Annotated in this window: 79 protein-coding genes and 3 pseudogenes; 40 read left to right on the top strand and 42 right to left on the bottom strand. The window is 62.3% G+C overall.

Annotation, left to right across the window (positions count from 1 at the left end):
• The coding region (locus NKJ08_RS14375) for a TIM barrel protein (protein WP_352782009.1) at window positions 1-498 on the top strand (498 nt) is incomplete at its 5' end.
• Between the two features lie 139 nt (window positions 499-637).
• Window positions 638-1462 carry a 3-methyl-2-oxobutanoate hydroxymethyltransferase gene (locus NKJ08_RS14370; protein WP_352779974.1) on the top strand — a complete coding sequence of 275 codons (825 nt, stop codon included), beginning with the start codon at window positions 638-640 and terminating at the stop codon, window positions 1460-1462.
• 556 nt (window positions 1463-2018) lie between these two features.
• On the opposite strand, the gene NKJ08_RS14365 is transcribed toward NKJ08_RS14370, so the two are convergent.
• The 6 genes from NKJ08_RS14365 to NKJ08_RS14340 all read right to left on the bottom strand — a co-directional run bounded on the left by NKJ08_RS14365 (window position 2019) and on the right by NKJ08_RS14340 (window position 8999).
• Window positions 2019-3752, bottom strand: coding sequence for a dihydroxyacetone kinase family protein (locus NKJ08_RS14365; protein WP_352782007.1), 1734 nt, complete (start codon window positions 3750-3752; stop codon window positions 2019-2021).
• The gene (locus NKJ08_RS14360) at window positions 3749-4708 is read right to left on the bottom strand and encodes a sugar phosphate isomerase/epimerase family protein (RefSeq protein ID WP_352530659.1); all 960 of its coding nucleotides are present in this window, start codon (window positions 4706-4708) and stop codon (window positions 3749-3751) included. The genes NKJ08_RS14365 and NKJ08_RS14360 overlap by 4 nt, the downstream gene beginning before the upstream one ends.
• A 52-nt stretch (window positions 4709-4760) precedes the next feature.
• Window positions 4761-6299: a tripartite tricarboxylate transporter permease gene (locus NKJ08_RS14355; RefSeq protein ID WP_352530647.1), complete on the bottom strand. Its 1539-nt coding sequence runs from the start codon at window positions 6297-6299 to the stop codon at window positions 4761-4763.
• 36 nt (window positions 6300-6335) lie between these two features.
• Window positions 6336-6836 (bottom strand): tripartite tricarboxylate transporter TctB family protein, encoded by a 501-nt coding sequence (locus tag NKJ08_RS14350; protein WP_352530645.1) that lies wholly within the window; start codon window positions 6834-6836, stop codon window positions 6336-6338.
• Between the two features lie 62 nt (window positions 6837-6898).
• Complete coding sequence (locus tag NKJ08_RS14345) at window positions 6899-7891, bottom strand: Bug family tripartite tricarboxylate transporter substrate binding protein (protein WP_352530643.1); 993 nt, start codon at window positions 7889-7891, stop codon at window positions 6899-6901.
• A 70-nt stretch (window positions 7892-7961) separates the two neighbouring features.
• Window positions 7962-8999, bottom strand: coding sequence for a 4-hydroxythreonine-4-phosphate dehydrogenase PdxA (locus NKJ08_RS14340; RefSeq protein WP_352530657.1), 1038 nt, complete (start codon window positions 8997-8999; stop codon window positions 7962-7964).
• A 175-nt stretch (window positions 9000-9174) separates the two neighbouring features.
• Between NKJ08_RS14340 and NKJ08_RS14335 the strand changes: the two genes are divergently transcribed.
• Window positions 9175-9858, top strand: a complete 684-nt coding sequence (locus NKJ08_RS14335) for a GntR family transcriptional regulator (protein ID WP_352530655.1) — start codon at window positions 9175-9177, stop codon at window positions 9856-9858.
• 157 nt (window positions 9859-10015) lie between these two features.
• Here the strand turns inward: NKJ08_RS14335 and NKJ08_RS14330 are convergent, their stop codons facing one another.
• The 3 genes from NKJ08_RS14330 to NKJ08_RS14320 form a co-directional block, all read right to left on the bottom strand.
• The gene (locus NKJ08_RS14330; protein WP_352530641.1) at window positions 10016-10168 is read right to left on the bottom strand and encodes a hypothetical protein; all 153 of its coding nucleotides are present in this window, start codon (window positions 10166-10168) and stop codon (window positions 10016-10018) included.
• Window positions 10169-10354: 186 nt separating this feature from the next.
• On the bottom strand, window positions 10355-11020 hold the full coding sequence (gene otnC / locus NKJ08_RS14325; protein ID WP_352530639.1) for a 3-oxo-tetronate 4-phosphate decarboxylase: 666 nt from the start codon (window positions 11018-11020) through the stop codon (window positions 10355-10357).
• Window positions 11017-11994 carry a LacI family DNA-binding transcriptional regulator gene (locus tag NKJ08_RS14320; RefSeq protein WP_352530637.1) on the bottom strand — a complete coding sequence of 326 codons (978 nt, stop codon included), beginning with the start codon at window positions 11992-11994 and terminating at the stop codon, window positions 11017-11019. The genes otnC and NKJ08_RS14320 overlap by 4 nt, the downstream gene beginning before the upstream one ends.
• A 255-nt stretch (window positions 11995-12249) precedes the next feature.
• Here NKJ08_RS14320 and NKJ08_RS14315 point away from each other — a divergent pair, with 255 nt between their 5' ends.
• From NKJ08_RS14315 to otnK, 4 genes are read left to right on the top strand one after another with little or no spacing between them, the layout of a single operon-like run.
• Window positions 12250-13563, top strand: a complete 1314-nt coding sequence (locus NKJ08_RS14315) for an MFS transporter (protein ID WP_352530635.1) — start codon at window positions 12250-12252, stop codon at window positions 13561-13563.
• A 29-nt stretch (window positions 13564-13592) separates the two neighbouring features.
• Entirely contained in the window at window positions 13593-14540 is a 948-nt protein-coding gene (ltnD, locus tag NKJ08_RS14310; protein WP_352530653.1) for an L-threonate dehydrogenase, read from the top strand.
• Between the two features lie 16 nt (window positions 14541-14556).
• Window positions 14557-15369 (top strand): 2-oxo-tetronate isomerase, encoded by an 813-nt coding sequence (gene otnI / locus NKJ08_RS14305; protein ID WP_352530633.1) that lies wholly within the window; start codon window positions 14557-14559, stop codon window positions 15367-15369.
• A complete protein-coding gene (otnK, locus tag NKJ08_RS14300; RefSeq protein WP_352782003.1) occupies window positions 15366-16643 on the top strand; it encodes a 3-oxo-tetronate kinase in 1278 nt (425 codons plus the stop codon). The genes otnI and otnK overlap by 4 nt, the downstream gene beginning before the upstream one ends.
• Window positions 16644-17135: 492 nt before the next feature.
• Here otnK and NKJ08_RS14295 read toward each other — a convergent pair whose 3' ends face one another.
• The gene (locus NKJ08_RS14295; RefSeq protein WP_352530629.1) at window positions 17136-17873 is read right to left on the bottom strand and encodes an FCD domain-containing protein; all 738 of its coding nucleotides are present in this window, start codon (window positions 17871-17873) and stop codon (window positions 17136-17138) included.
• Window positions 17874-18076: 203 nt separating this feature from the next.
• Here NKJ08_RS14295 and NKJ08_RS14290 point away from each other — a divergent pair, with 203 nt between their 5' ends.
• From NKJ08_RS14290 to NKJ08_RS14240, 11 genes are all read left to right on the top strand, one after another.
• Complete coding sequence (locus NKJ08_RS14290) at window positions 18077-19015, top strand: ketopantoate reductase family protein (RefSeq protein ID WP_352530627.1); 939 nt, start codon at window positions 18077-18079, stop codon at window positions 19013-19015.
• Window positions 19016-19019: 4 nt separating this feature from the next.
• Window positions 19020-20552, top strand: a complete 1533-nt coding sequence (locus tag NKJ08_RS14285) for a sugar ABC transporter ATP-binding protein (protein ID WP_352530625.1) — start codon at window positions 19020-19022, stop codon at window positions 20550-20552.
• 5 nt (window positions 20553-20557) lie between these two features.
• The gene (locus NKJ08_RS14280) at window positions 20558-21568 is read left to right on the top strand and encodes an ABC transporter permease (protein WP_352779985.1); all 1011 of its coding nucleotides are present in this window, start codon (window positions 20558-20560) and stop codon (window positions 21566-21568) included.
• An 85-nt stretch (window positions 21569-21653) separates the two neighbouring features.
• Window positions 21654-22673, top strand: a complete 1020-nt coding sequence (locus tag NKJ08_RS14275) for a substrate-binding domain-containing protein (RefSeq protein WP_352530621.1) — start codon at window positions 21654-21656, stop codon at window positions 22671-22673.
• Window positions 22674-22781: 108 nt separating this feature from the next.
• Entirely contained in the window at window positions 22782-23996 is a 1215-nt protein-coding gene (locus NKJ08_RS14270) for a cytochrome P450 (protein ID WP_352530619.1), read from the top strand.
• A 2-nt stretch (window positions 23997-23998) separates the two neighbouring features.
• Window positions 23999-24814 carry an MBL fold metallo-hydrolase gene (locus tag NKJ08_RS14265; RefSeq protein ID WP_352530617.1) on the top strand — a complete coding sequence of 272 codons (816 nt, stop codon included), beginning with the start codon at window positions 23999-24001 and terminating at the stop codon, window positions 24812-24814.
• Between the two features lie 4 nt (window positions 24815-24818).
• The gene (locus tag NKJ08_RS14260; RefSeq protein WP_352782001.1) at window positions 24819-25835 is read left to right on the top strand and encodes a zinc-binding alcohol dehydrogenase family protein; all 1017 of its coding nucleotides are present in this window, start codon (window positions 24819-24821) and stop codon (window positions 25833-25835) included.
• Window positions 25836-26690, top strand: coding sequence for a fumarylacetoacetate hydrolase family protein (locus tag NKJ08_RS14255; protein ID WP_352530613.1), 855 nt, complete (start codon window positions 25836-25838; stop codon window positions 26688-26690). It abuts the gene before it with no gap.
• Window positions 26691-26692: 2 nt separating this feature from the next.
• Entirely contained in the window at window positions 26693-27772 is a 1080-nt protein-coding gene (locus NKJ08_RS14250; protein WP_352782000.1) for a Gfo/Idh/MocA family protein, read from the top strand.
• On the top strand, window positions 27769-28143 hold the full coding sequence (locus NKJ08_RS14245) for a putative quinol monooxygenase (protein WP_352530609.1): 375 nt from the start codon (window positions 27769-27771) through the stop codon (window positions 28141-28143). The genes NKJ08_RS14250 and NKJ08_RS14245 overlap by 4 nt, the downstream gene beginning before the upstream one ends.
• Window positions 28140-30002, top strand: a complete 1863-nt coding sequence (locus NKJ08_RS14240) for a D-apionate lactonase family protein (protein ID WP_352781999.1) — start codon at window positions 28140-28142, stop codon at window positions 30000-30002. Before NKJ08_RS14245 ends, NKJ08_RS14240 begins: the two co-directional genes overlap by 4 nt.
• Before the next feature lie 720 nt (window positions 30003-30722).
• Here the strand turns inward: NKJ08_RS14240 and NKJ08_RS14235 are convergent.
• Complete coding sequence (locus tag NKJ08_RS14235) at window positions 30723-31931, bottom strand: tyrosine-type recombinase/integrase (protein ID WP_352781998.1); 1209 nt, start codon at window positions 31929-31931, stop codon at window positions 30723-30725.
• Window positions 31932-32780: 849 nt separating this feature from the next.
• Between NKJ08_RS14235 and NKJ08_RS14230 the strand changes: the two genes are divergently transcribed.
• Entirely contained in the window at window positions 32781-33044 is a 264-nt protein-coding gene (locus NKJ08_RS14230) for a hypothetical protein (protein ID WP_352781997.1), read from the top strand.
• Window positions 33045-34204: 1160 nt separating this feature from the next.
• The gene (locus NKJ08_RS14225) at window positions 34205-35107 is read left to right on the top strand and encodes an ArdC family protein (protein ID WP_352530601.1); all 903 of its coding nucleotides are present in this window, start codon (window positions 34205-34207) and stop codon (window positions 35105-35107) included.
• A 16-nt stretch (window positions 35108-35123) separates the two neighbouring features.
• Here the strand turns inward: NKJ08_RS14225 and NKJ08_RS14220 are convergent, their stop codons facing one another.
• Window positions 35124-35963, bottom strand: a complete 840-nt coding sequence (locus NKJ08_RS14220) for a sulfite exporter TauE/SafE family protein (protein WP_502906337.1) — start codon at window positions 35961-35963, stop codon at window positions 35124-35126.
• A 153-nt stretch (window positions 35964-36116) separates the two neighbouring features.
• Here NKJ08_RS14220 and NKJ08_RS14215 point away from each other — a divergent pair.
• The 5 genes and pseudogenes from NKJ08_RS14215 to NKJ08_RS14195 form a co-directional block, all read left to right on the top strand.
• A pseudogene (locus NKJ08_RS14215) lies at window positions 36117-36337 on the top strand (zincin-like metallopeptidase domain-containing protein); the annotation flags it as partial.
• 365 nt (window positions 36338-36702) lie between these two features.
• Window positions 36703-37023 carry a hypothetical protein gene (locus NKJ08_RS14210; protein WP_352532559.1) on the top strand — a complete coding sequence of 107 codons (321 nt, stop codon included), beginning with the start codon at window positions 36703-36705 and terminating at the stop codon, window positions 37021-37023.
• Window positions 37023-38069: a DUF7146 domain-containing protein gene (locus tag NKJ08_RS14205; protein ID WP_352532557.1), complete on the top strand. Its 1047-nt coding sequence runs from the start codon at window positions 37023-37025 to the stop codon at window positions 38067-38069. The genes NKJ08_RS14210 and NKJ08_RS14205 overlap by 1 nt, the downstream gene beginning before the upstream one ends.
• A 309-nt stretch (window positions 38070-38378) precedes the next feature.
• Window positions 38379-39314 (top strand): DUF2493 domain-containing protein, encoded by a 936-nt coding sequence (locus NKJ08_RS14200; protein ID WP_352532555.1) that lies wholly within the window; start codon window positions 38379-38381, stop codon window positions 39312-39314.
• A gap of 928 nt (window positions 39315-40242) precedes the next feature.
• Window positions 40243-40563 (top strand): DUF736 domain-containing protein, encoded by a 321-nt coding sequence (locus tag NKJ08_RS14195; protein WP_352781995.1) that lies wholly within the window; start codon window positions 40243-40245, stop codon window positions 40561-40563.
• Between the two features lie 194 nt (window positions 40564-40757).
• On the opposite strand, the gene NKJ08_RS14190 is transcribed toward NKJ08_RS14195, so the two are convergent.
• Window positions 40758-40973 carry a helix-turn-helix domain-containing protein gene (locus NKJ08_RS14190; RefSeq protein WP_023674290.1) on the bottom strand — a complete coding sequence of 72 codons (216 nt, stop codon included), beginning with the start codon at window positions 40971-40973 and terminating at the stop codon, window positions 40758-40760.
• 126 nt (window positions 40974-41099) lie between these two features.
• Here NKJ08_RS14190 and NKJ08_RS14185 point away from each other — a divergent pair, with 126 nt between their 5' ends.
• Entirely contained in the window at window positions 41100-41378 is a 279-nt protein-coding gene (locus NKJ08_RS14185; RefSeq protein ID WP_352527063.1) for a DNA -binding domain-containing protein, read from the top strand.
• A 297-nt stretch (window positions 41379-41675) separates the two neighbouring features.
• Here the strand turns inward: NKJ08_RS14185 and NKJ08_RS14180 are convergent, their stop codons facing one another.
• From NKJ08_RS14180 to NKJ08_RS14170, 3 genes are all read right to left on the bottom strand, one after another.
• Window positions 41676-41966, bottom strand: coding sequence for a helix-turn-helix transcriptional regulator (locus NKJ08_RS14180; protein WP_352781994.1), 291 nt, complete (start codon window positions 41964-41966; stop codon window positions 41676-41678).
• 114 nt (window positions 41967-42080) lie between these two features.
• Window positions 42081-42629: a DUF2285 domain-containing protein gene (locus NKJ08_RS14175; protein WP_352527062.1), complete on the bottom strand. Its 549-nt coding sequence runs from the start codon at window positions 42627-42629 to the stop codon at window positions 42081-42083.
• Between the two features lie 34 nt (window positions 42630-42663).
• Entirely contained in the window at window positions 42664-42807 is a 144-nt protein-coding gene (locus NKJ08_RS14170; protein ID WP_352782013.1) for a hypothetical protein, read from the bottom strand.
• 155 nt (window positions 42808-42962) lie between these two features.
• Between NKJ08_RS14170 and NKJ08_RS39025 the strand changes: the two genes are divergently transcribed.
• Genes NKJ08_RS39025 through NKJ08_RS14155 form a run of 3 tightly spaced genes read left to right on the top strand, consistent with a single transcriptional unit; the run spans window position 42963 to window position 45567 of the window.
• The gene (locus tag NKJ08_RS39025) at window positions 42963-43580 is read left to right on the top strand and encodes a lytic transglycosylase domain-containing protein (RefSeq protein WP_502906336.1); all 618 of its coding nucleotides are present in this window, start codon (window positions 42963-42965) and stop codon (window positions 43578-43580) included.
• Window positions 43577-43828 (top strand): hypothetical protein, encoded by a 252-nt coding sequence (locus NKJ08_RS14160; protein ID WP_352527056.1) that lies wholly within the window; start codon window positions 43577-43579, stop codon window positions 43826-43828. Before NKJ08_RS39025 ends, NKJ08_RS14160 begins: the two co-directional genes overlap by 4 nt.
• Window positions 43825-45567, top strand: coding sequence for a relaxase/mobilization nuclease domain-containing protein (locus tag NKJ08_RS14155; RefSeq protein ID WP_352781993.1), 1743 nt, complete (start codon window positions 43825-43827; stop codon window positions 45565-45567). The genes NKJ08_RS14160 and NKJ08_RS14155 overlap by 4 nt, the downstream gene beginning before the upstream one ends.
• Window positions 45568-45693: 126 nt before the next feature.
• Here the strand turns inward: NKJ08_RS14155 and NKJ08_RS14150 are convergent, their stop codons facing one another.
• The 10 genes from NKJ08_RS14150 to NKJ08_RS14105 form a co-directional block, all read right to left on the bottom strand.
• Window positions 45694-46743 (bottom strand): L-idonate 5-dehydrogenase, encoded by a 1050-nt coding sequence (locus NKJ08_RS14150; RefSeq protein ID WP_352527054.1) that lies wholly within the window; start codon window positions 46741-46743, stop codon window positions 45694-45696.
• On the bottom strand, window positions 46740-48146 hold the full coding sequence (locus tag NKJ08_RS14145) for a TRAP transporter large permease (protein WP_352527053.1): 1407 nt from the start codon (window positions 48144-48146) through the stop codon (window positions 46740-46742). The genes NKJ08_RS14150 and NKJ08_RS14145 overlap by 4 nt, the downstream gene beginning before the upstream one ends.
• Before the next feature lie 3 nt (window positions 48147-48149).
• The gene (locus NKJ08_RS14140) at window positions 48150-48722 is read right to left on the bottom strand and encodes a TRAP transporter small permease (RefSeq protein ID WP_352527052.1); all 573 of its coding nucleotides are present in this window, start codon (window positions 48720-48722) and stop codon (window positions 48150-48152) included.
• A gap of 145 nt (window positions 48723-48867) precedes the next feature.
• The gene (locus NKJ08_RS14135; protein WP_502906335.1) at window positions 48868-49842 is read right to left on the bottom strand and encodes a sialic acid TRAP transporter substrate-binding protein SiaP; all 975 of its coding nucleotides are present in this window, start codon (window positions 49840-49842) and stop codon (window positions 48868-48870) included.
• Between the two features lie 51 nt (window positions 49843-49893).
• Complete coding sequence (locus NKJ08_RS14130) at window positions 49894-50613, bottom strand: FadR/GntR family transcriptional regulator (protein WP_352527051.1); 720 nt, start codon at window positions 50611-50613, stop codon at window positions 49894-49896.
• A gap of 132 nt (window positions 50614-50745) precedes the next feature.
• Window positions 50746-51651, bottom strand: a complete 906-nt coding sequence (locus NKJ08_RS14125; protein ID WP_352527050.1) for a DMT family transporter — start codon at window positions 51649-51651, stop codon at window positions 50746-50748.
• A 392-nt stretch (window positions 51652-52043) separates the two neighbouring features.
• A complete protein-coding gene (locus NKJ08_RS14120) occupies window positions 52044-54644 on the bottom strand; it encodes a TRAP transporter permease (protein WP_352781992.1) in 2601 nt (866 codons plus the stop codon).
• Between the two features lie 57 nt (window positions 54645-54701).
• Window positions 54702-55655, bottom strand: coding sequence for a TAXI family TRAP transporter solute-binding subunit (locus NKJ08_RS14115; RefSeq protein WP_352527075.1), 954 nt, complete (start codon window positions 55653-55655; stop codon window positions 54702-54704).
• Window positions 55656-55747: 92 nt separating this feature from the next.
• Window positions 55748-57079, bottom strand: a complete 1332-nt coding sequence (locus tag NKJ08_RS14110; RefSeq protein ID WP_352527048.1) for an aspartate aminotransferase family protein — start codon at window positions 57077-57079, stop codon at window positions 55748-55750.
• Window positions 57076-57981 (bottom strand): MurR/RpiR family transcriptional regulator, encoded by a 906-nt coding sequence (locus NKJ08_RS14105; protein WP_352781991.1) that lies wholly within the window; start codon window positions 57979-57981, stop codon window positions 57076-57078. Before NKJ08_RS14105 ends, NKJ08_RS14110 begins: the two co-directional genes overlap by 4 nt.
• A gap of 97 nt (window positions 57982-58078) precedes the next feature.
• Between NKJ08_RS14105 and NKJ08_RS14100 the strand changes: the two genes are divergently transcribed.
• Together NKJ08_RS14100 and NKJ08_RS14095 are read left to right on the top strand one after the other, a co-directional pair.
• A complete protein-coding gene (locus tag NKJ08_RS14100; protein WP_352527047.1) occupies window positions 58079-58927 on the top strand; it encodes a beta-keto acid cleavage family enzyme in 849 nt (282 codons plus the stop codon).
• A 146-nt stretch (window positions 58928-59073) separates the two neighbouring features.
• Window positions 59074-59466, top strand: coding sequence for a GFA family protein (locus NKJ08_RS14095; RefSeq protein ID WP_352781990.1), 393 nt, complete (start codon window positions 59074-59076; stop codon window positions 59464-59466).
• Between the two features lie 31 nt (window positions 59467-59497).
• Here NKJ08_RS14095 and NKJ08_RS14090 read toward each other — a convergent pair whose 3' ends face one another.
• Window positions 59498-61006, bottom strand: a complete 1509-nt coding sequence (locus tag NKJ08_RS14090; RefSeq protein WP_352527074.1) for a winged helix-turn-helix domain-containing tetratricopeptide repeat protein — start codon at window positions 61004-61006, stop codon at window positions 59498-59500.
• Window positions 61007-61143: 137 nt separating this feature from the next.
• On the opposite strand from NKJ08_RS14090, the gene NKJ08_RS14085 reads away from it, so the two are divergent.
• Window positions 61144-61386 carry a DUF1127 domain-containing protein gene (locus tag NKJ08_RS14085; protein ID WP_352527045.1) on the top strand — a complete coding sequence of 81 codons (243 nt, stop codon included), beginning with the start codon at window positions 61144-61146 and terminating at the stop codon, window positions 61384-61386.
• Between the two features lie 78 nt (window positions 61387-61464).
• Here NKJ08_RS14085 and NKJ08_RS14080 read toward each other — a convergent pair whose 3' ends face one another.
• Window positions 61465-61830, bottom strand: coding sequence for a DoxX family protein (locus NKJ08_RS14080; protein WP_352527044.1), 366 nt, complete (start codon window positions 61828-61830; stop codon window positions 61465-61467).
• Complete coding sequence (locus NKJ08_RS14075; RefSeq protein WP_502896137.1) at window positions 61827-62192, bottom strand: VOC family protein; 366 nt, start codon at window positions 62190-62192, stop codon at window positions 61827-61829. The genes NKJ08_RS14080 and NKJ08_RS14075 overlap by 4 nt, the downstream gene beginning before the upstream one ends.
• 290 nt (window positions 62193-62482) lie before the next feature.
• Between NKJ08_RS14075 and NKJ08_RS14070 the strand changes: the two genes are divergently transcribed.
• Complete coding sequence (locus tag NKJ08_RS14070; protein ID WP_352527042.1) at window positions 62483-63253, top strand: AraC family transcriptional regulator; 771 nt, start codon at window positions 62483-62485, stop codon at window positions 63251-63253.
• A 162-nt stretch (window positions 63254-63415) separates the two neighbouring features.
• A pseudogene (locus NKJ08_RS14065) lies at window positions 63416-63846 on the top strand (VOC family protein).
• 137 nt (window positions 63847-63983) lie between these two features.
• Here NKJ08_RS14065 and NKJ08_RS14060 read toward each other — a convergent pair.
• Genes NKJ08_RS14060 through ehuB form a run of 5 tightly spaced genes read right to left on the bottom strand, consistent with a single transcriptional unit; the run spans window position 63984 to window position 67799 of the window.
• Complete coding sequence (locus NKJ08_RS14060; RefSeq protein WP_352781989.1) at window positions 63984-64718, bottom strand: GntR family transcriptional regulator; 735 nt, start codon at window positions 64716-64718, stop codon at window positions 63984-63986.
• Window positions 64715-65494: an ectoine/hydroxyectoine ABC transporter ATP-binding protein EhuA gene (gene ehuA, locus NKJ08_RS14055; RefSeq protein ID WP_023717024.1), complete on the bottom strand. Its 780-nt coding sequence runs from the start codon at window positions 65492-65494 to the stop codon at window positions 64715-64717. Before ehuA ends, NKJ08_RS14060 begins: the two co-directional genes overlap by 4 nt.
• Complete coding sequence (gene ehuD / locus NKJ08_RS14050; protein ID WP_352527039.1) at window positions 65491-66150, bottom strand: ectoine/hydroxyectoine ABC transporter permease subunit EhuD; 660 nt, start codon at window positions 66148-66150, stop codon at window positions 65491-65493. The genes ehuA and ehuD overlap by 4 nt, the downstream gene beginning before the upstream one ends.
• Window positions 66147-66875 (bottom strand): ectoine/hydroxyectoine ABC transporter permease subunit EhuC, encoded by a 729-nt coding sequence (gene ehuC / locus NKJ08_RS14045; RefSeq protein WP_352527038.1) that lies wholly within the window; start codon window positions 66873-66875, stop codon window positions 66147-66149. The genes ehuD and ehuC overlap by 4 nt, the downstream gene beginning before the upstream one ends.
• A 54-nt stretch (window positions 66876-66929) precedes the next feature.
• A complete protein-coding gene (ehuB, locus tag NKJ08_RS14040) occupies window positions 66930-67799 on the bottom strand; it encodes an ectoine/hydroxyectoine ABC transporter substrate-binding protein EhuB (RefSeq protein ID WP_352527037.1) in 870 nt (289 codons plus the stop codon).
• Window positions 67800-68031: 232 nt separating this feature from the next.
• Between ehuB and NKJ08_RS14035 the strand changes: the two genes are divergently transcribed.
• From NKJ08_RS14035 to NKJ08_RS14010, 6 genes are all read left to right on the top strand, one after another.
• Entirely contained in the window at window positions 68032-69228 is a 1197-nt protein-coding gene (locus NKJ08_RS14035; RefSeq protein WP_502896138.1) for a M24 family metallopeptidase, read from the top strand.
• 74 nt (window positions 69229-69302) lie between these two features.
• Window positions 69303-70451: a M24 family metallopeptidase gene (locus NKJ08_RS14030; RefSeq protein ID WP_352527035.1), complete on the top strand. Its 1149-nt coding sequence runs from the start codon at window positions 69303-69305 to the stop codon at window positions 70449-70451.
• A gap of 10 nt (window positions 70452-70461) precedes the next feature.
• Window positions 70462-71718 carry a sarcosine oxidase subunit beta family protein gene (locus tag NKJ08_RS14025; RefSeq protein ID WP_352527034.1) on the top strand — a complete coding sequence of 419 codons (1257 nt, stop codon included), beginning with the start codon at window positions 70462-70464 and terminating at the stop codon, window positions 71716-71718.
• A gap of 13 nt (window positions 71719-71731) precedes the next feature.
• Window positions 71732-72028 carry a sarcosine oxidase subunit delta gene (locus tag NKJ08_RS14020; RefSeq protein ID WP_502896134.1) on the top strand — a complete coding sequence of 99 codons (297 nt, stop codon included), beginning with the start codon at window positions 71732-71734 and terminating at the stop codon, window positions 72026-72028.
• A complete protein-coding gene (locus NKJ08_RS14015) occupies window positions 72025-74982 on the top strand; it encodes a sarcosine oxidase subunit alpha family protein (protein ID WP_352527033.1) in 2958 nt (985 codons plus the stop codon). The genes NKJ08_RS14020 and NKJ08_RS14015 overlap by 4 nt, the downstream gene beginning before the upstream one ends.
• Window positions 74975-75478 (top strand): sarcosine oxidase subunit gamma family protein, encoded by a 504-nt coding sequence (locus NKJ08_RS14010; RefSeq protein WP_352527032.1) that lies wholly within the window; start codon window positions 74975-74977, stop codon window positions 75476-75478. The genes NKJ08_RS14015 and NKJ08_RS14010 overlap by 8 nt, the downstream gene beginning before the upstream one ends.
• A gap of 64 nt (window positions 75479-75542) precedes the next feature.
• Here NKJ08_RS14010 and NKJ08_RS14005 read toward each other — a convergent pair whose 3' ends face one another.
• The 8 genes and pseudogenes from NKJ08_RS14005 to NKJ08_RS13970 form a co-directional block, all read right to left on the bottom strand.
• Complete coding sequence (locus NKJ08_RS14005) at window positions 75543-76007, bottom strand: cupin domain-containing protein (RefSeq protein WP_352527031.1); 465 nt, start codon at window positions 76005-76007, stop codon at window positions 75543-75545.
• Between the two features lie 221 nt (window positions 76008-76228).
• Window positions 76229-77104: an aldose 1-epimerase gene (locus NKJ08_RS14000; protein ID WP_352777911.1), complete on the bottom strand. Its 876-nt coding sequence runs from the start codon at window positions 77102-77104 to the stop codon at window positions 76229-76231.
• Window positions 77105-77109: 5 nt separating this feature from the next.
• Complete coding sequence (locus NKJ08_RS13995; RefSeq protein WP_352781988.1) at window positions 77110-77910, bottom strand: FadR/GntR family transcriptional regulator; 801 nt, start codon at window positions 77908-77910, stop codon at window positions 77110-77112.
• 2 nt (window positions 77911-77912) lie between these two features.
• Entirely contained in the window at window positions 77913-78914 is a 1002-nt protein-coding gene (locus NKJ08_RS13990; RefSeq protein ID WP_352781987.1) for an ABC transporter permease, read from the bottom strand.
• Window positions 78911-80431 (bottom strand): sugar ABC transporter ATP-binding protein, encoded by a 1521-nt coding sequence (locus NKJ08_RS13985; RefSeq protein ID WP_352781986.1) that lies wholly within the window; start codon window positions 80429-80431, stop codon window positions 78911-78913. Before NKJ08_RS13985 ends, NKJ08_RS13990 begins: the two co-directional genes overlap by 4 nt.
• Window positions 80432-80538: 107 nt before the next feature.
• Window positions 80539-81522: a substrate-binding domain-containing protein gene (locus NKJ08_RS13980; RefSeq protein ID WP_352781985.1), complete on the bottom strand. Its 984-nt coding sequence runs from the start codon at window positions 81520-81522 to the stop codon at window positions 80539-80541.
• A 32-nt stretch (window positions 81523-81554) separates the two neighbouring features.
• Window positions 81555-82331 carry an SDR family oxidoreductase gene (locus tag NKJ08_RS13975; protein ID WP_352527024.1) on the bottom strand — a complete coding sequence of 259 codons (777 nt, stop codon included), beginning with the start codon at window positions 82329-82331 and terminating at the stop codon, window positions 81555-81557.
• Between the two features lie 5 nt (window positions 82332-82336).
• Window positions 82337-82981, bottom strand: a pseudogene (locus NKJ08_RS13970) (enolase C-terminal domain-like protein); the annotation flags it as partial.
• Window positions 82982-83159: the final 178 nt, after the last annotated feature.

Genomic DNA, 83159 nt, shown 5'->3' with positions numbered 1-83159 from the left:
CTGCACGGCACCGGTCTCGGCGAAGGCGGTATTCCTATTGTGAAGTCCGAAGTCGAGACCGGCCCCATGTGGCTGAAGGCGCGGGACACCTTGAATTGTATCTGCGACATGGCCGAGGCCGAAGATGTCGTCTTCACGCTTGAAAACCTGAACCTGCTTGACCACCCGGGCTGCCCCTTCGGCTCGACGGCAGCGGTGCTGGCATTGGTGTCATCGATCAATAGACCCCAACTGCGGATCAACCTCGACCTTTATCACACTCAGATCGGCGAAGGCGATATCGTGCGCTGGTGCGAGAAGTGCCTGCCCTTCATCGGCGAGGTGCAGGTGGCCGATAATCCGGGTCGTTGCGAGCCGGGAACAGGCGAGATGAACTGGCCCAACATCGCGAGAGCTCTGTTCGACATGGGGTATCGCGGGCCGGTGGGTCTGGAAGCCTTTGCCCAAAACGATCCTGAGGCAGCGCTGGTCGCTTTCCGGCGGGCTTTTACGCTGTGAGCCATGCGGGGATGCTCATCGGCGCGACGCGGGGCGGGCGTCATGATCAAGGGCGGCAAGCTGTCCGACCATGCTTTCCGATCCGAGCGCCGCTCGCAGATTCCTTTCAAGTTCACCTGACCTGCAGTGGAGGCTGATTATGGGCATGTATCACAACCGTCCTCATGTCGAGGATATCCGAAAGATGAAGAGGAATGGACAGAAGATCTCCATGCTCTTCGTCAGCACGCCCGACGAGGCAGCCGCCGCTGCCGCGGCAGGCATTCACATGCTCTCCATCGAGGGCCGATACTTTGACCAGGAAATGCGACAGGCAGCCGGCGACTGTTTCGTTCAGGTCGGTCTGCCTTACGGCGGCTGGGGCAGCTTTGCTGGCCGTCCGCTCGCTACGGCAGAAGACTATCTGCGTGCGGCTTTCCACTTTGCTGGCATTGGTGGCGACGCCTTCTACTGCTCCGCGTCCTACGACATCCAGAAGGCGCTCTGCGACAACCACCTCCCTGTCGTCGGGCATATCGGCCTGATCCCTTCGTACATCACCTGGACGGGTTGGCGCGCAGTCGGAAAGAGCGCGGAAGAAGCGATCCGCCTCTGGCGGCACACCCAGAAACTCGAGGAGATCGGTGTCTTCGGGGCGGAACTGGAAGTCGTGCCCGACCGGGTGGCGAAATTCCTGACCGAAAACTCGTCGCTGGTCATGCTTGGCATGGGCGCCGGCAAGTATGCGGATGCGCAATACCTCTTCACAGAGGATGTCTGCGGCTATGCCAAGAACCATAAGCCGCGGCACGGAAAGGTTTACCGAAACCTCGGCCCTGAGCTGCAGAAGATCCAGGACGAGCGCGTGGCGGCTTTCAGGGAATACAAAGCCGACGTCGATTCCGGCCGGTACCCCGGTTACGAGCACACAGTTCCGATTGGGGACGCTGACTTCGACAGCTTCATGCGAGCAGCCAAAGGGTGACACCCATGCGTGCGGGGCTATCCGATTGCTCAGGAGCGAGTGTTAGGCAAGTCGAAGTCCGCAACACGAAGGCGCCAACGCTCGCTGAACTCAAAATGCTGATTGCCAAGAGGGAGCTCATCCTTCCGGCGAAGTTGGAAACTGTCGCTCGCGTGATGTTTGCAGAGCCGGACTACGTTGCCTTCGAAAATTCTGCCTCGATCGCTCGCCGGTGCAACGTGTCAACGACAACCTTATCTCGCCTCGCTCCGCGCCTTGGCTTCAGGTCTTTTAAAGAAATGCAGAACTGCTTCCGAAATCACATCCTTGATCGAAAGGCCCAGCGCAAGCCGAGCTGATAACTCGGCTACATCGATCACTGAGAAGTCAGATCCGCGCCTTGAGCAAGCCCGCGGCCCAAAGTTCAGCTTTCTAGCCCGGCGTCCCCACAAGCTGAATTTTCCGCTTACGGCCCACAAACGCGACGGGTCAAGCGGCCTTCGGAAGGACGGCACGATAGCGGCCGTAACCCGCCTTCACGAGCAGTCTCTCGCCTCGGTGACCGCGCCCGGTGTCGTCAAATCTGCACTCCCCCTGGTCCGAAAGCGCCCTGCAGAAACGCCGCAGCGGTTCGTGCGCACATGGCCAGTGACACCGCACCTGCATCGGGGTGGCCGATGCTCCGTTCCGCCAGCGGGCGTGCGCGACCGAGCTTCGGGGCGAGCGACGATGTCGCATCAGCCGCCAGCGTCGCCGCGTTGGCAGCATGGCCCCAGGCATCCGCCAACGACTTTCCGGATGCGACACTGCTTTCCAGCGTCTCCACGAACGGCACGAGGGCGTCGACCAAAGTCTTGTCACCGATGTTCGCACCTCCTAACCGCGTCACGCCGTCTAGCGCGAGCCGCGCTCCTAGGACGACTGCCTCCGTCGTCACAGCTTCATCGTCGCTGAAGCTGCTACTCCACGACCGGAGCAGCAAGCCCCAGATCGCCCCGGACGTTCCCCCTGCCCTGTCGGCCCAGCCATCGCCGGCCGCGGCTAGTACACTCGAGGCCCCGGCACCGGCTGCCCCCCCCACCGAAGCGGCGGCCGCCGCCGCGGCCGACCCGCGGCTAATTCCTTGCCCATGATCCCCGTCGCCGGCTACGGCGTCGATACGGCCGAGTTGCTCCTCGGCGGTGTTCAGCATCGCGGAGACCCGCTGCATCATTTTGGCAATACAGGCGCCGCTCACCTTGGACGCTTCGGAGGCCGGCCCGTAAATCGGTTGTCCTTCCGCACCATTTGGGACATCCGTGGCAGGCCTAACGGCGATCACCGCGCCTTTGCGCAGGACGGGCGCATCGCTCGGCGCGCGCCAATAGATCTCCAATTCGTCATCGAGCCACAACAAAGTCAGCGAACACCCCTGCATGTCCAAGCTGGTGACGAATTCACCGGCTTCGGGTTCGACCGCCTCGAGCCCTTCTGCCTTGAGTTCCGAAGCAATTGCCTGCCACAGCACGAAGAGTTCCTCGTACTTCGTCGAGCCGAGTCCGTTGAGCAGGGCGGCCACCCTTTTCGCTCCGGCCGGACGCTCGGAGACGAGCGTGCCGACGAGAAGTTTTGCGAGATCGGAGGCTGACGTTATGTCTTCCTCGCGAATTCCGGGTTCACCGTGAATACCCAGACCCAACGCCATCTTTCCGCCAGGAACGGTAAACAGCGGAGTAGCGGCGCCCGGTAGCGTGCATCCTTTGTAGGCCACACCGAAAGACACCGTGCGGTCGTTGGCGTGGCGGGCGATGCGCTCGACCTCGTCGATCGCCAGGCCCGATTCCGCTGCCGCACCCGCTATCTTGAACACGATGACAGTGCCGGCAATGCCGCGCCGCCTGGCAGAGGCATTCGCGGGCGCACTGGCGATGTCGTCCGTCACCGGCAGGATCCGGACATCGATGCCCTCTGCTCGCAAACGCTCCGCCGCTACGCCGAAATTCAGCACGTCGCCGGCGTAATTGCCGAAGCCGAGCAGAATTCCACCGCCTCGGTCTGCAAGCCGGCATACGCGCGCTACGGCGGCGGTCGACGGCGAGGCGAAGACATCGCCGGCAACCGCAGCATCTGCCAGGCCTGGGCCAACGTAACCCGCGAACGCGGGATAGTGCCCCGAGCCGCCTCCGACAACGAGGGAGACCTTGCCTTTCGGCACTTCGGTCGAACGCACCACACCGCCCTTGACCAAGCGAACATGCTGACCGTGGATCGCACAAAAGCCTGCCAGAGCTGCCGAAGCGAAATCTTCTGGAGCGTCGTAAATGGTGGTCATCGCGCAGTCTCCCCATTGCTTGGTACTGTCTTAGGGAGAATGCGCCTCAGATAGTCGCGGTTGGCGGCGCTGACAGACAAACCGTCGCCGCCATAGTGCTCGCAAAGGAAGGGGCTGGCAAAACCGTGGTCAAGCGCAAGGCCTATGGCGACGCGATAGTTGACGATACCCGTCTCAAGTGGGGCCGGATGCGTGATGATCGCGCCGGAAATAGGATCTTCAACGCGGGTATAATTCTTCACGTGCCAGTATTTGGCATATGGCGCGACTTTGTCGATCATCTCCAGCCAGTGCTCGACCGGCCTGTGCAGGCGAATGAGGTTGCCGACATCTGCGTTGATGCCCACATTCGACAGACCTACATCGGTGACGAAGCGAACGGAGCTTTCGGCCGTTCCGAGATAGGTGTCCTCATACATTTCGAGCGACAATTCGATGCCGAGCTCCTCCGCGTGGCGGCCGAGTTCGCGGATGCGCGCCACGGCTTTCCTCCATACCTGCGGATCGTCGGGATTCCTGACGCCATCCACCGTCCAGAACCACAGCGCCGCCTTCTGGGCATCGGTCAACGGCCCGAATAGACCGAACGACACGCAGCCGGCGCCGATCCGTGCCGCAGTCTCGATCACGCGATGGCCATAGGCGAGATGCGCATCGCCACGTTCCGGGTCGATGACGCTTCGCCGCGAGGTCGAGATCGCGGGAATCGCGAGATTGAGCGAACCTGCCAGTTTCACGAAATCATCCAGCCGTGCGGCCGAGAGATCGGCTAGCCTTAGCCAGCTGTCGGTCGGGTCGAGTTCAGTGAAGCCGGTATCCACCACATCGGCAAGCGTGGCTCCCCACTCTTCGACACTCTGATCCTGGACGGAACGGCCGTCGCGCAAGACACTCGGATACTGGATCATGGCTGCGGCTATCGGCCAATTGTGTCTGTTCCACTTTCTCAGCGGCATACTCACGGGAACCTCCATTCATGGCGGAAAAGGCGGGGACTGTCGGAGGAGTTCAGAGCGGATTTTCGTTCGGGCCCTGTCGCAAGTCCGGCCTCGTCATTCGTCTGCGTGAGATTCCCAGTATCCACATCAGCAAGGGGGATAAGAGAAGAAGGCAGCCGATCGCCATCAGCGTGGATACGAGACCATTCGACCAGAAGATGCTTAGCTTTCCAGAAGATAACAGCATCGACTGGCGAAACGCGTCTTCTGCCTTATCCCCCAGCACCATAGCCAGAACCAGCGGAGCGAGCGGATAATCGAGTTTCTTGAAGATGTAGCCGAGCAGGCCAAACAAAACGACCATCCAGACGTCAGTGAGAGAATTGCTTACCTGGTAAGCGCCGCTGAAGATGACCGCCACGATCACCGGACCGATGATGGTAAACGGCACGCGCAGGATCGAGGCGTAAAGAGGCACGGTAGCGATCACCAATATGACCGCGACGATATTGCCGAGATACATACTTGCAATCAGACCCCAGACGAAGTCCGGACGTTCGACGAACAGCATCGGACCAGGGGTGAGACCCCAGATCATCAGGCCGCCCATCATGACCGCCGCCGTGGCAGAGCCTGGCACACCCAGGGCCAGCATCGGCAGTAGCGCCGACGTTCCCGCCGAATGGTCCGCGGTCTCCGGCGCGACGATGCCGCGCGGGTCGCCCTTGCCGAAGTTCGACTTGTCACGTGCCGAACGGCTGGCCAGGCCATAGCTCATGAAGGAGGCGGCGGTCGGACCTGCCGGCGTGATGCCCATCAGGATGCCGATGAAAATCGAGCGCAGAACCGTGAACCAATACCGCGGCAGTTCGAGCAGCGTACGGCCGACCTCTGAAATCCGGACACGAGCCTTGATGCCTTCGAAGCGCAGCCCCTCCTCAGTGGTCAAGAGGAGTTCGCCGATGCCGAACAGCCCCATCACCGCGATCAGGAAGCTGATACCCTTGATCAGCTCGGGAATGTCGAAGGTCAGGCGAAGGTTGCCTGATATCGTGTCCATGCCCACCGAAGCGAGCGCAAAACCCAGCATCATCGATACCAGCGTCTTGGACGGCGCGCTGGAGCCCATCGAGATGAAACTGGCGAAGGCGAGAAAATAGACCGCGAAATATTCGGGCGACGAGAACCGCAGAGCAAAATTCGCAACCCATCCCGAAAGCAACGTGATCATCACGACGCCTGCGAGCGCGCCGATGCCGGCGGAGACAAATGCAAGTGTCAGCGCGCGGCTGGCCTGGCCGGCCTTCGCCATCGGGTAACCGTCAAAAGTCGTGGCCACCGACGAGGGTTCGCCCGGTATGTTGAACAGGATTGAGGTCGTCGACCCCCCGAATAGAGCGCCCCAGTACATGCAGGACAGCAGGATGATTCCCGAGATCGGGTCCATCGAGAACGTCAACGGCAGCAGGAGCGATACGCCATTCGGAGCACCAAGCCCTGGCAGCACTCCCACCAGGATGCCCAGCGTGACGCCGACCATCATCAGCAGCACGTGCTGAAAGGTCAGGATATGGCCGAAGCCTTCAAAGAGCAGGCCGATGTTGCCCATTGCTGTTCCTCCCCAGGATGCTTGCTGGACCGCGGATCAATAGATACCGAACCACGCCTCGACTGGCCCTTTGAGTAGAGGAACCTTGAAGCCCACCTCGAAGACGACGAAGAAAACCGCGGCCACCGCCAGCCCCGACGGCAGAGCAATCCACCATTTGTATTTGCCCTGGAAATGCATCGCGAACGTTATGTACAGAGCAGTTCCGACATAGAGACCAAGAAAACTGGAGACTGCTGCGTAAGCGACGAGCGGCAGCAGAAAGGACGAAACCGATTTGATGCGTCGCGCATCCAGAAAGATCACCCCAAGCTTTCGATGCCGTGTCACCGCCAGCAAGATGTTCATGACACTGCCGAAGACAATCAGAAGGCCGACATAGAAGGGGAAATAGCCGGCATCTGGCCCCATTTCGGTCCAGCCGGTACCTGCCTCGGTTGAGCCGTAACACACTGCCACGCCTAACGCGGCTGTCACTGCTGCAACCACGATCTCCATTGCAAAGCGGGAGATGCCTCTCGTACCGTCGCTGCTCATGACCGATCTCCCGGTAAGGGGCGAGCGCCCGAAAGGGCGCCCGCGCGTGACTTCGAAAGATATCAGTTGGCGAGCCAACCCTCACGCTTCAGGATTTCGCTCACCGAAGCTTCATCCGACTTTATGAAATCGGCGAACTGCGCGCCGCTCATGTAGTCGGCAGACTGCGAGGTGTCGGCGAGATACTTCGCCCATTCGGGCGTCTCGGAGACTTTCTTCAGGACATTCGCGTAGAAGTCGACGACATCCTGATCTACGCCGGCGGGCAGCCACACGGTGCGAGGCATGTTGTAGTCCGCGATCGGAATGCCGGAGTCCTTGCATGTCGGAATATCGGCCCAGCTCGCGTCACCTGCGACCTTGGCATCGTTCTTCAGCCTTTGTGACTTGAAGACGCAGACGGGTTTCACCATGCCCGCCTGCCACTGGCCGAGATTTTCGCTCGGATTGTTGACATTGGCCGCAACATGCCCGCCCGCGAGTTGGACCGCAGCTTCGCCGCCACTCTTGTACGGAACGTAGCCGAGATTGGCACCAGTCGCCTCGTTGATCATGATAGTCAGGATCTGATCGGTATCCTTGGACTGGCTGCCGGCGACCTTGAATTCGCCCCCTGCTTCCTTCGCCTTTGCGACGAAATCGGCCGCCGTCTTGTAGTCCGCCTTGCCGTTGACCCAGAGAATAAACTCATCGGCGGCAAGTGCAGCCACCGGCGTCAGGTCGGCCGAAGCGTACGGCACTTTTGCACGGATCGGCAGCAGATAGGCATTGTTGGTGCCGAAGGCGAGCTTGAAATTATCGCCCTTGGCCGTCGCCGTATAGACAAAGCCCTCGGCGCCGCCGGCACTGCCTTTGTTGGTGACAATCACCGGCGCTTTCATCAAATTGTACTTGCCAATGATCGACTGGATCGTTCTGGCGAAAATGTCGGTGCCGCCGCCAGCTCCGGCCGTGACGACGAACTCGACTGGCCTGTCTGGATCGAATGCCAGCGCCGGAGTGGCCGCCCCCAGGACCGCCGCCAAGATTGTTGTAATGGATACTGAAGTTCTCATGGATACTCCTCCCTTTGAAAAAACCCGACGCGGAGACCTCCTGAAACGCCGGCATGCGTGCAGTCTAAGATTAGGCTGCCGCGGACAGGCCAGCGCTTCGCCGCGCCATGCGGGCGGCGAGCAGGACTGCCTCGCGGCTGGCGCCAACGTCGGCGATACCCTTGCCAGCGATGTCGTAGGCCGTGCCGTGCGCGGGCGTGCACAGCGGAAAAGGCAGCCCACCCATCATGGTGACGCCCTTGTCGAAGCCCATCAGCTTCATCGCGATCTGGCCCTGGTCGTGATACATGGTCAGCACAGCCTGGAAGCCTCCTTTCAGCGCCCGCAGGAAGACGGTATCGGCCGGGAATGGACCTTCTACATTCAACCCCAGCGCCTTCGCCTTTGCCACGGCCGGTTCTATGATTTCGATCTCTTCCATGCCGAAGCTGCCGCCGTCGCCAGCGTGCGGGTTGAGCCCGGCGACCGCGATGCGCGGATTGTCATAGCCAGCATCCCTGAGGCATCCGTATGTCAGTTGCAGTTCGGCCAGGATGAGATCGACCGATAGACTGGACGAAACTTCGGCAAGCGGGATGTGGGAGGTAACGCGCGCGTTCCAGACCTTGTCCAGGACGTTGAACTCGCGGACCTTGCCGGTGAAGCCGATCACATCGGCAACGAAGCGGATCTCGTCATCGTAGCCTGGATAGGCAAATCGCATCGCCTTCTTGTTGAAGGGCGTGAAGCAGACGCCATTTACCCTTCCGGCATTTGCCAGTTCCAGGGCCGTGCGGAAGTTACGGGTCGCGAATGTTCCTCCGACCAGCGTCGCCTCGCCCCGCTCCACGTCGCTCGGATCAAGATGACGTAGATCGACAAAGGTGTGTCGGCCGGAATCCGTCCCTTCCAGTCCCTCTAGCGGCACTGTTTTGATATCGACTGTCACGCCGGCAACGCGAGCGCCTTCGTCCAGAACGCGGCGGTCGCCGATCACGACGAGTTTCGCCGCTTCAAGGATTTCAGGCAGAGCAACGAGCCGCGCCGTGAGTTCAGCACTTACTCCGGCTGGGTCGCCCATCGCGAGTGCCAGCACCGGACGCGAGTCAGCCTCAACCGCAGCAACCATCATTTCCTCTCCGTTTCACCCTGCATACATGGCGCAGCAGTCTGCATCAAGTCTTTTGTATGCTGTATGCAGCCTTTTTAATTTCTTGACGCCATCTTCGGGAGACTCCATGCTGCGGCGACAAAAGAATCGACGCGTGGACTGCTTTGAGTCTTCCGATTGGGGTGCAGATTTGATGGACGAGGCCATTCCCGTCGAACGCCAGCGGAGCGCCGCAGGTCCGATTCAACGCACCGTGCTTCACGAAACCATCGTCAACCATCTGCGCGACATGATCATCGAGGGCGACCTCGCTCCCGGCACCCGTCTTCATGAGGGCCAACTGGGTGAACAACTGGGCGTCTCGCGCACGCCGCTGCGGGAAGCGATCAAATACTTGGCCAGTGAGGGCCTGGTCGAATTGGTGCCAAGCAGAGGGGCAGTCGTGAAGCGTTTCGGCGCCAAGGAAGTTCAGGACATGCTGACCGTCTTGCAGGCAATGGAGGAGCTAGCCGGAAGGTTGGCTTGCGATGTCGGTTCGGACGGGGGAATCGCCGCAATTCGGGCAACCCATGACGAAATGATCCGATGCTACGAAGCCAAGGATCGAATGCAATATTACAAACTGAACCAGCAGATCCATTCCATGATCGTTGCGTTGTCGGGCAATACGACGCTGATCGATATCCATGGTACGTTGCAGACGCGATTGAAGCGCATCCGCTTCGTTGGCCATGAGGGTCCGGAGAATTGGGCTGCCGCCGTAGGCGAGCATAATGAAATGATCGTTGCACTGGAGCTGCGCGACAAGGAACGGCTTTCGGAGGTTCTAGGACGTCACCTGCGAAAGGCGTGGGAGCGCGTCCGGCCGCTTCTGTGAAGTGGTGTCGCTGGATCGGCTATACGCCCACCTGAAACACGCGATCTGCCTGCGCAACGGCACTCTGCGGTAGGACATTGTGCGTTCACATATGACCGCATGGTCGACGCTACGCTTGCCGGTGCATCGTGCGTACGCCTAGCCGTGTTGGTCTGCTTCAGAGCGGTGCAAGCGGTCCGAAAATCATCGGACCCGTCGATATGGGTGATGTATTGCGGCTGCCGGGTTTCTGGCCCGCAGCGGTCAGCCGCACCGCGTCCTCGATTCCGGCGTCGATCCTTGCGCGAAGACCCTTGTCGAGCGCTTCCACGTGTCCTTTCTTTCGAACCACGCGGGCAAGATAATGGTGCGCGATTGGCAATGGAAATCGATTTCAATCGCATGCCCTCCAACCGCTCCTGCCGGCGAGTAATGAGGATGCCGGCAATTTTTCGGCCGCGACCTCGCAGGAACCATATCGTCGGCATCTGACAAGACGGCCGCTGTCTGCAGCGGCTTAATGGCCATGCTCGTCATGCTTCGGCAAAGTCAGCCCAAAAACCCGCACCAGATCGCTGACCTGGTCGGGCGAAAGGTAGCGGGGGTTGAGGCCGCGCAACAGCAGATAGAGTTTTGCAGTCTCCTCCAGCTCTTCGGTGGCGAATACGGCCGCCTCGAGCGTTTCGCCCGCGACCACGGGACCGTGGTTTGCCAGCAGCACCGAGGAGTAGCGTCCGGCAAGGCCCTTGATCGCATCCGCGACGGCCGGGTCCCCGGGGCGGAAGTAGGGAACCAGCGCCGTCTGGCCGGCCCGCATCAGGTAGTATGGCGTCATTGGCGGCAGCGCGGCCCGTGGATCCACTTCGGGCAGCATGGTGAGAGCGACGGCGTGTGTCGAGTGCAAGTGCACGATGGCGCGGGCGCTTGGCCTCGTCTCGTAGAGAGCGGTGTGCAGAGGGATTTCCTTCGTCGGGGCATCGCCCGAGACAAGTTTTCCCTGTGCGTCGAGGCGGGCAATGCGGGCGGGATCGAGAAATCCCAACGAAGCATTGGTGGGTGTGACCAGCCAGCCTCCGTCATCCAGCCGCAGGCTGATATTGCCTGACGATCCCGGCGTCAGACCGCGCTCGAACAGCGAACGCCCGAAGCGGCAGATCTCTTCCCTCAACCTCGTGTCGGTCATGTCGTGGCTCCCTCGACTAGCTCGAACCCGAGATCGACCACCGTCGGTGGTCCGTCAGAGCAGACGAGCCGCGCCCCCATCTCCCCTACGGCGACGCGGGGTGTGAGAATAGTCGACAGCGGCTGCGGGGCGCTGCGCGCCACGTCGAGACCATTATAGCCGAAGATCGCCAGCCGGTCTGGGATGGTGATGCCGCGGGTGAGGCAGTGGAAATAGCCGCCGATCGCCATGTCGTCGTTGGAGAAGTAGACAGCGTCCAAATTCGTGCTGCGCTCCAGCAGGCGCGCCAACCCGTCGCGCCCAGCTTGGATCGAAGACGAGGCAGGAATGATTTCTTCTCCGGCGAGATCGAGGCCGGTCTCGCCAAGTGCCGAGCGAAATCCTGCGAAGCGTTTGGCGGCGCGCAGGTCGCGATTAAGGTCATGGCCGACATAGCCGATCTGCCGGTAGCCGCGCGAAACCAGATGGCGCGCGGTAGTGCGTCCCGCCTCGCGGTTGGAAAAGCCGACGACGATGTCGATACCCTGGCCGTCGGTATCGAGCAGTTCGGCCACGCGGATACCAGAGTTGCGCAGCATTGCGCTCGCGCGCTCGGTGTGTTCGAGCCCCGCCACCATGACGCCGGCGGGGCGCCAGCTCAGCAGCGACTCGATGAGGCTCTCTTCGCGTCCTAACTCGTAATCGGTTACCGCGATGACTGGTTGAAAGCCGGCGCCGACGAGGACTGTGTTCGCCCCTCGCAGCATGTCCGGAAAGACGATGTTGCTGAGCGAGGGGATGACAATCCCGACAAGCCTGGAACCCGTGGAAGCCAGCGTTCCGGCAATGCGGTTCGGCACATAGCCGAGGGTTGTCGCGGCAATGAGAACGCTCTCGCGCGTCTTTGCCGAGAAGGATCCATGCCCGCGCAGCACGCGCGAGGCAGTACTCTCGCCAACACCGGCTGCGCGCGCGACGTCGGTGAGGGTAATCATCGGCACCGCTCCCATCCCTCGGCTATTGGGTCGACCATTTCCAAGCACCTAATCCACGCCGCCTCTGAGCTATCTGGCCGCCCTCAGTTTTGGCACGTCGCAGCAGCCAACTCAACCAAATTTTGGCAGCGCTGCCATTTTTAGGTTGGCAGCGCTGCCAATCCATGTTATCTGGCAATGCAAGCGCTGCCAAAAGTGAGGTTAAGTGGCGCGAAAACTAGTGAAGAACGCGCCCTCAATCAGGGAGGAAATGAAATGACGGTGCTCACCCCAACGCTGTCGGCTGAAACAACGGCAGGAATCGAGACCCGAAGAATCGCCTACAGCAAGGTCTTCTGGCGCATCGTGCCGTTTCTGATGTTGTGCTACGTGGTCGCCTATCTAGACCGCGTCAATGTCGGCTTCGCCAAGCTCGACATGTCCGCCGAACTCGGCTTCAGCGAAACGGTCTACGGCCTCGGTGCCGGCATCTTCTTCATCGGCTATTTCCTGTTTGAGGTGCCGAGCAACATCATCCTGCACAAGGTCGGTGCGCGCATGTGGATCGCGCGTATCATGATCACCTGGGGTTTGATCTCGGCAGGCTTCATGTTCGTCGAATCGGCTCCCATGTTCTATCTCCTGCGCTTCCTGTTGGGCGTCGCAGAGGCAGGCTTCTATCCAGGGATAATCCTTTTCCTGACCTACTGGTATCCTTCGCACCGGCGCGCCAAGATCATCGCTGTCTTCATGTCCGCAATTCCGATATCCGGCATCTTCGGCAACCCGCTTTCCGGCTGGATCATGGATTCGTTCCACGGCGATAGCGGTCTTGCCGGCTGGCAGTGGATGTTCCTCATCGAGGCGGTTCCCGCCGTCCTGCTTGGCATCGCCGTCTTCTTCTTCCTCGACAATGGCATCCGTGACGCCAAGTGGCTTAGCGAAGCGGAAAAGCGGGTGCTCGAAGAGGAGATCGAGCGCGAGGAACGCCACAAGGAGAAAGCGCATTCAGTCGGCGGGGTATTCCGCGACGGCCGCATCTGGCTGATGTGCCTCATCTATTTCTGCTTCGTGATGGGCCAATACGGGCTGACGTTCTGGATGCCGACCCTGGTCAAGGCGACCGGCGTCACCGGCAATCTCAACATCGGGCTGATCAGCGCCATCCCATTCATCTGTGCCGTCGTCACCATGAACCTGTTCGGTCGCAGCGCCGACTGGCACCGCGAGCGCCGCTGGCACCTGGTCGTGCCGGCGCTGCTTGGAGCCGTCGGCTTCATCGTCGCCGCGACATCCTCGAATCCGACGATCGCCATCGCGTTCCTATCGCTGGCAGCGGCTGGAGCGATCACCTGCGCGCCGCTCTTCTGGTCTTTGCCGACAGCCTTTCTGGGGGGAACCGGCGCCGCAGCGGGCATCGCGCTGATCAATTCAGTAGGCAATCTGGCCGGCTTCGCCAGCCCTTACCTTGTGGGCTACCTCAAGGACCTGACCGGGACGACGCACGTCGCCATGTACGCGCTCGCCGCCATCCTCGTGGCCGGCGCGATCCTGGTGCTGACGACGCCGGCCAAGCTGGTCAACAAGTGACCCGATCGAAGCAAAATGGAGTTTCCATGATGACTGTTCAGGCTGCGCAAAAGGAAAGCCCCATTATGATCAGCGCGACCCGGGTCGCAGTGATCGGCCTCGGCTCGATGGGATTCGGGATGGCCCAGTCGCTCAAGCGGGCCGGATTCGAGGTGACCGGCTTCGACATCGACGATGCGGCGGTTCAGCGCTTCGTCGCCGAAGGCGGGCTGGGTGCCTCGACCCCCGCTCAGGCGGCTCAGGATGCGGATGTCGTGGTGTCTGTCGTGGTCAACGCCGCGCAGACTGAAGCCATCCTCTTCGGCGCGGGCGGCGTTGCCGAGACACTGGCCGAGGGGACGGTCTTCGTCTCCTCGGCCACGATGGATCCCGATGTCGCCCGCAAATTGGCCGGGCGCCTGGGGGCGATAGGCGGACTCTATCTCGACGCGCCGATCAGCGGCGGCTCGGTTCGCGCGGCGGACGGTGCGCTGACCATTCTCGCCTCGGGCTCAGCTCCCGCCTTCGCCAAGGCGCGGCCCGTGCTCGATGCCATGGCTGCCAAGGTCTACGAACTGGGCGAAGAGCCGGGCGTCGGCGCGGCTTTCAAGATGATCAACCAGCTGCTCGCTGGCGTGCACATCGCCGCAGCGAGCGAAGCCATCGTGTTTGCCGCCCGCCAGGGGCTAGACCTCGGCAAGGTCTACGAGGTGATTACGGCCTCGGCCGGCAACTCCTGGATGTTCGAGAACCGGGTGCCGCACGTGCTCGACGGGGACTACACGCCGCGAAGCGCGGTCGACATCTTCGTCAAGGATCTCGGCATCATCCAGGACATGGCCCGCAGCGCCAAATTCCCGGTACCGGTTGCAGCCGCCGCGCTGCAGATGTTCCTGATGACGTCGGCTGGCGGAATGGGACGCGACGACGATGCCTCGGTCGCCCGGGTCTACGCACGCGTCACCAACATCGATCTGCCCGGCGCAACGCAACCCTGACCAGGAACGGATGACCATGCCTCGCTTCGCCGCCAATCTGACTATGATGTTCAACGAATGGCCGTTCCTCGACCGATTCGACGCGGCCGCAGCCGCCGGATTCACGGCGGTAGAGTTCCTGTTCCCTTACGAGCACACGCCGGAAGCGATCGGCGAGCGCCTCGCGCGGAACGGTCTGACCCAGGCCTTGTTCAATCTCCCGCCGGGCGATTGGGCTGCAGGCGAACGCGGCCTTGCTGCGTTGCCCGAGCGCTTCGATGAGCTAAAGGCGGGTGTCGAGGCTGCGCTCTCTTACGCCGAAGCCACCGCTGCACAGCGGCTCCATCTCATGTCCGGGCTCGGCTCGCGCGAGGACAAGGGCGCCGTCGATGCCTATCGAAAAGCTGTGACCTGGACCGCCGAAAAACTGGCGGATAGGGGCATGGACCTGGTGATCGAACCGATCAATGGCCGCGACATGCCGGGCTATTTTCTGAACGACTTCGCCTTTGCTGAATCGCTGATCCACGATCTTGCGCTGCCCAATCTCAAGCTTCAGTTCGACATCTACCACCGTCAGATCCTGCATGGGGATGTCACGATGGCCCTACGGAGCCTGTTGCCGATTATCGGCCACATCCAGATCGCAAGCGTGCCCTCCAGGCACGAACCCACCAGTGAAGAACTTGACGATCGATTCATCTTCGCGGAGCTGGACCGGCTGGGCTATGGCGGTTTTGTCGGCTGCGAATATCTTCCCAAGGCCAAGACGCTTGACGGCCTCGGCTGGTTCGCCTCCTTTGCCGGGGAGCACACCCGGCTCTCAAAAGCCGTCGGAGCCCATCCATGACCCTCGCGCTTGGCTGCATCGCAGACGACTATACCGGCGCATCAGACTTGGCGAACACCTTGGCGAAACAAGGCTTGCGTACGGTTCAGACCATCGGGATTCCATCAGCTGACCTGCCGCTACCCGAAGTCGACGCTATCGTCATCTCGCTGAAAATCCGTTCGGTCGCCGCATCCGATGCGGTTGAACGTGCCCCCGCCGCCCACGATTGGTTCCGCGCCCGCGGCGCGGCGCACGTGATGTATAAGATCTGCTCGACCTTCGACTCTACCGATGCGGGCAATATCGGCCCTGTTCTGGATGCCTTGCGCGCTGATGCCCTCGAAACATCGGTCCTGGTGACGCCGGCCTTTCCTGAAACCGATCGCACCGTCTACAAGGGCAATCTATTTGTCGGTGCGGTTCCGCTGAATGAGAGCTCGCTCCGGGATCATCCTCTCAATCCCATGCGCGATGCCAATCTGGTACGCGTGCTGGCTCGACAGTCTACCGGGGCAGTCGGGCTTGTCGAACTCGCTACCGTGGCTCAGGGAGCGGATGCAATCCGCACCAGACTAGAACAGCTTTCTGCTTGCGGGACCGGAGCAGCTATCGCCGACGCCGTCTTCGAGACCGACCTCGAAGCAATCGGCGCTGCCGCGCTGACCCAACGCCTGTCAGTCGGAGCGTCCGGGTTGGGATTGGGCCTCGCCCGCGCACTGATCGCCGCTGGCACCGCACGGCGCCAACAAAGGGTAACTCTTCGTGAACACCCGATCGGAGGTCCGGCAGCGTGCCTTGCCGGCAGCTGCTCACGGGCGACGCTGGCGCAGATTGCAAGAGCGGAACAGTCGATGCCGGTCTTAAGACTCGATCCGGAAAAATTGGTAAGCGGATCGGCAGAAGCACAACGCGCGCTCGATTGGGCGGCCGGGCGATTGGCCGAAGGCCCGGTCCTTATCGCCAGCAGCGCGCCGACCGAAGTGGTTTCCGCGCTTCAGGTGCGTTACGGACGTGACCCCGCCGGTCATGCGATCGAGCAATCCCTTGCGACCATCGCCGAAGGTCTGATTGCACTCGGTGTCCGCAGACTGGTCGTCGCGGGGGGTGAGACATCCGGCGCGGTCGTAGATCGGCTAGCCATTCCTGCATTCGAGACAGGCCCCGAGATCGCCCCGGGCGTACCCGTGCTGCGAACGCTTGGAAGTCCGCATGGCGAAATGGCGCTGGCCCTCAAATCAGGCAATTTCGGTGGCGAAGGTTTCTTTGCGGACGCCTTGGCCATCATAGCGTGAGCGCCAATCGCGCAATTGGCTGTCCCGCTTGTCGGACCTCCCGCTAGCCTGGAGTGAATGCCGATGGGGTGGGTGATCAGCCCGCTGACGTCCAGCGGGCCCTGCAACAGGGCGATCATCCTCACGATCGGCGGGGCACCTCCGGACGAAGCACACGGTCCGTCTAAATGTGCTACAGAGTTCAGCGGCGAGCAAGTTGGCAGCGACAGCCTCGGCCTGGGCGGATGTGCCGGCCGCCATGCATCAAAGAGGCGCAGTCGCCGGTCGTCCAGATGCGGTCCACAGACGTCCTGCTCATGGGCCGCAGGTGCAGCTGGGCTTCACAGCATCGTTGGGCGGCAAACCGAGCGTGTTTTCAGCGCGACAACTCCGGCATCGATGCTTACGTCCGCCAGTCGGCGTGCCGACATTGATCAGTCCGTGCGCCCACCTTGGCGAGTGTGTTGGGGATATCACCGGAACCGGTGAAATTGTCGACGATGACGACGATCCTCATTCCTTGTGATCGCCCGTCTCATGATCGCTTGCCCGCTGGCGCCAGAACATCGTCGTCAGCTGATCGAGATGCGCTCGCATCGCCTGTTCGGCGCGGTCGGGGTCGCGTGCCGCGATGCCCTCATAGATGGCGTGGTGCGCTTCATACGCCGTCTGTTCCTGACCGTCGGCAGCCAACGTGACAATGCGCTGTTCCTTCAGCCATTCCGAAATCTGGTCGTGCAGGGCGACGAAGACGAGGTTGCGGGCAATACGGGCAAGCTCGAAGTGAAAGGCGATGTCGGTGCTGGTGAACCGGTCACGGTCGCCGATCGCCAGCCGGTTGGCTTCCAGCGCCTCACGCAACGAGTCCAGATCTTCAGCTGTCGCCGTGCGGGCTGCTTCGCGGGCGAGGCCGACTTCGAAGAACATGCGTGCGCCCTGAAAGGAGCGCTGCCCTTCTTCGGTCGACAGCATCTGCCTGACCGCCGGTGCCATTCCGGTGAAGATATGGCTGGCGGTCGGCATCAGGACCTTGGCGCGGGCGCCATTGGTGAGTTCGACGAGGCCGGCCTTCTGCAGCGAGATCAGTGCTTCGCGAATGGCCGGGCGGCCAACGCCGAAGCGCGATTGCAGGTCCCGCTCGGGCGGCAGCTGGTCTCCGGGTTTGAGCTTGCCGGAGAGGATCTGTCCCTCGAGATGTGTCGCCACATGCTCGAAGAGCTTCTTTCGTTCTATGATTAGCGGGTCGACCATAGACCTTTCATACCATCATGCTTGACAACCATGCAACAGCTTGCAATGCTGAAAACACAAGATTGAAAAAAGCGGGAAGACAAGGCCGGGCTCCATGAGCATCGGCTAGCGCCGGTTTGCAGTGGTCCTCAAGGCAAGCTCCGCCCTCTGCAAATCAACTTGCTTTGAGACGGCGATTGCGATCGCCAAGGGGAGGAAGATGCATGAAAATCGCCATTCTGGGCGGCGGCGGAGCTATGGGCGGGATATTCGGTGGATATCTGGCCCGCGCCGGCAATGACGTCACGCTGATCGACGTCTCCAAGGCGGCCGTGACGGCGATCAACGACAACGGGCTGACCATCGAGGAAAAGGATGGTTCGCAGCCGGTGATAAAGGTGTCTGCAAGCGAGAATCCCGCAAGCGTCGGGCCGGTCGATCTCATCATCAATTTCGTCAAGTGCTATCACACCGAAGCTGCCGTTCGGGCTGCAGCACCCATGATCGCTGGGGATACCGCCGTGCTCAGCCTGCAGAATGGCTGGGGCAATGCACCGCGCATCGCGTCGATCGTCGGCGAAGACCGCGTGCTGGTCGGCCTGACCTACCATGGCGGCACGCTGCTGGCGCCGGGCCGTGTCAAGCATCCCGGCTCCGGCATGACCTATATCGGCGAACTGACCGGCAAACCGACCGACCGGCTCGGCAGGGTGATCGAGACTTTCCGCGCGGCGCAGATCGAGACGACCCAGTCTGACCGGATCCTCGACGAGGTCTGGAAGAAGCTGGCGCTGAACGCCTGCACACTACCGGTCGCCGGGCTACTGCATTTCATGTCGCATGAACTCGTCGCCTTCGACGGCACCAAGAGCTTGATGTCATCAATCCTTCGAGAGGTCGTGGCCGTTGCAAACGCACAGGGCATCGCACTCGACTATGACGAACGCTGGGCTGCGATCACCGGCCTGCTGGAGAAGGCGATCGGCGGCAAGGCGTCGATGCTGCAGGATGTCGAGGCAAAGCGGCAGACCGAGATCGAGGTCATCAACGGAGCCATTGTCGATGCAGGCAAGCGCACCGGTGTAGCCACACCCGTCAACGAAACCATGGTCTGGATGATCCAGGCCAAGCAGGCCCATTACCTCCAGGTCAAGGCTCAATAGGGCCATGGCGCCAAGGCTCGAAATCAAAGGTCTTTCCAAGTTCTTCCCCGGTGTGCGGGCGCTTGATGACGTTTCGATGAGCGTCGAGGGTGGTGAGATCCGTGCACTGCTCGGCGAAAACGGCGCCGGCAAGTCGACTCTCGGCAAGATTGTCGCCGGTGTCTATTCGCGCAACCAGGGCAGCATCCTTGTCGATGGCGCCGAAATCGCGGAGCTCGACGAGAAAGCCGCTGGCGACCTCGGCATCGGTATCGTGCACCAGGAAGGCTCGCTCGTTCCGCAGCTCTCTGTTGCCGAGAACATCTTCGCCGGCCGTCAGCCGACGCAGTGGCTAGGTCAGGTCGATGTTCGCGCCATGCGCTATCGTGCAAGGATGCTTATCGCGCAGCTTGGCGTCACCATCGATCCGGCACTGAAGGTGTCGACCCTTTCACCGGCGCAGGCCCAGATCGTCGAGATCGCCAAGGCGCTGTCGCGGGACCTCAGGATTTTGATCCTCGACGAGCCGACAGCAGCACTCACCCTTACCGAAACAGAAAAACTGTTCGATGTGGTGCGTCGACTGGCAGGCAATGGCGTTTCGATAATCTACGTTTCGCACCGTCTCGCCGAGATTTTCACGCTTTGCCATTCGGTGACGGTGCTCAAGGACGGCAGACATGCTGGAACACGCCGGGTTGCCGAAACCACGACCGACGAGCTGATCCGCCTGATGGTCGGACGTGACGTGCATTTTTCGCGCGCGGCGGCAGGCCGAACGATCGGCGACATCGTGCTCGAAGCCGAAAGCGTCGATGCACCGCCTCTGGTGCGGTCGGCATCGATCACCGTACGGGCCGGCGAGATCGTCTGTCTCGCCGGGCTCATCGGTTCGGGTCGCAGCGAATTCTGCGAGGCGATCTTCGGCGCACGCCGCAGGCGGGGCGGCTCGATCCGGATCGGCGGCAAGGCGATCGATCCGAAAGGCCCCTGGGACGGCAAGCACGCCGGCATCGGCATGGTCCCGGAAGACCGCAAGGCGGCTGGCCTGTTCCTTGGCATGGACATCGTCAACAACGTCGCCGCGACAGTTCTCTCCAAGGTCTCCACAGGCGCGAATTTTTCTAACCGCAAGGCCGAGGCGTTGGCCAAGAATTTCGTCGACGAGCTGCGCATCGCGACACCGAGCGTCCACCAGATCGTCGGCAATCTCTCGGGCGGCAACCAGCAGAAAGTGCTGCTGGCCAAATGGCTGGCGATGGAGCCGCGCCTGCTGATCGTCGACGAGCCGACACGCGGCGTCGATGTCGGAGCCCGCTCCGAAATCTACCGTTTGCTGCGGGCGCTCGCCGACAAGGGCGTCGCCCTGCTCGTCGTGTCCTCGGACCTGCCCGAGGTGCTGGCGCTTGCCGACCGCATCGCCGTGATGGCGGAAGGCAGGACCGTCGGCGAACTGCCGGGCGACGGGGCAAGTGAGGAACAGGTGCTGCGCCTGGCCACCAAATACACCGCTTCGGTGGCCGAGGTCCGCAAACAACCAGGAATGGCAGAGGCGTGATGGCGATGCAGGTCACACAACCAATGGCCGAGAATGCCGAGCAGCGGCGCGAAATCCTTTTTGTGCGCGTCGTGCGGCGCCTGGCCGATTCTCGGGAGTTGACACTTTTCGTGCTCGTCATCGCGCTCGCGCTGGCGATGAGCATCGTCTACCCGAACAATTTCCCCACCGCCTCCAACATGCGCGCAGTGCTGCTCAACCTCGCCCCCGTCGGCATTCTCGTCTGCGGCATGATGCTGTTGATGATCGGCGGCACCTTCGATCTGTCCGTCGGCTCGACACTCGCCTTCTCCGGTGTCTGGGCCGCCGTCGTCGCCGGGTGGTGGGGCTGGCCGGCGGAGGTTGCGGTTCTCGTCGGCATTCTGGTTGGCGCACTATGCGGCCTGATCAATGGCCTGATCGTCACCCGCATCGGCATCAATGCGCTCATCGCGACCCTCGGCACGCTCACCATCTACCGCAGCCTGACCTATGTCACCGCCGGCACTGGCGTCACGCCAATCACTGATGCGTTCGCCCAATACGGCCGCGCCGCCGATCCGCTGCTCAGGATCCAGTCGCCTTTCTGGGCGATGCTGGTGCTGGTGCTCATTGGTGGCTGGCTGGTGGCCCGGACGCGTTTCTTCCGACAGTTCTATTTCATCGGCGGCAATCCTCGAGCCGCCCAGCTTTCGGGCATTCGCGTCGACCGGCTCATACTGATCGGCTTCATCATCATGGGCGCGCTGGCCGGCCTTGCCGGCGTCCTCGGCGCGGCGCGTCTTAACAGCGCCGTCGTCAACGCCGGCGTCGGCATCGAGCTCAAGGTCATCACCGCCACTGTGCTCGGAGGAGCGAGCCTGAAAGGCGGCGAAGGCACGATCCTCGGCGGCATTCTCGGCGTGCTTTTCATCGCGCTGATCGAGAACGCCATGATCATCAATGCGATCGGTGTGTTCTGGCAAGGGCTGGTGGTGGGTCTGGTCCTGCTGTTTGCCGTCTCGCTCGATCGTTTCAAGACCAGCGGCCGCGCCTGATCTCAGGCGAGGACGGGAGGAGGATTCGGACAACCGGATGACATGCAGGAACTGAGAATACAAAAAACATCAGGAGGAAACGGGCATGAAATCGATAGTGAGAACGATACTTTCCGGCGCAGCGCTCGCGGCCACGGCATTGCTCTATATTTGTCCGGCAAGCGCGCAGGAGTCATCCTTCGGGCCGGCCGACGCCAAGGAGACGTATTACTGGATTTCCAACAAGGCCAACCTGCCGCTCTTCGTGCAATATGACTATGTCGGCATGAAGCGGATCGCCGAAGAACTCGGCGTGAAGGTGATCGTCGCCGGGCCGACCGATTTCGACGTGCCGGGCTTCATCTCCGCTGTCGATCAGGTCTGCGCGCAGAAGCCGAACGGTGTCTCCGTCGTCGGCGGCTGGGATCCGTCACTGACCGAATCCGTCAAGAAGTGCATGGAGCAAGGCGTGCCGACCGTTGTCGACGACGGCGATCTGCCTAACTCCGGCCGCCTCGCCTATATCGGCACGAACTGGACACAGGTCGGCGTGGCGCAGGCCAAGAAACTCATGGAAATGCTGCCGAACGGCGGCAAGGTTGCCTCGATGTCGATCATCAACGCCGGCAACATGCGTGAAGCGGTGGCCGGCTTCAAAGCCTATGTCGAAGCCAATGGCGGCGGCAAATACACCATCGTCGCCAATGAGGACGACGGTGGCGATGCGCAGAAGGCGGCGCAGGTGACGGCGGCGATCCTTGCCGCCCATCCAGACATTGCCGGGCTGGCCGGTTTCGATTCCGAATCAGGTGCCGGCATCGTAACGGCACTGCGTGAAGCTGGCAAAAATCCGGGCGACATCAAGGTGACCGCCATGGAGCAGACGCCAGACTTCTTCAAGTCGGCGAAGGAAGGCTGGGTCGACGGCATCGTCGTGCAGAACCGGGAGCTGTTCATCTACTACGCTGTGAAGCTCCTGCATGACTACAACCACAACACCTTGAAGTCGGCCGGTCTTTCGTCAGCCGAAGGTGGCCGTCCGATTCCAGACACGCTGGATACTGGCGTGCTGCTGGTGACCAAGGACAACGTCGACAAGGTGCTGACCGCGCTGAAGGTGAAGTAGGCTGGACTCGGATATCGAAGAGCCTTGGTTCAAGGCTCGCACGGCGTCCGGCGGCATATCAGCTCCCGCCGCCGGACGACCTCCTGAATCTCATCGTGACAGAAAGCCATGTCGGATACCGCAACCCAGAACGAGCCGCAGATTCCAGAGGACGTGGACATCCACGATCCGGCGTTCGTGCGCGATCCGTTCGCCGCATATGATCGGTTGCGTCGTGAGTGTCCGATCGCCCGCTCCAACAAGCATGGCGGCTTCTGGCTGATGACCCGCTATGACAACGTGCGCGCCGGCGCCATCAACTGGCGCGACTATACATCGAGCGTCGCGGGCGTTACCGCGATCCCGGTCATCACGCCGCGTACCGAGCCGATGCTGCCGATCGAGATCGATCCGCCACGCCATTCCCGCTACCGGGCCCTGGTCAATTCGGTGTTCACGCCGGAACGGGTCGCAGAGATCACGCCGCGCATCGGAAACCTCGCTGCCTCGATCCTTGGACGCATGGCAGACAAGGGCAGCGCCGATGCCGTGGCCGAATTCTGTGTGCCGGTCGCGATCGCCTCGCTTGCCGCCTTCACCGACGTCCCGCTGGCTGATTCCGAACGCTGGCTCGGCTGGATCACCAAAATGTTCGACGTCAGCGATCCCATTGCCGGCGCGGCTGCGAGCCGCGAACTCGTTGCCTATATCGACGGGCTGATAGCGGCGCGCCGGACAGCACCGACCGGCGACTTCATCAGCATGCTGATGGCCGCCGAGATCGATGGCGAAAGTCTCGACGACGGCCAGATACGATCCTTCATGACCGTGGTTTTCGGCGCCGGTTTCGAGACCACCGCCGACGGCCTCTCGGTCATGCTGCATTGGCTCGCCGAAAATCCGGGCAGCTTGGCGCGGCTGGTGGCAGAGCCAAGCCTGATCCCGACGGCGGTCGAGGAATTCCTGCGCTTTTTCGCGCCGATCCAGATTTTCGGCCGCAACGCCGCGCGCGACCTGTCCGTGCACGAGCGCCGAATAAAGGCCGGCGACATCGTCGCCTTGGGCTTCGGCTCCGCCAACCGCGATCCGGCGGCGTTCGAGGCGCCGGACGAACTGCGCCTGGATCGAAAGCCGAACAGGCATCTCACCTTTGGCGCAGGGCCGCATCTATGCGCTGGCGCCGGCGTCGCCCGCATGGAATTCGCAGTAACACTTGAGGCGTTGATCGAGGCCGGAATTGGCCTTGCGCTCGACCCGGCGGTCGCGCCGCGCTGGAAGACCAGGGGCGATCGGCGCGGTTTTGCAAGGCTGCCCCTGCTCATCGAAAAGAAGAAGGCGGATTGACCATGACCCATCCAACCACCCGCATGCGCTTCCATGGTGTCGCCGCTTACGAAATCCTGACACGCGACGGATTGCGCATCCTGTGCGATCCGTTCCTGGATCAGAATCCGGGCGCGGCGACAAAGTCGACCGAGTTCGATCATGTCGATCTGGTCATCGTCAGCCATGCGGCCTTCGACCACCTCGGCGACACCGACAAGATCGCCGCCAAATATGGCTGTCCAATCGTCTGCGGCGGCGAGGTCAAGGCCTGGCTGATGGACCGCGGCATTCCGGCCAACCAGATCCGGGCCACCACCTGGGGCATCCGGGTCAAGGTCGCAGGCATCGAGATCCAGCCGCTCGAATGCCATCACTGGTCACAAATCAGGCTGAAGGACAATTCCTTCATTTCCGGCGTGCCGATGGCCTTCATCGTCTACGCCGACGACAATCTGCGCTTCTACCACTACGGCGATACGGCCATCTTCTCGGACATCAAGCTGCAGGCCGAGCTCTACAAGCCGAATGTCGGCTGCATAGGCATCGCCAACCCGCAGGAGATCCTGCATCTCAATCCGATGCCGGGCGAAATGCTGACCGGCGAGATGAGCCCGTATGAAGGAGTGCTTGCCACGCAATGGCTGGGCCTCGAGACGGTGCTCCCTTGCCACTACATCAAGCTCGATGACGACAAGGACGTTGCCGAATACATGAAGCACCATCGCGCGGCCAAGGCTCGCGGTGAAGCGATTGCCGATCCCTATCTGCTGCGTGCCGGCGATTGGATCGAATTCGACCGCAACGGCAAGGTCGTGCGGCCGGCCAAGGCGGCCTGACGCGATGCTTGCAGCGATCTTTGACGGCCCCTTTTCGATCCGCATGGCCGAGGTGCCGAAGCCGGAGCCGCAAGCGGGAGAGGTGCAGGTTCGCGTCAGGGCTGCCGGGCTTTGCGCCGGCGATCTCTACATCTACACCGGCAAGAATCCCTACGTGACCTATCCAAGGATCGGCTGCCACGAGATTGCCGGCGTCGTCGAAGCCTATGGCGTCGGCACCACCGGTCCTGCAATCGGCACACGCGTCGTCGTCGACCCGTTCATCGGTTGCGGACACTGCTATCCCTGCCGGATCGGCAAGCGAAACTGCTGTGCCAATCTCACCATTGTCGGCGTCCATCGCGAAGGCGGCTTCGCCGATTTCGTGACGGCGCCAGTTCAGAATCTCAATGTCGTGCCGGAGACGCTCACCGACTTCGAGGCGGCGTTCGCCGAGCCGGTGGCCATCGGCGTGCAGGGCTGCCGCCGCGGCATGGTAACCTCGCAAGATACGGTGCTCGTGCTTGGCGCCGGACCGATCGGGCTGGCGATCGTCGAAGTGGCCCGCGCCGCCGGTGCAAAGGTCTACGCCACAGATCTCTCGGCCGAGCGCCTATCGACCGCGGCCGACCTCGGCGCCATACCGGTCGCCGGCGGAGCCGGCCTTCTGGAACGCGTGCACGAAATCACCAACGGCGAAGGCATGCCGGTGGTGATGGAAGCGACGGGAGCCGCACCAGCGATGGAAGAGACCATCGATCTCGTAGCCGCCGGCGGACGCATCGTCATTCTCGGCCTAGTCAAGAAGGGCCAGGGTATCACCTTCCCCGGCCTCGACTTCACCCGCAAGGAAGTGACGATCCTCGGCTCGCGTGCCTCGGTCGACTGCTTTCCCGAGGCACTAGCCCTGCTCGCCTCCGGCAAGATCCATTACCCGAAGATCGCAAGTTCTTTCGCACTCGGCGAAGCACCGGATGTCTTCCAGAAACTCGCAGAAAATCCAATGGCCCTGCACAAGGCCGTATTCCTTCCGGAGGACTAGATGAAGCTCGTTACTTTCTCCCATCGCAAAGGAGGCCATGCCCATCATGCCGGCGTGCTCGACGGCGATCACGTCGCGTGCCTGACAGAGGCTGGCATCGTCGGCAGCGTGATGGAGATCGTGCTAGGCGGCAAAAAGATGCTGGATCAAATCCGTGGTGGCGTCGCCAAGGCGCCGCGCTATGCGTTGACCGATGTCACGCTCGAAGCCCCTATCCGACCAGGCAAGGTGCTGTGCTCCGGCATCAACTACAAGGGCCACGCCGAGGAAAACCCCAACGCGAAAATGCCGACCGAGCCGTTCTTCTTCACCAAGCTGCCGACCTCGGTTGTCGGACCCGACGTTCCGGTCGAAAAGCCGGTCAGGACCGAGCAGATGGATTACGAGGTGGAGTTCTCGGCCGTCATCGGCAGGAAGCTGCACAAGGCGAAGGAAGCCGACGTGATGCCGGCGATCTTCGGCTACACGCTGCTCAACGACATTTCGGCACGCGACGTTCAGTTCAAAGACAACCAGATCACCATCGGCAAGAACTTTGCCGGCTTCTCGCCGATCGGTCCGTGCATCGTGACATCAGACGCGATGCCGCATCCCGACAATGTTGCGCTGAAGACGCGGCTGAACGGCAAGACGCTGCAGGACGGCAGCACGTCGGACTGGCTGTTCTCGTTGCCGCTGCTGGTTTCCTTCCTGTCGCAATATATTCCGCTCGAACCCGGCGACATCGTCTCGACGGGAACGCCGGCAGGCGTCGGCATCTTCCAGAAGCCGCCGATCTTCATGAAGGCCGGCGACGTCGTCGAGATCGAAGCCGAGGGTATCGGCATCCTCAGAACACCGATCGTTGCGGGATAAAAATGGCGAAGGGGGCGATCCGCATCGGCGTCATCGGCTGCGGCTTCTACGCGCAGAACCATCTGCATGCGTGGAAGGATCTTGCGAGAGAAGGCGCGGTGCTTGCCGCTGTCTGCGACGTCGATGCCGGCAAGGCCGAAGCGGCCGGCCGTGCTTTCGGCGTTCCGTTCCATACGGACGCCGCGACGATGCTCGTAAGCGAGCGCCTTGACGCCGTCGATATCGTCACTCGCTACGACACGCACCGCGCGCTCTGCGAACTGGCGATTTCGCGCGGCAGCGCCACCATCGTGCAGAAGCCGTTCGCTCCGGCCTGGGAAGACTGCGTTGCCATCGTGGAGGCAGCCGACAAGGCGGGCGTTTGGCTCGCGGTTCACGAGAACTTTCGCTTCCAGACGCCGATGCGGCATGTCCGCCGCGTCATCGACAGCGGTGCTATCGGCACCCCGAGCTGGGCGCGTGTGACATTTCGAACCGGTTTCGACGTCTATCGCAGGCAGCCCTACTTCTATGACGAGGAACGCCTGGCAATCGCCGACGTCGGCGTCCACGTGCTCGACCTCGCACGTTTCTTTCTGGGCGAGGTCGAGCGTATCTCCTGTGAAACCCAGCGCCGCAACCCGAAGGTGCGAGCCGAAGACACGGCCACGATGCTTCTGCGTCATCGCAGCGGCACCGTCAGCGTCGTCGAATGCACATACGAGGCGCGACGCGACCCCGACCCGTTCCCGGAAACGCTGGTAGAGATCGAGGGCGACAAAGGCTCGATCATCGTTCGCCCGGGCTCGCTTATGCGGGTGACCAGAAACGGATCGACGACCGAAGAGGACATCGGCTCGCCGCTGCGGTCATGGACCAGCGCTCCCTGGCATGTCGCCCAGGAAGGCGCGTTTGTTGCCTGCCGGCATTTTCTCGACTGTCTGCAGCGCGGCGTGCCTGCCGAAACATCGGGTCAGGACAACCTCAGGACTTACGCCCTCGTTGACGCCGCATACCGCGCGGCGGCGGAACACCGGGCAATCGTACCGGCACAGTGGAAGGAAAGTCTCAGCGTCGCCTCAAAGGGTCGGAGGGCGCAATGACGACGGGTGGGGGAAAAGCGCCAAGACGAGCGAAGGAAAGGGTCAGCGCCGCCGCTTTCGCGATCACCGTGGCATTCGAACTCGTAGAGGGTGCCTTTCCCGAATTCCATCGGCTGGTCAGTGAAAATGCGGCGCTTTCCGTCGAACTCGAGCCGGATTGCTTCCGCTTCGACGTGCTGACACGCGAGCACGCGGCAGAGACCACATGTGTCTTCCTATATGAGATTTACAAGGATCGCGCCGCTTTCGATCTGCATCTCGCCTCGGAGCATTTCCGTCAATTCGACCAACGCTCGCGTGACCTCGTGATCAGCAAGACGGTCATTGCCTACGCGGTCCAGGAAAACGCCAAGACTCCGGAACGGACATGAGCGCCGGTGTCAGCAACTTCGATCTGTTCGGCACGGACGAGCCGGTTGCCGAGCGCCGGGTTCTCGCTGCAGGACCGCTGACCGCCATCCTCGAACACGGCAACCTTCGCACGGTCTGCTTCGCCAGCATCGAGGTCGTCCGCGCCATCAACTATCTGGCACGGGATGCGTCTTGGGGGACATACAAGGCCGAGCTTTCGAACATCCGGGTATCGGAAGGCGAGGCTGCGTTCGAGGTCAGCTATGACGGGCTGTGCACCGGTCCGCAGGGCAGCTTTTCCTACCGAATGAAAATTGCGGGCAAAGCTTCGGGTGGGCTGGTGATGGAGGCGGAGGGCGTCGCCCTCACCGATTTTCCGACCAATCGCACCGGTTTCGTCGTTCTGCATCCGTCGGAGGCCGCGGGCGGAAGGCTGACGATCAGACATAGCGACGGCCTAATCGAGGAGACGATATTTCCGGAGATGATCAGCCCGGATCAGCCGGCCTTCGACATCAGCGCACTGACGCACGAACCCACGCCCGGCCTCACCTGCACGGTCGCCATGGAAGGCGATGCCTTCGAGATGGAGGATCAGCGCAACTGGACCGACGCCTCGTTCAAGACCTATGTCCGTCCGCTGTCGAAACCCCGCCCTTATGTCATCGGCAAGGGGTCGAAGGATATCCAGCGTGTTACGGTCTCCATCGAGGCCAAGACATCGGCGACGCGACCCCGAGCCGTCGATAAGGCGACGCTGACGCTAGGTGCACCTGCTGGACGGATGCCGTCCATGGCATTGTTCCTCGATCCTGACGACCTGCCCGCGGCTGTGGCCGGTGCCTCGTTGCTTGGCCCTGTGCCGGAGATCATTGTCCGCTTCGATGGTTGGCGCGGGCATGACGAGCGCACGCTGGGCAAAGCGGCGACCTTCGCAGCCTCGATCGGTGCCCGGCTGGCGATCGAGGTGATCTTTGATGCAGTTGATCCGACAGCCGAGGCAAGGACTGTCGTCGATGCAATCAGATCGTCGGGTGTCGATCCGAGCGCAATCCTGGTTTCGCCCCGGCGCGAATTCAGGACGCGGGTGTCGAACCTGGTGCCTATAGGCGAACGGCCCGTCAGCGATCTGGTGAACGCGCTCAAAACAACCGGTATCACCGCTGCTATTGGCGCCGGGACGCCATCCTTCTTCACGGAATTCAATCACAACCCACCGACCGGCAATGCCGATTTCGTCTTCTTCGGCAATGCAGCCATCGTTCATGCGGCCGACGATCTATCGGTGATGGAAACGTTGGGCGTCTATCCATCCGTCATCGCAACGGCGCGACGACTAACTTCACAAAAACCGATCTGGCTTGGACCGTGCACGATCGGCATGCGGCACAATCCCTACGGACAGAGTGTGGTAGCAAATCCTGCCCGTGTGCGAATCCCTGCTGCTGACGAGGACCCCCGGCATAATGCGTTATTCGGGGCGGCTTTCGCGGTCGGTGTCGCTGCGCAGGCTGCAGCAGCGGGCGTCCATCGTCTTATCGTCGCGTCCCCAACGGGGTCGTTCGGCTTGCTCAACGGCGCCGGGGGGCGCCTCCCGGTCCAGGCAGTCCACGCCGAACTGGCTACAGCGTCGGGCGCCGAACGCTACGAAGTTGCGGTCGATCGCTCCGGCATCGCGGTTGTTGCATATCGCATCGGCGAGAGCACCCGCCTCCTGATCGCAAATCTCACTGCCGAGGATATCAAGCTTTCGATCCCACCAGCTATTCGCCCGGTCGGCATCATTGAGTCGTCGGGGAAGGTGTCAACATTGCAAAGCAGGCCGTTGATTCTGGATCGGTATCGAACGGTAATGCTCACTGCTTCCCCATCGGCTTAGCACCCGACAATGCCTGACGACAGCTTTGGGCCTGACGACAGCTTTGGCCCTCGCTTCAACCCCCGTCGCGGAACGCCCTGATTGGGTGGGGAACTTGCCATAAGCCGCGGTTGTCGGAACAAGCTCGAGTGCAAAATCGCCCTTGCCGGCCAGTTCCTCGACGTAGGCCGCAAAGTCATTGACAAGCGCTGCAAGCTCGTTGAGCTCGATATTTGCCCACGGCAGTATGCTTCCTGCATCCAGGAGATGGCCCGAGGCATTCGCGATCGATAAGTCCTGGATGCGGCTCAAGATCACGGGGCGGTGGACTCCGCGGCGCGATACCGCCCGTAACCGACCTTCACAAGCAGACCCTCCTCGCGCATCCGGGATAGGTAACACCAGGGGGATTCCTGCATTCGTCAGATCACGGGTCCGCACTTCACCACCCTTGCGAGCGACAGCGACAGCTTGGTCTCGAAGCGACGTAGGGGACCGCCAGCGAGGCGAGGTGCTTCCGCGCGGTCTCGGTCGCGTTTTCGCATCTTGGGTTCTTGCGGCGCTTCTTGGCGAAGGGCTATGGAGAATTCGTAATTCGCGGCTTCGCCGATCCCGGGGAGCCGGAGTGGATCCTTTGGGCGGTGGTGCGCGTGGCAGGATTTGAACCTGCAGGCCCATCGTCCCGAACGATGTGGATTTGCCGGCAGACCGCAAGTTCCTGGGCTCCTTCGTCACGCTCGCTCACGACTGGTCGCGTTTCCTTTCGCCCTCTCTGTGGGAAACCTGTGGGATGAGCACACCGCGTTCGTGTTTTGTAGTTTGAGTTATCCTGAGGACGGTTTTCGGCGACTTGGCGAAAACGGGCTTCTTCGTGATCTTCTCGGCGGCGTCTGCCAAGAAATTAGGATGATGATGACCATAAGTTTCGATCAGGACATCCACTGTGATGCCAAGAAAGCCCGCCGCCTGCCACATATCGGTGCCGGCCTGCATCATCCAAGTCGCGGCGGTGTGGCGGAACACGTGCGGAGTGACGCCGGGCCCCAGGCCGGCGATTTCGCGCGCCGTCTTGAAGCTCTTGTCTATCGATTGCACCGGCTTTCCATTCCACTCCACGACAAAATCCTGCGATATCTTGCGACCGATGTTCGCACTTTTGCCGCGTGATTTGGTCTCGATGTGGAGATCAGTGCGCGCCCAGCGCCGGAGGTGCGCCAGCAGCCGCTCCGGCAGGGGCACGGGGGGTTGGCGCTTCTTGGTTTTCCTTGCGCCAGCGGCACCGCGATAGAAGATACCGCGGTCGAGGTCCACATAACCGCGCCCTTTGGTTGGACGCATGGCGGCACCGCAGATTGCGGCCGAGCGCGTTCCTGTATAAAGCGCGACGAGGATGAAGCGCGCGAGATGTCGCCCGGTGCGCCGACCACTCTCTTGGCCCTTCCAAGTCTGCTTCATACGCCAAGCGGCCCAGATGAGGGCGGCCGCCTCACTGCGGGTCAACCAGCGCTCGCGTGCAGCGGCCTTGTCAGGCAGGGTGATCGTCGGTGCGGCGGTTGTATAACCCTCCTTGCGGTAATAGTTGATGGCCGCACGAAGATCCTCGAGTTGGCGGCGCGCCGCGGCTTCGGTGGGGCGCGACGAGACGTACTCGCGGCAGAGTTTGCCGTTGATGGCGGCGAGTGTCTTTTCCCCGAAGAAATCGAGGATCTTGTCCAGCCGAGCCGCCGTCTCTTCTGGTGTGGCGTGCTTCGGTGCAACCTCTTTAAGGTAGAGGTTGACCACATCGGCAATCAAGACATCTTCGGCTCCGCGCGCTTGGTGGTATTTGCTTGCAATGTAGGCGGCGAGCGCCTTTTCCGCTTCAGTTCCTGGACGGCCTTTTTCGCTGCCGCCAGCGCTGATGAAGGTTGTTCCATCGCGGATAAACCATCCAGCTTTGTTTCGGAGCATTCCATCGGTTTTCCAGCTTTCGTCACGCCATACAAGGCGTGGCCCTTTCGACGTCCGCGGCATAGTTCCCTCATTCTAGCGATTGCCATCAAGGTGACGTATTCCTTTCCGGCGATTAGCTCCGTTTCAAGTCGACCGGCGTCACGTTCCTTGCGCAAGCCCGCTGCGCTCATCGAGCCGTCGGGAAAGGCAATTCGCGCAGCGATCTCGACGCGCAGAGGCGTGGTCTCGTCGAATTGGTCGGGGACTTTCAATAAGGAGTCCTCAGCAGTTCTCAGATCCGATCCGTTCGCGGGTCTCGTTGAGCGTGCTTTTCTGTCTCGCCGTTCTGGATGCACTGCTACCGGAGAACTCTTCTCCAAAAAATCGGCTGCGAAAACCGCCGACCGGAGGTGCTGCGCCGAAAATGCGCCTTCGACCTGTTAATCGGAATGATCGCACCAACAAGTCTTTGGCTGGCCTCCGCTTCCAATCCGGCCACTCCTGACGGGCATCGGCCATCGGTTCGGCCTACGTCTTCCATACTGCCGGCCGGGCCGCTCTTGCGCCGCAACGCCCGCGCGCCCGGCTTTCGGCTAATGCTGCAGGGTGCCTGCTATCTCGTCTGCGCTTACCTCACTGGCATGCGCGATAGCGAGGTGCAGGCGATGCAGTCGGGCTGTGTGTCGCCGGTGCGCAGCGCCGACGGCCTGGTCGAGCGGTACCGGCTGCGCAGCACCGTCTACAAGCGCCGTGGGGCACGGGGCATCCAGGCCGACTGGATCACGATCGAGCCGGTCGCCCGCGCCGTCGCTGTGATGGAGGTGCTCGGCGCGCAATCGCAAGGAGAAGGGGCTGTCATCCCTTTGGGTGGCGCTCAAGGACTGGCCTTGGAGCAACGATCATCTCGACTTGGGTGCGACGCCAACGCTCAACCTCTTCCGCGACGGCCTCGACGCGCGCTCGCAAGGCGGACCGGCGATCGCGCGCATCGACGACGAACCCTGGAAGTTCACGACACGGCAGCTCCGCCGCACGATCGCCTGGTACATCGCCAACCGGCCGTTCGGCACCGTCGCCGGCAAGATCCGGTACAAGCACTCCTCCGTCGCCATGTTCGAGGGCTATGCCTAATCGGCGCAGGCCGACTTCCGCCGTGCTGTCGAGCGCGAGCGCGCGCTCGGCCAGCTCGACGACATTGTCACCTACTACGAGGCCTATCTGCGCCGTGACGGTCCGGCTGGACCGGGTGCTGCGCGGCTGCGGCGCGAGTTCGCCCGCGCGCAGGACGAGCTTGGCGATCTTCCTGGCCGGATCATGAACCGCAAGCGGCTGCGCACCATGTTGGCCCATCTCGGCCGGACCTTGCACGTCGGATTCCTCAACGACTGCCTGTTCGAAGCCGCAACCGCGCTCTGCCTCAGCGGCTCGCCGGACTCTGAGCGATCGATGCCGGCCTTGTCGCGATGCAGCTCGGACCGTGAACGCCTGCTTGACCGCCCGCCACCGCGAACCTTGGCAGGCCTCGATCGTGGAGGGCGAAGCGCTGTCTCACCGCTCCAGCGCACAGCGATCCTGCGGGACAACGAGCCCAAGCGCCGGCTGATTGCACCTCTATGGATGGTGAAGCATGATCGCGCCCCGGGCCGAAGAGCGAAGCCGCGCTGAGGGCGGCCCTGGCGCGACTATTCGAGGGCCGCCCCGAGCGCACCGACGGCGCGCTGACCATCGCCAATCTGGCGCGCGAGGCCGGCGTCAGCCGGGCGACGGCGAACCGTGCGTCGCACTTCTCGCCGAGTTCCGGGCGGCCGAAGCGCGTCACCGACGATCCTCTCCCAAGGCCCTCAAGGAGCGCGTCCGCGCTCTCGAAGCCGAGCTCCGCGCCGTGCGCGGCGCCGAGATGGCCGAACTGCGGGCGCGCGTCCCCACGCTTGCGCTAGCATATCCAGGTGCTGACGTTGCAGGTCGCCGAGCGCGATGGCGTGATCGACGGTCTGCGGGAGGAACTGGCCCGATCTATGGAAGCCAGAGGCGTCCCGCTGCGGCGCCCGCCTCATGACGGCGCCGGCTGAGAGCCGCGCATCATCATAATCGGTCCGATCCGAACTCGCCGATCGTCATGGTCGGCGCCTCCTGCGCTCGCCAGTCGAGGCAGGGGCTCGGTTGTGGCGAACGCTGCCGGCCCATCAACCCTGTTCCGCACCAGCACCGAGAACAGGGTGTGACGGCCCGGCTTCCCGCGTCCGCCCCTGTCGCCTCGCCCTCGACGGAGAGGGCGAGCACAGGAGGCACCGATGACCACAGATCGCAACAACCAGGCCTGGACCACTGACGATATCTATGAGCGCGTCACCAACCAGATCATTGCCGCCATCGAGGCCGGCGCCGGCGACTACCGGATACCCTGGCACCATGACGGATCAGCCATCACCACCCCCGTCAACGTCGCCTCACGCAAGACGTATCGCGGGGTCAACGTCATCACCCTTTGGGCTGCGGCACATGCGGCTGGCTACCGCGCCGGCATCTGGGGCACCTATCGCCAATGGCAGGAGATTGGCGCTCAGGTTCGCAAGGGCGAGCGCGGCCACCTTGTCGTGTTCTGGAAGATCGCCGATCGCCACGGCGCGGCGGACGCCCAGCACGGCGACGAGGAGCGCGACGATCCCGCCCGGTGCATGTTCGCTCGCGGCTACACAGTCTTCAACTGCACGCAGGTCGACGGCTATACGCCACCCACAGTGCCGGTGCTGCCCGAGGCCGAGCGGATCGAGCGCGCCGAGCGCTTCTGCGCGGCGCTGAGCATCGACATCCGCCACGGCGGCTCGCGGGCCTGTTACATCCCCTCCAGGGATCACGTGCAGATGCCCGAGTTCGCCTGTTTCCGGGACGCCGTTGCCTATTACGCCGTGCTGCTCCACGAATGCGGGCACGCTTCTGGCGCCAGGCACCGCCTCGACCGCGATCTCACCGGGCGGTTCGGCTCGGCCGCCTATGCCATGGAGGAATGCACGGTCGAGCTTCTCAGCGCCATGATCTGCGCCGATCTCGACCTCAGCGTCGAGCCGCGGCCCGATCACGCCCGCTATATCGCCTCCTGGCTTGAGGTGCTCCGCTCCGACAAGCGCGCCATCTTCACTGCCGCCAGCAAGGCGCAAGAGATCGCCGACTGGATGCACGCCCAGCAGCCGGCTTAAGCTGACTGCCTATGCCTCAACGATGCCGCCACACCTTCACCGCGCTGACGACCAAGATTAGCGCCAGCAACGGCAGCAGAAGCGGGCTCGGCAAAATGCCTAGCAGTCGCGCGCCGATGAAGCTGCCGACGATCGATCCCGCCGCCATGACGAAGACGAACAGCTTGTTGCGTCCGAGCACGGCAAAGCTCCGGTCACGGCTGTAGCGTGTGAAGCCCATCAGCATCGTCGGCAGGCTGACCGCAAGCGAGAGACTCCCGGCCAGCTTGATATCGCAGCCCAACAGGAGGACGAGCGTCGGGATCAGCAGTTCGCCGCCGGCTACTCCGAGGAGCGACGCGACCACCCCGATCACGGCGCCGGCAGCGACACCGGCGATGAGCTGGGCCGGCCCTTCAAGCAGCGGGTGGCCACCATCATGCGCATCATGCCCGACCAGGAGCACCACCGCGATCAGCAGCAGCAGAACCGCGATGATCCGGTAGAGTGTTCCGGATCTCAGCCGCGTCGCCCACCCGGCCCCGAACCAGGCTCCGGCCAGGCTTCCTGCGAGCAGGTTGACGATGACCGTCCAATGCGCCACGACGGCCTCCCAAGGCACGGCCGCGGCCCGGAACGGCAGCGCCGAGGCCACCACCACCAGACTCATCGCCTTGTTGAGGATCACCGCTTCCAGTGCAACGAACCGGAACGCGCCGATCAACAAAGGAAGCCGGAACTCCGCCCCGCCGAGCCCGATCAGGCCGCCGAGCGCCCCGATGCCGGCGCCTCCACCAAAGGCACCGGGGATGCTCCGCTGCGCGGGGGCAGATTCCCTGCCGTCGTTATCTGCCGGGTTGGCGGCGGCTTCGTCCATCTGCATCTTGGCTTCCAATCTCGATATAGCCACACGACTATAGCCATGAGTGTCGAAACTGTCTCACGCCAACGCACGACCGAACTAACGCGTGGAATCAGCGAGTTCGTGGCTGTGGCAAATCAATAGACAGCTTGACTGTTCAGATAATGGGCAGAGATGAGCGCCGCTTTCTGCTGCGCCTCGCTGGGCATCAAACCGACCGTACGTCATGCCGACTATATCGGCTCCTGGCTGGGAGTGCTTCGCGCAGACAACCGTGCGATCGTGCACGCCGCAACGCCGCCTCTCAGGCGAGCAGGGCTGCGGAGTATCTCCTTCGCTTCTTGCCTGGCAACGTCACTGCTGACGACGATCAGCGGCAGGCAGCGTGATGACCGCCCGCTTCCAGATCGGTATCTCGTCGCAACTGCGCTCGGTTGGCCATCGAACTCTGCTGCGTGGTCTCGGTGCCGGACGCCGCTGCGCCGAAGTCGTGTTGCAGAGCGGAGCTATGCTTCCATTGGGGCGACCGGCCGCTCTCGCCGCTCTTCGCCGTGCTGTCGCCCTTCATTACTGCCGCTGCACGTCTGCATGTTGCAGCCGTCTTTTGTGAACAGGAGCGCCATGACCGAGCTGCTGTTCCGCGACAACATCCGTTGGCTGCCAAGCATAAGAGGACGAGGAGTGGCGGGATCTCCATGACGGGTTTGGAGGTCGAGAGAGAGGCTCTCGGCTGCCCGTCTCGGAGTACATCCCGATGGCTACTGCCGTTCAGAAGATCACCCTTTCGTCCTCGCGAGACATCCCCTTCAAGAAGGTGGTGCTCTCCCAGTCCAAGGTCCGGCGCGTCAAGGCCGGCATCTGGATCGGGGATCTACCGGACCTCGTAGCTGAAGTGGCAACCCGCTCGCGCCTCATCGTGCGCAAGACCAGCAGTGGAGGCATCGACCGCCTTGTCGCCGAGAGTCGCGCCGGGTCGGCCAATCTCGCTGAGCCACAGGCACCTGGATCCGCAATTCTGGCCAAGCTGCTGGAGCGTTATCCCGTGCAGCGCATCGACATGCGGGAGTATGCCTGATGGCCCGGCACGATGCGTCCGAACTGGCGCAACGCCTCGGCCGGCAGGCTGAGGCAGTTTGTCGCCACTATCTTTCGAACGGGCATCGCGAGGGCCGCTACTGGCTTGTCGGCGATGTCCAAAACACGCCAGGCCGCTCGATGTTCGTGCGGCTCATCGGGTCGCAGAGCGGAAAAGGAGCAGCCGGCAAGTGGACCGATGCGGCGACAGGCGAGCATGGCGATCTTCTCGACGTGATCCGCGAAAGCTGCGGCTTGATCGACTTCAGGGACGTTGCCAATGAGGCAATGGCGTTCCTCGGCTTACCGCATCTCGAACCAAAGCAGACTTCCCCCCGGTTGAAATCGGTAGCCACGCCATCCGGATCATCGGAAGCAGCGCGTCGGTTGTTTGCGATGTCGCGGCCGATTGCGGGCACGGTCGTAGAGACGTATCTGCGCAATCGCAGGATTACTGCTTTGCACGGGACCGAAAGCCTGCGTTTCCACCCGCGCTGCTATTATCGGCCCGACGAACACTCGCCGACCGAGACCTGGCCGGCGATGATCGCTTCCGTCACCGATCTCGACGGTCGTTTGACTGGCGCGCATCGCACCTGGATTGATCCTTCCGGCAGGGGCAAGGCACCGGTCGATACGCCGAGGCGCGCGATGGGCGACCTTCTCGGGCACGCGGTTCGCTTTGGTCTGCCCGGCGAAGTCATGGCGGCCGGCGAAGGCATCGAGACGCTCTTGTCGCTTCGGTGCATTCTGCCCGATATGGCCGTGGCCGCAGCACTCTCGGCCGCCCATCTTGCTGCCATCCTGTTCCCCCTCACGCTGAGACGGCTCTACATCGTGCGCGACGCCGATCCAGCCGGTGACGGCGCGCGTGACACCTTGATCGAAAGAGCGAATGCTGCCGGGATCGAGGCGATCGTGCTCTCGCCGGCACTTGGGGACTTCAACGAAGATCTCTGTACGCTCGGCGTGGATGATCTTCGGGCGCGCGCCCGTGTCCAGCTCGCCCCCCAGGACATCGGCCGTTTCATGACAGTTGCGGCATAGCCCGGACCGGACAAGCGTGCCGCTGTCGCCGGCATCGTTCGGATGCCCCTAAGGTCGGAGACAACCGCGCCCCGGCCTTCGAGAGGGCGATCGGCCTGCAAACGGCCCGGAGCCGCAACGTCTTCGGCCGACTATTTTCCGGCGCGCGCCCAAGCGAGCGCTTTCGATCGCGAGGCAAAATAGCCGGCCTTCGTCCTCCTCCGCTGACGCTCCGGCCCTCCGCTTCACTGCGGGTGCAGATCCGTCCCGTTCGCCGGCTTTCGTCGCCATGAAGGCCGCGAGGGTCGCGGTCCAAAACAGGAGCATCCAATGAGCGAGCACGACGACTACGAAACACAGCACGCCTCATCACCCATCGACCACGCCCTCACCGAGCTTCAGCTCTACGGCTACCGCCCCTTCGCGGATGAGCCTGATCCTCGACCGCTTCCGGAGGGCCACCGCGTCGCCGGCGCGATCGCCGACATCTTCGACGCCATCATCGCGACACTGGAAGACACTCGCCTTGAGCCCGATCTCGACGATCTCCTGTGGTCGACCGTCAACGTCTTCCACCGTGCCACCAACCGGATCGAGCGCGAACTCGATTACAACGAGCAGGCGCAGCGCCGTAGCCAGCGTGAGCAGGATGGCAGCGAGGTGAAATCAGTCGAGCTGGAACGCTTGACGGCCGAGGGACAGACGCTAGTGGAACGCCAGAACGCCTTCGAACTGATGCGCGATCAGGCCGCGGAGCATTACGAGCGCCACACCGGATCGAGCTGGCGGCCGCGCAGCGGATCGATGGTCAATCACAAGGCGATGACCTCGGCGATGATCGACAGTCGCGATTTTCTGGCTGCGAAGAAACGTGCCGCGCACGAGGTGCTGTTGCCGCTTGGCCCGAAGATCGCCTTCACCGGCGGCCTCGACTTCAACGACCACCAGCTGATCTGGGCCAAGCTCGACCAGGTCCACGCCAAGCACTCCGACATGGTGCTGATGCATGGCAAGTCGCCGAAGGGCGCCGAGAAGATCGCATCCCGCTGGGCCGACCATCGCAAGGTGGCGCAGATCGGCTTCGCGCCCGACTGGACAAAACACGGCAAGGCCGCCCCGTTCAAGCGCAACGACGCAATGCTGGACGTGCTTCCGATCGGCGTCATCGTCTTTCCCGGCACCGGCATCCAGAACAATCTTGCCGATAAGGCCAGGAAGCTCGGCATCCCGGTCCTCGACTTCCGCACCAACGAAGGCAGCGCGTAAGCGCTTCAATGTCTCCGTTGCACGATAGGGCCGCGTCGGACAGCGAGAGCCTGTTTTTTTGTACTTCGCCGGAATGCTCGGCCCCGGTTTGTCAGATTTTCCGCCCCCGGCATCATTCCTGCTTTCGCAATACTTACGTCCGCATCCCGGTGCTAGGGAGGGTGCGCAACGCTGTCGCGCTTGCCTTCGGCGTATCAGCTGCGCTCGCAGGCTACCCGCCACGCAAGCCATACACGAGACGCCTGTTTGAGGGCCGGTGGCTTGGTTCGGTCACAGCCGCCATTGCAACTGCGGACAAGACGATAGCGGCCCCGGTTCAACCGGACAGTGCCTGGCTCGGGCGAACTCACCGAACGACCGAGGCGGGCTGGAGGCTGTTTCTGACCAGCCATCGCATCGTTACTGGTGAGGCTGACACGCCTTGAGCGCGACGCATAGTTCGGATCCACTGCGACGTGCCGTCTCGTTCGAAAGTTGGCGAGTATCCGGTGGGGCACGTCAGCCTTGAGTTGAGCCCATCGCGTGCGTGTCTTAAGCGCGGTGCTGGCAACAGCTTGCAACTTATCGAAGCTTGTACAGAAGGAGCGTCGACGCCGGTGGTCGTCATAACCGGAATTTCGCCGGTGCGACGGTATCGCCAGGTTCTCAATGGATGTCTCTGTCTGGCCGACCGCTCCAAACGGCCTCTTCAATGGGCTGATCTGGCCGAAGTCGGCTGCGCCTCGATCGACTAAGCCGCAATGGCACCGATCGACTTTCTTCCCCTGCCGGCTGCGCCGTCATTCCTCGCCAAACAACAAAGTCGCTTGGCTGCCATCCTCCGCTGGCGCTGCGGTCGCAAGCGATGCGGCGTCGATTGCCTCCGGCCCGCCGATCGCCATCGAGGCCGCATAGTGCGGGCTCGCAACAGAGTTCAAGGAGAACTGTTATGGCGATCATCGGAACCTTCAAGAAGACCGGCAACAACGAGTTCACCGGCGAAATCGTCACCCTCTCGCTCCAGACCAAGAACGTCCGCATCGTACCCGAGACCAACCGCTCTGGCGACAACGCCCCCAGCCACCGTGTCTTCGTCGGGCAGGTCGAGATCGGCGCCGCATGGTCCAATGAGGGCCGCGACTATCTCGGCCTGAAGTTGGACGATCCGAGCTTCACCGCTCCGATCTACGCCAACCTCTTCAACGATGAGGAAGGCGAAGGCTACAGCCTCATCTGGTCCCGGCCCAACGGCCGCCGCAACGCCGAGTAAGGCCCCGACCAAGGCTCCGCCCGGACGAACAGGGCGGGGCCGATCTCCTTTCACGCGACAAGTTGAGCGCAGTCGCTGCGCAACGAGCTCCGTCGAACTTGGGGGCGACTACCGGTCGTGTTCGCGACTGGAGACTTCATTCCTGCATGTTGCCTCGCCGATCATCGAAAATTCGCGGTGTTTCCGACGTCAACTCACGGTGCCGATTTTCTGATCAACTCGCATGGGTCCACATTCAGCGCAGTTGCGATTCTCCCAAGAACACTGATGCTGGCCGAGACCCGAGCGCGCTCGATCGATCCGACGTAACGCATGCTCAGTCCAGAGCGGGCGGCCAGTTCCTCCTGCGTCACGTTCTGGTCATGGCGCAGACGACGCATGTTGGCCGCCATGATCTCCTTGAGATTCATGACGGATTAGGGACCAGAAAGGGAACTATCGTTCTAGGAATGATCGTTCCTATTCGCTATGATTGGTGCTCGATCTAAAGGACGGCTCCTTCGAGATCGCGATCGAAATATGAACGGTCAAATATCATGCTTAAACCGCTGCTCGATCCTGATGTCGCCGACATTGCGCCGGATGCCCCGGTCCTGACCGGCTATGACGAGGAGCGTCTGCTCACCTACATTCGCCTGCTTGACGCGGCGGCGGAAGATGCCGATTGGCGAGAGGTGGCCAGGATCGTCTTGCATATAGACCCCGAGCAGGAGCCGGAGCGGGCGTTCCGGTCCTGGGAGACCCATCTTGCCCGCGCGCGATGGATGACGACCAGCGGCTACCGATCTCTTCTCGCTGGCGGCGCTCCGCACTGACGCCGCCGGCGTCGCTCCACTTTGCTGAATCGGCATGATGGTTTGCCGACTCTCCAACTATCCAACTTCCTCATCCCCCTGAATGTTGACGCCGATGCGTCGGGCCTCGCGAGAGCGAGCATGACGCAGGTGGCAACCGTTGTCATGCCTCTGTGGACGGCATCTCGCAGACCGCCGAACCGATGCGCCGCCAGCTTGCCACGGTGTTCGCTTCCGTTAAGCGCAAGGCCTAGCCGGCCGGCAGCGCAAGCTGCTGCTGAACGGTCGCGCCATACTGCATTTTCGTTACGCCACAGATCAGGAGCTGCGGTCGCGCCTGCCGACATAAGCCGGCGCGCGGGCTGCATGCGGTTTTGCCCGCGGAACATAGGTCGCGTTCGCATCGCTGGTGGAGGTGCGTGCGCCGAGCTCTATCCAGGCGTGCAGGTCGTTGATGTCGTAGAGAACGCGCCCGCCGACCTTTCGGTATTTTGGGCCAGTGCCATAGGTCCGGTGCTTTTCGAGTGTGCGGGTGCAGAGCCCGACGATGGGTGCTGCCTCCTTTGTGCGCAAATATTTTTGGGGCGCGTCCGCGGGACCCTTCGACATCGCTCGATCTCCATTCGGTTCTGCTGTCGTCCTGGCCTGCCGGGACGCGCGAAGTGGAACATGATCGAAATGAGGAAAGGCGAGGGAGGGCAAAGATTGGGGGGCGCGTTTTTGCTACCCCGACGAAAGACTTCGGCGGCCGGACTTTTCGCTACGGCTGTGGGGGTAGAAGAGAAGATCGCGATAGCCGCCGGCGACTAAAAAAGCTGCACGACGTAAGGTAGCTCGGACCTTGTGGCGGAGATGATGATCACGCCAATCTCGCGGCACAATCGGCTCTTGCGAAAACAGCACCTCCGCGAGCTGACGATAGGTTGCACCCGTGCGGTGACCGTCATGTGCGCGTAAATTGAGGATATGCCTGGTCTTGGTCTGTTGCGGTAGCGCGCCGTAGGATGAACTGGCTGCCCGGCCGTTCAGTGCGCGCCAGAACCGGCGCGCTGCATCGAGCCGCGTCTCGAATGCAGCGTCGAGCGGTAGAAGGATAGCGTTGAATTCACCGGCGCGGTCATCAGCGACGAGATGGCTTTTCCCAATTGAGGTAGACCAAATAATGTGAAGGCCTTCGTCCTGCGGCCAAACGCTGGCTCCGCCAAGGCTGGAGGGTCGAACTGTCTGATGGAAATGGCTGATAGGGGCAGATACCCGCGTGGCCCGGAGCACGCGCGGCGAGGCCTGTTCTGTCCAGATGATGTTCTCAGCTTCCGGACGTCCGGCACCGGCAGTTTTGAAATCGCGCGCCCCAACGGGTGGCGAAGTCGGGCTGGTCGACAGGTTCTCCGGAACCAGAGAGCCGCGATGCGAGCTGGCGACACTCGGCGATGAATTCGTCATTCCGGATCAGATACTCGGCAGCGAACTCCTCAGCTTGGCGCTGGTGCAGCGGCTTCCTCTCATGGTGAACGGCCGGCGCACTCCGAGAGCACGATCCTGTCGGCTGGCCCGTGGTCGGGGCATATCCGGGAAGCGGCTAAACGGTTCGCCATTCCAGAGCGTTTGCTTCGCGGCGTCATACAGATCGAGAGCTTCGGCGATGTTCGTGCGCTTTCAAGCAAGGGCGCGATGGGGCTGATGCAGATAATGCCGGCGACGTGGGAAGAACTGCGCATCAAATACCGTCTCGGTGACGATCCCTATAAACCGCGTGACAACATTCTTGCAGGTGCAGCATATCTTCGCGAAATGCTCGACAGCTTCGGGCGCAGCGGCTTTCTTGCCGCTTACAATGCCGGTCCTGGTCGGTACAAGGAACATCTCTCAGCCGGCCGTCCGCTGCCACGCGAGACGGTCGACTACGTCAGGAAACTCGCGCCGCTGCTCAATGGTGCAGTTCCCAGTCCGCGGCGCGCACGGCAAGGAAGGGGCAGAGCCAGCTCACTCGGTGCCACGATTTTTGCGCATCCCCATGACATTGGGAACGCCGCTGCATCGGGTGGCAATGGTTATGCAGAGACGATCTTCACGGCGATTCATTCGCCCGCAATGCGGTCGCCAATGGGCAATCCTGTTGCGGACCTGACCGCGACCGAGCCACGGCCGGGTGAAACCGATTTCCAATCGAACCACGCTGTTTGCGGCCTATTCACTCAGCCTTCTTTAGCCATATCGCGATGATCGCCACGTTCCTCCTCAATCGCATTCCGGCCTGTTCCGTCGCGGAAATTGCGGCGGAAGGGTTGGCCGCAGATGAGGGCGGAGAGAGTGGCAGGATAAAGGGCCGCGAGGTGCGGCTCGGTTCGGCCGATTGTTTTCCTTATAATTTTCGACTCATTTCGCGATGTGCTGGCACAATCGGCGATGTGCGCTATTCCCATTTTTTCAGTCTTTCAATGGAAACCGCACCTCGTGGCTGCCTAGCATGAAACGTGACGATAGCTTTCGCGTCCGCCCTGGTCGTATCCGCTCCCGCGCTGGCCAGCGCGCAAGACCCTTCATCTTCCAGGCTCTTGCGGCCACACAGCGCGCTGGCGGTCACCTTACACGCGAGGGCCGGATCACCTCCCCACGAGCTTCAACGTTTGGCCGCGGCAGGTCAGCGAGCATCCGCGCCAGTCGCCTCATCTCTGACCGCTCACGCGGCGCCGTTATCAAGGCCCGTGTGGTGAGGCAGTTCAGAGGGTCTGCGCCTCTCGCCACCCATCTCAAATATCTTCGCCGCGAAGGTGTTACACGTGATGGCGAGAAGGCGAGGATGTTCGGTCCCGACACCAAAGAGGCAGATCATGACGCCTTCTCCGACCGCTGCAAGGACGATCGGCATCACTTCCGTTTCATCGTTTCGCCGGACGATGCAATGGAGCTCGGCGACCTCAAGAACTTCGCTCGTGACCTGATGGTCGACATGGAGTGCGACCTCGGCACGAGGCTCGACTGGATTGCCGTCGATCACTGGAACACCGAACATCCGCACGTTCACATCCTCGTTCGCGGCGTAGCCGACGCCGGCGAGAGTCTTGTCATCTCGCGCGACTACATCCGCCAGGGCATGCGCGATCGGGCGAGCGACATTCTCACCCAGACGCTTGGGCTCCGCACCGACCTCGACATCCGCCAGGCCATCGAGCGGCAGGTCGACGCTGAGCGCTGGACGCAGCTCGATCGCCAGCTTGTTCGCGACACCGACCGTCATGGCATCATTGATCTCGCGCCACACCCTGATCGCCAGCCCGACGAGTTCCTGGGGCTCAAAGTCGGCCGGCTCCGGCAACTGGAAAGGCTAGGCCTCGCGAACGAGATCCGTCCCGGCCAGTGGATGGTGGTGGAAGAGGCCGAGGCAACTTTGCGCGCCCTCGGTGAACGCGGCGACATCATCAAGCGCATGCACCGCAGTCTCACCGTGCATGGGCTAAAAAGAGGGACAGCCGACTATGTGCTGGCCGCCGAAAAGATTGATGCGCCCGTGATCGGCCGACTGCTCGAACGCGGCCTCGACGACGAACTGTGGGGCTCGGCCTATGCCATCGTCGACGGCATCGATGGGCGCACACACCACCTTCGCTTCCATGACCCTAATGCGGCCGGAGACTCCGACCCGGGCTCGGTCGTGGAGTTGTGCCGCGATGCGAGTGCAAATGGCGGTGGCCGGGTCAGGCTCGCCGTCCGCTCCGACCTCTCAATCGAACAGCAGGTCCATGCTTCCGGCGCGACTTGGCTCGATCGCCAACTCGTTGCACGCGAGCCTGCCGAATTCGGTGAGGGCGGCTTTGGAAGGGACGTAAGACAGGCGCTGCAAGATCGGGTCGACCACCTTGTCAGGCGCGATCTGGCCAGGCGCGAGGGACAGCGCGTCATTCTTGCGCGCAATCTGATCGATACACTACACGATCATGAGGTGGAATCGCTCGGTGCCCGCCTCGCCGCCGAGACGGGCCTGTCATTCACGAAGGCTGCCAACGGCGATCAAGTGGCTGGGATTTACCGGCGGCGTTTCTCGCTGGCTTCAGGCCGGCTCGCGATGATCGATAATGGACTCGAATTCAAGCTCGTGCCCTGGTCGCCGTCGCTCGAAAAGCGATTGGGTAATCAAGTTACCGGGGTCGTGGGCTCGGATACGGGGGGCGTGGATTGGAGCCTGGGAAAGAAGCGCGGCATCGGGTTATGAAGGTTGCAGGCGTATGCTCTATCCTGATGCTAGGAAGCCAGCACGGTCCGTCGCACATTCTGTTTGTACCTGCACAGTGAAGCGCCAATTGCCTCGTCAAAAAAAAGGGACTTTGCGAATCCTCGATCAGCCCGCGGTCAGCACGACCTTGACACTCTGTGAGCGGTCGGCGGCAAGATGGAAGGCGTCGGGGGCGCAAGAAAGCGTGCGCTCCGCGGTCACCAGCTTTAGGACGTCCACCTCACCCGAAACGATGAGATCGACCGCCCGGCCGAACTCCTTGCCGAAGCGGAAGGTGCCCTTGAGGTCGATCTCCTTGGCCATTACCGCATTGGCAGGCAGCGGGATCTGGCCACCGGGAAGATTGCCGACCTGGACCACCGTGCCGCCGCGCCGGACACTGGCGATCGCCGCGGCAAGGCCTGCGGCAGTGCCTGAAATCTCGAACGCCACATCAAGCGAACCGCCGGCGGCGAGCGCCTGGAGCTCGGCGTCGCCGCTAGAAAGGTCGATCGTCCTGTCGGCGCCCAACCTGCGGGCGAAGGCGAGCGGAGCGGCGGCGATATCGGCGACGGTAAGCTCAGCGCAGCCGGCAAGCCTGGCCGCGAGCATGGTCAAGAGACCGATGGGGCCGGCACCGAACAGGATGACGTTGCGGCCACTGATGTTGCCCGCCCGCGCGACGGCGTGCAGGCTGACCGCCAGCGGTTCGGCAAGTGCGGCCGCCTGGTAGGCCACATCAAATGGAACCTTGAAACATTGCGCGGGCGTGGCGTCGAACAGACTGGCGAAGCCGCCCTGCATATGCGGCGTCTTCGATGCCGAGCCCATGAAATGGATGTTTTCGCAGAGATTGGCGCGGCCTTCCAGGCATCGCGCGCAATGCCCGCACCAGCGCGACGGATTGACCGCAACGTGATCGCCGACGCCCAGGCCGGGCGCGGCGCCGTTGATCTCGACGATTTCGCCGGAGATCTCGTGGCCGAGGACAAGCGGCGAGGTGACGACGAAGTCGCCGGTTCGGGCATGGCGGAAATAATGCAGGTCTGAGCCGCAAATGCCCCCCGCGCCGAAACGCACCCGCACCATCCCTGGCGCCAGCGGTCCCAGCGGATGCGCCACCATACGCAGGTCCTGCGGGCCGAACAGCGTTGCGGCAATCACCTGGCCGCTCACCGGATCAGGCCCATCTCGGTCGGCAGCCAGAGCGTGATGGCGGGTATGAAGGTGATCAGAAGCAGCGCCACTATAAGCGGCACCAGCCATGGCAGGATCGCCATGGTGGTACGCTCGACCGAGAGCTTGGCGACGCGCGACAGCACGAACAGCACCATGCCGAGCGGCGGGTGCAAAAGCCCGATCATCAGGTTGAGCGTCATGATCAGCCCGAAATGCACCGGGTTGATGCCGTAGACGGCGGCGACCGGCAGCAGGATCGGCACCAGAATGGTGATCGCGGCGATCGTATCGAGGAAGCAGCCGACCACCAGCATCAGGATGTTGACCAGGATCAGGAAGACCCATTTGTTTTCGGTGAGCGCGAAGATGAAGTTTGAAAACAGTTGTGCCGCCTGGCTGACGGTGAGCAGCCAGGCGAAGATCGATGCGGCGGTAACGATGAACAGCACCGAAGCGGTCGTCTCGATCGTGTCGAAGCTGGCCTTGGCGAGCAAGCGCAGCGTCATCGTTCGGTAGCGCACCAGCCCGAGAAAAAGCGACCAGATCACGGCCGCCATCGCCGCTTCGGTCGGCGTGAACCAGCCCATCGTCATGCCGCCGATCAGGATGACCGGTGTCATCAGCGCCATGACCGCGGAGAAGTCGAAATACCAGTCGGTCACGATCAGCACCAGCAGCGCGATACCGACCGCGATGTTGATCGACAGGCCAAGCTGCACGAGCACATAGCAGGCAATCGGAAAGGCAGCCACCACCAGCACCTCGCCCGCCGCTTCAGCCAGCCGCCGAAGCTCGAAGGGTGTGTCGGAGCCCCAGCCGCGCCTGTAGGCGAAGATGGCGACCGTGATCATCATCAGCACGGTCATGACCACGCCAGGCAGGATGCCGGCCATGAACAGCGCGCCGATCGAGACATTTGCCATCATACCGTAGATGACGAAGGGCAGCGAAGGCGGGAAGATCGGCCCAAGCGTCGCGGAAGCGGCGGTGACCCCGACCGCAGCGTCGATCGGGTAGCCGTGGTCCTTCATCGCCTTGATCTCGATGGTGCCGATGCCGGCGGCGTCGGCGAGCGCGGTGCCCGACATGCCGGAAAAGATCACCGATCCGATGATGTTGACCTGCGCCAGGCCGCCCTTCATCCAGCCGACCAGGGCAAGGGCGAAGGAATAGATGCGCCCGGTGACCCCGGCGATGTTCATGAGGTTGCCGGCCAGGATGAAGAAGGGAACGGCGAGCAGCGGAAAACTCTCCACCCCGGCGATCATGCGCTGGGCCGCGATGATGTCGGGCGCGACGCCGTAGATGACGAGGTAAAGGATCGAGGCGGCCGCCATCGAAACGGCGACCGGCACGCCAATGAGCATCAGGACAATGAAACCTCCGACCAGAAGCAGCATCGCTCAGACCCCTGCCGTCTCGAACGCACCAGGACGCTCGAGCACCGAATAGCCGCGCCTGTAATTGCCGATAAAGACCTGGATCGAGCGCAGAAGCATCAGCACGAAGCCGGCCAGTACGGCGTAGAAGAACCAGCGCCGCGGCAGGTTGACGGTGACCATGCGCTCATGCGCCACGATCGTGACGTAGCGCCACATCAGCCAGGATCCGTAGGCGAAGAATGCGATGCGGATAACATCGACGGCGAGCGCCAGCCAGCGGCCGACGCGCTCCGGCAGATAGTGGTAAAGCACGTCGACATGGATATGGCGCGACAGGCGCACGCACATGGCTGCGCCGAGAAAGACAACGACGACGAGCGCGTTGATGGCGATCTCCTCGGTCCAGGCAAGGCTGTTGTTCAGCGCATAACGGGTGAAGAACTGCAGGAAGACACAGACGACCATGCCCCAGAACACGGCAAGCGTGATCCAGTCCTCGATGCCGTGGTCCGACAGGTCGACGTGTACCGGCACCTCCTCGAAAGCCTGGGCGATCTCTTCGACGGTGATCTCGGTGTGGTGTTCCTCGGCCATCGGCGCGGGCTCCCGAAGCTGGTGGGTCGTCAAGGATTGGAAAGGCCGTCCGGCGCAACGTGAAGCCGGACGGATTGGCAGGCTAAAGCGGCGAATCCGATCGCCGCTCTCTCGTTTTGTTTGAGCATCCGAATTTTCCGATGCCCTACTTGATGGCGCGGATCGCTTCCCAATCGGCCTTGTTGTAGCCGAACTCCTCGAAGGTGACCTTCTCCAGCACATTCTTCTCGAAATCGGCACGGTCGACATCGGTCACGCTGATGCCGCGGTCCTTGGATACCTGCACCAGTTCCTTTTCGCGGGCGACGATCTTTGCCGTGGCGCGGGCGGCAGCCTCCTGCATCACCTCGGTGAAGATCTTCTTGTCCTCGTCGGAAAGCGAGGCCCAGCGCGACGCCGATATGATGGTGTTGAGATGATCGACGATGTGGCCAGTGAGCACGATGTTCTTCTGCACCTCGTAGAATTTCTTCGCCTCGATGGTGGTTAGCGGGTTCTCCTGGGCCTCGACCGTGCCGTTCTGCAGGGCCAGGTAGACCTCGGCGAAGGCAATCGGCGCGGTGTTGGCGCCGCAGGCACGCGGCATGGCCAGATAGGCCGGCACGTCGGGAACGCGCATTTTTAGGCCTTGCATGTCGGAGCACTTGGCGATCGGCCGATTCGAGGTGGTCTGCCGCGTCCCGTAATAGGTGGTGGCGGCGATGTGATTGCCGGTCTTGTCCTCATAGCCCTTGGTCAGGGCCTTGTAGACGTCGCTCTTGGTGTATTTCAGCAGATGGTCGGCATCACGGAACGTATATGGGAAATAGGTGACGCCGATCGGCGGATATTCGCGCGCCGCGAAGCTCGATCCGGAAATGATGATATCGACAGTGCCGAGCATCAGGCCCTGGTTGATGTCTGCTTCCTTGCCGAGCTGCGAGGCCGGATAGACGTCGATGGCGTAGCGGCCCTGGGTGCGCTTCTTGATCTCCTCCGCCGCCCATACGGATTCAGTGTGGAAGGGCTCCGACGTCTCGTAGACATGTGCCCATTTCAGGACCGTCTCCGCCGAGGCCGACGCCATGGGCATGGCAATTGCGACGATCGCACCGAGCAGAACTGCGTATTTCCTCAACATCTAATTCCTCCCTGGTTGGATTTGACTGCCGGATCTCCCCCCGGCCGACTGCTATTCCGCAACCTCCTTGGCTGCGGCTCTCTCATCGAAATTGCATGAGAATCTGATTTGCGACTGGCGCAGATGCTGCTGCATGGCGGCCTTGGCCCGCTCGGGATCGCGCGCGGCAATCGCATCGCGAACGGCACGATGCTCCTTTGCCGCGATCTGCCAGGAATCGCTGGTCTCGAAATAAATCGACAGGCGTTCGAAGTAAGGGTTCATGCGCTGATCGAAAAGCTCGCCGATGAAGCGCACCAGCACGGCGTTCTCGAGAATGCCGGCGACGGCGGTGTGGAATTCCCGGTCAAGCGCGATGGTCATCTTGTTGGGGTGACGCATGGCCTCCATTCGGCGCAGCACGTCGTCGAGCCGTTCGATATCTGCAGGCCGAACGTGGAGAGCAGCTTCGGCGGCGATCGCGCCTTCGACGAATTCGCGTGCGCGCAACAGCTCGAACGGGCCCTCCTCCATTTCGGGATCGGAGGCGGCGGCGCTCGGCGGATCGGTGACGTAGATGCCCGAGCCGACGCGGATGCGTATGCGGCCTTCGACCTCCAGTGCTATCAGCGCTTCACGAACCGTCGGGCGGGAAATTCCGAGCTGGTCGGCCAGATCCCGCTCGGTCGGCAGACGGTCGCCGACGGAAAACTCGCCAGCATCGATCAGCTGCCTGAGCTGATCGGCGACCTGCCGGTAAAGCCGGCGTGGTTCAACGGCCTGGATCGGCATGCGCGTCTAATCCCTCCCGGCTCGCCCTGGTACATTGGTCTGACCCATTGACCGCAAGCTTAGACAGACGACCCAGAGAGTCAAGCTCACCCGCGCAGCGGAAGGCGGCGGCATTGCGCAGTATTCCATGCGTCAGCGCCGTCCTCCGCGAATGACCAGGACGTTCCCGGCGGCGACGAGGACGAGCCCGATGATCGCGTAAGCGGTCCAGGCGTAGCCTTCCAACGCCGTGGAGATCAAAAGCGCAAAGACGGGAAATATGACGGTCGCATAGCCGGCGCGGGCGCCGCCAATGCGTCCAAGCAGCGTAAGGTAGGCGGCGAAAGCCATGACCGTCGATATGACGGCGAGGAAGACCAGCGAACCGACGTAGGAAGCGGTCGTCGCGAACACGAACGGTTCACCGAGGAGGAAGGCCAGGAACGCAGACCACAGAGTGCCATAAAGCATACCCCAGGCGCTGGTTGAAACGAGCGGCAGGCCGCGGCGCTGGTTTGCGACGGAGACGAGATTGCCGGCGCAGAAGCTCAGCGTGCCACAGAGGCACAGCAGAAGGCCTATCAACGTGCCGCCGGAAAGCCCGTTCGCGGCGATTTCGGGAAAGAACATCAGCGCTATGCCGGCGAAGCCGATGACGCCGCCAGCGAGAATGCGCGGCGCCGGGCGCTCGCCGATGACCAAGGCACCAAGCAGCATGTTGATGACCGAGGCGAGCGAGAAGACGACCGAGAGCAAGCCGCTGACGAGATAGCCGGCGCCGTAATAGAAAAACAGGAAGTTCGACGAGAAGATGAGGATGCCGAGCACAGCAAAGCGCAGATGATCGGTGATCGGAAAGCGGAGCCGCCGGCCGGAAAAGCCCGCCCAGGCAAACATCAGCAGCGTGGCGATGGCGAAGCGCCAGACCAGATTGACCTCGTTCGACACGCCGCTGCCGACCTGAAGCTCGATCGCGAACCACGATGCGCTCCAGGCAATGACCGTCAGCGCGTAAAGCCCGTAGTCGACGGGTTCAAAAGGGCGGTCGCGCGTCGCCATGCGCATTTCCGCGTTAGCCGGTTCCGGGGCGGCGTTTGGTTCTCTTGTTACTGACATGCTGGCCATGGCTCAATTTTGCGTGCTTCCCATGTAAGTGAGGCAGGCCCGAGCGGTCATCAGAAAAATCGCGCTGGATTACGCCGCTGGCCAATTCGGCAACGGTTTCTGCCGCGGTCTGCGGTTTCCTTACAAGTCCTACGCCCTCACCGGCGTCTCCAGCGAGACACGCTTGTGGCGTGCCTGGCATCCAGTCAAGTTCAGTTCGAACGCTTGGAGGCGTGCGGGCATCCGGTCTATGTCGATGATTCCCGCCCGCGCCTTTGCCGTCATGCGCGCATTCATCGCGTCTACTGGTGCGCCTTGATGCAAGACGTCTTCCGCTCATAGGACGCTTACAGACCAACTGTCCGCCTTCGCCGCTTCTGAACCCAGACGACGAGACCGAGCAACAGCAGAGCCGGAATGGCGAACCAATAGCGCGACGGCCGTTCCGCAGGGACTAGCACCTGGTTGATTTCGTCGCCGGGCTGCAGGCCGAATTTGGCCGCCTGGCTGCCCAGTCGCACCACGCCGACCGTCACGCTGTCGCCAAGCGCACTGACGTCCAGGCCCGCAGCCTTCAGGCGTTCGGTCGACGAATTTGCGGGCCCGAGCTGCAGCCGTACCAGCTTCGATATCTCATCGCCGTTGAGGTTCAGTGTCGTCAGGCGCAAGCGAACTGCGCCTCCCTCGGCTGTCTCGTCGACGATACGGCCGAGTTCGGAGGCAGGTACTGCCCGATAGGGTTCGCTCACCTGATCGAGCAACAATCCCGGCCTGAACAAGATGAAACAGGCCACAAGCAACGCAATCGTCTCGTACCAGCGGTTGCGCACGAGCATCCAGTTCTGCGTCGCCGCTACAAACGAGACCATGGCCAGTGTGGACGTCACCACCATCGCGACGAAGTCGAAGGGACCTTCGAGATCGATCATCAGCAGTCCGGTGTTGAAGATGAAGATGAACGGCAAGAGACCGGTACGGATCTCGTATTTGAAACCCTGAATTCCGGTCTTCACAGGGTCGGCGCCGGAAATCGCCGCCGCAGCATAAGCCGCCAGCCCCACTGGCGGCGTCACATCCGCCATCAACCCGAAATAGAACACGAACATGTGGACGGCGACCAGCGGCACGGCAAGATCGTTCTGCGCCGCCAAATCGACGATGACCGGCGCCATCAAGGTGGCGACGACGACATAGCTCGCGGTTGTCGGCATGCCCATGCCGAGAATGATGCAGATCACCGCAGTGAATAGAAGCATGACGATGAAGCTGCCGCCCGAGATGAATTCGACCAGTTCGGTCATCACCAGCCCGATGCCGGTGAGCAGGACCGTGCCGACGATGATGCCGGCCGTCGCAGTGGCGATGCCGACCGTGGTCATGTTGCGCGCGGCGGCGGACAGGCCACCGACCAGATCGTCGAGACCGTGAAGCCAATGCGGTGCCAGTGCCCGGTCCTTGCGGAAAAAGGCGGTAAGCGGCCGCTGCGTGACGATCAGCGCCATCAGGGCAACAACGCCCCAGAATGCCGAGAGGCCGGGCGACAGTTCCTCCACCATCAGGCACCAGATCAGCAGGATCACCGGCAGCAGAAAATGCAGGCCGGTGCGCGCCGTCTCGCCGAAGTGCGGAATTCTGAGGATCTCACCTTCCAGATCCTCGAGCGGCAGGTCGGGATGGCGCGCCCGGTGGGCGACAAGGCCGATATAGACGGCGACCAGCGCGGCACTGATCATCCAGGTCGCAGCGGCGCCGAACACCACTTTGGTCCAGCCAATGCCATAGTAGACCAGGCCGGCCAGGACAATGAAGCCGCATACGCCCATCAGCCCGCGCAGCGCACCCTGAAATGCGGAGTGTGTGCTGCGTGACGGCAGGCCCTTCAGTCCCATCTTCATCGCCTCGATATCGACGATGTAGAACAACGAACCGTAGGTCAGCAGCGCGGGATAGAAGGCGTGCTTGACCACCTCGGCATAGGAGATGCCGACATATTCCGCGATCAGGAACGCGGCCGCGCCCATCACCGGAGGCATCAATTGACCGTTGACGCCGGCCGCGCATTCGATGGCGCCGGCTTTCACCGCAGAATATCCGACCCGCCGCATCAGCGGGATGGTGAAGGTTCCGGTGGTCACGACATTGGCGATCGAAGAGCCGGAAATCATGCCGGTCAGACCAGAGGCCACGACACCGGCCTTGGCCGGACCGCCGCGGTATTTTCCGAGCAGCGAGAAGGCAAGCTGGATGAAAAAGCCACCGGCTCCGGCGCGTTCCAGCAATGTTCCGAACAGAACGAACATGAAGACGACATTGGTGGACACACCGAGGGCAACACCGAAGACCCCCTCCGACGTCAGCCACATCTGCGAGGCCGCGCGCGATAACGTCGCGCCCTTGTGGCCGAGCAGGCCAGGAAGGTGAGGCCCGGCGAAGATATAGATCAGCATGATCGCCGCGATGACGGTGATGGCAGGCCCAACCGCGCGACGCGCGGCCTCGAGCAGGATGAGGACGCCGGCGATCGAGACAACCAGGTCAGCCGTAGTGGGAAGACCCGGCCGATGGGCGATATCGCTGTAGAAGACCAACAGATAGAGGGCGGACGCCGCCCCGGCGATGCCTAGCACCCAGTCGGGCAGCGGCACCCGGATGCGCGACGAGGTCTTGAAGGCCGGAAACGTCAGCATCGCCAGAAACAGGGCGAAGGCCAGGTGGATGGAGCGGGCGATGCCGTCGCTGACGACACCGAAATTGAGCATGAACGGAAGGGGCGAGGCATACCAGAGCTGGAACAGCGACCATGCCAGCGACACACCGAGGATCAGCTTCGCGGTGAGGCCGGTTGGCTTGCGCCCACCGGTGTCGGCCTCGGCGACGATCTCGTTGAGCTTGTCAATGTCGATGGCGGGTTGGTCAGGCGCTCCCGTCTGCTGGCTTTGATCTGTCATCGTTCCCCACAATCATTTGCAATGCGAGGCGCCCGCGGGCGCCTCGCATTGGAGGCCTCAGAGCCAGCCCTTTTCCTTGTAGTAGCGCTCCGCGCCCGGATGCATTGGCGCCGACAGACCGGTCTTGATCATCTCCTTGGGGTCGAGATTGGCGAAGGCCGGATGCAGCTTCTTGAAATCGTCGAAATTTTCGAAGACCGACTTCACCAGCTCGTAAACCACCTCATCGGGCGTGCTGGCGTTCGCCACGACGGTAGCGCGGACGCCGAATGTCTTCACGTCGTCTGGGTTGTTGGCGTACATGCCGCCCTTGATGGTGGCGACTGAATAGTAGGGATGAGCTGCTAACAGCGCGTCCACTGCCGGACCGGTCAGCGGGACGAGTTTGGCACCGCAGGCCGTGGTCGGATCCTGGATCGCGGCGGACGGATGACCGACGCCGTAGAAGAAACCGTCGATCTTATTGTCGCATAGCGCGCTGCCCTGCTCGTCCGCCTTCAGCTCTGCGGCAAGCGAGAAATCGCCGAGCCTCCAGCCCATCTGCTTAAGCAACTCCTCCATCGACGAGCGGGTGCCTGACCCGGGATTGCCGACGTTGAAGCGTTTGCCTTTGAAGTCCTCGAATTTGGCGACGCCGGCATCGGGCCGCGCCAGCACGGTAAACGGCTCGGGATGGACGGAGAATACGGCCCGCAGATCCTTGAACGGCTTGCCGTCGAAATTTCCGGTCCCGTCATAGGCCTGGTACTGGACGTCCGATTGGGTCAGGCCGAAATCGAGGTCGCCGGTCTGGATGGAGTTGACGTTGAAGACGGAACCGCCGGTCGACTCCGTCGAGCATCGGATGCCGGTTTTCTGCCGGTCCTTGTTCATCAGTCGGCAAATAGCGCCGCCGACAGCGTAGTAGACGCCGGTGACCCCGCCGGTGCCGACCGTGACGAAGCGCTGCTCGGCGGCGACGGACGGCAGCGCCAGCAGCATGCAGGCCGCCGCGCCGATCAGGGTTTTCATTGAACTATACATGGTTGCTACCTCTCTGGTGGTTGTCCCGGCCCGTCGCCGATGACGTTGGAACTGGTTTGAGGCGGTCCGCGTCGCGCAGGTCAGACCACTGAAGCGATCGCAGCATCGATCGCCTCACCGAGCCGTTCGACGATCCGATCAATATCCTGTTGGGAAATGATGAAGGGCGGCGCAACAAGCACATGAACGCCCCGCACACCGTCAATCGTCCCGCCCATCGGATAAATCATCAGGCCGCGGGCCATTGCTTCGCGCTTGATGCGGGCGTTGAGTTCAAGCTTCCGGTCGAACGGCTCCTTGGTGGCGCGATCAACCACCAGTTCGATTCCTCGAAACAGACCCCGCCCACGAATGTCGCCGACGTGATGGTGATTATCGAAGCGCTGGCGCAGACGTTCGTCCAACTGCGCGCCCATTGCGCTGACGTTGTCGAGCAGACGGTCGCGCCGGATGACCTCCTGCACGGCAAGGCCGGCCGCCGCCGCCATGGGATGCCCCATATAGGTATGTCCATGCTGGAAGAAGCCCGAGCCTTGGGCAAAGGCGTCGAAGATATGCCGGCCGAGCAGCACCGCGCCAATCGGCTGGTAGCCACCGCCGAGCCCCTTGGCGATGGTCAGCAGGTCGGGAGCGATGCCGTCCTGCTCGCACGCATGCAGCGTGCCGGTACGGCCCATGCCGCACATCACCTCATCGAGGATGAGCAGCACGCCGTAGCGGTCGCAGATCGCGCGAATGCGTTTGAAGTAATCGGCGACCGGCGGCACGGCGCCGAGCGTGGCACCCACCACCGGCTCGGCGACGAAGGCGATGACCTCGTCCGCGCCGAGTTCGAGGATCTTGTCTTCGAGCTGCTGGGCGGCGCGCGCCGCGTAGGCTTCGTCGCTTTCGCCATACTTTTGATAGCGATAGGCGTAACAGGGGTCGATGTGATGGGTCTCGATCAGCAACGGCCTGAACTGGGCGCGTCGCCATTCATTGCCGCCGGTGGCGAGAGCGCCGAGCGTATTGCCGTGATAGCTCTGCCGGCGTGCGATGAGATGGCGCCGTTGCGGCTCGCCTTTCTCGACAAAATATTGCCTGGCCATCTTGAGCGCGGCCTCGATCGCTTCCGAGCCGCCGCTGACCAAATACACATGATCCAGCCCTCTCGGCGCGTCCTCGACCAGCCGATCCGCCAAGCGTTCCGCCACCTCGGTGGTGAAGAAGCTGGTGTGGGCGTAGGCGATGCGGTCAAGCTGGGCGTGCAGCGCGGCAATCACGTCGGGATGGCCGTGGCCGAGACAGGACACGGCGGCGCCGCCCGACGCGTCGATGTAGGACTTGCCCTCTGCGTCGAACAGTTCAATGCCATGGCCGCGAACGGCGACCGGCAGCCTCGAGTGGATGGTTCGATGGAGGATGTGTGTCATCGGCGGTCTCTCACAGGCGTTGTCTTCGGCGGACGCTGGTTCAGGTGGGTCCTGAGGGCAGCGCCCTGCTCATCGAAGCGTCGCAGCGACTCAACGGCGCCCTCGCCTGCCTGGCCGGCAACAAGAGCGCCAAGGACCTCCGCGACGATGAAGGCCGGCGTCATGGTGTGGAAAAAGGACGGACTGCCTGTCGGCACGATGACCAGGTGATCGGCAAGCTGCGCCAGGGGCGCCACTTCACTGTCGGTGATCGCAATGATCGGCACGCCGCGGCCGGCAGCGAACTCGACAAGCTCGATGGTGAAGCGCGTGTAGGGCAGGACGCTGGCGGCGATCAGCACGTCGTCCGTGGTCGCGTGACCGAGGGCGTCGCCGTCGGTTCCGCCGATGCCGTGCAACAGCACCGATTTCTCGCCGATCAGCGACAGGATGTAATGCAGATGCCAGGCCACCGCGTGGCTCGAGCGCAGGCCAAGGCAATAGACGCGCCTTGCCGCAGTCAGCGCTCTGGCCGTGTCGACCAGACGGTCGATCGACCTGCTTTCGGCGAGGTGGGCAAGCTGGCCGGAAATTGAATCCAAGATGTCGGCCGCCAGGGCATGGTCGCCCTTGAGCTTCTGGCTGGCCACCTGGAGGCCCGCCTTGCCGGCGAAACCGATCTCGCCGCCCCGGATTGCGGCGGCGTAGATGTCGCGCACGGTCTCGTAGCCATCAAGGCCGAGATGCTGGGCCAGCCGCGTCATCGTCGCCGGCTGCACTCCGGCGTGCCGGGCCTGCTCGCGCATGGACAACAGCGCGACGTCATGCGGCTTGTCGAGGATGTAGCGGGCGGCGGACCGAAGCTGCGCCGACATGCCGTCGAAGGCATTGACGATCTGTCCAGCAAGCTCTCCCTGGTCCATGGATATTGCTAGCCCGCCAGACCGGCGATTGCAACGTCTGTTTCAGTATGGTCAAAGATTGATTCATATGACTCGTATTCGCCCGAAAAACGTCTCCATGAAGCCGGCCCCTGGTCTCGACCGCATCGCCATAGCCGTCGCGCCGAACGGAGGGCGTCGCAGCAAGGCCGACCATCCGGCGATTCCGCTGACACCGGCCGAACTTGCGCGGACGGCCGCGGAATGCGCCGACGTCGGTGCGGCGATGATCCATGTCCATGTCCGCGACAGAAGCGGCAACCATCTGCTCGACGCCGACGCCTACCGCCAGGCGATTGCCGCCATCCGCGGTGCTGCCGGCGACCGGCTGCTAATTCAGATCACCTCCGAAGCGCTCGGTATCTATTCGCCAGCCCAACAGATGGCCGTCATACGAGATGTGAAGCCAGAAGCGGTCTCCCTGGCGCTTCGCGAAATCGTTCCGGATGCCGGATCGGAACTCGCCTTCGCGCGCTTCATGGCCTGGCTGCATAAGGAGCGTGTGGCGCCGCAGATCATCCTCTATTCGCCCGAGGAGGCTGTCAGGCTTTCGGATATGCAGCAGCGCGGACTGATCCCCTGGGCAAGCATACCGGTTCTCTACGTGCTGGGCCGCTACACGCCGGGACAGATGTCCGTTCCTGCCGATCTCCTGCCATTCCTCGCGGCGAACATGCCGCGCTTCGATCATTGGAGCGTCTGCGCCTTCGGCCGCAACGAAGCGGCGTGTGTGACCGCCGCGGCGCTGCTCGGCGGTCATGTCCGGGTCGGGTTCGAAAACAATCTTTTCCTTCCGGACGGCAGCATAGCTTCGTCCAACGCCGAACTGGTAGCGACTGTCGCACGCATATTCGCCGACTGTGGCATCAACATCGCCTCGGCTGCCGAGCTGACTGCTCAATGGAACGCGTCGTTTCGTTCCATATAACTCCGTTCGTCGTCGTGACAAACCGAAGCGTATTTTCGGCGGCAAGCTCGCGCAAGGCATAGCGAGGCGGCCCGCGGCGGGCAATTGCAATGACAGTGCCGGTCGTTGTAACCATTCCGACCGCTTGATATTGGAGGAGACGCAGCATGGACCGATTCACCGGCGGTTGCCTGTGCGGCAACGTCCGAATTGTGGCGTCGGGGCGCCCATACCGGGTCGGCCTTTGTCACTGTCTCGACTGCCGCAAGCATCATGGCGCCCTTTTTCACGCTTCCGCGATATTTCCTGAGGATGCGGTGACGATCGACGGCGAAACACGCGACTACGCCGGGCGGTTTTTCTGCGCCCGCTGCGGCTCGTCCATTTTCGCACGCACCGCCGACGAAATCGAAGTGAGCCTGGGATCGCTGGATGCGCCTGACCAACTGATGCCAACCTACGAAAGCTGGATCGTCCGTCGCGAGTCCTGGTTGCCGCCGTTTCCGCTGACCAGACGATACGAGCGCGATCGTGACACCACGGGTCGCTTTGAGGAATAGGTCGCACGCCCGGTGCGAAGGCGCCGTTGCGTCACTCTGGAAGACCGGCCTTGCGGAAGCCATCAACGAAATGCTCAAGCGTCGCAGCGTCGCGGAATGGCTCCGTCGTGGCCCAGTGGCGGGTTGTGAAATGCGGGTTGCCGACGAGGAACAGTTCGACCTCTGCGCGCGCCTCGTCGAGCCGCCCCAGTTGGGCAAGGCTTGCCGCCAGGAAACGGCGTGAGCTAGTACGATAAGTCTCGTCCCTGCGCAGTGTCTCGACAGCGGCTTCGTATTCGCCGGCCGCATATTGCGCCTGGCCGAGCGTCAGATAGTACCAACTAGCCGGAAACGGGTTCAGCCGGAACGCCTTGCGAATGTGCTCAAGGCCCTCATCGACCCGTCCGGCCAAGACCGCGATGTCGGATAATGCCGCCCAGGCATCGGCCTCGTTCGGGTCGAGCTCGATTGCCTTGGCGAATTCCGCATCCGCCTCGGCGAAGCTGCGCTCATATGCAAGCAGGTAAGCCAAAACCCAGCGGCAGCCGGCATCGTTAGGGTCGATCGCCACAGCTTTGCGCGCCAGTTCCAAAGCAACGCTACGGGATGTTTCGGTTGGTCCGCCGGAATGCACCCATCCCATCCAGTGGTTCATGGCAAGCCAGCGATAGGCCTCGGCATATTCCGGATCGAGCGAAACCGCGCGGGTGAGCATCAGATGCGCTTCCTGCGCCGTCTGCGGCGAATCATCCATCAGCTTGCGCGCCCGCACGCAGAGATCGTAAGCCTCGAGATTTTTGGGCCGATTGCGCGGCGGCGGTGCACGCAGCCGGCCGAGTAACGCCTCGACGATCTTGCCGGTGACCTCGTCCTGAACGGCAAAGATATCTTCCAGGCTGCGATCGAAGCGTTCCGCCCATAGATGATCGCCACTCACTGCGTCGACCAGCTGTGCGTTGATGCGCACGTGCCCCGCGGCGCGCCGTGCACTACCCTCCAGCAGGTAGCGGACGCCAAGGTCCTGTGCGATCCCGCGCACGTCCATCGCCTTTCCTTTGTAGGCAAAGGCCGAGTTGCGTGCGATGACGAACAGGCCGGAGATCCTGGACAGGTCGGTGATCAGGTCTTCGGTCAACCCATCCGCGAAGGATTCCTGCTCGGGATCGTTGCTGACATTAACGAAGGGCAGCACGGCTATCGATGGTTTGCTGGGCAGCGGCAAAGGTTTTCGCTTCGCGCCGCCGAGCTGTTCGATGACCCCCGTGAAGCGGTAGCCGACGCGCGGAACCGTGGCGATCCATTCACCGCCGTCGGCGGCCGGGCCAAGCAGCTTCCGCAGCAGCGCGATCTGGACGGTTAGGTTGCCTTCCTCGACGGCTGTGCCCGGCCACGCCGCGTCCATCAACTCAGCCTTGCTCAGGATTTCGCCGGGCCGTCCGACGAGTGCCGCAAGCAGCTTTAGCCCGCGGTAGCTGACGGCAACAGGGACGTCGTTCCGAAGGAGCGTTCCCGCACCCGGATCAAGCACGAACGGACCAAAGGCAAAGCGCGATCCCTGCATACGGCGCATCTATAGCCCGTTTGGAAGTTTTGAGAACTATTTGGGAGAGCTTAATTACGACGCTGTTCGTATCCTGCAGAATTCATCCTCTTTCAGGTCGAGGGGCCCCCGGACCCTCAAACCATATGGAGGTTGCCATGAACGATATTCCCACCTTTGCCTCGGCCCCGCTTCAGGCAGCGCGGCCGGCGGAAGCGTCGCGTCGGCGCTACAGCCTGGCGACGCTGCGAAGCATTATCGCGGCCTGGCGCGAGCCGACACGCTTTCGCTGGGACCTCAAGCGATTGGCGGAGACCAATCCCCATCTGATCGACGATATCGGTCTGACGAGACGACAGGCCGACGAAGAGATCGCCAAGCTGCCCTTCTGGCAGCGATAGGCGAATGCTGCAAAGACACCGGATCGCCAACGAGCGGCTGATGGCAGATGAAGACGAAGCCGCCGCCCCGAAACGACGTCACAGGCTACTGGTCGCGGCGACGATCAATCCGCCCAAGACGGCAACATTGATGGTGAAGCCGGTACGAAGGGTTTCCCGTTCGTCGCCGCTGTAGCGCCAGAAGTTAAGCGCCATGAAAGACGCTGCGATGGTGAATACGGCCAAAGCTGCGGCGGGATAGGGGTCACCAACGTCCGTTGCGAGACAAAAGCCAGCTCCGATCTCCAGCACCGATCCGGCGGCGAGGAGAGGCTTGGGAGCGGGAAAGCCTCGTTCGGCCAGGGACGCTGCAATCGCCCGAAATCTAAGGAAATGCCCGGCGCCCGCCCAGATAAAGACGCCGCCGAGCAAAACCAACCCAAGGTGATGGAAGAACGCGATCATTCCTTGCTGCCGTCTTCGGTGTAAACCGCAAGCTCGTAACCATCCGGGTCCGCGAAATGGAAGCGCCGGCCGCCGGGGAACCCATAGATCGGCCTGACGATCTTGCCTCCCGCTTGCTCGACACGCTTGACCGTTCCCGGCAGATCATCAGCATATAGAATGACGAGTGGGCCTCCTCCCGACTTCGCTGGCCCTGCCGCAAAGCCGCCTGACAAGCGGCCATCGTTGAACTCGCAATAGTCCGGGCCGTAGTCAGTGAAGGTCCAGCCGAAAGCTTTTCCGTAGAAGTCGCGTGACCGCTGAGTGTCTTTCACGTTGAATTCGACGTAGTCGATCCGTTGGTCGTTGGTGTTACCCATGATGCATACCTCTCGGTGTGATGTACGACGCCGAAAGCTAAGCACGCCCATCGCTTGCCGGATTGAACAAAACGGCCATCGACGTATGAGCTGCACGCGGCGCTGCCGATGGCGATGCATCTGACATGATTATTCACCTGCCCTCTTCCTTCCGGCCGGAAGAAAACAACCGGTTCTTGCAACCGTTCTCGATCGGCAGAGTTGTCGGTCGTGCAGATTTGTTGTCTCGAGCGAGGGCCGGGACATTGTCGCTGCGTCGTAAGTTCACCGTCGGCAATCCGAAGAGGAGCGAGATGAACGATCCCGTCCCAGCGCAGGCAACGGGTTCATTTCATGAACGCGTAGCGCCGGCGCGGCTTGGCGGCAGCTTTGCTTCGGTGTGGGTGCATCGAATGGACCCGCCGAGCGCACCACCAATCGTTGTGATGCCCGACGCGACGATCGATCTGCAATGGATCGGAGGCAGCTTCCGAGTTGCCGGCCCCGACAAGGAGCCGCAGACCGAGATTCTGGCGGCAGACGAGGTCGTGATTGGTTTCCGCTTTCATCCTGCCACGGCGGCGGCATGGCTCGGCGTGCCGCAAATCGAGCTGGTCGGTCAGAGGCTGTCGCTCGACGATTTGTGGGGAGCGCGGGCTCGGCGCCTCGCCAGCCGCGTGCGTATTAGCGACAGGCTCGAAGATCTGGCCTGCTCGCTCGAACAGATCGTCGCCGCGGAGATGGCTTGCCACGAGACTGACGTTCCCATGCAAGCGGCCTATCGCTTGATCGAGCGCGGGCCGCCGGCCGACGCGCCTCTCGTCCCTTGGTTGATGCGCGCGCTTGAGATGAGCGAAAGGACGTTGCGCCGGCGCTTCGACGAGAGCTTCGGCTATGGCCCGAAGACGCTTGACCGTATCCTCCGCTATCAGCGCTTTCTGCGGCTTTCGGGCCAATCGAACAGCGCTACGGCCATCCTGGCAGCCGAGGCGGGCTATTGCGACCAGGCGCATCTTGTCCGCGAGAGCCGACGCCTAACGGGAAGCACCCCTCGACAGATTCATCGTCTGCTGCAAGACGGATGAAACCACGGACGCTGCCCCGATCCGCCATCAAATCGCGCGGCGACAGCGCGTCTACTATCGGCGTTCTTCGATTTGGTGGCGTTCTTCGATTGGCCGTTTTGTTCAAGTCTTCACCGTGGCCCGACTTTATTCTGGTGTTTCCGACAACCAGAGGAGACTGCTATGAAACCGCGCATTTCGGTTTTGACTATCGCTGTCGCCAATCTCGAGAGTTCTCTCGCGTTCTACCGCGACGGTCTCGGCTTGCCGACGGAAGGGATCATCGGCCGCGAGTTCGAGCATGGCGCCGTCGCGTTCTTCACGCTGTCCGGCAGGTTGAAGCTCGCGATCTGGGCTCAGGACGACCTCGCCTACGACACCGGCCTGCCCAAGACGCCGATCAGCTCGACCTCGTTCACAATCGGCCACAACGTTGTGCGCCGCGAAGAAGTCGATCAAGTGATGGATGAGACCGCCCGCGCTGGAGCCGAGATCATCAAGCCTGCTCGGGACACGTTCTTTGGCGGATTGCCGGATATTTCCGCGACCCGAACGGACACCTATGGGAGGTAGTCTGGAATCCGGCCAACATACCGAGTGAGGGCCCCTTCTGAAGGCGAGGCCTGCGGTATCGGGCCGCAGCCGATCGTTCCCGTCGCGCTAGGGCCGGGCAGCCGAGGCGCGTGGTCGGCCGTTTCGCTGCGTCGAAGCCAGGTCGACGCCTGGCGACCAGCACAATCTTGAGGGCCGATCATGTGTCTCCATGCAAACCATTCGCCTCGCCTGCATGGCGCATCATGCGGCGGAAGCTCATCGAGATATGCGCCCGCCTTATGTGCCCGATGGACTCCCAGTCGCCGATCTCGGCGGCGGCAAGAACCTCTTCCATCTCGCGGCGGAACGCGGTGAATTCCTCGACAAGGCCCAATTGCGGCATCAGCTTCAGGACGACGCGCGCGACTTGAAAATACAGGCGCTCACTGATCTCGCGCAGCGGCTGGTTGCCGGTCATCGCCGTGAGTTCGTAGAAAAAATCCATGTTGAGGCGCAGGAAAGCGCGCTGGTCGGGATTGAGTATATCGGAATCGCAGCGCGCGATGAGCGCCCGTATCCGGTCGAGGTCGTCCGCCGTGCGCGGGATCGGCGAAAGCTTGCCGACGAGGAGCGCCAGCTCCAGGCGCAGATGATAGACCTGTTGCAATTCCTCGATGTCGACGTCGGTGACGATCGTGCCGACGCCGTGGACGGATTGAACCAGACCCTCGGATTCGAGGCGCGCCAGGACACGCCGGACCGGCGTGCGGCTGATCTCGAATTCCTGGGCAAGTTCTTCCTCGGACAGACGGCTTCCCGGCGCATAGTCGAGCAGGCAGATGCGGTCGCGCAATATCCGGTAGATGCGCTCGAACCGTGCCCGCGCCGAGAGCGGGCGCGGCGGCGCGGCGGTCACCGTCGTGGGCGGCTTGGCCTCTGTCTCGATCGTCACCCAGCCTCCAGGACAGCGTGCAGGAACTGCCGTGTCCGCTCGTTCTTGGGAGCACCAAACAGTTCGCTTGGCGGTCCCTGCTCGCAGATCTTGCCTTGATAGAAGAAGCAAACACGGTCGGAAAACTCTTTGGCGAAGCCCATCTGGTGGGTGACCATCAGCATGGTGAGATCATGCTCGCGCCCGATCTGCCTTATCACCTGCAGCACTTCGCCGACAAGCTCCGGGTCGAGCGCCGAGGTCACCTCGTCGAACAGCATGATCTTGGGCCGCATGGCCAGCGCCCTGGCGATGGCGACGCGCTGCTGTTGGCCGCCAGAAAGCTGTGATGGATAGTGGTCCTTCTTCTGGGCCAGGCCGACCAGTTCCAGGAGCTCGGCCGCCCTCGCCTCGGCGTCCGCCCGCTTCATGCCGAGCACCGTTATCGGCGCCTCGATGCAGTTCTGCATCGCCGTCATATGCGGAAACAGGTTGAACGACTGGAACACCATGCCGATCTTGGCGCGGATCTTGCGGATGTGGGCGAGATCGGCGGGAACAAGCTTGCCGTTCCTCTCCATATGGGTCAGCGGCTCGCCTTCGACCCAGATGACGCCGTCATTGATCGTCTCCAGCGTCATCAACATGCGCAGCACCGTCGTCTTGCCCGAACCCGACGGACCGATGACCGAGACTTTTTCGCCGCGTGCTATTTCGAGATTGAGCCCATCGAGAACGGTTAACGTGCCGTAGCGTTTCGATACATTGTCGAAGCGTACCATCGGTTGTTCCGTCATCGCATGGTCCTCCGGTTGAGCAGCCCTTCGAGCGAGCGGATGAGCGCTGCCGAAACCAGGCTCATGGCTAGGAAAAACAGGCCGACCAGCGTGATCGGCTCGGTGTAGCGGAAGGTTTCGGAGCCGATGATCTTGGCGGTCTGCATCAGTTCCATCACGGCGATTGCGGAAAGCAACGGCGTCTCCTTGAACAACGCCACCAGATAGTTGCCGAGCGCCGGAATGATCGGCGGGATCGCCTGCGGGATGATGATGTCGCGGAACGTCGTCCAGGACGACAGATTAAGCGCGATCGAGGCTTCCCACTGGCCGCGATGGATGTTGTCGAAACCGGCGCGATAGACCTCGGAGCAATAGGCGGCGTAGTGGATGCCGATGGCGAGCACTCCGGCGGTGAAAGCGTCGAGCACGACACCGAATTTTGGAAAGACGAAATAGAGAAAGAATATCTGGATGAGCAGCGGGGTCGAGCGGATCAGCTCGACCATCACCGAAATCGTCCAGCTGGTCCATGGCACGGCGATGCGGACGACCGCCAGTACCAGGCCAAGTGAGGCGGCAAGCACAAAGCCGATCAGCGTCGCTTCGATGGAAACGATGGCGGCGCGGGCGAGCACCGGCAGGATTTCCAGGGCAAATCCCCAATCCCAGATCATGCCGCCTTCCCCCGCGCCAGTCCAAGCGAAGCTCGCCTTTCGAGAAGCCGCATGCCGATGGTCACAACCAGCGACATCGCCAGGTACATCAAAAGGACGAGGGTGAAGATCGGAATGGTCTTGAACGTGTTCTGGTTCATTTGCTGAGCCTTGAACGCCAGGTCCGAGAGCGTGATCAGCGAGACAAGCGCTGTCGATTTCAGAAGCTCGATGAACAGATTGCCCCAGGGTGGGATCATGGCGACAAAGGCCTGCGGCAGGATGATTCGGCGCAGCATCTGCGGGCGGCTCATGTTCAATGCCGTGCACGCTTCCCACTGCCCGCGGGCGACGGACTGGATCGCGCCGCGCACGCACTCAGATCCGTAGGCGCCGACATTCAGGCCGAGCGCCAGGACAGCCACCACGAAGGCGTTGATCGTGACGCCGAATTGCGGGAGCACGAAGAACAGCCAGAACAGCTGCACCAGCGCCGACGTTCCGCGGAAGATCTCGACATAGATCGTGGCCACCCATCTAAGCGGCGCCGGGCCGTACATCCGCGCCAGCGCCGCCAGCACGCCCATGACAATTGCCAGCAGGCTGCCGAGGATGGCGATTTCGATCGTCAGGACCGCGCCTTGCAGCAGCCCCGGTAGAAACAGACTATAGGCTTCCTGCGTTGCCAAGGCGGCGATCACGCCAAGCGCGACAACCAGCAGGATGACAAGCGTACGGATTCCCATGTGATTGCCCCGGGAAAAAAGGGCGGCGCTTTCGCGCCGCCAGCAGTTGGGAACCTATTTGCCTGCGCAGAGCTCTGCGGTGGTCTTGTTGGGGAGATAATCCTTGCCGAAGCCGAGTGGCTCGACCAGCGCGATATGCTCCGGCGAACCGAGGAACTTCTTCAGTTCGGCGTTGAAGGCCTCCTGCAGGTCGGTATCTTCCTTACGGAAGCCGAAGCCACCATGGCCTTTCACCGACTTGCCGGCAACCTCGCCGAACGGCTTGGTCGATTCGACACCGTCGGCTTTCTTGGCCATGTCGGCGATCGAAAGGGCGGTCAGCGCGGCAGCGTCGGCGCGGCCCGACTGGACGGCGGCGACCAGGCTGGACTGGTCAGGCAAGGAGACGATCTGCCCATCGGCAACGCCCGCGTCCTTGGCGAAGCCGCCTTCGACGGCGCCCGCCATCACGGCGAGCTTGAGATCCGGATTGTCCTTGATGCTGGAAAAGTCCTTCACGCCTTTCGGGTTGCCTTTTGCCACCAACATAGCCTCGCCGATGCCGTAGGAAGGCTCGGAGTAGTTGATCTCGGCGCAGCGCTTCGGAGTGATGAACATGCCCGCAGCGATAATGTCGAAACGGCCGGCCTTGAGACCCGGAATGAGCGAGCCGAATTCGGTCAGCACGCCGTCGACCTGCGGAATGCCCATTTTGGCGAGCACGGCCTTGGCGACTTCCGGCGCCTCGCCGGTCAGCTTGCCGTCGGGCGTGGCGTAGCCGAACGGTGCCTCGTTGGCGAAGCCAATACGTATATAGCCGTCCTTCTTGGCCCGTTCGAGGGTGGTCTCGGCGTGGGCGGACAGCGACGTCAATGACGTCGCGGCGAGCGCGATGCAGGCAGCCGCTTTCACGACCATACGGCGCGATATCGATGATTTGAGCATGCTTTTCTCCCATTGAACAACTGTGGATGGCTCCCAGGGCGCGGCCTTCTTCGAGGTCGGCGCCTGCTTGATAAGACGTATACAACTGCCCTAGACATTTCGCAAGCAGAGATATAAAAACCATGGAAATTCGACGATAATTCGTAGTTAACCAATAAATTGGTCGTCGAGTTGTGCACAATTTAGGCTGATGCCTATTTGCAAAAGGCAAACAGCGTACCCAGAAGGCAGGATTTCGGTGGCGACCGCGAACGGTTTCGGGACATTCACGCAAGCGGAGTATGGGCAGCGCCTGGCCGGCGTGAAGACACGCATGCAAAAGGCCGGCTTCGACCTCATCGTCTGCCAGGATCCCGCCAACATGTGCTGGCTGACCGGCTATGACGGATGGTCGTTCTACGTTCCGCAGTGCGTGCTCGTCCATCTGGAGGGGGATCGGCCGATCTGGTTCGGCAGGGCGCAGGACGCCAGGAGCGCACGCCTAACCACTGGCCTGCCGGACGAAAATATCGTGCCGTTCTCGGAGCGGCTGGTGCAGCAGCCCGTCGAACACCCTTATGACGAGCTCGGCCAACTGATCCGGTCGCGTGGCTGGGGAAAGGCCCGCATCGGCGTCGAGATGGACGCGCACTATTACACCGCGCGCTGCCACGCCCATCTCGTCCAGGGGCTGCCCGACGCGCACTTCGCCAACAACCACGATCTCGTCAACTGGGCGCGGCTGGTCAAATCGGAAGCCGAGCTGGTGCTGATCCGCGAGGCGGGTGCGATCTGCACGCATGCCATGAACCGCGCCATCGGGAAAATGCGGCCTGGCGTGCCTCAGAACCATGTCATTGCGGAAATCTATCACGCACAGATCATGGGCGTGCCCGGAGCGGGTGGCGACTATGCCGCGATCTGTCCGCTGATGCCCGTTGGCGAGGGCACCAGCACGCCACATCTGACGTGGTCCGACGCGCCGCTGCCGGACAGCGGCCTCGCCATTCTGGAGATCGCCGGCGTGCGCCGCCGCTATCATGCGGCGCTGACCCGGACGGTACATTTTGGCAAGCCGCCGCAAGCCATCCTCGACATGGCCAAGGCGATCGTCGAGGGCGTCGACGCTGGCCTCGAGAAGGCGCGCCCCGGCAACACGGCCGAAGAGGTGGAAGCCGCCTGGCAGGCAGTCTTGCGGAGGAACGGGCTGAAGAAGGAAAGCCGCGTCGGCTATCCGGTCGGGCTCGCCTACCCGCCCGATTGGGGTGAACGCACCGCAAGCCTTCGTCCCGGCGACACCACCGAGATGCAGTCCGGGATGTGCTTCCATTTCATGGCCGGCGTTTGGCTCGACGATTTCGGCATCGCCATCTCGGAATCCTTCATCGTCACGGATCGCGGCGGCGAACGCCTCTGCGACGTGGCGCGCGAACTCATCGTCATCGACTGACATGGCGGCCGGGAAACCGGACTGCTGAAAGACCATGCCCGCCACCAAGCCGGCAACAAGCACAAGGACGACCGATGGACCGCAATCCGTTTTCCGAAGCCGAAATCGCCGGCCGCCTTGCCAAGGTCCGTACGGCACTGGTTGAGCGCGAACTCGACGCGGCGGTCTTTGCCTCGCCGGAGAACGTCTTCTATCTCACAGGGCTCGATCACTGGGGGTATTTTGCCCCTCACCTGCTGATCGTTCCGCTTCAGGGAAGACCTGTTCTGGTCACCCGTTCGATGGAAAAGGTGACAATCGAGAAGCAGGTGAAGGCAGCGGAATTCCGTGGCCACTCCGATAGCGAAACGGCGGCCGATCTTGCCGCGCGGGTGCTCGCAGAGCTCGGCCTGTCCGGCAAGCGGATCGGCCTAGAATACTGGACGGCGGGCTTCAGCCATGGACTTGCCGTGGCACTCCAGATGCAAGCCGATGCCAAGTGGAGCGATGTCTCCGGTCTGATCGACAAGATGCGGCGGGTGAAGAGCGCCGAGGAACAGGCGCTGATGCGGCGGGCCGCAAAGGTGACGGACGCCGCCGCCGGTGCCGCGATCGCCGCGATCTCGGATGGCGCTTCCGAACAGGAGGTTGCCGCCCAATGTGTTGCGGCAATGATCCGCGCCGGCGGTCATGCGCCGGGCTTCGGACCGTTCATCCGCCCGGCCGCGCGCCTGGGTGAAGAGCACACGACCTGGGGCGACGGGATCTATCGCAAGGGCGAGCCGGTCTTCGTTGAATTGTCCGGGTGCATCTCGCGCTACCACGCCCCGCTCGGCCGGCTCGTTCGCATCGGCCACATCAGCGACGAAGACGCCACAATGGCGGAGGTGACCGCCAAGGCGTTCAACGCCGTCGTCGAGGCGCTGCGGCCGGGCGCCAAGGCGCGCGATGTCTACGCCGCCTGGCAGGCCGTCGCCGACGAGGCCGGTCTTTCCCACTATCGCCGCCATCACTGCGGTTACCTTGTCGGAGTCGGCCAGCCGCCGTCATGGACCGGCGGCAATTCGGTGACCGGCTTGCGACACGATTCCGACCTCGAGATCGAAACCGGGATGAGCTTCCACATCCTGTCGTGGCTGATGGGCACTCGTCGCGGCAATGACTTCGTCTCCAACACGGTGCTGTTGACCGATGCGGGCGCCGAAGTGCTTACCCGCACGCCGGCCGGCCCGATCGTTCGATAGGCCTGCACACATGGCGCGCTACTCGGCATTTTCGATTTTACGCAACGCGCTGTCCGGCCAGAAGAATTGGCAGCGCGCCTGGCGGGCAGCGGAGCCAAAATCGTCCTATGACGTGATCGTCATCGGCGGCGGCGGACACGGCCTCGCCACCGCCTTCTACCTCGCGGAGAACCACGACATCCGCAACGTCGCGGTGCTCGAAAAGGGCTATGTCGGCGGCGGCAATGTCGGCCGCAACACCACCGTCATCCGGTCCAACTACCTGCTCGACGGCAACACCCAGTTCTACGAATTCTCGATGAAGCTCTGGGAGGACATGTCGCGGGCGCTGAACTTCAACGTCATGTTCTCGCAGCGCGGCCAGCTCGTCACGGCGCATTCGGCCGATCAGCTCGACGGCTTCAGCCACCGCGCCAACGTCATGCGGCTGAACGGCATCGATGCCGATATCCTTGACCGCGAAGAGGTGCGCCGGCTGGTGCCCTATCTCGATTTTTCCGATACCGCCCGCTTCCCGATCCATGGCGCCATCTTCCAGGGCCGCGCCGGCACGGCGCGCCACGACGCCGTGGCGTGGGGGTATGCCCGCGCCGCCGACGGCCATGGCGTCGACATCATCCAGAACTGCGAGGTGACAGGCTTCGTCCGCAACGGCGACAGGATCGTCGGCGTCGAAACGACGAAAGGCCGGATCGGCGCCGGCAAGATCGGCCTTGCTGTTGCCGGCCATACGTCCGTGCTCGGCACCAAGGCCGGCCTGGAACTGCCGATCGAAAGCCATGTGCTGCAAGCTTTCGTCACCGAGCCGCTGAAGCCGCTGGTAGATCACGTCGTCGCCTATGGCGCCGACCATTTCTACGTCAGCCAGTCCGACAAGGGCGGATTGGTCTTCGGCGGCAATCTCGACGGCTACAATTCCTATGCCCAGCGCGGCAATCTCGGCGTCGTGCGCGAAGTGGCGGAGGCAGCGATTGCGCTGATGCCATGCATTTCGCGTGTCCGTCTGCTGCGCCATTGGGGCGGCGTCATGGACATGACCCCCGATGCCAGCCCGATCATCTGCCCGACGCCGATCGAGGGTCTCTATCTCAACGGCGGCTGGTGCTATGGCGGCTTCAAGGCGACGCCGGCTTCCGGCTGGTGCTTCGCCCACACGATCGCCACCGGCAAGCCGCATCCCTTGATCGCAGCCTACGGGCTCGATCGTTTCCGCACCGGCCACACGCTCGATGAGGCCGGTGTCGGCCCTTCCGCCTGGCTGCAATAGGAGGCGGGACAAAATGCTGCGCATCGAATGCCCCTGCTGCGGCCCGCGCGACCATGACGAGTTCCGCTATGGCGGCGATGCCTCGGTCAAGCGTCCGGCCCATGACGATCCCGATCCGGAGGCCTGGCACCGCTACGTCTATATCAGGACAAACCCGGCCGGCCCGCACCGTGAATTCTGGCAGCACGTGACCGGTTGCCGGCAATGGCTGGTGGTCGAACGCGACACCCGCAACCATGCCATCGCAGCCGTCGACTTCGCCAGAAAATTGCGGGCCAGGAAATCAACTCTCAGGAAATCCCCGGCATGAGTTCGAACCACAAGCGGCTGTCGATGGGTGGCCGTATCGACCGCGAGCAGCCGGTCGAGTTTACCTTCGACGGCCGCAAGCTGGCTGGATATCGCGGCGACACGCTTGCCTCCGCGCTGCTCGCCAATGGTGTCACGCTGGTCGGGCGCAGCTTCAAATATCATCGCCCGCGCGGCATTTTTTCCGCCGGGCCCGAAGAGCCGAATGCGCTGGTTACGCTCGGGAGCGCCGGCAGGCGCGAGCCGAACCTGCCGGCGACCACACTGGAACTCGCCGACGGCATGGTCGTGGAGAGTCAGAACCGCTGGCCATCGCTTGCCTTCGACGTGCAAAGCGTCAACGGGCTGTTGGCACCGTTTCTGTCCGCCGGCTTCTACTACAAGACCTTCATGGGCCCAACGCGCCGCGCCTGGATGTTCTACGAACATTTCATCCGCAAGGCGGCCGGCCTGGGCAGGGCCGGCACCGACGCTGATCCCGACCGCTACGAGGTTCGTCATGCCTTCGCCGACGTCGCCATCGTCGGCGGCGGCCCGGCGGGATTGTCGGCGGCGCGGGCAGCCGCCGCGGCCGGCGCGCGGGTCGCGCTGATCGAGCAGGATTTCCTGCTTGGCGGCCAGCTTCTGGCGGAACCGTCCGACAGCGCAGCGGCCTCATGGCTGAAGCAGGCCGAGGCCGAGTTGGAGGGCTTCGAAACCGCCGCGCTGATGAAGCGGACGGCCGCTTTCGGCAGCTATGACGGCAATGTCCTTGGACTGGTCGAACAGCGCGATCCAACCGATCCGCAGCCGAATGGCGAGACACGGCAAACGGTCACCATGCTGCGCGCCCGCTCGATCGTTTTCGCCACCGGCGCCATCGAGCGGCCGATGGTGTTCTCGAACAATGATCGGCCCGGCGTCATGCTTGCCTCGGCCGCCCGGACCTATCTCAATCGCTTCGCCGTCCTGCCGGGCAAGAAAATCATCGTCGCCACCACCAATGACGGTGCCTGGCGCACCGCCTTCGACTATGCCGCAGCCGGCGCGGAGGTGACGGTTGCCGATCTGCGCCCCGTCCCGCCCGCAGCACTTGCCGCAGAAGCCGCATGGCTCGGCGTGGTGGTGCGGGCCGCAACGCGCATCGTCGACCTTAACGGCGGCCATGCTGTCAGACGTGTAACGCTCAACGGGCCGGACGGCCAATCCGAGGCCGCCTGCGACCTGGTCTGCGTGTCCGGCGGCTGGTCGCCAACCGTGCATCTCACCTCGCACCTGGGGAGCAAGCCCGCCTACCGCGACGACATCGACGGCTTCGTGCCGGGTTCGTTTCCGGCCGGCCGGTTCGGCGCCGGCGCGATGATGGGAACCTATGCGACTGGCGATGCCATCGAGGACGGTCATCGCGCCGGTACCGAGGCCGCATCGTCCTGCGGCAAGTCGGCATCGGTGCCCGCTCCGTCGAAACTCGACCTGGACGAGACCGCCACGATTTCACTTCGCGAAATCCCTTCCGTTGGACGTGGAAAGGCCTTCGTCGATTTCCAGATGGACGTGACGACCGAAGATATCGAGCTCGCCCATCGTGAGGGCTATGAATCGGTCGAGCACCTGAAGCGCTACACCACGCTCGGCATGGGCACCGATCAGGGCAAGACCAGCAATTTTGCCGCACTTGCCGCGATGGCAACCCTGCGCCGCGCAACAATCCCCAAGACCGGCGTCACGACCTTTCGCCCGCCCTATACGCCGGTGGCAATCGGCGCGCTTGCCGGACGCGCGACCGGCCATCATTTCAAGCCGATCCGCCGCACACCGATGCACGACTGGCACATGGCGAACGGCGCCGAGATGCTCGAGGTCGGTCTCTGGATGCGGCCCTATTTCTACCCGCAGTCGGGGCGCGACGTGAACGACGCCTATGTCGCCGAAATGCGGAATGTGCGTCAGGCCGCGGGCCTGATGGACATCTCCACCCTCGGCAAGATCGACGTCCAGGGTCCGGATGCGGCGATTTTTCTCGATCGCATCTACGCCAACGGCTTTGCCAAACTGCCCGTCGGCCGCGCCCGCTACGGCGTCATGCTGCGCGACGACGGCATCGTCTTCGACGACGGCACCACGACGCGGCTGGCGGAAAACCGGTTCTTCATGACCACCTCGACGGCCAAGGCCGCCGATGTGCTGTCGCGACTCGAATTCCTGCTCGACACGGCCTGGCCGGATTTGCGCGTGGCCGTCACCTCGGTCAGCGATGAATGGGCGGCGATGTCGGTTGCCGGGCCTAACAGCCGCGCAGTCCTGAGTGCAGCGTTTCCCGCTCTCGACGTTTCCGACGAGGCGCTTCCGCACATGGGGCTACTCGAAAGCGAATGGGAGGGCCGTGCGCTCCGCATCCTGCGTCTCAGTTATTCCGGCGAGCGCGCCTACGAAATCTATGTCGGCGCAACTGCCGGCGAACAGCTCTGGAGCCGCCTGCTCGAAGCCGGCAGAGCGTTCGACCTGAAGCCTTACGGCGTCGAGGCGCTTGGCGCGCTACGCGTCGAAAAGGGCCATGTCGCCGGACCGGAGATCGATGGGCGCACGACGCTCGACGATCTCGGCCTCGGTCGCATGGCCGGCAAACGCAGCGGCTTCGTCGGCGACGTCCTGCGACGGCGCCCTGCCCTCCAGGCTCCCAACCGACAGCGCCTGGTCGGACTGGAATGCATTGAGGACGGAAAACGCCTGCGCGGCGGCGCCATCCTGTTCCTGCCGGATGAGAAACCCTATGGCCATGGGCGCGGTCGCGTCACCTCCGTCAGTTTCAGCCCCGAACGCGGCCATTATGTCGGGCTGGCCCTGCTTGCCGGTGATGTCGCGGCAGAAGGAAGCGAGGTCGTGGCGGTCTACCCGATGAAGGATGATGAAACGGTTCGCGCTCGCATCGTCTCGCCGGTGTTCCTCGATCCGCAGGGAGAACGGCTGCATGGCTAGCTCGATGTCTTCGCGGGATTTCAGCCTGTCCGTGGCCGATTGCCCGCTCATCCAGGTCGAGGGCTGGGACGGGACACTGACGCAATTCGAAAAGAGCGTCTCGGCATCGCTCGGCACGAAGCTTCCAGCCTCGGTCGGAGAGACGGTTCGTCACAAAGGCCTTCTAATCATCCGCGTTGCACCTCGCCGCCTCTGGCTGGCTCTCGACGAAGGCACGCAAGCGCCTGCGCTTGCCGTCGACCCCGATCTCGGCTGCTCGGTTCCCCTCGGCGAAGGTCGCGTTCGTTTGAAAATGACCGGCCCTGACATCGCAAGGCTTCTGTCCGGCTGCGTTACCGTCGACTGGCACGCGCCGGCCGCCGCTCCGGGCCGCGCCGTGCTGACATCCTTCCATCACGTGTCCGTGGTCTTCCTGCGCACCGGCGAGACCGCGTGTGAACTCATCGTGCCGCGAAGTTTTGCCCGCAGCCTCTCGGATTGGATTGCCGACGGCTAGCCAAAACGGTTCCTCGGGCAAGGGCCGGCTTTAGCGGCGATCCGAGCCGCTATCACGAAGTCATCTACTCTCTTGCCGGCCAGTCTCTCAGAAGCGTAATCCCAAACTTCGGCGCCGCCGCTTTGAGTCGCTCGATATCGGCAGGCGTCGGCGGCCCGACCACCTCTCCCTTGCCGAGTTCATGGCCACCTTCGGCGAGAAACTGCTCGAACACACTTGGCGTGTTTATCAGGATATAGCGAACGAGCTGATTGCCGGGATTCATAAGCTGGTGCGGGATGCCCCGCTTCAAAAACATGCTCTCGCCGGGCGAGAGCGTTCGGACCACACCGTCCACAATTGCAGTCAACTGCCCTTCGATGACGTAGACCGTCTCGTCGTCATTCGCATGAACATGGATTGGCGTTTTCGTCTGCCCGTCGCTTCTGTTTTCGAAGAGACTCAACAAGCCTCCCGTCTGTTCGCCGGAGACCAGTCGCTTCATGACGATGCCTGCGAGCATGAATTCCTTTGGGTCAACATCTGTCATTGATCCAATCCTGCCAGGTACATTCGGAGTAGGCCCGTACCGGACCGTCAAGCAGACGAACTGCGCAGCGACATCCGGCAAACGTCGAACGGGCTCATGCGTTCCCGGTCGCTGAGGTCCCTCTTCCCAAGCTCCGTTTGGACGAAAGGCCGGCTTCGTTCTCCCCGGACATGCTGGCCGACACCGACATACGCCAACTCGAGGGCGCCGCAGAGGTCCGCCTAACTGACGGCGAAGCTGCAACGGGCCGCCAGGCTCTCGCCAGGCCCAAGCACCGACAGTCCATTCCATTTGTCGATCGAACCACGATTGTGAGCATCGACAGCATGACTGACCGGTTCAAAACAGAAGAAATCGCTCTCATCCGATGGCGAATAGACCAGGTAAAAATTTAAGGGCGAGGACGCTTTGATCGTGAGGCCGCAATTGTGCTCTGGCCAAGAGATGGTAGCGACGCCGTCCCAGCCAGCGAACACATTGTTTATCCATCCGCTCGGCAAGGCGGCCGGGGCGCCGAAATCCCGGTCGGGACGGGTTTTGACATCGACAAATTTTTCAGGGAGATGGTTGGGCCGTTCGAGGCAAACCTGCGAGGCCGCGGCGTGAAGCGTGGTCAACGCTGTTCTTGGGAACCACGGATGGATGCCAAGCCCGAACGGCAGCCTGACCGGCGCCTGATTGACGATGCGAAACTTCAGGTCGAGCCCCTGTCCGGCCAGCGCGTAGCTCACCTCGGCGCGATATCGATATGGGCCGGGTCCGTTGCTGATGAGCGACAGCTTCGCTCTGTCCTGCGTCAGACTGTCGACGTCCCACTCGCTCGAAAATCCATTGCCGTGAATCGGAAATGGCTCGCCTGCGACGTTGGAAGGCAGTTCGTGGAATTTGGAGTCGAATAAGAACCCGCCGCCGGAGATGCGATTTGACCACGGCAAAAGCAGGTTGCAGGCAAGGTCGAAGGGGTTGCTGCTCCCGCCGTTTGGCCATGGCCTGAAGAGCGGCACGCGCCCATAGTCCAGTCTCGCAAGACCTGCCCCAAGCGACGGGACGATTTCAGCGGATAGTTCTCCACTTCGAATCTTGATCGTCCGGACCATCTAATTCAGACGGTATCGGCCCTGGCAGAGGCGATCGGCTGTTGATGGCGGCCTTTGCGAGCCACTGCAAGAAGGTCATTCGACGCGATCCCGATGAGCGCTTTCATCTGATCATGAGCGTCGTCGGCCCTGCGCATCCTAATTGCCTCCAGCACGTCGCCATACGCGCTGAGTGTCTGCTGATAGTTAGCGGTGGCCGATGTGGTCAATCGGAAGGAGAAGCTGAGGGCCGCCGCGAGCATATTGCCGAGATTGGCGAAAACCGGGTTGCGGCTGGCACGAAGGATGGCGGTATGAAACCTGACATCGGCATCAAGACACGCAGCGAGATCATCCTGCGGAGCAATGCGCATGGCCTCATAGGCGGCTTCGATGACCGCGAGATCGCCTGACGTCGCCATCTTGGCCGCAAGTTGGGCGGCGGCGGGTTCAATGACCAGCCGCGCCTCGATCAATCCACGGACGAAATCGAGATCGGGCTCGATATCGCGCATCCATTCGAGGACCTGTGCATCCAACCTGTTCCATTCGCTCGACGCGCGCACACGCGTCCCCGCACGCTTGCGCGCCTCGATCAATCCTTTGGCCGAAAGCGTGAGAAGAGCATCGCGAAGCGCGGTTCGGCTCGCCCCGTAGATGACGCAAAGTTCAGCTTCCGTCGGCAGTATCGAGTGCTGCGCGTAGGAGCCGGCGAGGATACGCTGTCCGAGATCGCGTGCGATGCGATCCTTGAGCGACGACGCAGTGCCATCTCCAGCAGCAAGGTCCTGCTTGCCTTGACCAATTGAGGCGATCGCCGCGTCCATCGTCATGTCCTGTTCAAGTGGTACTCGGCAATTACCACAGCAAGTATCAGCAGCGAGCCCTTGGCAAGCAACTGATAGAAGGTTGGCACGGACGTCAGTATCATTCCGTTGTTGAGCACGCCAATGATGGCGACGCCGAGGAGCGCGCCGACAATCGTGCCCTTCCCGCCCTGCAAGGCGCAGCCACCCAGCACGGCCGCCGTGATGGCCTCGAGCTCCAGGCCCTGGGATCCGGAAACGGGCTGCCCCGAGCCGGTACGAGCAGCAAGCAGAATCCCGGCCAATCCGGCCGCCACTCCACTCATGATGTAGATACCGATGCGGTAGCGGTTGATATTGATGCCGGAGAAGCGTGCGACAACGGGATTGCCGCCCAGAGCATAGATGTTGCGGCCAATGATCGAGCGCGCCAGGAAGAGATGGAACACGATCGCGGTCAGGAAAAGAATCCAGATCAGCAGAGGCAGGCCGAGGATTCGTCCGATCCCTATGAAGCGGAAAGTGTCACTGAAAATCGCGATCGATTGCCCATCGGACATGATGAATGCGATGCCGCGGAAAATCGCCATCGTACCGAGTGTCGCGATGACGGCATTGACCCGCCCATAAGTGATGATGATGCCGTTCACGAGACCGGCAAGACCGCCCAGGACCAGGCCGGCAAGAATGCCCACCGCGGGCGAGCCCGTCGACTGTATGGCCATTGCCGTCGATACAGTGGTCAGACCGACAATTGCGCCGACGGCGATATCAAGTCCGCCCGCGACAATGACCACGGTCTGGCTCATCGCCAGAACGCCCAGGATGGTGATGCCCAGGCCGATGTTCAGCAGGTTTCGGCTGGAGAAGAACACATCGCCTCTCAGGGTGCCGAAGATGAGCACGAGAATGGCGAGAGCAACAAGAAGGCTTATGTTGTGGATGCCGATGCGCTCTGCGATGCGCAAGGAAGCGCGCCTTTTGTCGGTTTGTGTTGTTGCTGTCCTAAGCTCAAGGCTGTTCACTGAATTTGTCCTCCGAGCGATGGTACAGATTGCGGCATGGCGTGTTTCAGGATCGTGGCCTCGTCGATGTGGGGGCGGGAAAGTTCGGCCGTGATCCGGCCCTCGGCCATGACGAGCACCCTGTCGGCGAGCCCGATCAGTTCTGGCATTTCCGAAGAAATCAGGATTATGCCAATGCCGCTGGCGGCGAGTTCATCGATCAGGCGATAGATTTCCGCCTTGGCGCCGATGTCGATACCGCGGGTCGGTTCATCGAGGATGAGAAGCATCGGCTGCCGGGCGAGCCAGCGCGCGAGAACGACCTTCTGTTGATTTCCACCCGACAGCTTCGAAACCTGTTCGTCGAGGTTGGGCGCCTTGATCGACATTTTTGCTGCGAGCGGTGAGACAATCTCCAGCGCCTTTCGCCGGTTGAAGAAGCCGAAGGTCGACGTCTTGTCGGGCACGCATAGCGAGGCATTGTCAAGAATGCTTCGGAACAGCAGCAGGGCTTCGTGCTTGCGGTCTTCGGGGGCGAAGCCGATGCCCGCCACGATCGCTGCATGCGGACTGTTGGGGCCAACCGGCACGCCATTCATCGCTATGGTTCCGCCGAGGCGCCGATCATAGCCGACAATCGCCTTTGCCAATTCGGATCGCCCCGCCCCCATAAGGCCGGCGATGCCGAGCACCTCGCCGCGGCGGACCTTGAGGCTCACATCGGTGACGCGGTCGGTGGTCAAGCCCGCCACGTCCAGCAACGGTTTTCCTGATTGCCACGTCTCGCGCGTAAACAGATCGGCAATGTCGCGGCCGACCATAAGCTTGGCTATGGTTTGCTCGCTAGCACCTGCCGCAGGGGAATCGTCGACCAGCCGGCCATCCCGCAAAACGACAATGCGATCCGCAAGGTCGATGATCTCGTTCAGCCTGTGAGAGATGTAGACGATCGAAGTGCCTTCTTCGCGCAGCCGGCGTATTACTGAAAACAGACGGCGCGCTTCGTCGTCGGTCAGTGACGAGGTCGGCTCGTCGAATGCGATCAGCCGGCCGCCGGCACGTATGGCGCGCATGGTTTCGACCATCTGACGTTGCGCCGGACCGAGCGTGCTGCAGAGTTGCCGCGGCCGCATATCCTGTTGCATGCCGAAGGTCGCAAGCACCCGGTCGGTCTGCTCCTCCAGCCTGTGCCAGTCGAGCAGGACGCCTGCCAACCGCGGCAGTTCCCCAACGAAAATGTTCTCGGCCGCCGTCAGGTTCGGAACGATCTCCGGCTCCTGATGGATGACGCGTATTCCGGCTCTGTGGCTGTCGCGCGGCTCGCCGAAAACGATCGGCGTGGAACCGTGCAGCACGGTGCCGGTGTCCGGTGCGAACACGCCCTCGAGAATTCGCATCATCGTCGATTTGCCAGCCCCATTCTCGCCAACCAGGGCAAGCACCTCCCCCGGCCGAAAAGCAATCGAGACGTTGTCGAGCGCCTGCACGACGCCGAAGCGCTTCGATATCCTATCGAGCGAGAAGAAATCCGATTGCATCAAAGCTCACTCCCGAGGATCGATCCCGTGTCGGTGGCGTGTGCCCGCTGACGAACTGCCGGCCCAAAGAGCGTCATGCGCCCTGCGGCGCATGACGCATAGCCGGTTCAGTGGCAGAGCTTGGCTTTGTAGTCCGACGCAAAATTGTCGGCGGTGATGTATTCCGGGTCGGTGAAGGACTGAACGGGTAGCTTCGTTCCATCCTTGATGGAGGCCAACAAGATCTTCACCGCCAGTGCGCCGTGATTTGCCGAATTGAGCCACATCGTGCCACGGAATGCCGAAGGCTTCCCTGATCCGAAGGCGTCGCAGGCGCGGCTCCCGTCGATGCCTATCCCCATGCCCTGGTCTGCGGTATAGCCGGCATTCTCCAGTGCTCGCGCACCACCCAGCACGCCATCATCGTTGCATGAGTAGAATATCCAGTTCGTGACGCTGGGATTGGCCGTCAACGTGGTGGTCATCACGTCGATGGCGTTGACCATAGTGTTGTCGTAGGGGACGCGCACGATATTCCCCGGCTTGAAATCGGGCACCGCCTTCAGGAACGCTTCTTCCGCGCCCTTGTTGCGCTGCATGCAGGTATCCGCCTTGCGGTCCTCGATCGAGGCGATGCGCACCTCTTTGCCCGCCCAGCCGTCGGCCTTGTAGAGCTTGGCAAGCTCTTCGCCCACCCGCGCGCCGATGTTGTACGCATTCATTCCGACATAGGGGACCTGGGTGCCATCCTGGTAGTAGATGTCGTCGTCGACCGCCACCAAGGGAATTTTTGCGGCCTTTGCCTTTTCCGCGATGACCGGTCCCAGTGCCTTGTCTGGGACGACGATCGCGATGCCTTTCACACCATCGCCGACCATCGTATCAAAGGTCGTGATCGTCAAATTGGCATCGAACTGGACGTCCTGCGACACGAACGCGGCCCCTGCCGCCTCAGCCGCTTTCTTGGCGCCGCCAACTTCGGCGACAAACCATGGATGGTCACCCATCTTGTTGATGTAGCCGATCTTGATGTCTTCCGCGCTTGCTGCGCCACTCATCAGTCCGGCAGCCAGTATCGCAAATGTCGCCAAAGCCTTTGTTGTGGTTTTCATGAAGATCCTCCCTGAGAGCTCTATGGTGGTTGCTAGTCGTGGTAGAGAACCGAGCGCCCACCATCGATGGTGATCGTCTCGGCATTTATGAACGGCGCTTCGTCCGAAGCGAGGAAAACCGCCGTCATTGCAACCTCGTCCGGCCGGCCAATGCGCTTGGGCGGATGGAGGTCGTAGGCTCGCCGCTTCTCCTCGGCGGGGTTCGGGAATGTGTTCCAATAGGCTTCCGCGATCGGCGTCTCGATATAGCCGGGTGCTATCGCGTTCACCCGGATACCGCGCGCGGCATATTCGATGGCGAGCGAGCGGGTGAGACCCACAAGCGCATGCTTGGCGACCGGATACGGGAAGGTATGGGGAATGATCTGGAAAGCGTGACAGCTTGCTATGTTGACGATAGACCCCGAGCCGTTCGCCAGCATGTTCGGCAAAACCGCCTTGGCGCAGAACCACGCGGCCTGGAGGTCGAGCTTGAGACAGCGCTCCCATTCCTCATCCGGCATCAGCAATGGTTCGTAGAAGACGTTGGCACCGGCATTGTTGACGAGAACGTCGACGCCGCCATAGGTCGTGATCGTCCGGGCGACCATGTCGGCGACCGCGGATGCGTCTGTGACGTCCGTCTCGATGAACAGGGCGTCGGCGCCTTTGGCACGCAATTCGTCGGCGATCGCTTTCCCGCTTGCCGCATTCAGTTCGGCAATAACGGTCTTTGCCCCATGCATCGCAAAGGCGCGGGCGGTGGCGGCACCGATGCCCTGGCCCGCTCCCGTGACGATTGCGATCTTTCCTTGCAGCCGGCCTGCCATTGCATTCACCAGTCGACCACGGTGCCGTCCGGCATGACGGCGTTGCGGGCATGCAGCACTTCCTGCTTGAAGGGGTGACGCGCGATGACGTCTTCATTGACGGTGACGCCAAGGCCCGGCAGTTCGGGCAGGTTCCAGCGGCCCGGTTTACGCTGAATTGGCCAGGTAACGACGTCGTCGTACCAGGCGACGGCACCGGACATCTCCTCCTGAATGACGACGTTTGGCGTCGATATGCCGAAGTGAAGAGCAGCCACACCGGCGATCGGACCGAGCGGGTTGTGCGGCGCAAGGCCGATACCCGCGGTTTCCGCCATAGCCGCGATCTTCTTTGTCTCGAGCAGACCACCAGTGTGGCAGATATCAGGCTGGGCAATGTTGAAGGCACGGGCTGCGATCGAGTGCGTGAATTCGCGACGTCCGATCAGCCGCTCGCCGGAAGCGATCGGCACAGCCGATCGCGCCGTGATATGCGCCAGTCCGGCAACATCTTCGGGCGGCACGGGTTCTTCCGCGAACATGATGCGGGCCGGCTCGATTGCCCTGAGGTAGTCCATCGCCGCGTTAACGGACGCAGGGCGTCCATGGAAATCGACCATGATGTCGATGTCCGGACCTATGGCCTCGCGAAGTGAGCCAACCATGTTGGCAACAGAATCGACTGCCTTCGCAGGCGATACGTAGTCCCTATGATTGCTGGGCCTGAGGGCGGCCCGTCATCCGATATGCAACGGTACGAGGGTTAAGCCGGCTGGCCGGCGCAGAGCCTCATGCATAGGAGACGGGCCATATGGACCATATCAGATTTGTCGGTTTGGATGTTCACAA

The organism is Mesorhizobium sp. M0244 (assembly GCF_040321795.1).
Lineage (GTDB): Bacteria > Pseudomonadota > Alphaproteobacteria > Rhizobiales > Rhizobiaceae > Mesorhizobium.
The sequence above is the reverse complement of the archived record's forward strand: the minus strand, read 5'-3'. Positions and strand labels throughout refer to the sequence as shown.

Bases quoted from the DNA above. Each gene is read 5' to 3' on its own strand.
- NKJ08_RS14370 (WP_352779974.1), top strand. From the start codon at position 638: ATGGGCATGTATCACAACCGTCCTCATGTCGAGGATATCCGAAAGATG.
- NKJ08_RS14365 (WP_352782007.1), bottom strand. From the start codon at position 3,752: ATGACCACCATTTACGACGCTCCAGAAGATTTCGCTTCGGCAGCTCTG.
- NKJ08_RS14360 (WP_352530659.1), bottom strand. From the start codon at position 4,708: ATGCCGCTGAGAAAGTGGAACAGACACAATTGGCCGATAGCCGCAGCC.
- NKJ08_RS14355 (WP_352530647.1), bottom strand. From the start codon at position 6,299: ATGGGCAACATCGGCCTGCTCTTTGAAGGCTTCGGCCATATCCTGACC.
- NKJ08_RS14350 (WP_352530645.1), bottom strand. From the start codon at position 6,836: ATGAGCAGCGACGGTACGAGAGGCATCTCCCGCTTTGCAATGGAGATC.
- NKJ08_RS14345 (WP_352530643.1), bottom strand. From the start codon at position 7,891: ATGAGAACTTCAGTATCCATTACAACAATCTTGGCGGCGGTCCTGGGG.
- NKJ08_RS14340 (WP_352530657.1), bottom strand. From the start codon at position 8,999: ATGGTTGCTGCGGTTGAGGCTGACTCGCGTCCGGTGCTGGCACTCGCG.
- NKJ08_RS14335 (WP_352530655.1), top strand. From the start codon at position 9,175: ATGGACGAGGCCATTCCCGTCGAACGCCAGCGGAGCGCCGCAGGTCCG.
- otnC (WP_352530639.1), bottom strand. From the start codon at position 11,020: ATGACCGACACGAGGTTGAGGGAAGAGATCTGCCGCTTCGGGCGTTCG.
- NKJ08_RS14320 (WP_352530637.1), bottom strand. From the start codon at position 11,994: ATGATTACCCTCACCGACGTCGCGCGCGCAGCCGGTGTTGGCGAGAGT.
- NKJ08_RS14315 (WP_352530635.1), top strand. From the start codon at position 12,250: ATGACGGTGCTCACCCCAACGCTGTCGGCTGAAACAACGGCAGGAATC.
- ltnD (WP_352530653.1), top strand. From the start codon at position 13,593: ATGACTGTTCAGGCTGCGCAAAAGGAAAGCCCCATTATGATCAGCGCG.
- otnI (WP_352530633.1), top strand. From the start codon at position 14,557: ATGCCTCGCTTCGCCGCCAATCTGACTATGATGTTCAACGAATGGCCG.
- otnK (WP_352782003.1), top strand. From the start codon at position 15,366: ATGACCCTCGCGCTTGGCTGCATCGCAGACGACTATACCGGCGCATCA.
- NKJ08_RS14295 (WP_352530629.1), bottom strand. From the start codon at position 17,873: ATGGTCGACCCGCTAATCATAGAACGAAAGAAGCTCTTCGAGCATGTG.
- NKJ08_RS14290 (WP_352530627.1), top strand. From the start codon at position 18,077: ATGAAAATCGCCATTCTGGGCGGCGGCGGAGCTATGGGCGGGATATTC.
- NKJ08_RS14285 (WP_352530625.1), top strand. From the start codon at position 19,020: ATGGCGCCAAGGCTCGAAATCAAAGGTCTTTCCAAGTTCTTCCCCGGT.
- NKJ08_RS14280 (WP_352779985.1), top strand. From the start codon at position 20,558: ATGCAGGTCACACAACCAATGGCCGAGAATGCCGAGCAGCGGCGCGAA.
- NKJ08_RS14275 (WP_352530621.1), top strand. From the start codon at position 21,654: ATGAAATCGATAGTGAGAACGATACTTTCCGGCGCAGCGCTCGCGGCC.
- NKJ08_RS14270 (WP_352530619.1), top strand. From the start codon at position 22,782: ATGTCGGATACCGCAACCCAGAACGAGCCGCAGATTCCAGAGGACGTG.
- NKJ08_RS14265 (WP_352530617.1), top strand. From the start codon at position 23,999: ATGACCCATCCAACCACCCGCATGCGCTTCCATGGTGTCGCCGCTTAC.
- NKJ08_RS14260 (WP_352782001.1), top strand. From the start codon at position 24,819: ATGCTTGCAGCGATCTTTGACGGCCCCTTTTCGATCCGCATGGCCGAG.
- NKJ08_RS14255 (WP_352530613.1), top strand. From the start codon at position 25,836: ATGAAGCTCGTTACTTTCTCCCATCGCAAAGGAGGCCATGCCCATCAT.
- NKJ08_RS14250 (WP_352782000.1), top strand. From the start codon at position 26,693: ATGGCGAAGGGGGCGATCCGCATCGGCGTCATCGGCTGCGGCTTCTAC.
- NKJ08_RS14245 (WP_352530609.1), top strand. From the start codon at position 27,769: ATGACGACGGGTGGGGGAAAAGCGCCAAGACGAGCGAAGGAAAGGGTC.
- NKJ08_RS14240 (WP_352781999.1), top strand. From the start codon at position 28,140: ATGAGCGCCGGTGTCAGCAACTTCGATCTGTTCGGCACGGACGAGCCG.
- NKJ08_RS14235 (WP_352781998.1), bottom strand. From the start codon at position 31,931: ATGCTCCGAAACAAAGCTGGATGGTTTATCCGCGATGGAACAACCTTC.
- NKJ08_RS14225 (WP_352530601.1), top strand. From the start codon at position 34,205: ATGACCACAGATCGCAACAACCAGGCCTGGACCACTGACGATATCTAT.
- NKJ08_RS14220 (WP_502906337.1), bottom strand. From the start codon at position 35,963: ATGGACGAAGCCGCCGCCAACCCGGCAGATAACGACGGCAGGGAATCT.
- NKJ08_RS14210 (WP_352532559.1), top strand. From the start codon at position 36,703: ATGGCTACTGCCGTTCAGAAGATCACCCTTTCGTCCTCGCGAGACATC.
- NKJ08_RS14205 (WP_352532557.1), top strand. From the start codon at position 37,023: ATGGCCCGGCACGATGCGTCCGAACTGGCGCAACGCCTCGGCCGGCAG.
- NKJ08_RS14200 (WP_352532555.1), top strand. From the start codon at position 38,379: ATGAGCGAGCACGACGACTACGAAACACAGCACGCCTCATCACCCATC.
- NKJ08_RS14195 (WP_352781995.1), top strand. From the start codon at position 40,243: ATGGCGATCATCGGAACCTTCAAGAAGACCGGCAACAACGAGTTCACC.
- NKJ08_RS14190 (WP_023674290.1), bottom strand. From the start codon at position 40,973: ATGAATCTCAAGGAGATCATGGCGGCCAACATGCGTCGTCTGCGCCAT.
- NKJ08_RS14185 (WP_352527063.1), top strand. From the start codon at position 41,100: ATGCTTAAACCGCTGCTCGATCCTGATGTCGCCGACATTGCGCCGGAT.
- NKJ08_RS14180 (WP_352781994.1), bottom strand. From the start codon at position 41,966: ATGTCGAAGGGTCCCGCGGACGCGCCCCAAAAATATTTGCGCACAAAG.
- NKJ08_RS14160 (WP_352527056.1), top strand. From the start codon at position 43,577: ATGATCGCCACGTTCCTCCTCAATCGCATTCCGGCCTGTTCCGTCGCG.
- NKJ08_RS14155 (WP_352781993.1), top strand. From the start codon at position 43,825: ATGAAACGTGACGATAGCTTTCGCGTCCGCCCTGGTCGTATCCGCTCC.
- NKJ08_RS14145 (WP_352527053.1), bottom strand. From the start codon at position 48,146: ATGCTGCTTCTGGTCGGAGGTTTCATTGTCCTGATGCTCATTGGCGTG.
- NKJ08_RS14140 (WP_352527052.1), bottom strand. From the start codon at position 48,722: ATGGCCGAGGAACACCACACCGAGATCACCGTCGAAGAGATCGCCCAG.
- NKJ08_RS14135 (WP_502906335.1), bottom strand. From the start codon at position 49,842: ATGTTGAGGAAATACGCAGTTCTGCTCGGTGCGATCGTCGCAATTGCC.
- NKJ08_RS14130 (WP_352527051.1), bottom strand. From the start codon at position 50,613: ATGCCGATCCAGGCCGTTGAACCACGCCGGCTTTACCGGCAGGTCGCC.
- NKJ08_RS14125 (WP_352527050.1), bottom strand. From the start codon at position 51,651: ATGGCGACGCGCGACCGCCCTTTTGAACCCGTCGACTACGGGCTTTAC.
- NKJ08_RS14120 (WP_352781992.1), bottom strand. From the start codon at position 54,644: ATGACAGATCAAAGCCAGCAGACGGGAGCGCCTGACCAACCCGCCATC.
- NKJ08_RS14115 (WP_352527075.1), bottom strand. From the start codon at position 55,655: ATGAAAACCCTGATCGGCGCGGCGGCCTGCATGCTGCTGGCGCTGCCG.
- NKJ08_RS14110 (WP_352527048.1), bottom strand. From the start codon at position 57,079: ATGACACACATCCTCCATCGAACCATCCACTCGAGGCTGCCGGTCGCC.
- NKJ08_RS14105 (WP_352781991.1), bottom strand. From the start codon at position 57,981: ATGGACCAGGGAGAGCTTGCTGGACAGATCGTCAATGCCTTCGACGGC.
- NKJ08_RS14100 (WP_352527047.1), top strand. From the start codon at position 58,079: ATGAAGCCGGCCCCTGGTCTCGACCGCATCGCCATAGCCGTCGCGCCG.
- NKJ08_RS14095 (WP_352781990.1), top strand. From the start codon at position 59,074: ATGGACCGATTCACCGGCGGTTGCCTGTGCGGCAACGTCCGAATTGTG.
- NKJ08_RS14090 (WP_352527074.1), bottom strand. From the start codon at position 61,006: ATGCAGGGATCGCGCTTTGCCTTTGGTCCGTTCGTGCTTGATCCGGGT.
- NKJ08_RS14085 (WP_352527045.1), top strand. From the start codon at position 61,144: ATGAACGATATTCCCACCTTTGCCTCGGCCCCGCTTCAGGCAGCGCGG.
- NKJ08_RS14080 (WP_352527044.1), bottom strand. From the start codon at position 61,830: ATGATCGCGTTCTTCCATCACCTTGGGTTGGTTTTGCTCGGCGGCGTC.
- NKJ08_RS14070 (WP_352527042.1), top strand. From the start codon at position 62,483: ATGAACGATCCCGTCCCAGCGCAGGCAACGGGTTCATTTCATGAACGC.
- ehuA (WP_023717024.1), bottom strand. From the start codon at position 65,494: ATGACGGAACAACCGATGGTACGCTTCGACAATGTATCGAAACGCTAC.
- ehuD (WP_352527039.1), bottom strand. From the start codon at position 66,150: ATGATCTGGGATTGGGGATTTGCCCTGGAAATCCTGCCGGTGCTCGCC.
- ehuC (WP_352527038.1), bottom strand. From the start codon at position 66,875: ATGGGAATCCGTACGCTTGTCATCCTGCTGGTTGTCGCGCTTGGCGTG.
- ehuB (WP_352527037.1), bottom strand. From the start codon at position 67,799: ATGCTCAAATCATCGATATCGCGCCGTATGGTCGTGAAAGCGGCTGCC.
- NKJ08_RS14030 (WP_352527035.1), top strand. From the start codon at position 69,303: ATGGACCGCAATCCGTTTTCCGAAGCCGAAATCGCCGGCCGCCTTGCC.
- NKJ08_RS14025 (WP_352527034.1), top strand. From the start codon at position 70,462: ATGGCGCGCTACTCGGCATTTTCGATTTTACGCAACGCGCTGTCCGGC.
- NKJ08_RS14020 (WP_502896134.1), top strand. From the start codon at position 71,732: ATGCTGCGCATCGAATGCCCCTGCTGCGGCCCGCGCGACCATGACGAG.
- NKJ08_RS14015 (WP_352527033.1), top strand. From the start codon at position 72,025: ATGAGTTCGAACCACAAGCGGCTGTCGATGGGTGGCCGTATCGACCGC.
- NKJ08_RS14010 (WP_352527032.1), top strand. From the start codon at position 74,975: ATGGCTAGCTCGATGTCTTCGCGGGATTTCAGCCTGTCCGTGGCCGAT.
- NKJ08_RS14005 (WP_352527031.1), bottom strand. From the start codon at position 76,007: ATGACAGATGTTGACCCAAAGGAATTCATGCTCGCAGGCATCGTCATG.
- NKJ08_RS14000 (WP_352777911.1), bottom strand. From the start codon at position 77,104: ATGGTCCGGACGATCAAGATTCGAAGTGGAGAACTATCCGCTGAAATC.
- NKJ08_RS13995 (WP_352781988.1), bottom strand. From the start codon at position 77,910: ATGGACGCGGCGATCGCCTCAATTGGTCAAGGCAAGCAGGACCTTGCT.
- NKJ08_RS13985 (WP_352781986.1), bottom strand. From the start codon at position 80,431: ATGCAATCGGATTTCTTCTCGCTCGATAGGATATCGAAGCGCTTCGGC.
- NKJ08_RS13980 (WP_352781985.1), bottom strand. From the start codon at position 81,522: ATGAAAACCACAACAAAGGCTTTGGCGACATTTGCGATACTGGCTGCC.
- NKJ08_RS13975 (WP_352527024.1), bottom strand. From the start codon at position 82,331: ATGGCAGGCCGGCTGCAAGGAAAGATCGCAATCGTCACGGGAGCGGGC.